Genomic DNA, 115343 nt, shown 5'->3' with positions numbered 1-115343 from the left:
TTTAGATTTTGCAGGTATAATATTCTTTGGGATTATGATAACTAAAAAAGGCCCATATTTACTTGAGTATAATATGAGATTCGGAGACCCTGAAACTCAAGCTGTTTTGCCTCTTATGAATAGTGATTTAGTAGAGCTCATATATGCTGCTATTAATAAAAAATTATCACAGTTTGAATTATGCTGGAATAATGGTGCATCCTGTTGTGTTGTTGCAGCATCTCAGGGATATCCAGGAAAATATAACACTGGTATAGAGATTATAGGTATAAACAAAGCAAATAGAGTTTTTGCAGCTGGTGTTAAATATGAAGATGGTATTTTGAAAACTAATGGAGGCAGGGTTCTATGTACTGAAGCATTAGGAAATACTGTAGATGAAGCTATAGATAAAGCATATAAAGATTTGAAGAATATAAGTTTTGAAGGAATTTATTATAGAAATGATATAGGTAAACTATAGAATTTAAATCTAAATTTAGAAGTATGTTTATAGAGCGTGTATTGTGGAAGCAATATGCGCTCTATATTTATGTTTAATATTACAATATTGTAAAATTAAGTAATTTTACGTATAATGAAATAGTAAAATTTAAATCTTGTTCAAAACTATGTGGTAGAAAAAAAACTAAAATAATAGTAAAATGTGTTATGTATGTTTTATTAATTTTGAGAATATCAAGGCTCTTCAAAAAATAACTTTGTTATTTTTTGAAGATGCCTTAATGTATAACTTTCTATATGCAAAATACCTATTATGTTTGGAGGTAAATATGAAAAAAGAAGAAAAAAGTACTAGGGCTAAAAAAAGGAAGAAATTTTCTGCAAAAGTGCTTATAACCTTTATAATTTATGAACTTATAGTAGCGGCTGTTACAACACCATTGCTGGTTTTTTACGGACCCTTTCAAAATGTTAAAAAGACTATAGTAGGTACTGCTATGGCAACCTTTAGTCATCAATATATTGCTACTACTTTTTTATCAAAGGACGAAATAAGTAAGCTAATAAAGGGTGATCAATCTGGTAGAGTAAGTGGAAGTGAGTCGGAAAACTTGAATACGATTCAGGTTAGTCATGCAAGTGATAAGGGCATAGAAAGATATGACATTCATACTAAAAAGTTTGATGGGTATATACTTGAAATTAAAGACCCTACGAGAATGAAAATAGGGTACACAAATAAAATTGGAGAAGTGGGTCAGAGAACTAGTGAAATAGCAGCGGCAAATAATGCTGTAGCTGCTGTAAATGGCGGAGGCTTTACTGATAGGTCTCCTAATAATGGTAAGTTATGGTCTGGTACAGGAGCTTATCCAGAAGGGGTTGTTATATCTGATGGGAAAGTAGTTTATAGTGACATTAAGGACAATGAGAGAGTAAATGTAACCGCATTTACAAAGGATGGGAAGTTAATTGTCGGAGATCACACTGTAAGTGATTTGAGAAAAGAAGGTGTAGTAGAGGCTGTTTCTTTTAGAAATACTCTTGTAATAAATAGTAAACCTGTGGCTGTTGATGACGAAGGATTAAATCCTAGAACAGCTATAGGGCAAAAACAGGATGGAACTGTAATAATGCTAGTTATTGACGGTAGAAAAGGATTAAAACCTGGTGCTTCTTTAAAAGAGGTGCAAAACATACTCATACAACAAGGTGCAGTTAACGCTAGTAACCTTGATGGAGGTTCCTCGTCAACTATGTATTTAGATGGAGAGGTTATAAATGATCCATGTGACTGGAATGGCGAAAGAACTGTTGCTACGGCAATATATGTAAAACCTTAGAGGAGAGTGCAATGATGAAAGTACTAAAAAGATTAATTATATGGAGTTTAATTCCTATAACATTAGAATTGATTGGTCTCCTATATGTTGATAAATTTTATTTAAGTGATGAAACTAATTTTAATGCTAAAAAAGTTGATATCATTTCGAAGAAAGGTCCAAATAAAATTAACGTAAAAATTCCGGAAAGTGCTAAAAATGTTGGAGTTTCTTATAATGGCAATTACATTTCTTATTATGATAATGATGTATTATATGTAGTTGATACATCAAACAATAAGAAGAAAGAACTGAAATTCGAAAATGGTGCAGAGTTTTCTTCATATAAGTGGCTTCCGGATAGAGATATAATGTTAATAGCAGAGAAGTATACGGGAGGCTTTGATGCAAATCATTTAAAATTTGAATCTTACAATGCAAAAAAAGATGCTAAAAGTTTTTTAAGTAATGAAAATAATAAAGAAATGAAGATATCTTTACCTGATGATAAATATGAAGTACTAGATATGGCTATATCTAGTGCTACAAATGTAACATATGTTAAAGTTGGAAAAGAAGGAGTAAGAAGCAGGTTGTATCGTATAAATGTAATGGCTCAAGTTGAAGAAACTAAATATCCTAATTGTAAGTTGGGCAAAATAGCTGCACAAAATAAAGAGGATAGACTAATTTACGAGGATACAACCTATAATAGAATAAGAGGAATAGGCTTAAAAAATCCTATTGCTACAGGAGAAAATGCTACTCATTATCTTTTAAATACAGATGCTGAAGATCAAATTTATATTGGAAACGGCCAGAATGGAAAAGTTAAAAAAATATTTATCATTAACCTAAAGAAAACGAAGGATAATATGAAAACTATGACTTTACCTGAATCAGTTGATAAGAGCAACATATATATAGCTAGGGATGGAAGAATATTTGTTAATAATCCTTCAAAAGCTGTAGTTACAGAGCTTGGTACAGGAAAAGAAACTGAATACAAGGGAAAATTAGTACAAATATATAATTTAGGTGTTATATCTATAGACAATAATAAATTACTAGGAAGCACATTTTAAATGATTTAGCAGCATATATATAAATGAGGAACATAGGAGTAGAAATGCAGAAATACATGCAGCTACTCCTTATTTTTCTCATTAAATAAAAAATTAACATTGATTTAAGGAATATTTTAAACATTTAGAAAATATAGATTATTATATAAAATGAATAATTATAAATTTTTGCTAACAATAATTATTCAAATAAAAGAGGTAGTTAATACAAAATTAATAAAAATTTTAAAAAATTTTTGCAAAAAAAAATCAGTATAGTCTTCAAAGTGTTGATTTTTAAGCGGTTGAATGTATAAATAAATATTAAAATTGGAATATTCAAAATATTACGAAAAATAAATACTTGTCCCAAATGTATGCTATAATTACAATAGTTAAAAAATTCATTATATTTATTATATTTTTTTATTCGAAAGGAGTGTTTTTAAAATGGCGAGTAACAAGTCTATCTTTAGAACGAAGTCTCTTGAGGCTATGTTGGCTCAAACGAAAGGGAAGGGGCTTAAAAAGGTTCTAGGAGCATTTGAGCTCACGATGTTAGGTATTGGTGCAATCATAGGAACAGGTATTTTTGTTCTTACAGGGGTTGCTGCAGCAGATTATGCAGGACCAGCACTTATGTTATCATTTATATTCTGTGGTATTACTTGTGCTTTCGTTGCATTGTGTTACGCTGAACTTGCTGCTATGATTCCTGTTGCAGGTAGTGCTTACACCTTCGGGTATGTTGGACTAGGTGAAATTTGGGCATGGATTATAGGCTGGGACTTAATTCTAGAGTATGTAGTTGCGGTTGCAGCTGTTGCTGTTGGTTGGTCAGGATACATTGTTTCGTTACTTAGAGCAGGCGGCCTAAATATCCCTGATGCATTCTGTAATGCTCCAGGACAAAAAGGTGGCATAATTAATTTACCGGCTGTACTAGTTCTATTTGTAATAACAGCTTTACTTATCAAAGGTGTTAGTGAAAGTGCTAAGTTAAACAACATACTTGTTGTAATAAAATTAGCGGTTGTTATATTATTTATAGTTGTTGGTGTTGGACATGTTAAGCCAGCTAACTGGAATCCATTTTTCCCATTTGGTGTTAATGGTGTATTTAAAGGTGCAGCTATAATATTCTTTGCTTACCTTGGATTTGACGCAGTTACAACTGCAGCAGAAGAAGTTAAAAACCCTCAAAGAGATTTACCAATAGGTATAATTGCATCATTAGCAATATGTACAGTATTATATATTATAGTATCAGGTATACTTACAGGTATGGTTCCTTATGCACAGTTCCATGGTAATGCAGCTCCAGTTGCTTATGCGTTATCTTCTGTAGGAATAGGATGGGGTTCGGCTCTAGTATCAGTAGGTGCAGTTTGCGGTATATCTTCAGTATTACTTGTTATGACATTTGGAGCAACTCGTATACTATTCTCACTATCAAGAGATGGATTGTTACCACAAGTATTTGCAGAAGTTCACCCTAAGTTTGGAACACCTATAAAGAGTACTATACTTGTTGGTATTATGACTATGGTGCTTTCAGGATTTGTTCAAATAGGAAGACTTGCAGAAATGACAAACATTGGTACACTTGCAGCGTTCATTGTAGTTTCAGCTTCAGTTATGGTTCTTAGAAAGAAGAGACCAGATGTTGAAAGACCATTTAGCTGTCCGGCAGTTCCAGTTGTTCCTGTTATCGGAATAATATTCTGCTTATACTTAATATACTCATTACCTAACTTTACAAAATTGGTATTTTTAATCTGGCTTGCTATAGGCTTTGTAATATACTTCGCATATGGTAAAGCTCATAGCACTATGAACTTTGAAGAACAAGCAAAATAAAAAAATAATATTTTAATAATAAAGGGATACCTTGCAATAAAACGCAAGGTATCCCTTTGTTTTGCGCTAAAACACTATCTATTCTTTGTAGAAAATTAAGATAATAAAAATGAATAGAATATTTTAAAAATGCAAATTATTTAGACATAAGAATAGAAATCTTTAAAAACATATCAATACTTAATTGAAAAAGTTAATTTGTGATTAAATTTTTTTTGTCATTTGACTAATTGAAAAAAAAATTTAAAGAAGTAATTGTATTCTTGCATTTTAGTAGTTTTGTATATGAGTTGGTATGACTGGTTTTAGGATACTTATGACTCAAAAGTGTCAAGAAAATTGGGAAAATAAAAAATAATTTAACTTTTAAAGGTTTAGAAAAAATATGTGCTATTATATTAGTAATTCAATTCAATCAAATTTTTTTAAATTTTTACACTATTTTATCAATTTTATTACATTATATCTCAATATTTTACACTTATTTTATTAATAATAAGGGGAAGGAGTGGCTTTAATGTCAAACTCAAAGTCAATTTTTAGAACGAAGCCTATTGAGGAATTGTTAGCTCAAGCTTCGGGAAAAGGATCTCTTAAAAAGGTACTTGGTGCATTCGAACTTACAATGTTAGGTATCGGTGCAATTATAGGAACAGGTATCTTTGTACTTACAGGAGTTGCTGCAGCAGATTATGCAGGGCCAGCACTTATTCTTTCATTTATTGTTTCAGGTATCACTTGTACATTTGCAGCTTTATGTTACGCAGAACTTGCAGCTATGATTCCAATTGCAGGTAGTGCTTACACCTATGGATATGTTGGATTAGGTGAAATTTGGGCATGGATTATAGGATGGGACTTAATTCTAGAATATACTGTTGCTGTTGCTGCTGTTGCAGTAGGATGGTCAGGATATATTGTAGAGCTTTTAGCAGCAGCAGGCATTCACGTACCAGCAGCATTAGCTAATCCTCCAGGACAAAATGGTGGAATAGTAAATCTTCCAGCCATACTTATACTAGCAGTAATAATGGCTTTACTTGTTAAAGGTGTTAGTGAAAGTGCTAAGTTAAATAACATACTCGTTATAGTTAAGTTAGGCTGCGTTATTCTATTTATAGTTGCAGCAGTAGGTCACGTTAATCCAGCTAACTGGCACCCATTTTTCCCATATGGAGTTAACGGTGTGTTTACAGGAGCAGCAATTATATTCTTTGCATACGTAGGATTTGACGCTGTTGCTACAGCTGCAGAAGAAGTTAAAAATCCTCAAAGAGACTTACCAATAGGTATAGTTGCATCACTTTTAGTTTGTACAGTATTATATATTGTAGTTTCAGCAATATTAACAGGAGTTCTTCCTTATATGTCATATAAAAATAATGCAGCACCAGTTGCTTATGCACTTACTCAAATAGGAGTAAACTGGGGTTCAGCTCTTGTTGCTGTTGGAGCAGTAGCAGGTATTACATCAGTATTACTTGTTATGACATTTGGAGCAACTCGTATACTATTCTCATTATCAAGAGATGGATTATTACCACAAGTATTCTCAGATGTTCATCCAAAGTTTGGTACACCTGTAAAGAGTACAATATTAATTGGTGTATTAACAATGGTTTTATCAGGATTCTTACAAATAGGAAAATTAGCAGAAATGACAAACATAGGTACACTAAGTGCATTTGCCATAGTTTCAATATCAGTTGTAGTTCTTAGAAAGAAAAGACCTGATATTAAGAGAGAGTTTAAATGCCCAGGGGTTCCAGTTACTCCATTTATATCAGTGGCTTTCTGTGTATTCTTAATTTTTAAACTACCAAATTTCACAAAAATGGTATTTGTAATATGGCTTCTTATAGGATTCGTAGTATACTTTGCATATGGAAGAAGTCATAGCGTAATGAACCGAGAAAAGAAAGCTTCTTAAATATAAGTATTTACAGGAATGTAATCGTTGTTATATCTTCCCATATACATAAGTACATGGGAAGATATTTTTTATTCAGGTTTTTTAAAGTAATAAAGCTTTCCATCTTCTATAGAATATTGAATAAGTCCTTTAGAAAATAAATAGGAGATAAATGCAGAGACACCGCCGAAATTTAGATGGTATTGGTAAAAATTAAGGGATAAGTCATTTAAAACCGATAAGTTTTCTAGTATATCTTCTCGGGTTAGCGGCTGATCTAATAAGTCTAAAATTTGATTCTTATAGCTTTCTATATTTTCCAGGTTTTTATCAACCAACTTTTCAATTTTATCTCTATTTAATATTTCATTAGCATGGCTTATTACAAAATAATCTGCATCTATGGTTTTAATTCTATTTAAGGTATCAATACTTTCTTCTATGTCATAAAGATAGGGAAAAGAATATTTTTCTAGTATTTCACTACTGAATATAGAATCTCCAAGAAAACATACTTTTTCAGGAGTTATTATACCTATTTGTTCAATGGAATGTCCTTTTAGAGGAACTATCTCAAATTTTTCATCATTAATTTTATTTACTCCATAATCAAGTACAAAATCTACATGTAGAGGTTTATTGCTTTTGTCTATCCCTTTAATAGGTGTAGAAGAAAATAATATAGAAGCTTGAATTTCTGGGTTCTCCATAAATAACTTTTCTTTTAATGAGGTATAAACTAAGCAACCTGGATAACTCTTTTGAAAATACGTATTACCACCATTGTGATCAAGGTGATTATGTGTATTTATTATATACTTGGGATGAAGGTTATTTTCTATAAGTATCTCTTCAATTTTTTTAGCATCTGAATTATTACTTCCAGTATCAATTATTAGACAGTTTTTATTTTTAAATGCAAATATTCCTGAGTTTGTAACTGAGTTTATGTAATAAGTATTTCCCTTTATCTTAGTTAGTGTCATATATAATCACATCCTTAATTTAAGTTAATCCCACTTGTAGTGTGGTAAAATTTGCTGAGATTTGAAGTTGCAAAAAATTTTGAAATTTGGCTCTATACGTGGTATAATCTTTAATAAGCTATTGTAAGACAATTATGCTGTAGTATATAGAAATTGGAGGTTTTTAAATATGGATAGTGTTGCATGGGGACCACTATTAACACTTTTTGGGATAACAGGTATCCTACAGGGGTTAGGAATGAAGTATAACAAAGCTATTAGAAAAAAGCTTATGATTGACGCAGAAGGAATAGATAAAAAGTATATTAACTTTAAAATAAACTTTCTTATTTTTACAGGAACATTTATACTTTTAATCCAGTTAGTTGCCCGCTTCAATCCTTCAACTGGAGAAAAACTTCAGATATTACTTTCAGCTTTTTTACTTCTTGCAATAACATCTGATATGGTATATAGGAAGATTAGAAACAAAAAACGTCAAAGTTAAGCTAGTAACATATAAATTAGGTTATTCCTATAGTTGAAAATTATAGAATAGCCTAATTTTTTTATCTGCTGAAGTTTGGTAATACTATTATGTATAAGCTAAATTTCTAAAGTGCATTTCTATACTACCAATTCAATGTATAAAAAAATGATATAAATATTGGCACTAATGAGCTTAATATAACTCCATTTAAGAAAGAAATTACAGTAATTTCTGGAGTTGTAGCTTTTGCTATTAAAGGTAAAGTTGTGTCCATTGAAGTAGCACCAGCAGGTGCTATTGCTGTGTAGTGGTTTAGCTTTACAGCTACTACAGGTATTAGTACAACAGCAATAAGCTCTCTAAATACATTTGTAAGGAAAGCCGTAGTTCCTACCTGCGCGCCATCTAGATTCGTAAGCAGTATTCCTGAAAGACTATACCAGCCAAAACCAGAGGCTATAGATAAGCTAGATTTAAAGGAAAGATTATAAATTAATGCAGTTAAAATACCACCAGCGAAACTTCCGAGAATAATACAAGCAGGAATTAATATAATTTTAAAACCGCTCTTTTTTAAATTCTTAATTAGACTTTTATTTGATCCTACATCAATTCCAATAGATAATATTAAAAAGTTCAGAGATATAGTAGATAAAGTATTGAGATTATCTGTTATATTTTGAGGCATTACAAAGTATCCACACAACATTCCAGCAATAACTGCAATAATTATTGAGCCTGTCATTACTCCTCTCCTCCTCTCATAAAATAGGAAGTTACAAAGAAAACTAAAATTATACTGCATATAGAAGTCAATAGGGCAAAGGTCAAAGATATTTTGCCTATATTTTTTAAGTTGACCATAATAGATTTATTACCTCCAGCTGATGCTCCCATACAGAACAAAAGAAAAATAACACCTATTTGCTGTATACGTCCGTTATAACTCTTTTGCTTGTCACTTAGGTTAAAAAAATAGCCTATAAGAATACCAATCGATAAAGAAATCAAAATAGTCCACACTTTCCATTCCACCTCCGTAGTTAAATTTTGATTTATCCGATGACTTACAAAAAATTTTAATCTGAAAGCAAGAATCCTGTTTGTGCTATAGCTAATATTTTTTCATGCTGCAAAATCCCTTGTTTGAGCATCTACTGCAATCGTGGTCTACGGCGCTTAAAGGTTTATGCTCATCTGCCCCATAAATATATGCTAGTGATCGAAGAGATGTAAGCATGAAGTCTTCATTTACATATATTCCAAGAAAATTTTTCGAATCCAGTGCATCTAGAATGTTTTTTTGATACCAAAGGGGAATTTCTCCATCACCAGGAGCTATTCTGTGACTAAGTCCTAATCCTAATATTTTAACTTTTTCATATATATGATCGAATAGCTGAGAACTTATTTCAAAAAGGTAAGATGTGGCCATAGCATCAAGAACCATAGCTTCCTTCATCTTAGCGTAAGAAAAAAACTCATTTACCTTTTCAGTAATTTTGTCTCCTATGGTAACAATACAATATACAATGTGGTCAAAGTCATTAATTACATCAAAAGTAAAGTCTTTACCCTTTATATCTATGTTGAATATTCCTGTTGGCTGTACAGACTCATACAGAACAGGCAGCAAGGCTTCGTATATTGAACTGATTTCTTCATCAGTTATTGTTTCGCAGTAAGATTTTAGAGTATTAATTACTATTTTTTTATCTAGCTTAAAATTAAAATCTAATACAACCTCCATAAATTTTCCCCCTAAAGAATTTAAAAATTTATTTTCAAATTGATACTATATGTTGATTAATAACTAAACTTTCAATCTTTGAATCCTATAAGCAGACATACAAAATCTATGATTTTGATATGGTCGCTTACTCATTCGACAGTAGGAGAAGGAGTTTCATATAACTATTATACAATAAAATGTAAATAACAGAATAGAGTTATGTATTTTTATTAAATATAGAGGAAATTTTATAAAATTAATTGACAAAATTATTAGAATAATATATATTGAATTTGTGATTAAAAATTCAATATATTAAACTTTCAGGGCAGGGTGTAATTCCCGACCGGCGGTAAAGTCCGCGAGCTGAGTAATCAGCATGAACTGGTGAAACTCCAGTACCGACAGTAAAGTCTGGATGAAAGAAAGATTATTATTATTTGTCAGTATTTATATTTGACATATGAGCCCCTGAAAGTTTTTTCAGGGGCTTTTAGGCATCTTTAAAAAATAACTAGTCAGTATGCTAATGGATTTTGAGTCATACTGCGTCATCAGGACCTTTATTAATTTTAAAATACATAATATAAGCATTATGTACCGAGTTTATGGAATACTAAAATGTAGACAAAGAAATATCGGTATGTGCATATCTTCATTTTTTTTCAATGTAAATTTATATAAAATATGTAAAATAATAATAATATATTTAATAATCATAGATTGAAGAGGTGAGAAAATGGACAGAGGTTATAATAACTCTTATGAATACTATATGAGTATTGCACTAGGTTTAGCTAAAAAAGGAGAAGGAGCAGTAAATCCAAATCCTTTAGTAGGTGCAGTAGTTGTGAAAAATGGAGAAATAGTTGGAAAAGGTTATCATAAGTTTTATGGAGGACCACACGCGGAAGTTTACGCACTAGGGGAGGCAGCAGAAAAAGCATCAGGTGCTGATATCTATGTAAGCTTAGAACCCTGTAGTCACTATGGTAAAACACCTCCTTGTGTAGAAGCTATTATAAAAGCAGGTATAAAAAGAGTGATTATTTCCATGGAAGATCCAAATCCATTGGTAGCAGGAAGAGGCATTAATTTTTTAAGAGAAAAGGGTGTTGAAGTTATCACTGGGGTTTTAGAAAATGAAGCAAAAAAATTAAATGAAATATTTATTAAATACATAACAAAAAAAATACCTTTTGTAATTTTAAAAACTGCAATGACTATTGATGGTAAAATTTCCACTTATACAGGAGAATCAAAGTGGATAAGTGGAGAAGAGTCAAGGGAATATGTTCATAAGATAAGAAACAAGGTTATGGGGATAATGGTAGGTATAGGTACAGTAATAGCAGATGATCCGTTGCTTACTACAAGATTAAAAGAGGGCAGTGGTAAAAGTCCTAAAGCCATAATAGTAGATTCTAAATTGAGGATACCTATGGAGTCAAAAATCTTAGAAACCTTGAATGAAAGAGAAGTAATAATTGCATGTACAGAGGGCTCCGATAATGAAAAGAAAGACATTTTAGAAGAAAAAGGAGTAAAAGTTATAATCACTCCTAAGGATAAAAATAATAAAGTAGACTTAAGTCATTTGATCAATGAGCTAGGTAAGCTAGGCATAGATAGCATATTACTAGAAGGAGGGGCCGAATTAAATTTTGCTGCTGTAAGCTGTGGGATAGTGGATAAAATCATGTGCTTTATAGCGCCAAAAATTGTTGGAGGCAAAAGCTCTAAAACTCCAATTGAAGGACAGGGGATAGAAAAAATGAATGAAGCAATAAAGGTTAAAGATATTACATATAGAGTGTTTGGAAGTGACTTACTGTTACAAGGGTACTTATATTCTTAACATGGTGGTGATTATATGTTTACAGGTTTAGTAGAGGAGATTGGAGAAATAACTAATATTTTTAGTGGAGAAAAATCTGCCAGGCTTACAATAAAAGCAAAAAAAGTACTAGAAGATGTGAAGTTAGGTGATAGCATCGCAGTTAATGGTGTTTGTTTAACTGTAACTAGTTTTAATGAAAATTGTTTTACTGTAGATGTTATGGCAGAAACTTTGAGAAAAAGCAATTTGGGCAAGTTAGGTAAAAAAAGTAAGGTTAATCTTGAAAGAGCTATGGCTCTTGGAGCAAGATTTGGAGGGCATATAGTAAGTGGACACATAGATGGTACAGGAAAAATTGTAGGTACAAAAAATGAAGATATAGCTACATGGATTACAGTAGAAAGCGATTCTAATCTTTTAAGATACATAGTTTTAAAAGGTTCTGTAACTATAGATGGTATTAGTCTTACAGTTGCTGATTTAGGAGATAATTTTTTTAAAGTTTCACTTATACCACATACGAAGGAAGAAGCTACTCTTCATGGAAAAAAAGTTGGAGATGAAGTAAATATTGAATGTGATATGGTAGGAAAATATGTTGAAAGACTTTTATTTATGAAAGATACGGAAGAAAGCAGGCAAAAGGGAGTTACAGAAAATTTGCTTAAGGAATATGGATTCATGTAAGCAGACATCCAAAATCTTAAGCAGATATCCCAAATCTATGATTTGGAGATAGTCGCTTACACAGAGTGCTGATTTTGAGATGGTCGCTTAAGCAGAGAACTCAAATCTCTGATTTGAAGTGAATCGCTTACTCAGCGAGTACTCATTCGACGATAGGAGAAGGAGTTTCATATAAGCAGGCATCCAAAATCTATGATTTTAAGATGATCGCTTACTCATTCGACGATAGGAGAAGGAGTTTCATATAAAAAATAAGTAACTTTAAACATATCAATTTATCGAAAGGGAGATGTACAATATGGGATACAAATTTAACACTATAGAAGAGGCATTAGTGGATATACGAGAAGGAAAAATGATTGTTGTAGTAGATGATGAGAGCCGTGAAAATGAAGGGGATCTTCTAATGGCTGCAGAAAAGGCTACTCATGAAAATATAAATTTTATGGCTAAGTATGGAAGAGGGCTTATATGCACACCTATGACAGGAGAAAGACTTAAAGAACTTAATATTGATCATATGGTTAAGGATAATACTGATAAATTTTATACGGCTTTCACAATATCTGTTGATGCGGTAGGTACTTCTACTGGTATTTCTGCCTATGACAGAGCATTGACTATACAAAAATTAATATCGAGTTCTAATGGTGATGACTTTAAAAGACCAGGACACATATTTCCATTAGAAGCAAAGGAAGGTGGAGTACTTACAAGAGCGGGGCATACTGAAGCAGCAGTAGATTTGGCTCGTATGTCTGGGCTTTATCCAGCAGGTGTAATTTGCGAAATAATGAATGAAGATGGAACAATGGCTAGAGTCCCTCAGCTTATGGAATTTGTTGAAAAGCATAATTTAAAAATTATAACTATAGCTGATTTAATAGCTTACAGAAGAAAAAATGACATATTTATAAAGGCAGCGGCAGAAGCAAACATACCAACTAAATTTGGTGAGTTTAGAGCAGTAGGGTATGAAAATACATTAACAGGAGAACATCATGTGGCTTTTGTTAAAGGCGAAAATTTTGGAGATGAGCCAGTTCTAGTAAGAGTACATTCTGAATGCTTAACAGGTGATGTATTCCATTCCTTAAGATGTGACTGCGGAGATCAATTAGCAGCAGCAATGACACAAATAGAGAGTGAGGGAAAAGGTGTACTTCTATATATGAGGCAGGAGGGAAGAGGCATAGGACTTATAAATAAGCTTAAGGCTTACGCCCTTCAAGAAAAGGGTATGGATACAGTGGAAGCAAATATTGCACTAGGGTTTCCAGCAGATTTAAGAGATTATGGAATAGGAGCACAGATACTTCAAGATCTAGGTATAAAAAAAGTTAGACTTTTAACTAATAATCCTAAAAAAATAGCTGGACTTTCCGGCTATGGTATTGAAATAGTAGATAGAGTGCCAATACAAATTGAGCATGCGAAAGAGAGTGAACATTACATGAGAACAAAAAAAGAAAAAATGGGGCACCTACTTAATTTATAAAAATAATTTAAATAGTTATAGGAGGAATAAAGGATGAAAGTATATGAAGGAAAGTTAACAGCGGAAGGATTAAAGTTTGGAATAATAGTTGGAAGGTTTAATGAGTTTATAGGTTCAAAGCTTCTTGGTGGAGCTATAGATTGCTTAAAGAGACATGGAGCACCAGAGGAAAATATAGAAGTAAGCTGGGTACCAGGAGCATTTGAAATCCCATTGATAGCTCAAAAGATGGCAGCAATGAAAAAGTATGATGCAATAATATGTTTAGGTGCAGTAATTAGAGGTTCAACTCCTCATTTTGATTATGTTTGCAGCGAAGTATCAAAAGGAGTAGCACATGTATCACTACATTCTGATATGCCAGTAATCTTTGGGGTGCTAACAACTGAGAGTATAGAACAGGCAATTGAAAGAGCAGGAACTAAGGCTGGAAATAAGGGATATGATGCGGCAATGACAGCAATAGAAATGTCAAATCTTATTAAGGATCTAAAATAATTTTATAAACATATTAATATAATGGCTTTACCTTGGAAAAGATAAACTCAGAGGTGAGTTTAATGAAAGATAAACCAGATGAAGAATTATATGAAGAAAAGACAGAAAGTAAGGAAAACAAAGAAGAAGATTCAAAGGATTATTATCCTACTATAATGGGTGTTGAAATGCCCTATAGAGGATTAACCAGCAAGTACTATTAGGACTGCATAAATTAAGCAGTCCTAATAGTATTTTTTATAGAAGTTCTTTAAGTTTTTCTTCTATGTAAGTTTTTATTTCTTTCTCATTGATGTATAGATTATCATCTATGTCACCAGGTTTTACTCTGAAGAAATTTATAACTAATTTATTATCTGCAATTTTATACTCATCTAAATGCATAGGAGAAATTATAACTTCTAATTCTTCATATTTTTCATTTTGGAGTTTTTCTATAAGATCATCTAAGTTAAGTTTTTTTAGAGGTTGAATCATTAAGTTAGTATATTCTAGATCCTCCATCATCCACATATTGTTGTTCCAAAATCTTCCTTCTTTTTTATTGCCAGGAGAAAATGGCTCTCTATTAGTTATAGCACTGAGCACCTTACGAACAGATTCAGCATTAAACTCATTATCATATATAAGAGTTAAACCATCCATATTCGATACATCATTAAGATATTTTTCGGAAACCTTTTCTCTGTCATTTGTAGCTTGCCAAAAATAAAGCATAGCTTCGATTAAATCCATGTTTAATTTTATTCTTTTTAACATAAATATACTCCTTTCAAAAGTTCGATCTTTTATAAATATTCTTCATTAATACTTGTAAACCCTTTTCAAAAGAAAAAATATACAAAAAAGGTTATTTCATATTACTGAAATAACCTTTTAAATTTATTGATTTTCACTTTCAAATTTTTTTAGTAAATTATGTTTTAAGATTTCATCCGAATACTCTAATTGATTTAAAGCATTTTCCTTCCTATTTTTAAGGTCTTCATTTTCATTTATTTTCTCTTCAGTAACCATATCGAAATAAGTATTAGTTTGGGCCATATAATAATACTTGCCGTCAATAAAGGAACCATCTCTAAAAATGACATTGCCTTCTTTAGAATTAAATAAGTCTTTACCCATTAAATTATTATTTGGAATATCAAATAAGCTGCAGATAGTTGGGTATATATCCATTTGACCACCACAAATACTGTTCACACCTTTGTTAGATTCATCAGGAAAGTGAATCATCATAGGTACTTTTTGAAGTTTAATCCACTGAAGATCAGATAATGAATCTTTGTTTAAAAATTTAGCAAGCTCAGATATATGATCCTTCGGAATAGCATAATGATCTCCGTACAATACTACTACCGAATCCTTTAAAACACCTTCCTTATCAAGTTTATCAAAAAACATGCCAAGCTGCTCATCGGTATAATGTATACTTTTTAAATAATTTCCTAAAAGAGTTCCCTCGTATGGTCCGACGTCAAAGTTACCATAATTATCAACATCATCATAAGGGAAATGGCTACTTAAGGTTATTAAAAATGAATAGTAAGGTTTGTTAAGTTCTTTAATCTTATCTACAGATTGAGAAAGAAATGATCTATCACTCAATCCAAGACCTACAGTTTCATCTATATCATAATTTTTCTCACTATAGAAATTATTGAAGCCGAATCTCTTATAAATTATATTTCTATTCCAAAAGGTCTCCCTATACCCATGTAAAGCAGCAGTATCATAGCCTAAGTCCCTAAAATTCTTAGGCATGGAATTAAATTCATTACCACAATATAAAAAATAGGCTGCACCAGAAACTGCTGGATAGAGGGAATTATTAGACATAAATTCAGCATCTGAGGTTCCTCCTGCGGCAATTTGATAATAAAAATTATCAAAATAAACGCTGCTCTTAGCCCATTTATTTAAGTTTGGAGTTATATACTGTCCTTCTACTTTATTATTTATTACAAAGCCTTGTAGAGCTTCCACTTGAATCATAATTAGGTTTTTACCCTTTGCAATCCCCTTAAGAGAAGATGTATCTTGGGAATTGGTTTGCAAAAAGGTTTTTATTTCACTTTCCTTCTCTTTTGAAACAGGAGTTCTTCTACTTACACTAGCATAGAGTGAATTGTAGAAATCTAAATAGTGATAATTAACCGAGCCAAGATTTTTTACTATATAAACCTTATTATACAATGTACTCAAAAGTCTTGGTTGCTCCTTAGATAAATCATAAAAGCTATTTATATTGATAACGGAACTTATAATCATTAGAATGAAAAAAAGTGATAATTTTAATGATCGGGGTATTTCTATCCTATTTATATATCTAAATTTATTTATTTTCGGAAATATAAAAATTATATCTATAGCGTACAGAAAATCTGAAAATTTCATAAGATTGCTGACGCTAGATTTTACTGCACCCAACTGAAGTCCATTTATTAAAACCGGTATAGATATTACATCCTTAAAGTATCTAAAATATGTAAGGTCCGCTATAATAAAGATTGTTATAACTATATTGCATATATATAAAAATCTAACCCTTCTTTGACTATTTAAAAGCAGTGATATTGCTGCAAGGAGTAAAACAGAGGCAAATACAGGTGGAAATAATGAGAAATATGAAAAGTAACCGGTTTCCATTTGTCTTCCATAAATAAGAACTTTTGTTACTACTAAAAGTACAAATAATAATACATCTAAATATGTACGGATATATGAATTTATTTTTTCCATCTTTTATCCTCCAGATAATAAAGTATTCACCACTATAAATTATAAAACTAATATATGTATAATTGTAAAACAATATGTTAATAAGTTGTTTACAATTATGATTTAATTATATGTTAAAAATATTAACTATTTTACATAAAAATGTAATTTGAATTCGTATTATATGAAAATAATGTTAAAATGATGTTTAATTAAGGAATAATTAGTTAAAAAATAACTAATTTTGTCATAAAATTTATGTATAAAAATATTTTCTCAATCCTATTTATTTAAGGAAATATATTAGGGTATTTTAAAGGGGCTATTTACATAATAGAAATAGTGTAGCATAATATATTTGTTATAAAGAAAAAATCTAGGAGGAATTGGAAATGTTAGATGATGAATTAAAACATGAAGGACTCATTATAGATGAAAAAGAAGCTAAAAGACAATTCTTAGAAGAGTTAAGAAATAAAAATATGGAAGAAAATAAGAAAAAGGAAGACAATAAAACTGCTGATAATACCAATGCTAAAAATAGCGAAGCAGTAAGCAATGAAGAACCAAGTGTTAAAGAAACAGTTGCTGATGAAATAGCAAATGAAGAGGTAATAAGCAAAGAGCAAGTAGCAAGTAGTAAGGATACAGAAAGCAAGAAGGAAACAGTAGAGGAAGTAGAAATAATAAATGAAGATCCTAAGAATGAAGAAGTAGTAAGTGAAGAGATAGTAAATAAGGAAGATACAGTAGAGCTGGAAGAGTCTAAAGATGAAGAAACAAATAAGGATGAGATATCAGAAAATGCAGCTTTGGTTCCAGAAGATAGTGCTACCCATTCAAAAGAAAGAAAATCATTTTTAGACAGTGCACTTAAAGTCTCTTTAATAGATACAGCAGTAACGGCATTAATGTCCCTTGTTGGTGTTTACTTATTTGATGTGATTTTAAGGCTAGTGCTTGGATACTATGTAGCAGACTTTAAAGGAGTATATATAATTATATTTTTAATAATACTAGTTTTGTATCCAGTTATCATGCAGAAATCAAAGTATGGAAAAACTTTAGGACAAAAATTCAGTAAAATATAGACACAAGAAAGGGAAGATTAATAATTGAAAAAAGGCAATGAATATGAATTTTATATAGAAAAAACGGAATTTCCAGCTACAGGTGTAGCAAATTATGATGGACTTAAGGTATATATAAAAAATGCTTTTCCAGGGCAAAAAGTAAAGGCTAGAGTTTCAAAAAAAAGAAGAGAATATGCGGAAGCTAAAATAACAGAGGTACTAGAGAATATAGATTATGCAAAAGAAGTAGCTTGCTCTCACTTTAATCTTTGTGGCGGATGTAACTCTCAATTTCTTCCTTATGAAAATCAACTAGAATTTAAAAAAGATCAAGTACTGGAGCTTTTAAGTAATGCAGGTATTAAAGACTTTGAATTCCTTGGCATAGAAAAAAGTCCAGAGGAATTCGAGTATAGAAATAAAATGGAGTTTTCCTTTGGTGACGAAGAAAAAGGCGGAGAACTCACATTAGGTATGCATATAACAGGAAAAAGCTTTGGAATTGTAAATGTTCACGGTTGTCAGATAGTAGATGAAGATTTTAGAATTCTTTTAGATACTGTAGTAAAGTATTTTAGAGAGAAAAAACTTCCTTATTATAGAATAATGAAAAGAGAAGGTTATTTAAGAAATCTTGTAGTAAGAAAAGGAAAAAATACGGGCGAAGTTTTAGTGAATATTGTTACCACTTCACAGATAGATTTTGATTTTAGCGAGCTAAGCAATATATTGCTAAACTTAAATTATAATGGAGAAGTAAAGGGTATATTACATACTATAAATGATAGTTTTTCTGATGTAGTTCAAGCTGATAGCGTTGAAATTTTATATGGAAGAGACTATATAATAGAAGAGATTTTAGGTCTTAAGTTTAAAATAGCTCCAGAATCCTTTTTCCAAACAAATTCAAAGGGAGCAGAAAGTCTCTACAGTATCGTAAAAGATTTCTTAGGGGATGCTTCTTCTAAGGTAGTTTTTGATTTATATTGTGGTACTGGAACTATAGGGCAAATTGTGGCTTCTAAGGCAGCAAAGGTTATAGGTGTTGAACTTATAGAAGAGGCTGTAAAAGCTGCAAATGAGAATGCAAAACTTAATGGTTTGTCTAATTGTAACTTTATAGCTGGAGATGTAGCAGAAGTTATAAAAACTATTAAAGATAAACCAGACGTGATAATTTTAGATCCACCAAGACCAGGAGTTCATCCTACTGCATTAAATTATGTTATACAATTTAATGCACCGGATATAATCTATGTATCATGTAATCCGAAGACTCTAGTGACAGACCTTCAGGTATTACAAAATGCTGGATACAAGGTTGAAAAAGTTAAACTTATGGATATGTTTCCGCATACACCACACATCGAAACGGTCGTTAAACTATCTAAGTAAAATCAAAAGCTAAAGGAAATTTGGATAATAAAAAAATAGATAATTACTATGAATTTACTGCCAATGAAAATGAATTCGTAGTAATTATTTTTTTGCTACTAAACTTTCAAATATATTTACAGTACTCTGTTTCATTTTATTTGTAACATGTAAATATGTGCCTATAGTAGTAGCAAGCTTACTGTGACCTAATCTCTCTTGAATGTCTTTAATGATGAAATGAATTTAATAATTGATAAAGAGGTCAAAAAATATAAAGTTTGGAGATTAATATAAGTCAAATATGTTAAGAATAAAGAAATAATAAAAACAGGGTGTTGGTAGCACTCTGTAGTATACAATTCTAGTTGCTTAGGCAACTGGCATCACTACATTTTTATAAGTGAAAAATAGTAGCATCCATTTGCACATGGGGCTACTATTTTTTTTTCTAACGGGTATTTGTTTTGGAAAAAAGGTTTAAAGGCATTTCTGTAAAATTGAGGTTTCTTAATAACCTAATATTTGTATTGTTATTTTTGTAAATGGATAACATTCTTATTTTTCATGTTATAATTATATTCGTGCTACAATTATATTACGGGAGTTGAATATTATGGAATATAATAAACTTAATGAAAAAGCAAAAACGTCATGGATGTTAGCAAGACTTATAACAACGGTTATAATATCAACATTATTAGGAATAGGTAAATGGTTTTTTACTTATAAACTAAAAGCTAGCTTTTTTATAAAATTAGATGTACACATTAGTGTAACAATTATTGTGATAATAGGATTATTGTTATTAAATACATTTATATATCCAGCTATAGAATATGCTCAGTGGAAATATGCCATAACTAAGGATAAGATAGAGTTTTCAGAAGGAATTTACTCTATAACTACAACTATAATTCCTATAGTTAGAGTTCAACATATAAAGGTAAATCAAGGGCCTATAAATAAAATTTTTAATTTAGCAGACATAAGCATACATACGGCAGGAGGAAGTCATAAAATATCTAATATAGATATGAAAAAGGCAGAAGAGATAGGTGAGTTTTTAAAAGATAAAATAAGAGAAAAGGTAGAAGGCTATGATAAATAATATTAATAGAAACCACTGGATATATATAATAAAAAATATAATTAATCTTATTAAAAATAGTATTTTTATATTTATACTATTAGCAGTAAATAAAAAAGGAATTTATTATATTGGAATTTTTTTAGTTGTAATAATTGCTATATCAATACTAGAATGGAGAAAAACAATATTCTATATTGATGATGATTTATTAGTATATGAAAAAGGTGTTATTTCAAAATCAAAGGAAGAAATTCCTTTCAGTAAGATAAACACAATAGATGTTGGACAAACTTTATTAGATAGAATGTTTAATGTATTGAATATGAAAATAGATACCGGAAGCGCTGTGGCTGCAAAATCTGAATTAAAAATAATGGCAGATAAGGAATGTATAGAAGAGCTTAAGGATATAATTTTAAGTTCAAAAAAAGTAGCTACAGGTGAAAATAGCGAAGCCGCAGAAAGTAACATAACAAATATTACAGTTAAAAAGGTTATAACTAATGGTGAAATATTAAAATATGCACTGACTAAATCTAAGCTTGGCTGGGCAGTAGGAGGTTTCTTTTTATTAAACAATGTATTAGATGATATAGGAAAATTTTTAGATATATCCTTTTCTAAGTTTATAAGCAGCAATATGAATATAGATTTTATTAGGGCTAAATCAATTGCTATTTGTATTGCAATTTTAATAGGATTTGTAGTATTAATATATATTTTAATAACAATATTATCAATAGTATTTGAGTTAATACGTTTATACAATTTCACAGTAACATCTAATGAAGAAAAAATAAGTATATCCTATGGAATTATAAGTAAGAAGGAATATTCTTTTAATATAGATAAGATATATGGAATAAGATACAAACAAAGTATATTACAACAAGTTTTAAATATTTATACGGTAGAAATTATAACCATAGGATATGGTGATGAGAAAGATGAGAAAGCATTATTATATCCTATAGCAGATGATAATTTTAAAAATAAATTCATAAAGAAACTGTTACCTGATATATCCTTTGAAGCAGAAGTGAATAAACCTCCTAAGAGTAGCTTAATAAGATTTGTGTTAAAAAAATTTATAATATCGCTTATTATATTAATACCAGCGTATATATTTATAAAAATTGCACCACAAAATATTAAATTATTAATTATTATGCTTATATTAAGCTATTGTTTAATTTCAGGATATCTAAATTATAAAAATACATCATTAGGAGTCTCAAAGAAATCTTTAATAGCAAGCACAGGAGCTTTTTCAAAGGTAACAACAATAATAGGACAAGATAACCTTCAATCAATAACTAAAAATCAAGGAATATTTCAAAAAATGGGTAAGGTTTGTGATTATAAGATAGATTTATATTCTAATAAACTTGGAGATATTCTTCACGTAAGGCATATGAGGGAAGAGATATATACACAATTGCAAAAAAATTTAATTTTATAAATCGCTTTCACAGAGTGCGATGGGAGTATTAGAGCGGGTAAGTCATCGAATAAATAAAAATAACATTTATGAAAGGCAGAAGAATTTTTACTTCTGCCTTTTTATTGCTGAATTATTTAATTCAAGTTGCTAAAGAACAAACTTTTAATAAGCTGGTTTTAAGTACTTTTGAATCTAATGATATAGATAAAAAATTCTATAAAACCAATAAATGTATATTTTTACTTTAATTTTATATAGTAATTATTGTGTAATTGTACAAACTTATGATAGAACATGAAATGCAAGTAAAAAGTAATTAAAAGGAGGAATAACTAAATGCCAAGCAGAGATAAAGAAGAATTAGTATCTAAAGATAATGAAACGTTAAATAGACTAAAATTAGGAGCTAATGAATCTGGAAGTTGTGACTATCCTAATATACAAAGATTTGGCTTCACTTCTGAAGAAAAAAAATCATCGGATGAAGAATATACTCAGATGGAATAGAGAATTAGAAAATGAATTTCTCCATATTTTCTCCATAGTTATAATTTATAATTAGCTCAAACAACAGATTGAGATAGTTAAAAAAATTAATATTATAGGAGGAAATCAATATGTTCTGTGGATTTGGAGGTTCCGGTTTTGGATTTAGCCCATGGATGTTTATGATGATGGGTATTAGAATATTAGTATTCATAGTTTTAATAGTATTCGGAGTTAAGCTTATAAAAAATTATACATCAAAATCTAACGGTGCTTTAAAAATACTTGATGAAAAGTTTGCTAGTGGAGAAATTAGTGAAGAAGAATATATTAAAAGAAGAACTGTTATTGCACATACGAAATAGAAAATTTAATTTTTAGGAAAAGCTAAATGTATACCCTCTAGTTTTTATAACTAGGGGGTTGATTTATATTTATTAATAATGACGGTTTGACATATGGTAAAATATAATAAAGTTTTAAAATGGGATGTTATAATAAAGAGGTGTTAATAATGAGTGATATAAAGACAATATTAGTAGTTGATGATGAACCTAAGATTGTTGAAGTAGTGGAAGCTTATTTGAAAAAGGAAGGCTTTAATGTGTTAACTGCTGAAGATGGTGAAAAAGCATTAAAATTATTTAAAAATGAATTAATTCATCTAGTTGTTTTGGATTTAATGCTTCCCAAAATATCTGGAGAAGAGATTTGCAATAGGATAAGAGCAACATCTGATGTTCCTATAATTATGCTAACGGCTAAATCAGAAGAAGATGATAAAATTGAGGGCTTAGCTATTGGAGCAGATGACTACTTAACTAAACCTTTTAGTGCTCGTGAATTAGTGGGAAGAGTTAAAGCTCTGATTAGAAGGTCTTATAGAGATTCTAGTCCTCTTGCTGATTACTTGATTTTTAATAATGGGGATTTAGAGGTAGACATAAATAAGATGAAAGTGAAAAAAGATGGCGAGTACGTAAATTTAACTACTAATGAATTTAAGATACTAGTAGCGTTATTAACTAATCCAGGACAAATATTTTCAAGGGAACAATTAGTTGAAAGAGCTTTTGGATTAGATTATGAGGGTTTTGATAGGACTATTGATAGTCATATCAAAAATATAAGGCAAAAGATAGAAGATAATCATAAAGAGCCTAAATATATTATCACAGTTTACGGTATGGGCTATAAGTTTGTAGGTTAATAATAAGTTACAGGTTTATAAAGAGTGGGAGTGGGCTGAAATGAAAATGTCCTTGATGAAAAAGTTATCTGCAGGCTTTCTTCTTGCAGTAATAGGAGCGATATTAATAGTAAGTTTTATTTCAAATTATATGGTTGGAAAAAAGTTTAACAACTATCTAATAGATGAACATAAAGATAAAGTAAATAAAATCATAATTACTGCCCAGGATTTATATAATGACAAAACTGGGTTTTCGAATATTAATAAAGATGAACTATTGCGATATGCAGTATTAGAAGAATTTTATATACAAGTGAAGGATTTGAGTGGAAATATAGTATTTGATTCCGGTAATTCTCACCTTCAGCATAGAAGTATGATGGAATCAATGATGGGAACTATGATGAAAAGTGGTATGGGCAACCACTCTAGTATGAATGTAGGAGAATATAAGGAAGAGATACATTCCTTAGTAAAGGATAAAAAAAATATCGGTAAAATAGTTGTTGGATATTTTGGAACCTCATATTTAAATCAAGGGGCTTTGACTTTTAAAATGACATTAAATCATTCCTTTATACTCTCAGGGTTTATAGCTCTACTATTTGGACTTGGGGTAAGTTTTATTTTAGCTAAGCAGCTTACGAAGCCATTAGTTAAGATAACTAAAACTGCTAATGAAATGAGAACAGGGGATTTAACTGTTCGTTCAAAAGTTGAAACGAAAACTAAGGAAATAGAAGAGCTTTCAGCTTCAATAAATTACTTAGCAGAAACCTTACAAAACCAAGAAATGCTTAGAAAAAGGTTAACTTCTGATATGGCACATGAAATTAGAACTCCTCTTACTACACTTAAAACTCATGTAGAAGCATTGCTAGATGGTATATGGGAACCAACAGAAGAAAGACTTCAGAGTTTTTATGATGAAATAGAAAGATTGACAAGCTTAGTAGATAATCTTCGTAATTTAGCAAAATTAGAGCAAGCAGATTTAAAATTAAATAAGACAAAATTTAACTTATCAAGTGAACTAGAAAAAGTAATATTAAGCTTTGAGCCTTTATATTCAAAAAACAATCATATTATTATATCTAATATTGATAAAAATGTATGGGTGTATATGGATAAAGATAAGTTGAAGCAGATAATGCATAACTTATTATCAAATGGTTATAAATATTTAAAATCACAAGGAAAAGTAGTAGTAGAACTTAAGAAAGAAAAAGAAGGTATTTGCATTAAAGTTCAAGATAATGGGATAGGTATTCCAGAAAAAGATATGCCTTATATCTTCGAGAGGTTTTATAGAACTGATTTATCCCGAAGCAAAAGTACTGGAGGTTCTGGAATAGGGCTGACTATTACTAAAAGTTTAGTAGAGTCTCATGGCGGAAAAATAAGTGTGGAAAGTAAAGAAGAAGAGGGAAGTACATTTATAGTAAAACTTCCTAAACAGACAATTTGCGAAATTGGTAAGGAGGAGTGGTAATTACTTCTCCTTATATTTTTTCAAAGCCTTCTCTTTCATAATTCCTCCATAATTAAGCTTTATAATAAAAGCATAAAGAAGAGAAAATAAAAAGGAGAGATTTTTATGAAAAAGAGAATAATGATTTTAATGGCAACAGCAGTATTGGCTATAGGAGGAATTTCAGTAGTTTATGCGCAAGGAAGAGATGATATAAATTCTAACAAATCAAATGAAAAAGTAAGTTATCAGTATACAAGTAATTTTAATGATATGGCAGAGATTATGAGGGAAAATGGTTTTAGTGATGCAGCGAAATCTATGGAAAACAAAGATTTTGATTCTATGAATAAGTTTATGGATAACTTAACAGATGAGGATTATAAGAAGATGACCGATATAATGAAAAACAATGGATATGCTCCAATGGCAAAGATGATGGAATCTGTTAGTAGACAAGACATGATAAATATGCATAGATCTATGATGGGAAGATAGAAATTATAATAAAAGAGCAAACCTACAATAATTGTAAATTTACTCTTTTCAAGATAAATGAGTGTACGAACAAAAGTAAATATAGTATGGACAGATCTTTTAAATAAAAATGATATTCTAAAATTTTCAGAGGGAATTTGAGTTGCTTTTATTAGCTAAATTCAAATTTCTTTTTTTATTTATATAAAAAACATACTGAAGTTTATTTAGTATTAGTAAAAAATGTTGTAAAATATTTATTTTTACAATGAAAAACCACTGTTGGAAGGATGAAAAGTTTCGATAATATTCATAATACTGTGAGAAAATATATATTTCGACAAACATTACCAAGGAGGATTAATCATGAAATTAGGTGTCAACTTTAAAAGTATTCGTACAAAACTAACAATAAGTCTTATCAGTATTTGTTTAGTACCGCTGCTAATTTTAGGAGTGGCAACTTACTTCCAATCCAAGAGTGTTTTATCTAAAAAGCTAGAAGTAACGAGTAAGCAGACTTTAACAGAAATAGGTAATGGCTTAGATAACTATTTTGCCAGTTTATCAACATCAATAAAAATGCTTTCAATTAACATTAATTTTGTAGATTGTAATAGTGAAGAAAGAGCTACATATGCTGGGTATCTATTGAGCAATGTAAAGGAAAGCAATCCTGATATACTAAATACATTTTATGGAACAGAGTCAGGGAGATTTATAGTCTATCCTAAACTTGAATTAGCAAAGGACTTTAATCATAAAACTAGACCATGGTATACCTCTGCATTAGAAAAGAAGGGACAAGTAGTGATTACACAACCTTATAAGGATGTTTCAACGGGAAAGATGGTAATATCCTTAGTAAAGTCTGTAGAGAAAGATGGACAGGTTGTAGGAGTAATAGGAATGGATATATCATTAGATACACTATCCAAGACATTATCTCAATCTAAAATAGGTGATACAGGATATGTATTCATAGCTGATAATAAGGGTTTAACTATCTCACATCCTAAAAAAGAGATGATAGGTACAGACACTCCTACGAAGCTGAGTTTTTGGAATGATGTGAGAAATAATAAAGATGGCTTTACAAAGTACAATTACGGAGGAGAAAACAAATTTGCTACATATAAAACTAATGATACAACTGGGTGGAAAATGGTAGCTTCTATGAATGAAAGTGAGCTTAATAAAGATTTAAATAGCATCAGATCTTCAATATTAATAGTGGTACTAATTGTAGCTGTTATTGCTATATTTATAGCTACAGCTCTAAGTAAGGGAATTGCAAATAATCTAAATAAAATAAAGCACGCTTTTAACTTGGCTTCTAATGGAGATTTAACTGCAGAAGTAGATATTAAATCCAAAGATGAGTTTGGTGAGTTAGGAAAAGATTTCAATATTATGATTGATAATATATCAAACTTAATGAAGAGTGTGGAAGCTTCCTCAAAGACTGTATTAGAAACTTCCTCAAATCTTGCAATTATGGCAGAGGAGACTACATCTTCAGTGGGGCAAGTATCGCATGCTATAGAAGAAATAGCTTCAGGAGCTACACATACAGCACAAAGTGCTCAAGAGGGAGCTGAGGACATACAAAATTTATCTGAGGGTTTAGATAAAATTGAAATATCCACAGGAAAAATGGAGGAAATATCCACAGATGCAAAACAACTTGGCTCACAAGGATTAGAAATGGTACAGGTTCTTGGGGAGAAGTCTGATAAAACTAAGTTAGCAGCATTGCAGGTTAGCAGCATAGTTAAAGAAATGAACAGCAGTACAGATCAAATTGATGCTATTTCAGGTACAATTTCAGATATTACTGAACAAACAAATCTTTTATCTTTAAATGCATCTATTGAGGCTGCAAGAGCAGGAGAGGCTGGTAGAGGCTTTGCGGTGGTAGCAGATGAAATAAGAAAACTAGCAGAGCAATCTAAAAATTCTACTGAAGAAATTAAAAAAATAATAGAAGATATTAAGTCAAAATCAACTACTGCTGTAAAGGCTATGGATGAAACAGAGATTGTTGTAAAAGATCAAGAAGAGGCAGTTGTAAAAACGCAAAAGATATTTAGAGAAATAATAAGTTCTATTGGAACTTTAACTGAAAAGGTTGATGAAATTAAGAACCACACAATAGATATCAATAATAAAAAGGAAAAAGTTGTTGGACAAATTGAAAATATTTCATCTATATCTGAAGAAACAGCTTCTGCTACAGAAGAAGTATCTGCATCTGCAGAGGAGATTAATGCTACTATGGAGGATTTTACAAGATATGCAGAGCAACTAAAAAGTCTTTCAGCAGAGTTAGAGATGGAAATAGGTAAATTTAAACTATAATCTAAATTTTTAGTTAGTTTCCCTGTAAAAGCTTAGTATATAACAATAAAGTTACATGCTAAGCTTTTATTTTTATCCGATGTCTACCGCCACTAACACCCCAACTTATTAAAGTTGGGGATAAGTGGCGCTACGGCCCTGGATAACGGCTTCTAAGCTTCAGATGGAGTTTAAAACTCCACCTGAAGCCAAGAATCCTGTTTATCTTGAAAGATATAAAAACTTTTTTTATGATATTTTTGTGAAATTAAGGGAATTAATAATGCAGTTTATAGATAAACTAATATAGGATACATAACCAAGGTCTAATATACAATGAAAAGGAGAATGAAGTTATGAAAAAATTTGTTTGTACAATTTGTGGTTACATACATGAAGGAAACGAACCACCAGAAGTATGCCCTATATGTAAAGCACCTGCAGAAAAGTTCAAGGAAGTGACTGACGGGTTAGATTGGGCAGATGAACATAGAATAGGAGTTGCCTCAGACTCAGATGCAGATGCAGAAATACTTGAGGGATTAAGAGCTAATTTTACAGGAGAATGTACTGAAGTTGGGATGTACTTAGCAATGTCAAGGCAAGCTGATAGAGAAGGCTATCCGGAAGTAGCGGAGGCATACAAAAGAATTGCTTTTGAGGAAGCAGACCATGCAGCAAGATTTGCTGAGCTCTTAGGTGAGGTCGTTAAGGCTGATACTAAGTCAAATTTAAGTGCTCGTGTTGAAGCTGAGTATGGAGCTTGTGAGGGCAAGAAGAAGCTAGCAACTCTAGCAAAACAAAAAAACTTAGATGCTATACATGATACAGTACACGAAATGTGTAAGGATGAAGCTAGACATGGTAGAGCTTTTAAAGGCCTATTAGAAAGATATTTTCAATAATAAAAAGGGGATGCTTTTTTAGAAAGCATCCCTTTTTATCATTAGAAAGGCCTTATTCCGGTTTAAAAGTATGACAATTTGTTTCTTCGTATAAATTAGCTCCATCACCAGTTACCTGTATGCTGTCAGCATAACAGCATTTGTTGTGATTATATGTACAGCTATGTACATTGCATACTATAGCATTACATTCATCACTATCATAATTAGTGTTGTTAGTTAGTGTGCTGTAATGATTTTTATCTAGGAAAGAAGCACAATTAGTTTGTTTAGAGTTTTCTGCATTTCCTCCAGCTACATTTATACGATTGGCATAGCAGACATTACTTTTATTATGAGAGCATTTAGTAACATCACAAACTATTTTAGGCATAAAATTACCTCCTTAAATCTTTATGATTTTAATAAACCAATATTAGTTTTAGCTAAAGTTTTCATAATATACAGCAGGTAGGGTATGTTATTGACATTAATTGAAAGTAAAATTATCTATATAATCTATGTATTAATAGGAATAAAGTAAAAAAGTATGAAAGTAAGTGAGAAGTAAATGCAATTATCTAAAAAATATGACATAATATAATAAATAGATGAATTATTAGACATATAGGGGATGATATTTTGAACTGCGAAGATAACTTTAAAATATTGCATGTAGATGATGAAGTAGATTATTTAGATACTATGAGACAATTATTGGATGAAAAAGGTTATAATTCACAACAGGCTTTATCTGGTATGGAGGCAGTAAAAAAGCTGAAAGAAGAAAATTTCAACTTAGTTATAACTGGATTAAAAATGCCTGGGATGGACGGCATTGAATTAATGGATAGAGTAAAAAAAGATTATCCAGATATTGAGGTTATAATAGTAACTAATTATGGCTCCATTGAAAATGCTGTACAAGCAATGAAAAAGGGAGCTTTTAGCTACTTTGTAAGAAACAATAAGCCAGAAGAGCTATTATTGGAAATTGAAAAGATAAGAAAGTTCTGGAGGCTTAAAAGTGATAACGACTTTTTTAGAGATCAGCAAAATGATAATAATTATATATTGCAGACCTATAATGAAAAGTACAGAAATATTCTTAATATAATTCGTAAAGCCTCTAAAAGTAATGTAAATATATTAATAACCGGTGAATCTGGAGTAGGAAAAGAAGTATTAGCCAGGTACATACACCAGACTAGTGATAGGCAAGAAGGTCATTTTGTCGCTGTAAATTGCCAAGCATTATCTGAAAATTTGTTAGAATCGGAACTTTTTGGACACGAGAAAGGATCTTTTACTGGGGCTATTGAGAGAAGAATAGGAAGATTTCAACAGGCTAATGGAGGAACACTATTTTTAGATGAAATTGGAGAAATGCCTGTAAGTGTTCAGATAAAACTTTTAAGAGTCTTAGAAACAAGAACTATTGAAATGATAGGAAGCAATAAGAGTATAAATGTAGATTTAAGGCTTGTTTCTGCTACTAATAAAAATATAGAAAAAGCTATTCAAGAAGGTACTTTTAGAGAAGATTTATTTTATAGAATTAACACTATAATATTAGAGGTACCTCCTCTAAGAGAAAGAAAAGAAGATTTAAATATGCTTATCGAGTTTTTCCTTAAAAAATGTGCAAAGGAACAAAAGAAAAAAATTGATAGTGTAGAGCAGGGAGTAATGGATTTTTTACTTTCCTATAGTTACCCAGGAAATATAAGAGAACTTAGAAATATAATTGAAAGACTAGTTGTCCTATCAGAAAATGGTATTGTAAGATTTGAAGATTTGCCGGAGAGAAGAAAGATATCTATAGCAAATACAGATAATTTAGAAGAGATAATACCTTTGAGAGAATTTAGAAAGGATACAGAAAAAGGTTATATAAGCAAAGTACTGAAAGAGTGTGATGGAAGTTTAAACAAGGCAGCAGAATGTCTTCAAATAAGTAAAAGACAATTATTTAATAAAATTGCAGAACATAGCATCAAGTGAAATTTTTTTCATAGTAAAAGTGAAGAAAATTTCACTTTTATTATGAGCTTTTTTATTATATGCACGTATCTATGGCATTTAAGATATATAAATATATTGGCATGTAATTTGCTTTATATAATAATGCATAAATAAAAAAGGGGGAATGTACTATGAAAGGAACAAAAGAAGGAGCAACTACCTTAAAAAAAGAAATCAGCCTTATGCAGGCAACATTGCTTGTGGTTGGTATAGTAATAGGTAGTGGAGTATTTTTCAAGCCTGCAGCGGTATTTAAAAATGCAGGGGCACCAGGACTTGGAATACTTGCTTGGGTAGTTGGATGTGTAATTACTGTAGCTGGAGCGCTTACAATTGCAGAAATAGGTTCAGCTATTCCAAAGGCAGGTGGATTATTTATTTATTTAAAGGAATTGTATGGAGAAAAGTGGGCATTTTTACTTGGATGGATGCAGACCGTTATATATTATCCAGGAATGAGTGCTGCTTTGGCTGTAGTATTTGCTACACAATGTACAACCTTTATCGACCTGTCACCAACAGCACAAAAGGCAGTATCTGTAGGACTAATTATATTTCTTACTATTGTAAATATTGTATCAACAAAGTTTGGAGCTAAGTTTGCATCTTTATTTACTATAGGAAAACTTGTGCCTATAGCTGTAATTATTATTTGTGGTCTTACTATGGGTAAAGTTCATGAGTTTACTCCATTTGTAACATCAGTAAGTACTGGGGCAGGCTTTGGTACTGCACTTTTAGGAGTTTTATTTGCCTATGAAGGATGGATTGCAGTAGCTAATATGGCAGAGGAAATGAAGAATCCTGCAAAGGATTTACCTAAAGCTATAATACTTGGAATGGTTATAATAACTATAGCTTACTTAGGTGTTAACTTAGCTATAATAAATACTATGCCAGTAGAGCAAGTTGCAGCATCTAAAAAAGCAGCTTCTGATGCTTCAGTAATATTATTTGGACCAATGGGCGCAAAACTTATCGCAGCTGGTATACTAATTTCAATTACTGGATGTCTAAGCGCATTTATAATGACTGGTGGTAGAATGCCATACGCTATGGCAGTAGATAACTTATTCATATTTAAAGGATTCTTTGGGAAGTTAAGCGAAAAATCCTCAACACCTGCTAATGCGGTTATTTTCCAAAGTGTGCTTGCTGCTGTATATGCTCTATCAGGATCTTTTGAAACTTTGACTAATTTAGCTACATTTGCTATGTGGTTATTCTTTATACTTGGTATAGCTGGTGTGTTTAGATTAAGAAGAAATTTCAAACACCTAATACCAGAAAATTCATATAAGGTTCCATTGTACCCTATAATACCTATAGTAGGTGTAGTTGGAGCACTATATGTTGTAATAAGTACTCTTATTACTGGAACAATGAATGCATTATTTGGAATCGGACTTACATTAGTAGGGTTACCTATATATATGTATATCAAAAAAACTGATTCAACTGAAAAAAAGGCGGCTGTGTAAAGATAAATCAATATCCTTACATAAAAAATAGGGGGCAAACTTCTTCCATATAAATAGTATTCTTGGTTTAATACTAAGATTAAATGTCTAAATGGCATTGAGCGAAAATAATACTGCCTATTAGACTGAAATAAAATAAAATTAAGTTATATTAAATTGATAAAAGTGAATAAAATAAGCTATAAGAAATTTTTTCCTAATATTAAAATTTGATTGAATTAAAACGGATTGAATATTAAATGAACTTTTTCCCTACAATTTAAAAATAAGATTGAATTAAATGTGAATTGAATTGATTGAATTAAAAATAATAAAATATAATTGAATTTTTTAAAACACTCCTAATAATTTTATTTCCAAACTATGATAACAGAGAAACATCATAGTTTGGAAATTTTTTTTATTAGATATTATCAAGTTGTGAAAGGATTGAAAATAGATATTGCTGTGATATAATATAAAATGAATAAAATTTTCTTATAGATAAAGTTTCATTAATAAGTTTATTTTATAGAAGGACACCTTTTTAAAATTAAGGTGTTCTTTAATCGTTGGATAAGGCATCTGAAAGAAGATAACAAGTCAAAGATGCGACGGATATTTTGTGTCAGGCAAGGAGGTGGGTTCCGCAGATAGTGAACCCTATCTAAGGGTTCTGCCGACGAAGTATGACGCAAAATAGACTAGAATATTGACTTATTATTTTCTTGAAGATGCCTAAGCTTATAGTAAATGTGAATTAATCTTAAAGTCTAAATTAGATAGAGGTAATGATTATGATAAAAACTATAGAATACTCACAAGTTGAAAAAAATGATATAGAAAATAAGTATGTTCTTGTTGATGTAAGAAGCCCCAAAGAGTTTTCAGAATCAACAATTCCAGGAGCAGTTAATGTTCCACTTTTTACAAATGAACAGAGAGAGCTTATAGGAACTGTTTATGTAAGGGAAAGCATCGAAAAGGCAAAGAAAATAGGAGTAGAGGCTGCTTCTAAAAATTTGCCAGGCATTTATGATAAAATAAACGAGTTAAATAAGAATTACAAAGGATTAGTATTTTTCTGTGCGAGAGGTGGTATGAGAAGTAGCTCAGTGGTAGGCTTTGTTGAAGCGCTTGGTGTACGTGCATTTAAGTTAGAGAAGGGTTATAAGGGTTATAGAGCCTATATAAATGAGCAACTCCCATGTACTGTAAGGGATATTAAATTTGTTGTAATTCATGGGAATACAGGGGTTGGCAAGACAAATATTCTAAAAAGATTAGAAGAACAGGGGCATGATATACTAGACTTGGAGGGATATGCTAATCATAGAGGTTCTCTTTTAGGAAGTGTAGGGTTAGGCGAACAAAATAGTCAAAAGCAATTTGAAAGTTTAGTATATGACAAATTAAAAAATAGAAAAAGTAACATTGTTTTTGTTGAAGGAGAAAGCCGAAGAATAGGAAAGATCATGATACCAGACTATATATTTGACTCAATGAAAAGTGGAGAGCATATAAAAGTAACTGCAGATATAGATTTAAGAGTAAAAAATATACTAGCTGATTATGTTCAAAATGATAATTCAGAACTTATAGAATCATTAAATAAATTGAGAAAATATATCAGTGAAAAAAATATTGATAAGTATATTGGTGAAGTAAGTAAGAAAAATTACGAATATGTAATTAGAGAGTTAATGATTAAATACTATGATCCTATGTATGAAAATAATAAGTATGACTTTCGATTAACTTTAGAGCATAAAGATATAGATGAAACTTGTAATGTAATAGTTGATTGGGCAAAATCTAATTTAGAATTTTAATGTAAGGCATCTGAAAGAAAATAGATTAGCATACTGGCTAGTTATTTTCTTTCAGGTGCCTAAATCCTCTAGTTCATTTGAATTAGAGGATCTATTATTGTATAATTCATAATTGATAACCTAGAGAGATTTTAAGGTTAGATATTGAACTTTGAATGAGAACGTTTGTTTTTGTTTTTGTTTTTTGTTATAATCGTAAGCATGGTAACAAAGAATACTACGGATAAGGATAAATAAAATTTGGAGGTTAAAGTCCTAAATGGACTTTAACGGGTAATTTTGCTAGGTAAAAGTTCTAAATGAACTTTGACGGATAACTTGTGAGCTGGGGCGAACGTGTTAAGTTATTCAGTGCCCGAAGGGAAACAAGCAGAATTACCCAGTGTGACCACTAAAAGGAGGAAGCAGATGGAACAAAAAGAGGAAAGAGTACAGGTCTATGATGTAACAGCCTTAACTTCCTTAGAAAAACTAGAACCGGTTCGAGTAAGACCAGGAATGTATATAGGTTCTACAGGAATTAAGGGACTTCATCATTGTATATGGGAAATTTTGGACAATGCTATAGATGAAATATCAAATGGATTTGGGGATAGTGCTGCTGTTATTTTAAATAAAGATAAGACTGTAACTATTGTAGATAATGGAAGAGGAATACCTACTGGAATGCACCCTACTAAGAAAAAGTCTGGTGTTGAAATGGTGTTTACTGAACTTCATACAGGAGGAAAATTTAACAACGATGTATATAAGACTTCTGGAGGATTACACGGTGTTGGAGCTGCTGTAGTTAATGCACTATCAAAATGGCTTGAGGTAGAAGTAAAACAGAATGGGCGTATCTATAAACAGCGATTTGAGAATGCATATGATAGAACTGTGAAAAGAGAAATGCCAGGAACTCCTGTGACATCATTAGAAGCTGTAGGAAATACTAAAGAGACAGGTACAAAAGTAACTTTTATGCCTGATAAAGATGTTTTTTCTGTTACAGATTTTAAATTTGAGGTTATAGATGAAAGACTTCAAGAATTAGCATTTCAAAATAAAGGAATAACGTTAAAATTAATTGACAATAGAAAAGATGAAGTAGTGGAAAAAGAGTATCATTCTGAAAGAGGACTGCTGGATTTTATAGATTATCTAAATGAAAGCAAAACGCCGCTTCATAACCCACCTATTTTATTCGATGGAGAAAGAGAAGTAAATGGTTTAAACATGTATGGTGAGGTATGTGTTCAGTTCACTGACTCTACTACAGAATATATTGCAAGTTACGTAAATAATATTCCAACTACGGAATCAGGAACTCATGAAAGCGGTTTTAAAACCGGCATGACTAGGGCCTTTAAGGAATGGGCTAAAAAGCTTAATTTGGTAAAAGAGAAGGATAAGGACTTTGAAGGAGATGACTTAAGAGAAGGAATGACTGCTATAGTCAGAATTAAAATAAGTAATCCTATATTTGAAGGTCAGACTAAAACTAAGCTTGGAAATACAGAAGCCTATACCATGATGAACGATTTAGCTTATACTAAATTTTCTGAGTGGATAGAAGATAACAAGGACACTGCAGCATCTATGATAAATAATGCCTTAGATGCAGCTGCAAGACGTGAAAAGATTAAAAAGATAAATGAAGCGGAAAAAAAGAAAATAGGAAAAGGTACTGCCCCGCTAGCAGGAAAAATAGCGGTATGTACTATGAAAGATCCTACCGTTTGTGAATTTATTGTAGTTGAGGGGGATTCTGCAGGAGGCTCTGCAAAGCAGGCTAGAGACAGAAGATTCCAGACTATAATGCCTTCTAAAGGTAAAATAATGAATACTGAAAAGCAGAAGCTCGAAAATGTACTTGGAAGTGAGGAGCTTAAGATATTCAATACAGCTATAGGCACTGGAGTTTTAGATAACTATAAGGAAGATGATTTAAAATATGATAAGATAATAATAATGTCAGATGCTGATGTGGATGGATATCATATTAGAACATTATGGATGACATACATCTATAGGTATATGAGATCAATAATAGCTAATGGACATCTTTATTTAGCACAGCCACCTTTATATAAAGTATATAAGCAAGGAAAAGGTGGAGAAATTGTGAAATATGCTTATAGTGATGATGAACTAGAAAAAGTAAAAAAAGAGGTAGGAAAAGGCGCACTGCTTCAAAGGTATAAAGGTCTTGGAGAAATGAACCCTCAGCAGCTTTGGGAAACTACACTAAATCCAGAAACAAGAACTCTGCATCAGATTACAATAGAAGATGCAGCTAAGGCAGAAAAAATGGTATCACTGCTTATGGGAGATGTAGTAGCACCAAGAAAAAACTATATGTATAAGTATGCGGAATTCTAGGGAGAGGGGGTTAGGTAATGGCTAAAAAACAAACAAGTATTCCAAGTGATAAAAATATAATTAAAATATCTATTGAAGAAGCTATGCCAGACAACTATCTTCCATATGCAGTAGAGGTAGCTAAGGATAGAGCACTGCCTGACGTACGTGATGGATTAAAGCCTGTGCATAGAAGAATAATATATGGGTCATACATGCTTAAAGCATTTCCAGACAGACCATATTATAAGTCAGCAAGAATAGTAGGGGATATATTAGGTAAATATCACCCACATGGAGATACCTCTGTTTATGATGCTATGGTAATACTAGCTCAGGATTTTACAACTAGAGAACCACTAATTGATGGACAGGGAAATTGGGGTTCTCAAGATGGAGATAACGCAGCGGCTATGCGTTACACAGAGGCAAAACTTACGCCTATTGCAATGGAAATGATAAGAGACATAGAAAAAGGAGTAGTTAACATGGTGGATAACTACTCAGGGTCTGAAAAAGAACCGGAGGTATTACCAGTAAGATATCCAAATTTGCTTGTTAATGGAGCTTTTGGTATAGCTGTAGGTCTTGCCACTAATATACCACCACATAATTTAGGAGAAACAATAGATGCGTCTATTGCTTACATCGACAATCCAGAAATAACTACTAAAGAGATTATGAATTATGTTAAGGGGCCAGACCTCCCAACAGGCGGTATTATAATAGGAAAGAATTCTCTTATATCTGCCTATGAAACTGGAGAGGGTAGAGTTACATTAAGAGCGAAAACTTCTATTGAAAGACTAGAGAATGGCAGATTAGGTATAGTAATTACCGAGTTTCCATATAGAAGAAGTAAAGCAAAGCTGCTTCAAACTATTTCTGAAATGACTGCAGATAAAAAGCATTCTAAAGCCTTAGAAGCAATTTCGGATATTAGAGATGAATCTGATAGAACTGGAGTTAGAGCAGTAATAGAGTTTAAAAAGTCTATAGAAGAGGATATGGTAGATAAGGTTCTTAAGTACTTATTTAAAAGAACTGACCTGCAGTGCAATATTTCTTTTAATATGGTTGCACTAGCTGATGGAAAACCTCAAACATTGGGATTAAAATCTATACTTCATCATTATGTAAATTATCAGAAAGAAGTTGTTACAAAAAGAACAGAAAGAGAACTTATGATAGCCTCAAAAAGATTTCACATTGTTGAGGGATTTATTAAAGCAATAGGCATAATGGATGAAATTATAGAAACCATAAGGGCTTCAAAGTCAAAAAAAGATGCTAGTAAAAATCTTATGGAGAAGTTTGGATTCACGGAAATTCAGACAGAAGCTATATTAGAGCTTATGCTTTATAGACTTACTGGACTTGAGATTGTAGCCTTTGAAAAGGAATATAAAGAGCTGGAAAAAGAAATAAAAAGGCTTAATAAAATACTAGGAAGCGAAAAAGAGCTTTTTAAAGTAATAAAGAAAGAGCTTCTAGAAATAAAGGAAAAGTATGCAGGTGCAAGAAAAACTGCCGTAGTAGAAAATGATGAAGAGGCAAAAATAGATGTGGAAGAACTTATAATAGAAGAGGACATTGTTATAACAATGTCAAATGAAGGTTTCATTAAAAGAATCCCTCTCAAAACTTATAATCGTTCCAATGCAGAAGTAAGTGACATAGAGTATAGAGAAGGGGATTTTAATAGATACATTATTAATTCAAATACAAAAGATATTTTAATGTTCTTTACTGATAAAGGGAATATGTATCAAACTAAGGGAATTAATATTCCTGAATTTAAATGGAAAGAAAAAGGCGAAAGACTAGATAGTATAATACGAGGACTTGATCTTAATGAAGAAAAAATCATAGCAGTTCACAGCATCGATAATCTAAATGAGAATAAGGATTTTATATTATTTACAAGCAGTGGAGCCATGAAAAAGACAGAGATAAGCAAATTTAATACAAATTATACTAAAATCATGGCCTTAAAATTAAAAAATACAGAAGAACTTATAGATGCTAAATATGTAGAAAGAGATAGAGAAGAGAGATTTATAAACATCAAAACAGAGTTAGGTTTATGCTTTACTATAAAAGAGCCTAAACTAGAGGTTGCAGATAGAAATATAATGAGTACTCAAGTTTTTAATCTATGTTCAAAGGATAAGGTAATGAGTGTAGAATTTACAGAGGAGTTCTCACACAAAAGCTTTAATATATGTATTGATAAAATGGGAACAATTAAAGCTCTAGATGAGTCAAAAGGCGGCAGAGGAATAAACACTCTAACCAATTCTTCATCAAAAATTTTAGTTTTTTCAGAGGATGGAGTTGTGTATTCGATACCGGCAATAATGCTTCAGAATATAGGGCAAACCGGAATAAATATAACTGAACTTTGGGATGACATAAACAAAAACAATATAATTGACATTATTTCAGTAGAAAACTTTAAAGAAGAAACAAGTATATATTTCTTTACTAAAAAGGGTATGGTAAAGAAAACTCCATTAGGCGAATTTGAAGGAGAATATCTTTCAACTATTGGGTATAAATTTAAAAACGAAAAAGATATTTTAATAAATGTTCAATTCAATAAAGAATGTAATGAAGAGGTAATTTTGATAACTAAGAAAGCAATGTGCATAAGGTTTGATGGAGATAGTGTAAATTACATGGGAAAAATAGCTTCCGGTGTTACAGGTATAAGCCTTAAGGAAGATGATGAAGTAGTATATGCATCATTGTTAAAGGATAAAAAAGATTTAAATAAAAATATCATAGTAAAATCATTAAAGAGTAACGAAGAAAAAGTAAACGTTAGTGATATAAAATCACAAAACAGAGCCGGAAGAGGAAAGCCTATGATGATGATTGTTATGGATGATTATGTAAAGAAAGTAGAAATGAAATAACTTAATATTATATAAGCATAAAAGTCATAATATGACTATGAACTAAGTTAATTATTTAACTTTTATTTACTAATTGTAATTAGTAAAATCTTGCTGTATAATAAAATTACAAAAAAAATATTAAGTAGGCAGAGATTAGAGAGCCGCGTTTAAAAGAGTTTAAATAACTTTTTTTGACGTGGCTTTTTTTACATCTTGTAGCTATACTTAGATTTTTGCAAAACTCAGTGTAACCGGTTACAAATCAGGGTTACAAAACAAAATTATGTTTGGGAGGTAATAACATGTCACATTTTATGGCCGAGTTTATGGGGACTGCTATCTTAATTCTTCTAGGTGATGGCGTTGTTGCAAACTGTGTATTAAACAAAACTAAAGGACAGAATTCAGGATGGATTGTTATAACTGCTGGCTGGTCCTTTGCTGTTCTTCTTCCTGCAGTCATATTTGGAGGAATAAGTGGAGCACACTTTAACCCAGCTTTGACAATAGGACTAGCTGCCATTGGAAAGTTTCCTTGGAGTGAGGTTGGTACTTATGTAACAGCACAAATGCTAGGTGCAATTTTTGGCGCAATCTTAGTATGGATAACTTATCTACCACATTGGAAAGAAACTGAAGATAAAGCTGGAAAGCTAGCTGTATTCTGTACAGGCCCTGCAATTAGAAGCCTACCATCAAACTTTGTAACTGAAGTAATTGCTACTTTTTTATTAGTATTTGCTATACTTGGATTAGGTGCTCAAAAAGTAGCTCCAGGACTTGGAACTATGTTTGTAGGTAATTTGATTTGGGCATTAGGTCTTTCATTAGGTGGACCTACAGGATATGCATTAAATCCTGCTAGAGATTTAGGACCAAGAATAGCTCATGCGATATTACCTATAGCTGGTAAAGGTGATTCTGATTGGGGATATTCCTGGGTTCCAGTTTTAGGTCCAATAGTTGGTGCATTAGTTGGTGCATTTTTATTCGTAGCTATATTCTAATAATATACTCCTCTAAAAAGCTATGGACAAAAGAGACACTATTCTCCTTGAATGGGATGCTAAAAAATGGTAAAATAAAAATGTTACCAAAAATATAACAACTTAAAGGAGTCTTGACTATGATTAATTTAAAAGAAAGTTTAGTAGAAAATCCAGTAATAGCAGCTATAAGCAGTGATGAGGATTTAGAGAAGGTTTTGTACAGTAATGCTGCTATTGTATTTATACTATATGGGGATATCATCAATATTTCTAAAGTATGTGCAAGACTTAAGGAAAAGGGGAAAATTGTTTTTATACACATAGATCTTATTGAAGGATTAAGAGGAGATTCGGCAGGAGTTAAGTATATAAAAGAATATGCTAATCCAGATGGTATAATAAGCACTAAAGCTTCGAACATCAAATGTGGAAACCACCTTGGATTATATACTATTCAAAGGATTTTTATAATAGATTCATTATCTTTAAAAACAGGGATAAAAAATATTCGAGAGACAAAACCAACTGCTGTAGAAGTTATGCCTGGTATTGCAACGAAAATAATAAGTTTTTTAGAAAAGGAAGTTAACTCATTTATTATAGCAGGTGGTCTTATAAAAGAAAAGAAAGATGTTATGGATTCATTGGCAGCAGGAGCGTTAGCTATATCTACTACTGAAAAAAAATTGTGGGAATTATAAACTTCATTAAAATTTAATCTATGAAGTGTAAACCTTTATTAAATTTTTGTTAGTTGATTAAAGGGAGGATAATTATTATGGCAAAATATATAATGGCATTGGATCAAGGAACTACAAGCTCAAGATGTATTATATTCAATAAAAAAGGACTAGTTGTAAGTGTGGCTCAAAAAGAATTTAAGCAAATATATCCAGAAGCAGGTTGGGTTGAACATGACCCAATGGAAATATGGGCTACTCAATTTAGTGTTGCAACAGAGGCATTATTAAAGGCAAATATAGAAGCAACTGATATAGAAGCTATAGGTATTACTAATCAAAGAGAAACAACTGTAGTATGGGATAGAAGAACTGGTCTTCCAGTTTATAATGCAATAGTATGGCAGTGTAGAAGAACAGCTAACATGTGTGATGAATTAAGAGAAAAAGGTTTTGATAAAGTAGTTAAGGAAAAAACAGGATTAGTTTTAGATGCATATTTCTCAGGAACAAAAGTAAAGTGGATACTTGACAATGTACCAGGAGCAAGAAAAGAAGCTGAAGCAGGAAACTTAGTTTTTGGTAATATAGATACTTGGCTTATATGGAACCTAACAAAGGGAAAAGTACATGTGACTGATTACACAAATGCATCAAGAACAATGCTTTATAATATACATGAATTAAAGTGGGACAAGGAATTATTAAAAGAATTAGATATACCAGAGTCAATGCTTCCAGAGGTAAAGCCATCAAGTTGTGTGTATGGTGATACTGACAAGGCATTATTTAATGCATCAATTCCAATAGCAGGAGATGCAGGAGATCAACAAGCAGCATTATTTGGTCAAACTTGTTTTAAACCAGGTACTGCTAAAAATACTTATGGTACAGGCTGCTTCCTTCTTATGAATACAGGAGAAAAAGCTGTTGAATCTAAAAATGGTCTTTTAACAACCATAGCTGTTGGTATAGATGGGAAAGTAGAATATGCTCTTGAAGGAAGTATATTTATAGGTGGAGCTTCAATTCAATGGCTTAGAGATGAGCTTAGAATGATAAAATCAGCTCCAGAATCAGAAAAATATTGTACAGCAGTAGAGGATACAAATGGAGTTTATTTAGTACCAGCCTTTGTTGGACTCGGAGCTCCATATTGGGATCAATATGCAAGAGGAACTATCGTAGGCTTAACAAGAGGAACAAAGAAAGAGCATTTTATAAGAGCTACAGTAGAATCATTAGCATATCAAACTTATGATGTTTTAAAAGCTATGCAGGAGGATTCAGGCATAGAATTAAAAGCTTTAAAAGTAGATGGAGGAGCTTGCGCAAATGACTTCTTGATGCAGTTCCAATCAGATATATTAGGTGTACAGGTTGACAGACCAGAAGTTATAGAAACAACTGCATTAGGAGCAGCATACCTTGCAGGTATCGCAGTAGGATACTGGAAAGACAAAGATGATGTAGCTACAAATTGGGCTGTTTCTAAGAATTTCGAGCCTAATATGGAGGATGAAAGAAGAACTGAATTATTAAAAGGATGGCATGAAGCAGTAAACAGATCTATGGGATGGGCGAAATAGTTTTTAGTTGAGAGTTGACAGTGTCAACTCTCAATTTTTTTCTTCTATAGAAAATGCCAACTTAGATTATAGTATCTTTTATTAGAGGACAATTGACAGAGAACAGAGGACAGTGAAGGTGAGTTTTCTTCCTTACGTCAGAAAACTATTATATTTTTAAGCTCGTTTCGCTAAGGCGAAACATCGATCCATTTGTTTTGGGAAAAGCAGGTATACTCAATGACAAGAAAGCTACCTCTTATCCAGGCTTTGAAAATGAATTAGGCACAGAATTATATTGCGAGGAAATAGTTGTGCAGGATAAAAATATTATCACAAGCAGAGGACCAGCTACAGCTATATACTTTGCTTTTAAAATATTAGAAAACCTTGCTAGTGAAGAAACAGTTAAAAACTTGAAAGAAGCTATGCTAGTTAATTTTGTAGAGAGTAAATTTATATAAATTCAAAATAACTTTGAAAAAAGAATAAAATAATGTAACTTTATTCATAAAATATAAAAAAACACCATCATAATTCATTATGAGTTTGATGGTGTTTAGTTTGTTTGCAATACTAAATGTATAACTAGAATAAATGTATAATTAATTATTCATCATACTATTTATTTAGAATAGTATGATAATTTCTAAAATGCTTACTATGAATCTATAAGAAGAATCTTAAAGAAAAAGTACCTAAAAATAAATCCTATATCTAAAAAATGCGAAATATCAACTAAAAACAGTGAAAAATATACGGATATAAAGTTATGATAAAACTGTAGGATAATATATAATCATTCCATGCCTATAAAATTTATAAAAAATTTACTTTTGAGGTGTGGAAAAAATGGAATTAAAATTAGGAAGATTGCTTATAGGTAGAACTCTTAAAACAGACGAGCTTAAAGATGAAAAGTTTAATGTATTTTGGGGACTACCTATTTTATCCAGTGATGCTATATCATCTGTAGCCTATGCAGGTGAGGAAATATTGTGGGTACTTGTTCCTATATTAGGATTGATGTCCTACAAATATATGTTTTATGCAGCACTGTGTATAGTATTTTTAATGTTTTTATTAGTATTTTCTTACAGACAAACAATTGATAACTATCCTAATGGTGGTGGAGCTTATATAGTTGCAAAGGACAACCTTGGAACTATACCAGGTCTTACAGCAGGAGCATCACTTACTATAGATTATATTCTAACTGTTGCAGTAAGTACTAGTGCGGGAACAGCAGCTATAACATCGGCATTTCCGTCACTTTTACCGCATAAGATATCTATAACAATTGGTTTTATAATATTATTAACTATAGGAAATCTTAGGGGAATAAGAGAATCTTCTAAGATATTTGGTATTCCTACTTACTTATTTATGATATCTGTTTTAGCTATGATAGTAATAGGAATAGTTAAGGTATATATATTGGGATACACTCCTCATGCAATGTATTCAATACCAAAAGCTACAGGAGATATAACTCTATTTTTATTCCTTAGGGCTTTTGCTTCTGGGTGTACAGCCTTAACGGGAATTGAAGCAGTTAGTAATGGTATTCCAAGCTTTAAAGATCCAGCACAAAAAAATGCAAAAAAAGTTTTAGGACTGCTTGCACTTGTAGTACTGCTTATATTTGGTGGATTATCATATCTGGCAACTTTATACCATGCGATACCTAGCACAGAGGTTACAGTAATAGCACAAATATCTTCGCAGGTTTTTGGTTCAGGCTTTATGTTCTATGTAATTCAAGCAACTACGGCAATTATATTGATAATGGCTGCGAATACTGCTTTTGCAGGGCTTCCATTGCTTTTAGCACTTATGGCTAAGGATGGATATGTACCAAGACAGTTTACTAAAAGAGGTAAAAGATTAGGTTTTTCTAATGGAATTATAGTTTTAGCTTTCATGGCGTCAATTTTGGTTATTTTATTTAGAGGAGAAACTCACCTTTTGATGCCGCTATATGCTGTTGGAGTATTTATATCTTTTACATTGTCTCAGACTGGTATGTTAACAAGATGGTTTAGAACAAAAGAAAAAGGCTGGAGACATAAGGCTGCAATTAATGGTATGGGCGCGTTAGTAACATTTGTAACTGTTATAATAATTGGAATAACTAAGTTTGTACATGGCGCCTGGATTGTTTGTATATTGATGCCTATATTTGTTACAATAATGTTAAAAATAAGACATCACTATGAAAAAGTTGCAGAACAATTAAAATTAGATATATGTGAAAGACCAAAGTATGTAGATCTTGCAGAACAAAAAAAATATGTTATAGTTCCAATTGATACTTTAAATAAATCATTCTTAAAGGCATTAAACTATGCGAGAACTATATCTGACAACATAATACTTTTCCACGTATCCGTTGATGATATAGCTACCGCAAAACTTCTAAAAAAATGGGATGAATATGGTGTAGGTATTCCTATCGTTGTAAAAAAATCGCCATATAGAAATATTGTAAGTCCATTGGTTAAGTTTATTGAATCGGAAGAATATGCAGCAGGACCTATGGATACCGTAACTGTGGTAATGCCTCAGTTTATAACTACTACGTGGTGGGGAAATATACTTCATAATCAAACATCACTAGTTATTAGAACAATGCTTTTAAAAAGAAGAAATATAGCTATGGTAACTATACCATATATACTTGAGGATTATTAAAGAAACTCCTGCTCATTACTTCGCAGGAGTAAGCGACCATCTGAAAATCAGAGATTTTAGATGTCTGCTTAGTTATATATGGATAGATAAAGGGTATATAAATATATTAAAGAGGGCTAAAGGCCCTCTTTATTTTACTTTAGAAGAAAAGTATAATTGAGCTAGATATTAAATTTGATTATATAAGTTGAACTCGGAGGTTGTTATGCGAAAATACACATTGAAGAATGGAATAAAATTAATATATGAATATAGAGCGGCGGATATCACATCCTTTTGTATCGGTTTCAATGCAGGTGCTTTAGAGGAAAGCGGTAGGTTCAAGCTCGGTACTGCTCATGCTGTAGAGCACATGTTATCAAAGGGAACAAAGAATAGAACTGAAAAAGAGATAAATGAACTTTGTGATGAGATTTTTGGATTTGAAAATGCAATGACAAATTTTCCTTATGTAATATATTATGGAACCTCACTTTCACAGGATTTTGAAAGAGGCTTTGAGCTTTATTCTGATATGATTTTAAATGCTACCTTCCCAGAGCAGGGATTTAAAGAAGAGATGAATATTATATTAGAAGAGCTTAAGGAATGGAAAGATGATGTATACCAACATTGTGAAGATAGTTTATTAAGTAATGCTTTTAATAAAAAAAGAATTAAAGATTTAATAATTGGTACAGAAGAAAGTGTAAGAGCTATTACTTTAGAGGATATAAAAAATTTTTATGATAGATACTATGCACCTGAAAATTGTGTTATAAGTGTATGTTCTTCTTTAAGCTTTGAAGATGTAATTTTGGTAGTAGAAAAATATTTCAAGGATTGGGAAAAAAGCTTTTGCGACATCGAAGAGGATGAAAGAGAATTCAATCAATATGGAACATTTACTGAGAAAATCTCCAATATAAAAGGTGCTAAATTGCAATATCTTTATAATATTGATGATCTAGATGAAGAGGAAATAAAAGCATTAAGTGTATTTAATGCAGCTTTTGGAGAAGGTACAAGCAGCATATTGTTTGACGAGATAAGAACAAAAAATGGCCTTGCTTATGATGTAGGAAGCTTTATTAAAAATGAAAGAGGTATAAAGTTTTTTGCCATTAATATAGCAACCTCAGAGAAAAACTTAGATAGAACTTTATCTATTGTTGATGATAGTATATATAAGATTAAAAATAGCACAGGATATTTTAATGAGAAGAAAATAAATTTATTGTGTAGAGGTATAAAACTTAAAAGACAACTGAAACTTGAAAAATCAATTCAGCTTTGCAAAGAACTGACTACCTATGAGCTGATGTATGGAGAGGCTAAAAAAGTATATGATGAGGCAGCAGAGTTGCATTATATTAATGAAGAAAAAATATTAAAGGTTATTAATAAGGTTCTTAATAAGCCGACTATACAGATATTGATTCCTGGGAATTAGCTTTTTATTAAAAATATTTAGAATTATTTTACAAAGTGTTAAAAAATAGATAGAATATAATTAAATACATTAGGTTATGGTTATATAATATGGTAAATTGGGTAAAATATATTAAATCTAAAGATATAAGGGGTGATGTACATGAGAAGAATACTAACAGTTGAAGGAATAAGCTGTAAAAATTGTGTAAAGCAAATTCACAGTGCCTTAATGGAATTGCCCGGAGTAAAATCAGTAGCTGTAGATGTGAGAACTAAAACAGCTTTTTTAGAAAGCAATCCAAACCTAAAGAATGATGAAATTAAAGAAGCAATAGATGATGCAGGATATAAAGTAATTGAAATAGAAAAGGTATAGCTAAGCACTATACCTTTTCTATTTTTCCAACTGAGGCTAAATAAACTGTAAATTCATTTTCACCGTCTATATTTAAAAGTTCATCTATTTTACCTTGATCATAAGCAGCTATGGCACAAACACCAGAGCTTATTGATTCTGCTGATAGATATAAATTTTCGCACATATGGCCAGCATCGAGAGCTATAAGTTTAGGTGCAGCTATATCATAGCGCCATTCCGTTCTGTAAGGTATTGTAGTCCATATGAAGGTTACTGCAGATTTAGCTACAAATCTTTGATTAAAAGTAGCAGAACTAAGTTTTTTATCAAGGTCATCTATAGAATTTATAAATAAAAGCTTATGTTCTAATGGTAAATATCTATATAAGCCACTTTTAAGACCTTCTACCTTTAAAATAGCTAAGTAAGTCTCGAAGGGGTGTCTAGCGCCTGCAGAAGGTACAGTTCTTAATGTAGCATATCCTTTATTAACTATCTTTTTTACGCCTTGAACACTCCAAAGTAGAAATGAAAGCTCTTCTAAAGATAATTGTTCATCTGTAAAAAGACGTCTAGTTTTTCTACATTTCAACACATCTAAAACGTTCATCTGACCGCAATTAAAATTTTCTACAGAAACTAGATCAATTAAAGTTGAAGAAGGTGAACAACTTTTTTGAACAGGAGGTTGGGGTAATTCTTTTTCTTGATCTGTTTCAATAGTATCCAATTCCTTAAACACATCAGCCTTTAAAAATTTTTTTGATATTTCTTTAGTCATAAAAACCATCCACCTTTCTATTTTTGTTTTACAGTATTTTTCTAATTATACTAATATTATAACATAATAAAAAAATTGAGAAGCAATTTTTTTATCAGAGGACAGAGGACAATTGACAGAGGACAGTGAAGGAGGATTTTTCTCCGTTATACTACGAAAAATCTTTAATTTATAAGAAACTCCTGCTCTTTTGTTTCTCAGGAGTAAGCGACCATCTCAAAATCACAGATTTTGGATGTCTGCTTAATTTAGTGATGTTTTGCATTAGCAAAACAAGCCTAAAAAATAAATTAGTTTTCTGACGTAAGGAAGAAAACTCACCTTCACTGTCCACTGTCCTCTGTCAATTGTTCTCTGATAAAAATAATACGTCTTATTATTTTTATAGTATAATATATAAAGAGAGAGGTGAATTGCTTGAAAAATAGTAAATGGATGTTAAGACGGAGTAAAATTGATATTAAAAAATTATCACAAAATACTGGAGTAAGCGAAATCATAGCTTCCATATTAGTAAATAGAGATGTAAACACAGAAGAAGATATAAGAAAATTTATGAATCCTGATATAGACTACTTGCATAATCCACTGCTAATGAAGGACATGGACAAAGGCACGGATATAATGATAAATGCTTTGAAAAATAACAAAAAAATTGTAGTCTATGGAGACTATGATGCAGATGGAATAATCAGCACATATATTTTGTATTCATCATTATTGAGATGTGGAGCCAACGTAAAATACCATATACCAGACAGAATTACTGAAGGATATGGCATAAATAGTGAAAGCTTAAAGCAGTTAAAAGAAGAGGGATATGAAGTTTTAATAACTTGTGACAATGGTATTTCAGCTATTGAGCAAATTAAACTTGCCAAAGAGCTCGGCATGAGTGTTATAGTTACAGACCATCATGATATACCTTTTATAGAACTTGAGAATAATCAAAGAGAATTTGTAGTTCCTCAAGCGGATGCTGTAATAAATCCAAAACAAAAAGACTGCAGTTATCCCTTCAAGTCTCTGTGTGGAGCAGGAGTTGCATTTAAGTTTACTCAGGTACTTTATGAAAAAATGGGTATAAATAAAGAAGAAGCTTATGATTTTATGCAGTATGCGGCTATAGGAACAATATGCGATGTTGTAGATCTAGTTGATGAAAATAGAATAATTGCTAAAAATGGATTGAAAATGATAAACCAGACTCAAAATATAGGAATAAAAGCATTAATAAAAGCAACATCACTAGAGGGCAAAAAAATAGGTTCCTATCATATAGGTTTTGTGTTAGGACCTTGTATTAATGCTACAGGAAGATTGGACAGTGCTAATTTAGCGCTGCAACTTTTACTACATAAAGATGAAAAAGGAGCATCAGAGCTTGCAACAAAGCTTCATGCTTTAAATATAGAAAGACAGAACATGACCATTGAAAGTGTAAATGAAATTATAGACATAATAGAAAATTCTAAAATGAAAGATGATAAGGTTTTAGTTGTGTATAAGCCAGATGTGCATGAAAGTATAGCGGGAATAGTGGCAGGAAGACTTAAGGAAAAATATAATGTTCCATCTATTGTGCTAACGCAAGGTGAAAAAATGCCTAAGGGTTCTGGCAGGTCTATAGAGGAATATAATATGTTCGAAGAACTTATAAAATGCAAAGATCTAATTGAAAAGTTTGGAGGGCATCCTTTAGCGGCTGGATTATCAATAAAAGAAGAAAATATAGATAAGTTAAGACAGGCTTTAAATGATAGCTGCATTCTCACTAATGAAGATACAATACCTAAAATAAGAATAGATAAACAGCTGAAGTTAAATGAAATAACCTTTAAATTAATTGAGGATATAGAGCAGTTAGAACCTTTTGGAAAGGGGAACTCTGGACCTATTTTTGCAGAAAAAAATGTAACCATATTTAGAGCTTATTTTATAGGAAAAGAGAAGAATATACTTAAACTTTACTGTAGACCTCAAGGAAGCTTTGAAAAGATTGATGCCATATGTTTTGATGGAGCAGAAAAATTTAAAACACTGATAGAGGATACATATGGAGAAGAAAAGCTCCTGGATATTTTAAATAATAATCCTGCTAATATAAAAATGGATTTAATATTTTCACCATCAATTAATGAGTATAACGGAAATACAAATCTACAGCTAATTGTAAAGGACTTTAGATTGGCAGACTAGGTTATATACCCATAAGCCCCAGGCAAAGGGGCTTATTATTTTGTATGACAAAGTTTAGCATAATAATGCTTAATTAGTATATACAGCTTTGCAGTAAATTATAAAATTTAGAAGGAATTTTCATATTTAGCATAGAATTTAATATAAATTGAAATAAAGTAAAACTTACTTGAAGAAATCTAGAAGCAATAGCCATAGAATAAACGTTATTATTTGGGGGAGAAGGTTGTTAATGAAAAATTTTATAGATAATTTATTTGAGATTAGCAATTTTGCGAAAAATATAATAGAGGCATTACCATATCTTGTATACATAACTGATAATGAGGGAGAAGTGCTTTATATTAATAAAAAAGGGGAAGATAAACTAATCAACAATGGTTTTGCGAATTTTAAAAATGCATATAACTTTTTTTATAATTATGAAGTATTTTTGGAAAACGATACCGAACTGGAGTTAAGTAGCTTTCCGTTATATAAATCTTTAAAGGATGGAGAAGAAGTTAAGAATTTAACATTAAAATATAAAATTGAAGAAATAGATTTATACATTTCCATGTCTAGCTTTCCTATATTTAAAGATAATGAAGTTATAGGGGCTATTGTAAATTTAAGAGATATAACAGATGAATATTTAAGAGAACTAAAAATTAAAAATGAAAGAGAAAAGTTTCTAGAGTTATCAACGGAGTTAAAAACGAAATGTGATATTATAGAAATACTAAGAAGTAGAGAAAAAGAACATCTCATGCATTTGAAAGATGTTATAAACAATATATCAGAAGGTATAATGGTTTTGGATTTAAATGAGAAATTAAGTCTATGCAATAAAGCAGTTTTTAACATTCTTAATTTAAGTGCTATAGAACTGGTAAATACAAAAAGATTCCTTGAAAAATATGAAACTACAGTACTTGAGAATGAGAACCAAGATATTACAGACTTATATTATTATTATATTAAAAATAAAAAGCCAGCAAAGAACTTGGTGTTTAGACTTAGAGAAAAGAAGACTTCGGAAATAAAGTATTTAGAGGTAAGTAGTGCTCCAATTACAAATAAAAATGAAGAATTGATTTATACCATATTGACAATCAAAGATGTGACAGAAACCAAGCTTCACCAGATAAATGCAGAGGAGCAAGCTGATTTTGTAAAAGATGTGGTCAATACTGTAGAAGTTCCTATAGCAGTGGTAGATTACCCCAATATAACATACAGACTTAACAATAAAAAATATGATGAGATTATGACCTATGGTGATACTAATTTAGTATCTAAAATCGAAGAGGATAGTATCCTTAAATATATAAATAACGACTTATATAAAATATTAGTAAATGTAGGAGAAAAATTTAGGCCTTATACTATAAGTCCCTACAGAGTGAAATCAACTAAAGGTGAAGAGCGGTTCTATAAAATTAAATTTATACCATGTAAAAACAAGGATAATACTACAAGAATACATATCCATGGGTCAGATATAACAGAAGAAGTAAATAGAAACATTGAACTTGAAAAATTAACAAAGCTGAAAGATGAATTTTTTACCATTATTTCTCATGAGTTAAGAACTCCTTTAACAATAATGTATTCCTCTCTACAACTTGCTAATGACGTATATAGTAATGAAATAACTCCAAATATAGATAAAACCCTTGGAAGAATTAACCAAAACTGCAGTAGATTATTAAAATTAATTAACAACATACTTGATATATCAAAAGCTGAGGCTGGATTTTTAACTTTAAATAATACTGATTTTGATATAGTATATGTAAGTGAAACAGTAGTTAACTCTACTAATTCATATGCTACAAGCAAAGGTATAGAATTAATATTTGATACCAATGAAGAAGAATGCAATGTAAGACTTGATAAGGATAAATATGAGAAAATATTGTTAAATTTATTATCAAATGCAGTTAAATTCACACCAGAAGGTAAACAAATTATTGTTTCATTAAATATGGAAGAAGATAACTTCTGTTTAAGTGTAAGGGATTTTGGAGTTGGCATACCACTAGATAAGATAGATTTAATATTTGACAGATTTGCACAGGTAAACAGCTCATTATCAAGAAGGGCCGAAGGAACTGGAATAGGACTTGCCCTTGTGAAAAAGTTTGTGGAGCTTATGGGAGGAGAAATAAAAGTAGTAAGTGAACCGGGAAAGGGAACAGAATTTATAGTGAAATTCAAAAAAATAAGTGTTAAAACCAACCATCTAAGCAATTATGCCATTCTTACTGAAAACTTAGACGATAGAATAAATATAGAGTTCTCAGATATAAATTAAAAATTTTGCGACGCAAAATTTAGAGGACAGAGGACAATTGACAGAGGACAATGAAGGAGGATTTTTCTACGCTGTGCTGCGAAAAATCTTTAATTTATACTATGAATCGATGTTTCGCTTTAGCGAAACGAGCTTAAAAATATAATGGTTTTCTGACGTAAGGAAGAAAACTTACCTTCACTGTCCACTGTCCTCTGTCAATTGTTCTCTAAAAAATTACGTCGTATTATTTTTATGTTGTGTAAGTTAATTTTATAATGTTAGCTTCTCTAAATTACTTTCCTATCAAATTCCTTTCATATTCTTCTACCATCTTTTTAACTATTGAGCCGTTTTCTCTAGAACTTATATTCCCTCTGTATTCATATTCCACTTTACCATGCAGTTCTAAAGCTGCTTCTATTTTCGCTTTATTTAATCCTTCCCTAGCTTGTGATATTTTTTTATCAGGCATTTTTACCACCTCTTGCATTTAATCTATTTTTTAACAATATTAAGACATCTTCAAAAAATAATTAGTTAGTATACTAGTATATTTGACTTGCTATTTTATTTCAGATACCGAAACTGTTTTAATATATCACTTTATTATTTAATAGTTTGCTCAAAAATATAAAATTTATTTTAGGCATATGAAAAGAAATAAGAGACCAAATGCTAGTTTGTTAAAAATCTTTGATTTTAGTAACGAACTGTACTCTTCAGCGTAAGCTGAATGAGTTTCCTATAAAAGAATACTGGGTTATTATTTCTTTGATTATGCCTTAATATTGTTTAATAAAAATATAGAATTAAAAGCTTAGAACTCTTAATTGTTTATAGTAAAAAAATATAGTATTATATAATGTGAGGATAAAGTCAAGTTGCTTTATCTAAGATTTTTAATTCGTAGAATAAGAATTTTGCGAGGCAAAGTTTTTAAGAGGACAGAGGACAGTGGACAGAGGACAGTGGACAGAGGACAGTGAAGGAAGATTTTTCTCCGCTGTGCTGCGAAAAATCTTTAATTTATACTATGAGTCGATGTTTCGCCTTAGCGAAACGAGCTTAAAAATATAATAGTTTTCTGACGTAAGGAGGAAAACTCCCCTTCATTGTCCTCTGTACTCTGTCAATTGTCCTCTAAAAATGTTGGGAGGAAACTTACTTGAAAAAAATAATAATGACTGGTGGAGGTTCTGCAGGACACGTTACCCCAAATCTTGCGCTAGTACCAAAGCTAAAAGAACTAGGATACGAAATAGAATACATTGGAACAAAAGATGGTATAGAAAGAAAGATAATTGAAGATGAGAATATAAAATACCATGCAATATCTAGTGGAAAACTAAGAAGATATTTTGATATAAAAAACTTTACAGACCCATTTAAAGTACTTAGGGGAATATTGCAAGCAATAGTTATCTTGAAAAAGGAAAAGCCTAGTATAGTATTCTCTAAGGGCGGATTTGTAGCTGTGCCTGTAGTTATTGCGGCTCATTTAAGCAAGATTCCTGTTATTGCCCATGAATCAGATTTAACGCCTGGGCTTGCAAACAGATTATCAGCCCCATATTGTACAAGAGTTTGTGTCACATTTCCTGAATCAGTAAAAAATATAAAAGATAACAAAGGAGTACTTACTGGTACTCCAATAAGAGAAGAATTATTAAAAGGCAGTAGAATATTAGGAAGACAAATATGCGGCTTTGAAGATAAAAAGCCAGTATTACTTATAATAGGGGGAAGTCTTGGTTCAAAATTTATTAATGATACTATAAGAAAAGTTATAGATAAACTTATTGAAAATTATAATATAGTACACATATGTGGAAAAGGAAACATAGACAAAAGTTTAGAGAGTAGAAAATCCTATAAACAATTTGAATACATAAGCGAAGAACTTCCACATGTAATGAATGCAGCAGATATAGTTATTTCTAGAGCTGGGGCTAATGCTATATTTGAACTACTTGCTCTAAGGAAGCCAAATCTTTTAATACCACTATCAAAGAAGTCAAGCAGAGGAGACCAAATTTTAAATGCAGCTTCCTTTGAAAGAAGTGGATACAGCTTAGTAATTCAGGAAGATGATTTAAATGAGAGAATACTTTTAGAAAAGTTAGAAGAGCTTTATGGAAATAAAGACAAATTTGTAAATAAAATGAGTTCAAGCTCTATAAAAAATGGAGTAGATAATATAATTAAGCTTATTCAAGAGCATGCTATATAGGGTTAGAAGTCCGAAAGTTAATTTTGGACTTCTAGCCCTATGTGGCTTTTAAATTATTGTTAAAAAAGTATTAATGTTTAAAAAATAGAAGGAATATGAGAAGCAAATGTAGAATATAGCTTTTAGAGGTAATTAAATATGATTATTATTTAAGCAGATATCCCAAATCTAAAGCAGATATTCCAAATCTTAAGTAGACATCCAAAATCTCTGATTTTGAAATGATCACTTACACAGAGTGCTGATTTGGAGAGAGTCCCTTACTCCTAAATTAATATACTATAATTTTTGTGAAAAATATCAAGGTAATCAAGTAAATTCTCTTAATATTTTAAATTAAATTTAAAATTGTTAAAAAATTATTTTGAATATATGACATAAACCAGTGTAAATCAAAACATTTTAAGGTTTGTTTTGTGCTAAACAGGTAAGCAAGTTTAAATAACTCGGAAAATTACTTGCAAAATAAAAAGAATTGGTGTAAATTTAAAGAGAAAGGACTTACTGTTAACTAGTTACTATTATTTACTATAAATTTAGAAAATTGATTTGTAGTTTGATATTATAATCAGTTATAAGTTCATCTAATTTTAAGGTTTTATGTTTAAGATAAATTGGACGGGCTATTTGTGGTATAGTGGTATGACCAGTTTTAAAAATAATATTATTAAATTAATTTAACATGTCTATATATGATTAAGCAGTAGTGACTGCTTAATCTTAAATTTATAGAAATATAATCGAGAAGGAAGGGAACTTTTCTATGAGAAAAATGAAGACTATGGATGGAAATACAGCTGCAGCTCACATTTCCTACGCATTTACTGACGTAGCAGCTATATTCCCTATAACTCCATCATCACCAATGGCTGAACATGTTGATGAATGGGTAGCTCAAGGAAGAAAAAATATTTTTGGACAAACTGTAAAGGTTATGGAAATGCAGTCTGAAGGAGGAGCAGCTGGTGCTGTTCACGGTTCATTACAAGCAGGTGCCTTAACTACTACATATACTGCATCTCAAGGTCTTTTACTTATGATACCTAATATGTACAAAATTGCTGGAGAACTTTTACCAGGAGTATTCCACGTATCAGCAAGAGCTCTTGCTGCAAACTCACTTAGCATCTTTGGTGATCACCAAGACGTTATGGCTGCAAGACAAACTGGATTTGCATTACTTGCGGAAAGTTCAGTACAACAAGTTATGGACTTATCAGCAGTAGCTCACCTAGCAGCAATAAAATCAAGAGTTCCTTTTGTGAACTTCTTTGATGGATTTAGAACTTCACACGAAGTACAAAAAATCGAAGTTTTAGAGTATGATGAGTTAAAAGGTTTAGTTGACATGGATGCTGTAAATGAATTTAGAAGAAGAGCATTAAATCCAGATCACCCAGTAACTCGTGGTACAGCTCAAAACCCAGATATATACTTCCAAGAAAGAGAAGTTTCAAACAAATATTATGAAGCAATTCCAGAAATTGTAGAAGGCTACATGCAAGAAATAACTAAGTTAACAGGAAGAGAATATCACCTATTCAACTACTATGGAGCAGAAGATGCTGAAAGAATCATAATAGCTATGGGTTCAGTATGTGATGTTATAGAAGAAACAATTGACTACTTAATGGCTAAAGGAGAAAAAGTTGGTTTATTAAACGTTCACTTATATAGACCATTCTCATTAGAGCATTTCTTCAAATATATACCAAAAACTGTTAAGAAGATTGCTGTTCTTGACAGAACTAAGGAACCAGGATCAATTGGTGAACCATTATATCTAGATGTTAAGAATGCATTCTACGGAAAAGAATGGCAACCAGTTATAGTTGGAGGAAGATATGGATTAGGTTCAAAAGACACTGTTCCATCACACATTCTTCCAGTATTTGAAAACTTAAAAGCTGATGCGCCAAAAGATGGATTTACAATATCTATAGTTGATGATGTAACTAATACTTCATTACCAGTTGGAGAAGATATAGATACAACACCAGCAGGAACTAAAGCTTGTAAGTTCTGGGGTCTTGGATCAGACGGTACTGTTGGAGCAAACAAGAGTGCTATAAAGATCATAGGAGACCACACAGACATGTATGCACAAGGATACTTTGCATATGACTCAAAGAAATCTGGTGGTATAACAGTTTCTCACTTAAGATTTGGTAAGACACCAATCAAATCCCCATATTTAATAAATAAAGCTGATTTCATAGCTTGTCATAATCAATCATACGTTTATAAATATAACGTATTAGAAGGATTAAAGAAGGGCGGTAAATTCTTATTAAATACTATCTGGACTCCAGAAGAAGTAGAAGCAAACTTACCAGCTTCTTATAAGAAATTTATAGCTGAAAACAACATAGAATTCTATACATTAAATGCTGTTAAAATAGCTCAAGAAATAGGTCTTGGTGGAAGAATCAACATGATAATGCAATCAGCATTCTTCAAGATTGCTAATGTTATTCCAGTTGAAGATGCTATAAAATACTTAAAAGATGCAGTTGTAACTTCTTATGGTAAGAAGGGACAAAAAGTTGTTGATATGAACAATGCTGCTATCGACAAAGGTGTTGAATCAATAGTTAGAATAGAAGTTCCAGCTACATGGGCTAGTGCTGTAGAAGAAGCTGCAGCAGCTGTAGAAGCTCCAGAATTTATAAAGAAAATAGTTATACCAATGAATAGACAAGATGGAGACAAACTTCCTGTAAGTGCATTCATAGGAATGGAAGATGGTACATTCCCACATGGAACTGCAGCTTATGAAAAGAGAGGAATAGCTATAAATGTTCCAGAATGGCAAATGGACAAGTGTATACAATGTAACCAATGTTCATTCGTATGTCCACATGCTGCAATAAGACCAATACTTTTAACTGAAGAAGAAGCAACTAAAGCACCAGCTACATTACAAGTAAAAGATGCTAATGGAGCTAAAGGACTTAAATTCCACATAGCTGTATCACCACTTGATTGTTCAGGATGTGGAAACTGTGCTGACATCTGTCCAGCTAAAGAAAAAGCTTTAGTTATGAAGCCACTTGATACTCAATTAGAAAAGGCTCCTACATGGGATTATGTTATGGCAGTATCACCTAAAGCAAACCCAATGAGCAAATTCAATGTAAAAGGAAGCCAATTTGAAAAGCCTTTACTTGAGTTCTCAGGAGCATGTGCTGGTTGTATGGAAACTTCATATGCTAAACTTGTAACTCAATTATTTGGAGATAGAATGATGATAGCTAATGCTACTGGATGTTCATCAATCTGGGGAGCATCTGCGCCAGCTACTCCATACACTGTTAATCACAGAGGACACGGACCATCATGGGCTAACTCATTATTCGAAGATAATGCTGAGTTTGGTCTTGGAATGTATCTTGGTGTTAAACAGTTAAGAGAAAAATTAGCTATGACTGTAACAGAAGCTATAGCTAAAGCTCCAGAAGGTGAAGTAAAAGCAGCTCTTCAAGATTGGTTAGACAACATGAATGCTGGAGAAGGATCAAGAGAGAGAGCTGACAGAGTAGTAGCTGCAATCGAAGCTGCAAATTGTGACTGTCCTACATTAAAAGAAATATATGAAAACAAAGACTTCTTAGTTAAGAGATCAAACTGGATCTTCGGTGGAGACGGATGGGCTTATGACATCGGATACGGCGGATTAGACCACGTTCTTGCATCAGGAGAAGACGTAAATGTGTTTGTATTTGATACAGAAGTTTACTCAAATACTGGTGGACAATCTTCAAAAGCAACTCCAACAGCTGCTATAGCTAAATTCGCAGCTAGTGGTAAAAACACTAAGAAGAAAGACCTTGGAATGATGGCTATGAGTTATGGTTATGTTTATGTAGCACAAGTTTCTATGGGTGCTGACAAGAACCAAACATTAAAAGCTATAGCTGAAGCTGAAGCATATCCAGGACCATCATTAATCATTGGTTACTCACCATGTATTAACCATGGATTAAGAAATGGTATGGGTAAGAGCCAACAAGAAGGTAAGAAAGCTGTTGAGTGCGGATATTGGGCAATGTACAGATACAACCCAGCATTAAAAGAAGAAGGCAAGAATCCATTCGTTTTAGATTCAAAAGAGCCAACTGCAGACTTCAGAGAATTCTTAATGGGCGAAGTAAGATATGCTTCACTTGCTAAACAATTCCCAGAAGCAGCAGATGCATTATTTGAAAAGACTCAAAGAGATGCTATGGAAAGACTTGAAGGATACAAGAAATTAGCAGCTCAATAATATAAAAAAGGTGAAGTGCTTGCACTTCGCCTTTTTTACTTAAGAGTTGAGAATTGACAGTTGACAGTGAAGGAGGATTTTTCTACAAAAAATCTTCAAATTATAGATTTTCTAAAGCACAGCGTAAGAAGATCAACCATAACTGACCATTATCCACTGTCAACTCTCTACTTTTTAAAAATATTTATTTAAATTTTAAAAAAGGCTTTTAAAATTATGGAATTAAGGTTAAAATTAGAACATAACAGTAAAAGGAGGTAATATCCTATGGATAAAGAAAATTTACATGAGTGTGGCTGTGGCTGCGGAGAAGAAAATAAAGGTTGTGGATGTGGCGAACATAATCACGATCATGATCATGAAGATTGCGGCTGTGGCTGTGGCGAACATGAAACTCTAATAGTTGATTTAGAGGATGAAGACGGAAACGTTGTTCCATGCGAAGTAATCGACGGATTTGAATATAAAGAAAATGAATATGCTATAGTTCAACATCCAGAAAACGGATCAATATTCCTATTCAAAGTAGTAGGAGAAGGCGAAGAAGGAGAACTTGTAATCCCAGATGATGAAGAGTTCGAAGAAGTATCAGCTTACTATGAACAGTTAATGGCTGAAGAAGAATAAAAAAGTTGAAAGTCGTTGCAGGAATGCATCGACTTTCTTTGTGATACGGATACTTATATTTAAAGAGGTGTTAAGTTGGAAAAGCTAGCAATATTCGATGTAGATTATACTTTAACCAAAAGAGAAACCCTTATGGAGTTTTATGCATTTATGATAAAAAAGAGCCCAAGACTTATAATTCATGCACCAAGAGCTGTTATATCAGCCTTTTTATATGCAGTAAGGGTATTGGACTCAAAAATTGCTAAGGAAAACTTCATAGCTTTTATAGATGGAATAAAAGAAGAAAAAATGCAAGAGTTAGTAGAAGAATTTTACGAAAAAAGATTAAGCAAAATAATATATAGCGATGCTATTGATACTATAAGAAAGCTAAAAGCAGAAGGTTATAAAGTATACCTCATATCTGCTTCAGCAGAATTTTATTTAAATGAATTATATAAAATAAAAGAAGTAGATAAAATAATTGGTACTCGATTTACAAGTGTAGGCGGTAAGTATAGTAGAAAAATGGCAGGAGAAAACTGTAAAGGTGAAGAAAAAGTAAGAAGACTTATGGAAGTACTAAAGGAAGAGAATATAGAAGTGGACTTTAAAAATTCATATATGTTCTCAGACTCTTTAGCAGATTTACCTTTATTTAATTTGGTAGGAAACCCATACCTTATAAATTATAAGAAAAATCATGATAAGATAAAAATACTTAATTGGAAATAGACTTAGAATAAAAGTTTTGCGAGGCAAAATTTTTATAGAGGACAATTGACAGAGGACAGAGGACAGTGAAGGTGAGTTTTCTTCCTTACGTCAGAAAACTAATTTATTTTTTTAGGCTTGTTTTGCTAATGCAAAACATCGCTAATTTATATAAATTAAAGATTTTTCGTAGTGTAACCTAGAAAAATCCTCCTTCATTGTCCTCTGTCAATTGTCCTCTGTCCTCTAAAAAATGCTTCGCATTTTTTAAAAATTACAAATTAAAGTAAAAAGGGCGTGATCGTGTGAGTGAATGTGTAAATAAATATTATGTACATAATAATGAGATAAAATCTTGTGAACAATTTGATGATAATCTTTTAATAGGCGGAAAATCACTATATGAAGTTATAAGAATAATAGATGGAAAACCTTTATTTTTAAACAGACATCTAAACAGGCTTGAGAATTCTTGTAATATAACTGACTTACAAATATGGCTTTCAAAGGATGAAATAAAAAATAAAATATGCGAACTAATAGGATCAAATAATACAAGTATAGGTAATGTAAAAATTGTATTTAAATTTGATAATGTCAATTCATTTTTTGCTTACTTTGTAAAACATCATTATCCTAGTGATGAAGACTATAAAAATGGTGTGAATACAATACTATATCATGGAGAAAGAGAAAATCCAAATGCTAAAATTATAAATATGAATTTTAGAGCTGCTGTTGATAAAGAAATAAAAGAAAAAAATGCATATGAAGCCATACTTGTAAATAGAAAAGGGTATATAACAGAGGGCAGTAAATCAAATATATTTATGATTAAAGGAAATAGTGTAATAACTGCACCGCTAGTAGATGTGCTTCCAGGTATAACAAGAGCTGTTATAATGGAACTGTGCAGTGAAATAGGACTTGAGGTTTTAGAGAAGAATGTTCATTATATAGAGGTAAAGGATTTAGATGGATTGTTTATTTCTGGTACATCACCTAAGGTTTTACCAATAAGCAGAGTTGATAACATAGAATTTGATTCAGTAAATAACAAAGCTATTTTAGAGATTATGAAAAAATATAATGAAGTAGTACAAGAAGACACTAAAAGTTTCGATTAATAATTTTTGTTGGAGTGAAGTGAATGGAGTCCTTTAAAATAAAAAAGATATTGAATAACAATGTTGTTATAGCGCAAAAGGATAGAGATGAAGTTATATTAGTTGGAAAAGGCATAGGATTTGATTTTCCGAAAAATAAAGACATTCCAGAAGACAGAGTGGAAAATGTCTTCATAAAGAAGACAGCGGCAATAGGAGCAAATTATCAAAAAGTGCTTGAAAGTATAGATAGCAGTATTGTTGGTCTTTCTGAAGAAATAATACATTTTCTAGAGAGAGAACTTAACACTAAGCTAAATGAAGCAATACATGTATCTTTGCCAGATCATATAAGTTTTGCGTTAAAAAGGATACAAAAAGGATTAAATATAGAAAATCCTTTTAAAAACGAATTAAGCATATTATATCCTACAGAATATAAATTAGCTCTTAGGTCTGTGTTATTTATAAACAAAAGATGTAGTACAAATCTTCCAGAAGATGAAGCTGGTTTTATATGCCTACATATAAGGGCTGCTCTTACACAAAAGGATGTGTCAGAATCTTTAGCCTATACTAAAAAATTAGGTCAGGTATTAGATTTGATAGAGAAGCTTACAGGAAGAAAGTTAGAAAAAAATTCTTTAGGTTATGTAAGAACAGTAACCCATATAAACTTCATGATAGAAAGAGCTGAGAAGAATAAACCTATAAAAAATGACTTGCTTGATATAATAAAAAAAGAGATGTACAGAGAATACAGTGTTGCTGTTAAGGTGGCGCTAAAAATAGAAGATTTATTTTCAGTAAAAATAACAGAGGATGAAATAGGGTATATAGCGCTGCATTTAAAGAGGCTTTCAGAATGATAAAGGATACTAAGGAGAAAAGTATATGAAAAAGCTATTTGCTGTACTTCAAAAGATAGGTAAATCGCTGATGCTTCCAGTGTCGGTACTGCCTGCTGCAGGGCTTTTGTTAAGGTTTGGTCAACCAGACTTACTTAACATACCCTATATAGCAAAAGCTGGAGACGTTATATTTAGCAACCTTCCAATGATATTTGCAGTTGGTGTAGCTATTGGATTTTCAGGTGGAGAAGGTGTTGCAGCACTAGCTGCCGTAGTTGGTCAGCTTATTCTTGAAGGAGTTGTAAATATTGCACATGTAAACATGGGCGTATTTGGCGGTATCATAGTAGGTATTATTGCTGCGGTTTTGTACAATAGATATCATGATATTAGACTTCCACAAGTATTGGGTTTTTTTGGAGGTAAAAGATTTGTTCCTATAATTACCTCTATTGCAGTTCTTGTTTTTTCAATATTAGGAATAATTATATGGCCACCTATACAGCATTATATAGATGTATTTGCAAGGTGGGCATCATCTTCTTATTTAGGACCAGCATTCTACGCATCGGGAAAAAGACTGCTAATCCCTGTAGGATTACACCATATATATTATCCAGTATTTTTATATCAATTTGGATCATATATAGGACCAGATGGTGTAAAGTATTTTGGAGATGCAGCTAGATATTTTCATGGAGATCCTACAGCTGGTATATTTATGGCATCAGAATTTCCAATACTTATGTTTGGTCTTCCTGGGGCAGCTTTCGCTATGATAGCAGCAGCGAAGAGAGAAAATAGAAAAAAAGTTGCGGGAATAATGTTATCGGCAGCTTTTGTGTCCTTTTTAACGGGGATAACGGAGCCTATAGAATTTTCCTTTATTTTTGTAGCCCCTATTTTATTTGTATTTCATGTAATTGCTGCTTTTTCATCAGGTATTGTTACTAGTATTCTACATATAAGATTAGGATACACCTTTTCTGCATCAGCCATCGATTATATGATTGGCTATAATTTCGCACAGCATCCATTACTCCTATGGCCAGTAGGATTAGCATATTTCTTGTTATATTTTATTGTGTTTTACACTGTAATTAAAGCCATGAATGTTAAGACTCCAGGCAGAGAAGATGAAGAAGAAATAAAGCTTCCACAAATTAATGAAGCTTTTTCGAATAAAGCTGCATTAATACTACAGGCTGTAGGTGGGGCAGATAATATAGATATGCTTGATTCTTGTATCACAAGATTAAGACTTACCTTGAAAAATCCTAAAATTATAGATAAGGCATTATTAAAAGCAACTGGTGCTTCCGGCATATTTGATGTAGGAGAGAATTTGCAGATAATATATGGAACGGAAGCTGAGAGCATTAAAGATGACATTAAGGTGATAATTTCAAATGGTGGGTATCATCAAAAGGATATTAGTGAATTATCAAAGAGTATAAAATCTATAGAAGAATATACTGAGGATATATATAATGCCAACTTGGAATTTATACTTACAAATCCTATAAAAGGAGAAATAATAAAACTAGAAGAAGTGCCAGATGTTGTGTTTTCAGAAAAAATACTTGGAGATGGATTTGCAGTTAAACCTCAAGATAACAGAGTATATGCTCCAGTTGATGGAACCGTAAGAGTGTTATTTCCTACAAAGCATGCAGTGGCAATAAAAACTGAAGATGATATTGAAGTTTTAGTTCATATTGGAGTGGATACTGTAAAATTAAATGGTGAAGGCTTTACCGCGTACATAAAACAAGGAGATAAAATTAAAAAAGGGGATTTAATGATATCTTTCGATAAAGAATTAATAGAGGAAAAAGTAAAAACTTTGGTTTCACCAATAATCATAACAAGTATGGATAAAATATCTGACATAGATGTAAGCTTTGGATGTGCAGAGGTCGGCGCTAAGGTAGCTAAAGCTATAGTAAAAAAATAGGCACTTTAAGCAAGTGTCTATTTTTTTATCTGTAAGTTCACAATAATAGCTATAAATGTTATAATAAATTTGAAATCCACTAATTACCAATGAGTTGGAAAATTGTGATGTAAAGAGGAAGAAAAAGCTAACGATAATAATATAATAGTTAAACAATTTTAGAGTCTAAATATAAATTATAAATTGCTTGCATTTTAATTCAGAAAATTAAAAAAATGCTAAGCGTTTTTTAGAGGACAATTGAGAGAGGGCAGAGGACAGTGAAGGTGAGTTTTCTTCCTTACGTCAGAAAACTATTATATTTTTAAGATCGTTTCGCTAAGGAGAAACAACCTCCTTCATTGTCCTATATCTTCTAAATTTTGCGTCGCAAAATTTTCAAATTATGAATTAAAAAACACCTACATTAATAAGTATAGGGGGGTTAATTGTGAAAAAGTTATACACAGAATCTTCATTGGAAAAATGTATTGAAACTGCCAGTGGGGAGATTGGCATATCCAAAGAAAGTTTAAAATATAAAATCTTAGAGCAGAAAAAATCACTATTTAGAAAAAGAGTAACTATACAAGTAGAGTTAGAAGATGAGATGATAATTGAAAGAAAAAAAGATGGCGAAAATTATGATTTAGAAAAATTAGAAATAATAGAGCAGGATTCACAAAATTGTGAGAAAGCTGAAGAGTATGTAGAGATAAATGAAAATGAGGGAACTGTAAGTATAGTACAAGGGAAAATAGTAGTTACAAATCCTAAAGATGGTGGGGAGCCAGCATGCATTATAGTAAGAGACAAAAATACAAAGGTTATTGTTGATGGTGTGGAAATAAATGGGCAAAAGCCTGTATTTGAAGAAAGTAATATAGTAGTTATTTTTGAGGAAACCAAGGCTGCAAGAGAGTTAAACATCTCTTTAGCTAATAATAAAATGGAAGCTTATGCTAGGATAACTTATACACCACAAAATATATATAAGCTTAAAGATAAGAATAAAAATAAAAGGTTAACATTAGAGGTGGAAGTAGAATCTGAAATTCATCCTCCTAAATTTAATGAGGCAGAAGTTAAGCAAGAATTAGCGAATAATAATGTAGTTTATGGTATAATAGAAGAAAACTTGAAAAAATGTGTTGAAGGTTGTAGAGAAAGGATTTTAATTGCAAAAGGACAACCGGTAATCGACGGAGCAGATGATTTTATAGAAATAAAATTTAAACTTGAGGAAGCACTTAGACAATTACATGAAGATAAAGGCGGTAATGTTGACTTTAAAAGTATAGGAGCTGTAGAAGCAGTACATAAAGGAGATATACTTGCAATAAGAAATCCTGGAAATGATGGACAAGATGGTTGTGACGTTACGGGAAAAATAATAAAGTATAAAATAGGTAAAAAAATAAAAATAAAGGCTGGAAATGGTGCTGCAATAAAAGATGGGGATGTAGTAGTAGCAGATATAGACGGAAAGCCCTGTGTAAAAAGCAATGTTTTTTACGTTTATCCAGTTCATGACATTAAGGGAGACGTAGACTTAAAGACAGGGAATATAAGATTTATTGGCGATGTAATAGTATATGGAAGTGTAAAGGAAGGCATGGAGATTGAAAGCGGCAACCTTGTGGATATTGCAAAAGATGTAGAAAGAGCGGTAATAAGAGCAAGAGGAGATATCATTATAAAAGGAAATGTAATTGCTGGGGAAATATACGGAGGAGGAGATGATGTAGAAAAACTAAAAACTTTGAACAACCTTGAACAACTTAGAGAACTGCTTAGCAATTTAGTATCAGCAGTAGAAGAAATAAAAAAATATAACCTCTTAGGGGAAGATAGAAAAGATGGGGAAATAATAAAAATTCTCATTGAAAATAAATTTAAAATGCTGCCTAAGATATGCTTTTGTGTAATCGCTAGTTTAAATATGCAGAAAGAAGATTATGCCGAGGATGAATTAGTTGTTCTTGTGAAGTCTAAGCTCTTAGGTATGGGACCAATTAACATAAAACATTATGTAGAGTTGGATGAGATAATTAGCTGTATAAAAGACAAACTTCAGTCATTGAAGGACACCTTGGCTCTTCCAGTGAGTGTTAAGATAGCTTACAGCCAGGATTCTATTATACAAAGTTCTGGTGATGTAGTTATACTTGGAAAAGGTGAATACATATCCGATATAACAGCAAATGGCAATATATATTTTATACAGGATAAAAGTGTAGCAAGAGGAGGACGTTTAAAGGCTAAGAATGAAATCAAATGTAAAGTTGTTGGCAGTACTGCAGGAGTATCTACCAGAATAGAAGTGGAAAAAGAAGGTCATATATGGGTAGATGTAGCTTATCAAAACACAATATTTATGGTTGGAGCAAGAGAGTTTATATTAGATATGCCGAGTAAAAATGTACATGCTTACTTAGATGATTCAGGAGATATAGTTGTAGATAAGCTTAACCTATAGGGTACGGTGTTATAGAGTTAACGAGGAGGAATTATAATGGAGAACAAGGAAGTTAAGGTATTAATATTTAGTATAAATGGAGAACATTATGCAACGGACATCATGGAAGTTGAAAGAATCTTAGGATATGAGGAACCAACAACCCTTCCGGATTCGCCGAATTTTGTACAAGGTGTAATTAATTATGAGGGAAACATTTTACCTGTATTATCTCTTACAAAAAGATTTGGCTTAGAAAAAGATGAAATTAAAAATGATGCAAAAATAATTGTTGCCAAACAAGATGGAAATAAGATAGGTATAATAGTTGATATAGTATCAGAAGTAAGGGATGTAAGTAGCAAAAATATAGAGGCAGCACCAGATATAGTAGCAGGAATATCACAGAGATATATAAAAGGGTTAATCAAAATAGATGGCAAGATAATTATATTTTTAAATCTTGGCACTATACTTACTGAAGAAGAAAAAAAGCTTATATAGCGTGAAGTAAAGGGTGCATACTATGGAAAAACGAGAAATAAAAGTTGGAATAGCAGATATGAATACTGGCTCTTCTCCAGACAAAATTATAACTGTGGGATTGGGCTCTTGCATAGGCATAGCGCTATACGACAGAACAAGAGCTTTAGGCGGCCTGGCACATATAATGCTGCCGGACAGTACTCAATTTAACAATGTAACAAATCCGCTTAAATTTGCGGACTTAGCGATTCCGTTATTAATAGAAGAGCTAGAAAAATTAGGAGCCTCTAAAAGAAATTTAAAAGCTAAAATAGCAGGAGGGGCATCTATGTTCAATTTTTCTGACAAAAGTATGATTATGGATATAGGAAATAGAAATGGCATAGCAGTCAAAAATGCTTTAAATAAGCATTCTATACCTATAATTTCTGAAGATGTTGGAGGCAATAAGGGGAGAACTATGATTTTTGACACCACAGATGGTTTAGTTCAGATTAAAACTGTAGGAATGGGAATCAAAGAACTTTAGCCAGTTAAGAGTTAAGAATTAATAGTTAAGAGTTAGGGTTGATTTTTCGAAATAAGGAGAAAAATCCTCATAGACTCTTCACTCTAAACTCTTAATTAATATTGAAGATGGAGTGATAATAGTTTGGAAAAAATAAAAGTTTTAGTAGTAGATGATTCAGCCTTAATGAGAAAAATTATTTCTGATATGATAAATGAAGAAACAGACATGGAAGTAGTATACACAGCAAGAAATGGAGAAGATTTGCTAACAAAACTGCCTAAAATTATGCCGGATATAATAACCTTAGATGTAGAAATGCCTAAAATGGATGGAATTACTGCTCTTAAGGAAATGAAGAAACTAAATGTAAATATACCTGTAATAGTCTTAAGCAGTATTTCGCAAAGAGGCCCAGAACTAACTATGGAGTGCTTAGAAGCAGGGGCTTTTGATTTTCTGCCAAAGCCATCAGGAGCTATATCACTAGATATAAATAAGGTTAAAGCTGACTTAGTTCAGAAAATAAGGCTAGCCAATGAGAGAAAGGTATCTGTGCATCAACACAAAGTTGTACCTAAAGTTGTGATGCCTGAGCGACCGAAAGTTGAAACTAAAGGTATTAAAAGATTAGGTTCTGATAAAATAGAATCAGTAGTAATAGGTGCATCAACAGGGGGACCAAAAGCATTATATGCAGTTATAACAGCCTTGCCCGAAAGATTAGGTGTGCCAGTTTTTGTGGTGCAGCATATGCCGGTGGGATTTACAAAGGCTTTTGCTGAAAGATTAAATTCAAACAGCAAAATAAAGGTAGTAGAGGCATCAGACGGCATGGCTATAGAAAAAGATACAGTATATATTGCACAAGGAGGCTTCCATATGGAAATAGGCCCAGATACAAGAATTCATTTAAATAGCGAGCCAACTTTATGGGGGGTGCGTCCAGCGGCAGATAAATTATTTGTATCAGCAGCAAAGATATATGGACCTCATGTTATAAGTGCAGTGCTTACAGGTATGGGCAAAGATGGAGCGCAGGGAACTGTAGAGATTAAAAAAAGCGGAGGTATTACTATAGCAGAAGATAAGTCTACATGTACCATATACGGTATGCCTAAAGCAGCTTATGAAACAGGTATGGTTGATATAGTATTGCCGATAGATAGTGTAGCAAATGAAATAATAAAACAGTGTCAGCTAAATAGGGGGTAGATCTTATGGATATGGTGCAATTTGAGCAGTGGGTGCTCAAAGAGTTTAATATTAACTTATCCGCATACAAATCAAATCAGCTTCACAGAAGAATAAATAGCTTAATGTCAAGAGTAGGAGTAAGAACTGTAGATGAATATATTGTACTTTTAAAAAAAGATCCAGTTCAAAGGCAGAAATTTTTAGACTTTATAACTATAAATGTTTCCGAATTCTTTAGAAATCCTGAAATATTTGAAGAACTAAAAAATAAACTTAAAGAGGAACTTTTAAGAAACAGCAGTTCACTTAAAATATGGAGTGCAGCATGTTCTATTGGTGCAGAGCCTTACTCCATAGCAATGTATTTAGAGGATCTTTCGCCAAATGGAAGGCATAAAATAATTGCTACAGATTTAGACAGCACTATACTTGAAAGAGCAAAAAAAGGCGAATATGTTGCCTCTGAAATTAAAAATGTAAAGAAGGATTATATAAATAAATATTTTACTATAATTGACGACAAATATAGTATAAGTCCTAAAATAAAAAGTATGGTAACTTTTAAAAAACATGACCTAATACTTGAAAGTTATGAAAAAGATTTTGATTTAATTGTATGTAGAAATGTGGTAATATATTTTAATCAGGATGTAAAAGATGTAATATATAAAAAATTCAGTCAATCGTTAAAAAAAGGCGGATTACTATTTGTGGGAGCTACTGAAAGCATATATAATTATAGGGACTATGGATTTGAAAAAGCTTCTACATTTATATACAGGAAACTATAAGGAGGGAATATATAAATGGATACATCACAGTATTTATCTATGTTTTTAGAAGAATCTATGGACAACCTACAAACATTAAATGATTCATTGCTTCAACTGGAACAGGAACCAAATGATATAGATAAGCTAAACGAAATATTTAGAGTAGCTCACACTATCAAAGGAATGGCAGCTACAATGGGATTCAATGAAATGGCAGAGTTAACTCATAAAATGGAAGATGTTTTATCAGAGTTTAGAGAAGGACATCTAAAAGTTACTCAAAAGGTTGTTACCGTGTTATTTAAATGTCTTGACACTCTTGAACAGATGGTAAACAATATATCTGATGGAGTTAATGAACAGATTCAAATTGAAGAAATAATAAAAGAGCTTGAATCTATAACAGAAGGAAAAATAGAGGATGTAGAAACTAAAGAGATTCTTAAAGAAGAACAAAATGAAGAAGATTCTGATTTAGATTCTCCTATAGAATTAAATGAATATGATATAAATATAGTCAAGCAGGCAGAAGACAGAGGGTATAACTCATATCAAATAAAAATACTATTGAGTAAAGATACCTTATTAAAATCTGCAAGAGCATTTTTAATATTTAAGAGTCTTGAGGAATGCGGTGAAATAATAAAATCTATTCCTGGTGCAGAAGATATAGAAAATGAAAACTTTGACTTTGAAATAGATTTAGTATTTCTTTCAACAAAGAAAAAAGAAGAAATATATGACATTTTAATGAATATATCTGAAGTAGAAAAAGTTATAGTCGATAATGTAGATGTAAAGGCAGAAAAAGCGAAGAAGTTTGTAGAAGATCAGTTAAAAGTAGAAGAGATAAAAGTTAAGGCTGCGGCAAAGGAAGCTGAGGTTATAGAGCCAAAACCAGCTGTAGATACAGTACAATTAAAAACTAATAATACTAAGACTACTCAAAAAGAAGTTCATAAGAAAGCACATCAATCTGTAAGAGTTGACTTAGATAGATTAGATAAGTTTATGAACATGGTATCTGAACTAGTTATCCATAGAACAAGATTAGAACAGATAAGCAGCAGTTACAGACTTAATGAACTAAATGAAACTTTAGAACAGGTTGCAAGAACCACTTCTGATCTTCAAGATTTAGTTATGAAAATAAGAATGCTTCCATTGGATACAGTGTTTAATAGATTCCCAAGAATGATAAGAGATTTATCCGTAGAGCTTGGAAAAGAAATGGAACTTATAATCCAAGGCGCAGATACAGAACTTGATAGAACTGTAATAGATGAAATAGGAGAACCTCTTATTCATTTAATAAGAAATGCTGCAGACCATGGCATAGAGTCAAAAGAAGAGAGAATGTCAAAGGGAAAAGACTCTATAGGAAAAATAAGATTAATAGCTTACCAAGAAGGTACAAAAGCTGTAATTAAGGTTGAAGATGATGGGGCTGGAATACCAGTAGAGAAAGTAAGAGCAAAGGCGGAAAGATTAGGAATAAATACCGATGGTATGTCAGATAACGACATAAGAAATCTGATATTTATGCAGGGATTTAGTACAAATGAGCAGGTAACAGATATCTCTGGTAGGGGAGTTGGAATGGATGTTGTAAAGACAAAAATATCAGCTCTTGGTGGAACTGTAGATGTAATAAGTGAAAAGGATAAGGGGTCAACATTTATAATAAGACTTCCATTAACGCTTCAAATTATCCAAGCACTACTTGTAAAAGTAGGAGAAGAAACTATGGCTATATCCTTGGGATACATCGACAGAGTTATTGACTATAGCGATGATTTAGTAAAGAGAACTAATAACAAAGAAGTTATAATTCATAATGGAAATGTAATACCACTAATAAGACTTCATAAGAGATTAGACCTCGAAAAATCCTCTGCTCAGAAAAATTATATAGTTATAGTTAAAGTTGGAGAAAAGACTGTAGGCCTTATGGTTGATGGACTATTTGGACAGAAAGAAATTGTTATAAAACCACTTGGAAAGACATTACAAGGGTTGAAAGAATATATAGGAGCAACAATATTGGGAGATGGGCTTGTAACATTAATATTAGATGTTGCTGCTCTAATATAAGGAGGTAAAAATAATGACCTATCAGGATCTTACTCCGATGCAGCTCGATGCGTTAAGAGAAGTAGGAAATATAGGCACAGGTAATGCAGCTACATCTCTATCACAGTTAGTAAATAATAAGATAGATATGACAGTGCCTGCAATAAATATAGTACCTTTTGATGATATTTTCTCCAGTATAGGAGGAGATGAAATAGTTGTAGGCGTTATTGTAAGGGTACTAGGAGACACTCCTGGAAATATATTATTTGTATTTGACAAAGAAACTGCCTTGAAGTTAGTTGAAACTTTAACAGGCCAAAAAGAAGAGTATCTAAGTGAAATGGGTAACTCCGTTGTACAAGAGATAGGAAATATAGTTTCAAGTTCATACATGAACGCAATTGCAAAATTTACTGGGTTATGCATAACACCTTCTGTTCCAGCAGTGACATATGATATGCTTGGAGCTATACTTTCTACAACTTTTATTGAATCAGGACAATTTGATGACTATGTACTTGACATAGAAACTATGTTTGTACAAGATAATGAACAAATTAAAGGGCATTTTTATTATGTACCAATGCCTGGTTCTCTAGAAAAAATATTAAGCACATTAGGCGTATTTTAATAATATTAGGAGTAAATAAATTTGGAGGGAATAAAATGGCGAAAATATTAATTGTTGACGATGCAGCTTTTATGAGAATGATGATAAAGGATATATTAGAAAAGAATGGTTTTCAAATAGTTGGAGAAGCAAATAATGGATTAAAAGCAGTAGAACTATATAAAAAGGAAAAACCAGACGTGGTAACTATGGACATAACTATGCCAGATATGGATGGTATAGAGGCGGTAAAGGAAATAAAAGCTTTCGACCCAGCTGCAAAAATAATAATGTGTTCAGCTATGGGACAACAGACAATGGTTATGGATGCAATAAAAGCTGGAGCTAGAGATTTCATAGTAAAACCATTCCAGCCAGACAGAGTATTAGAAGCAATTAAAAAAATTACAGGATAGAAAAGGCCCTTAGGGCTTTTTTATCCATTGAGTTTTAATAAAAAGTTTAATAGAAGAAAAATAAATATTAAACTTTTATGAAATTTTGCTAAAGATATTAAAAATTCTTACGAAAATAGTTGGAGGTGCAACCATGCAGGTTGTTATATTTAAATTAAATGAAGAACAGTTTGCAGTGGAAACTGGAAAAGTTCAGAGTATAAATGATGCTATGGAAATAACAAAAGTTCCAAAGGCACCAGCCCATATAAAAGGTCTTATAAATTTAAGAGGAAATGTAATTTCACTTTTAGATATAAACCTTTTACTAGGTACTCCAAAACAAGATGAAAAGCAAAATAATATTATTATACTTGAAATGGAAGATGAATTAGTTGGTATAACAGTTGATCAAGTAGATGAAGTTTTAGATGTTGAAGAAGAATTAATAGAAAAAGTTAATGATGGAAAGAAAGCATATATTGAAGGGGTTATAAATTTTAAGGATAGAATAGTAACACTAATAGATATAGATAAACTTCTTTCCAATTAGAATTTGCACTAACATTTAGAAATGAGGGGAAACTATGGCAGACGTATTGTCACAGAGTGAGATTGATGCCCTTTTAGCTGCCTTATCAGCTGGAGAGCTTTCTCCAGATGAAATGCCCAAAGAAGAAGACAAGCAGAAAGTAAAACCATATGATTTTAGAAGTCCTCAAAAGTTTTCCAAGGATCATATAAGGACTTTAGAACTTATTCATGACAACTACGCTAGAATAATTTCAAACTATTTAACTGCCCAAGTTAGAAATAATGTAAAAGTAAAGATAGAGTCTGTACAGCAAATAACCTATGAAGAATTTATTCATTCAGTACCAAATCCAACTATATTGACAGTATTTAAAATGCCTCCTTTAAATGGATCTGTATTATTTGAAACAAACCCTCAATTTGTATTTCAAGTAATAGATGTACTGCTTGGAGGAAATGGAATTGGAAAGTTCAAAAATAGGGATTTTACGGATATTGACAAAAATATTATAAAGGTTGTAAATGCAGGACTCATATCTAATCTAAGGCTTGCCTGGGAGGATGTACTAGAAGTTCATCCGGAAATAGAAGGGCTTGAAACAAATCCTGCTCTTAACCAAACTTTAGCACCAAATGAGCCGGTAGCATTAATTACTTTCTCAGTTGAAATGGGCAAGAGTAGTACTTTTATAAACATTTGTATACCATATTTAAGCATTGAAAAAGTGCTGGATAAATTAGTTGTTCAATACTGGTTCCAAGAAAGTGATGAAGATGTACTGCAGGAATCAAGAGAGAAATTAAGAGAAAGACTTAATATAGTCAATATAAAATTAACTGCTGTTCTTGGAACGGCGCAAATTACTGTAAATGAATTCTTAAGGCTTGGTGTAGGTGATGTAGTAACGCTTAATGAAAAAACTAGCAGTCCTATTAAATTAGTGGTGGAAGATGAACCATATTACTACGGAAAGCCAGGAATATTGGGCAAAAATATGGGTGTTCAGATACTAGATATTATAGATAAGGATGTGGAAAATTATGGGTAATGGGTTTCTTTCACAGGAAGAAATAGATGCACTTTTAAATGGAGGAGATACGCAATCCAGCCCATCAGAAGAGCAGTCAATGCCTGAACTATCGGACGTGGAGAAGGATTTGCTTGGAGAGATAGGAAATATATCTATGGGATCAGCCTCCACTGCACTTTCTACAATTATAGGTCAACAGGTTAATATAACTACACCAGTAGTAACTTTAACAAGATTAAAGGATTTAAAGGATGGATTTGAAGTTCCTAATATTGCTTTAGAGGTCAAATACACTAGTGGTATAGTTGGAGAAAATCTTCTTGTAATGAGGTTAATTGATGCTGCTGTCATTGCCAATCTAATGATGGGTGGAGATGGAATAATTTCTGATGGTATATCAGATCTTTCAGAGATAGAATTGAGTGCAGTATCTGAAGCAATGAATCAGATGATAGGATCAGCAGCTACATCTATGGCAACTATGTTCATGAGAGAGGTAAATATATCACCACCATTATCAACAATTTGGAATGATTTAACTTCTCCTTTATCGCAGAATATTTCAGAAGATGAAGTAATTGTGAAAGTATCATTTTCTCTAACTATAGGCGATCTTGTAGATAGTCATATAATGCAGTTGTTGCCAGTAGCTACGGCAAAAAAAATAGTTTCAATAATGATGGGACAGGAAGAACCTGAGGCACAAACTACAATGCAGCAATCTGGACAACAAAATGTTGCTCAGCCGCAAAGTGCACAATCTAAACCTCAGCATTCTGAACCAGAGATACAGTATATGCAGCCTGAACCTCAAGCGGCATATGATGGGTCCTACGATATATATGAAAAACCTGCAGATGTACCTAAGCAGCCTGCTGTGGAAGTACACAAAGCAACATTTCAGCCTCTAGCACAGGCACCAGCAAATGCAGGTATGCCTAAAAATATAGATTTAATATTAGATGTACCTCTTGAAATATCTGTTGTTCTTGGACGTACAAAAAAGAATATAAAGGATATATTAAATCTTGGCACAGGGTCTCTTATAGAGCTTGACAAATTAGCAGAAGAGCCTGTGGAAATACTTGTAAATGGCAAAAAAGTTGCTTACGGTGAAGTTGTAGTAGTTGATGAAAATTTTGGTGTAAGAATTACGAGCATAGTAAGTAGTGAAGACAGAATTAAATCATTAGGAAGATAAAACAGCCTTAAACTGGGCTGTTTTTTACTTGGCATAAACTGGGTTTAAGTTTAAATAGCAATGTTATGGGGAGAATTATTATTAAGTTGAGATTTGACAGTGGACAATTGAAAGTGAAGGAAGATTTTTCTCCTCTTAGTCGAAAAATCTTTAAATTATAAAAAATTAATATTTATTAATATATTGATGAGGTCAAATTATTGAGTGAAAGTTTAGTTTATAAAAAGGCTTTTCATTTTTCTATAGATATAGTTAACTTTTATAAGACATTATTGAAAGATAAAAAAGAGTATATTTTATCTAAACAATTGTTAAGGTGTGGTACCAGTGTAGGCGCTAATATAAAAGAGGCTTTAGATGCTCAAAGTAAGCCGGATTTTTTATCTAAGATGAATATAGCGTTAAAAGAGGCATCAGAAGTTGAGTATTGGTTAGATTTATTAAAATCCATAGATTATTTAGATGAAAAACTATATAGAGACTTAATGTCCCAATGCATAGAACTGAATAGAATGCTATCAGCTATAGTTAAAACTGTTAAGTGTCAAGTTAAACAGATTAAAGATTTTTCGTAGTGTAAGGTCGAAAAATCCTCCTTCACTGTCTACTGTCCACTGTCAATTGTCAACTTATTAAAATTTATTTTAATCAAACTAATGCAGATATTAAAATAGGCAAAAATCAGGCATTTTGACCCCAAAATAGCCTATTTTCTTTTGTTTTTAAAGTATAAATATTATATATATATATTCGATAATATTAATAATAAGAAGATTATAAGTTGTTCAAAATACGTTAGGAGTGTATTGATATGAAGATCAATGGAGTTGATCCAAGTAAAATGATAAAGCTTTACTCAAATGCAAAGCAGAGCGTGGAGAAAACAGATAAGGTGAAGAAAAGTGATTCAATACAGATATCATCTTTAGGCAAGAGTCTAAGCACATATTCACCAGATGGTAACTTGGTAAATTCAAAGGAAAAAATAGAAAAGATAAAAAACGAAATAACAAGCGGTACTTACAAAAGAGATTCAAAACTTGTAGCAGCAAAAATTATTGAGGAAATGAAGAAGAAGTAGATTATATAGAGTGGATAACTGAGAGCACAAATAACATAAGTTGAGAGTGGAGAATTGAGAGTGAAGGATGATTTTTCACGAAAAATCTTTGAATTATAGATTTTTTGAAGCTAGGCGTAAGAAAATCAACCTTAACTGTCCACTGTCCGTTGTCAACTGTCAACTAAAAAAGAGTCGGAGGTGTAGAATGACTGCTGAGTTAAACAAAATAATATTGGAAGAGCATAAAGCGTTAAAAGTATTGCTTGAAGTATTAGATGAGCAGTTTGAATACCTTACAAAAAGAGATGTATTTTCCTTAGATAAGGTATCACATAAGCTTCATGAGTGCAGTGTAGAAGTAGCTCACTTAGAGATGGAAAGAAGGAAGTTGACTGACGGTGAAGCTATGAGCAAAATCATAGAGCAAGTAAAGGATGAAGAGTTAGAGAATAACTACAGAAATATAGTAAAACTTTTAGAGGAAATACAGCTTCAAAAAGAAACAAATGACATGCTGATAAGACAGGGGTTAGGATTTACAACGCAGATGTTAAATGTCTTAAGCCCTGATAAAGGTCCGAAGACCTATAATTCTTATGGAAAACGTAGGTAAGCTAGAAAGTGAACTTTCTAGCTTAAAATCCTATAACATATATACTTTGAAACAAAAATACGAGGAGTGATAGAATGTCCGGTTTATTTGGGACTTTTAATATATCAACTAGAGGGTTGTTTGCTCAACAAAAAGCAATAGACACAACCTCTCACAATATAGCAAATGCTAATACAGAAGGATACTCAAGGCAAAGGGCTACTTTTCAAACCTCTAGGCCTTTTCCTATGCCTAGTTTAAATAATGCAGTAGGGCCAGGGCAAATGGGTACAGGTGTTGACGTTGCATCTATTGATAGAATAAGAAACAGCTTTCTTGACTATCAAGTAAGAGTAGAAATGGGGATAAATGGTCAATTTACAGGTAGAGACAAGTTCTTAAGTGAAATAGAAAATATAATGAATGAGCCTACAGACACAGGTATATCTAGTTTGATTGGTAAGTTTTTTGATTCATGGAACACCTTAGCAACTTCTGCAAGTAAATCTAATGCAAAGTCTATAGTAGCACAGCAATCACTAGCCCTTGCTAATGAGTTAAATCATAGCTATACAGAGCTTGAAAGCCTTAAAAAAAATACTCAAACAGTTATAAAGGACACTGTATTTGATATAAATAGTATAATAACACAGGTAAATCAAATTAATCAGCAAATAGCGCAAGTTAAGGTAGCAGGAAATAACCCAAATGATTTAATGGATAGAAGAGATCTTTTATTAGACCAATTAAGTTCTAAGTTTGGCATTAAGATAGATAAAAGAGCTTTTGATGCTTATGATGTAACTACATCTAATGAATCCAAGTATGCTGATGCAGGAGACAACGGAATGCCACCTATGGCAGCTGATGGTAAAACACCGTTAAACTTAGTGCAAGCTATTAAGCCTGAGGACACTTGCAGATTCTCATATATAGATAGTATTGTTAAAGATGGATCGTCAGAGGAAAAGTTTGATGGTGCTGGAAGTTATACAGTTACCTATTATAAAAATGGTGATAAAACTACAGATGCCAATAAAGTAACAGTAAAAGTTAATATTGCGGATACAGGTACTAAGGGAGATCCAAACTATGTAAGCGCCGAAGACAAGTTTAAGCAGCTAAGTGAATGTAGAGTTCTTTGGGCTAACAACAATGGAGTGGCATTAAAGGTTGATGGAAACGGTAAAGTAACTAGTACTAAAGATGGAGATAACTTAGCTAAGTCAGATACGCCTCTAGAAGTGGATTTTGAAAATTTAGCATTATTTAAGGCTCCATCCGGTGAATTGAAAGGGTATATGTCAGTTCAGAAAGATATAGATACCTATGAAGGTCAACTAAATAAATTCGCAAAAGCATTAGCGCTCTCTGTAAATGCTATAATGAGCCAAGGATTAGATCCATCAAAAGATAGTGATACAGATATAAATAACTTCTTTGTAAATGCAGATGCTGCAAAAAAAGGAGTTTATACTGGAGATGTTGCGGGAATAACTGCTGCGGAAAAAGAGATTACTGCTGCAAATATTACAGTAAATGGTGCAATATTAAAAAATCCTATGCTAATAAAATCTGCAGCACAATACGATGCTAGTGGTAACCCAATAGGAGAAAGTGATGGAACAAGAGCTTTAGCTGTTGAAATGCTTAGAGATAGTTTGATGAAAATACAAGATATAAGTTCTGAATCTACAAGAAAGGATTTTTTGAAAGATAGTTTTAAGACTGATTCAAAGTTAAATATATCTGTAATAACAAATGCTACTGGCGGCATGACACTAGATAGTTATTTTAAAGATACGGTAAATAGACTTGGTATTCAAGAACAAGAAGCCAGAAGAATGGTAACAAATCAAGCTAAAATGCTGGCAGGCTTTCAAGAATCAAGAGACTCTATATCAGGAGTATCTCTTGATGAAGAAATGGCAAACCTTGTTCAGTTTCAGCACTGCTATCAAGCAAATGCAAAGATTATATCAACAGTAGATCAGTTACTTGATGTAGTTGTAAATGGACTTAGAAGATAAAGAGGTGATAAAAGTTGCGTGTAACAAATAAAATGCTATCAAATAATTTCTTGAGTGATATGAATAGAAATCTAAATAACTTACAAACTCTTCAGAAGCAAATGACGTCAGGAAAGAACTTTTCAAAACCTTCCGATGATCCTTTTAATGTATCAAGGTCAATGCAGATGCATACGTCAATAGGTGCAAATAAGCAATATAATAAAAATATAACTAATACAATAAATTGGATGGATACTACGGATACATCATTGGGACAGTTAGGGAATGTATTTCAGTCAATAAGAGAAAAATTAGTTTCAGCAGGAAATGCAGCCTATGGTTCAGAAGAAAGAGCTAAGATAAAAGATGAAATAAACCAAAGAGTAGGACAAATTTCTCAAATATTAAATACAAGCTTTGACGGTGAATATATTTTTGGCGGTACAAGAGCTACAACAAAGCCTGTAGATGCTATAACAGATTCTAAAGTTGGTTCAGTAACAAAGGTTACTACCGGCGGTGACGCTAGTGTATCTGGAACTTTTTATGGTTCTGGAAAAGTAACTTTTAAAATAGAAGCAGCAGCTGTAGATACGTCTACTCCACCAAAGATTACAAAGATAAATGTTTTAAAAAGCACAGATGGTGGAACTACTTATAAACTAGCATCTACACCGAGTGCTAAAAGCGATGGTACCTTTGATATAGGAAATGGATTAACTTTTACAATATCACCTGATATGGGAAACAAGACTGATGCTGCGGATCCTACACAGAGAAGCACCTATACCTTTGATTGTGAATCCTCAGGTAATACAAAGCTTGTATACCTAAAAGCAGATGGAACAGAATTAGACCCTAATAGTACTGACCCAACCTCACAGGATGCAATTCAATTGGGAGCGATAAAAGCAGACAGACAAACAGAAATTTCCCAAGGGGTACTAGTAAAGTATAATGTTTCCGCAGAGAGCGTTATAAGCTATAAAAAGAAAGACGGAAGTGAAGATGATATAAGAAATCTTCTTCAAAGAATAGTAAACCATCTAGATGGCAAAGATGATACTGGTAGTGCAAGTGATCCAGATGCTGTAAAAAACCTAACCAATCAGGATTTAAAAGACATAGACGATGCAATGTCACAAATATTAAAAGTTCGTTCAGAGGTTGGTGCTATGCAAAACAGAATGGATAGTGCTAAAGATCAAAACGAACAGTCAAATTACGATATGACAGATATACTTTCAAAGACTGAAGATATAGATATAACTGAAAAAACTATGGAATTTGCAGTTATGCAGACGGTATACTTAGCGTCATTACAAACTAGCGCTAAAGTGCTTCAACCGACACTTATGGACTATATGAGATAGGCAAATAGAAGGATAGTGGAGAGCTAATGGTTTATTTTTCACTGTCAACTCTCAATTGTCAACTGTCCACTGAAAAAAGGGGTTGTTAAGTATGAAATTAAATACAAAGTGTCATGGTGTAAAGGAATATGAAGAAAAAGACATAATAAAATTTGAAAAAGGAATTCCGGGTTTTGAAAAATTAAAAAAGTTTATTTTATTTCCAGCAGAAGAAAATGAAGTGTTTAGCATACTCCATTCTATAGAAGACGAGGAAGCAGGCATTGTAGTAGTTTCACCCTTCATTTTCATCAAGAATTACGAATTTGATTTAAATAAGGGAAAAATGAAAGAACTTGAAGTGGAAGGCCATGAAGAAGTACTTGTTTTAAACACTGTAACATTAAATTCAAAAATTGAAGATATAACAATAAATTTAAAAGCTCCAATTGTAATTAATATAAACAAGAAATTAGGGGAACAAATAATACTAGATAACCCTAATTATGCTATTAGACATCCACTATTTGGCGCATAATTATTTAGTAATTATATATTAGAGACGTTAGACCTGCTAAGGAGATGATAAAATGTTAGTAATTAGCAGAAAAAAAGGCGAGTCACTGCTTATAGGCGAAGACATAGAAATAACTGTAGTAAAAGTAGATGATGGTTCTGTAAAACTTTCTATATCTGCACCTAAATCTGTAACGATTTTAAGAAAAGAGTTGTATAAAGAAGTAGAAGAAGAAAATAAAAATGCAGCAGCTGCGGATATGAGTGTTTTAAAGAACATAAAAAAATAGATAAGTTGCTTTTTTTTACTGTAAGCTTTGGAAAAATGCTTTCTAATGTTATTAATACAATCAAAATTTAAAGATTTTTATAAGGAGTGTATAGCATGGAAGTTAAAAATGTTAGTCAGGGAGGACAAACATCTTTAGATTTTAATTACGGATCAGTAGACACTATACAAAATATAAACAATCATCAGCAAAATACTGATTCTAAAAATATTGAGAATAATAGTAATAGTGAAGTGAAAAAAGTAAGCGTGAAGGATATAGAAAAAGCTGTAGATAAATTAAATAAGCTTTTTGAAGACAAGGCTACTCATGTTGAATATGAGGTGTACGGGAAGCGTAGAGATATAACCATCAAAATTATCGATAATGATACTAAAAAAGTTATAAAGGAAGTTCCACCAAAGAAGATAATTGACATGGTAAATAAACTTTGCGAATTAGCAGGTGTATTTGTGGATGATAAGGCTTAATCAGCTTAATTGGGGGTGTTTTTATGGAATTTAGATTAAATAAAATAGACCCTGAAGTGAGAAATAGAGTTAAAGAAACTACAAGTGCTGGAAAAGTTCATACTAAAAGCGGAATAGTAATAAATAAGGACAATCAAAACAAAAAAAATAAAAATGAAGAAAGTTTTGATTCTGAATTAGAAAAGCAAGTAAAGAAAAAAGAGAAAAAAAAATTATCTGTAGATGCAATAAAGGTACAGGAAGTAGAGGTTCCGGCTTATAAAGAGGAACTGGATAGCCAAACAAAAGATGAAACAGCAGGTTATATTTTAGATGTAAGAAGGTAATTGCTAGAGAATTAAGATTTATTTAACATAATAAAGCTTAATTCTCAATTTTTTCTTAAATAAAGTAAAATTACATACGATAATTAAATTAAGAATAAAGGGTGAAGAGTGAAAAGTGAAGGAAGCTAATTTAAACGTAATTAAAAATAACTTCATTAACTTTAAATTTTCAACTCTCAACTCTCAACTTAAAAAAAGGGAGTGTTTAACATATGTATGCACAAAGCGCATATAATGCATATAAAACAAATAGTGTAAACTACGCATCAAAAGAACAATTATTACTTATGTTATTAGATGGAGCAGTAAAGTTTGCTAAAGTAGGTAGACAAGCTATAATTGACAAGGATATAAAAAAATCACATGAAAATATAATAAAAACTCAAGATATATTTTATGAGCTTATGGCTACCCTTGATGTTACTAAAGGTGGAGATTGGGCTAACTCTCTTATGAATATATATGATTTCATAGTGAGAAGACTTACAGATGCGAATATAAAGAAAGATGCAGCAATAATGGACGAGGTTATTCCATTAATAGAGGATGTAAGAGATACTTGGAATCAGGCTTATAAGGTATCAAAGTTAGAAAAATAAAGAGTATGAGTAAATACAAAGTACAAAATTTTATATTTGAGCTTTGTATTTTATAAAATTTGGAGGTGGAATTATGTCAGATATAAGTAGTGTATCAAGTAATATGCTAAGGATTACTGGACTGGCAACTGGAATGGATACGGATAGTATGGTAAAAAAAATGATGGCTGCTGAGAATATAAGATTAGACAAGATGAAACAGGATAGACAATATATTCAATGGAGACAGGATGGATTAAGAGATATTATTAAAGACTTTAGGGATTTAAGACAAAAATATTTACTTATAGATTCACCGGCGGATACTAATATGGTCAAAAGTGGAGCATATTCTGGATCAACTATTACAAGTGATAATTCTAATGCTTTAACTGCTACGGCATTACCTGGTGCTGCTAATGGTGCTAGTACTGTAGCTGTAAAACAGGTAGCTAGTGGAGCTAAAGTTAGTGGTACAAAATTAGAGGGCATTTTTTTAAGCTCAGAAATAACAAATGGAAATATAGGTGGATTTGATGGGGGATCACTTGTTATAAATGGAAAGAGTGTTTCTATAGGTAGTGTAACAGGAGGAAATTTAAGTGAAAAGTTGGATACTATTGTATCAAATATAAATGACAATATTAAATTAGATCCAACTTTAAATGGTAAATTAGAAGTGGAGAAATACTCACCAGATGGCGGTACTACGAATTACTTAAGATTTAAACAGTTAACAGATAAAACAGTTACAGTAACGTCAGCTAAACAAAGCGATACTACTACAGATATAGCAGAATTAAGCAATATACAAAATAAATCATTAAATGTTTCAGCATCAACTAAACTTTCAGATTTAGGTATAGAAAATGGGAAAAACATAAAAATTACAATACCTAGTGGAAGTGCAACTATAACAATTGATAACACAAAAACAGTACAAGATTTGATTAATTCTATATATAATGCCAAGATAGGTACTTCAAGTGATACTCTTTATAGCAAGGTAAAAGTAAGTTTTAGTGAGTTGACTCAAAGTCTATCAATAGAAACAAGGGATACTGGTTCTAATCAAACTATATCTATGGATGGATCAGATTTAAGTATATTGAGTAAGCTAGGATTAGGTGATGGAGCTACTGTTACTTCAGGAACTAATGCTATTGTTGAAATAACACCTCCAGGAGCGGGAAGTGCTACGAAGGTAGAGAGGTCAACTAATAATTTTGTTATAGATAATGTATCTTACAGTATAAATTCCAGCTATAAGGTAACTGATACTGTGAATGGAGACAATATAAATCTAACTACAAAACCAGACTCACAAGGTTCCGTTAATAAAATAAAAGCTTTTGTAGATCAGTATAATACTTTAGTTCAAAAAATATACGATAAGATTTCGGAAAAGAAAAATTATAACTATAAACCATTAACAGACGACCAGAGAAGTGAAATGAAGGATGACCAAATAAAATCCTGGGAAGATAAAGCTAAACAAGGAGTATTAAAAAATGATGGAGATCTTCAAAGCGTCCTAAATAGCATGAGAAGTGCTCTTATGGATGGAGTAAAGTCTGCTGGTATTAGCTTAAGTGAAATAGGTATAGATACTTATGGAGGTCTTGAAGCAGCAATAAAACCAGGGCAGCTGAAAATAGATGAAACAAAATTAAAAAATGCCCTTGAAGCTCGTGGAGATCAAGTAATGAAGATATTTACCGCAACTCCGGATTCTTCTATAACTGATACTACAGAGAAATATAATAATACAGGTATATTTAAGAGGGTAGAAAGTATAATTAATAATGCAGCTGTAAAATTTGACGGAACCTTACTAAAAAAAGCAGGATATGTAGGAACTGCTAGCGAAGCTACTAACACAATTACAAAACAACTTAATAATCAAGATAAAGCAATAACTGAAATGAATAAAAAACTGGCAGATAAACAGGAAAAATATTACCAAATGTTTGCGAAGCTTGAAACAGCTATGAATAATATGAACGCACAACAATCCTGGCTAGCTCAACAACTTGGCAGCAAATAGGTGACATTATGGAAAATGTAGAGTTGAAAAGTCAGCTGGAGGTTTATAATTCAGATACTCTAAAACTTATAGAAAGCCTGGAAAAGAAAGATTATGATAATCTTGAAAGTCTGCTAAATAAAAGACAACAAACTATAGATAATATTAGCAAATTAGATTATACAAAGCAGGAGTTTTCAGAAGTTGCAGAAGAACTTAAGATATTAGAACATCAAAAAAGGCTTTCGGACTTAATGATTAGAAAAAGGGACGATGTAAAAGAAGAGTTAAATAAAATATCAAGTGCTAAAAACGCTAGCAATATGTACAACAAAAAAATATATAGCAATTCAAGAATATTTAATAAAACTATATAAATTATTAAGAGGCCTAGGCCTCTTTTTTGTCACCTTTTTTAGAAAAAGTCGTATATATTAGGTGAAAGGGGTTGATAAATATGGCAGCTACAGCAACAAAGTTAAACAGTACACTAGTTATTAAGTACAAGGACGGTGTTGATCAAAAAGGAAAGGAGATAATTAGAAACCAGAGGTTTTCAAAGGTAAAACCTACAGCAACAGAACAAGCGTTATACGACACGGCACTAGAAATAGAAAAGCTTCTAGGAAAAACACTAGATGAAGTGCTTAGAGAAGATCAAAGTGGAATAATGAACGCTTAGGTGAGTTGAGAGTTGAGAATTAAGAGTGAAGAGTTATAGATGCTTTTTATGCTGAGGCATAAAACTCTCAACTCATCACTATCAACTCTTAACTATATGGCTTTAGAGTAAAATCAAAATTTAAAAAAGAATATCAGGAGGATATGTCTATGAGTAAAACATTAGTTATGAATTTTTTAAATGAAGAGGGGAAGAAAACTTCTATAAGGGTCAATAATGTAAAGGAAGGTGTAACAGAAGCAGAAGTCAAGGATGCTATGGATGTTATAATTGCAAAAAACATATTTGCAAGCTCTGGCGGAGACTTAAAAACAAAAGATTCTGCTCAATTAATTGACAAAACAACTTCAGATTTTGAAGTAAAATAATATCTACTAAATAAAAAATGAATAGTAAGCTTCAAGCTTGCTATTCATTTTTACTGTATTCTACACAAATATAAGGGGTTGTGTATATGAATTCAGATTTGTTTAATATGGTTGGAAATGTAGGCTTTCCAATAGCTGTATCCGTATATCTCCTTGTACGGTTAGAAAGCAAATTGGAAGTACTTACTACAAGTATAAACAATTTATCGATGGTTATAAATAACAGCTCAAGAGAGAAATAGGGTAGAACTTATACAAGTTCTACCCTATTTTTGTTAATACAACAAAAATAGATTTATATCGCAAATTCCAGCAGATACTTGAAGAAAAATGTAATACAATTATTGGGAAAAATTTTATAAAAATTGCAACAAAATAATTACAAATTGGATATGTATAGTAGATAAAAAATTTTTTTATCTTAAAAACTTTCAGCTATTACATATTTAACATGAAGTGGAAACTTGAATCAGATGGGGTTTCAACCACACCTGGTTCTTAGTTGAACGAATCCAGTGACGTACCCGCTCTAATACTCCCTCTTTGAGAAAAGGGAGTATTAGAGCGGGTAGTCATCGGATAAAACTAGAGGAAACGGAGAGGTTAACAATGGAAAACAACAAAACAAGATTACAAAAACTAATTGAGGATTTAGAAAACAAAAAATACGAAGCTTATATTGAGGTACACGGAATGTTTAAAAGGTACAGTAACAGCATTTATGAAAGATATATAGGTAAAAACTATGGCAATAAGTATAAGTTTGAGTATATTAGCAGAGTGGAAGATGAAATTATTAATGGAGCTCATGATTTTAATGGAGTAGAGGATAAGCAATTTTATTCTTATGTGAACACACGTATAAAAAACTGCTGTTTAAAATTTTTGAGAGATTATATTAAGCCAGCATATCAAGTAGTTTCACTAAATGAATATTATAAAGGTACAAGCATTACAAAATACTCATCAGATATGCTTCAAGTTGAAGAATATGTTACGGTTAAAATTACTAATGAAGAGTTAATATATAAGGAACTTATGCCAATGCTCAGTAGAGAGGAAAGGGATGCTCTTAAATGCAGATTAGATGAAAATGAGACAATTGAGGAGTATGCCAAAAGAAAAAACTGTAAGGAAGTAACAGTAAGATCTTATATAAGCAAAGCTGTTAAGAAACTTAGAAATAGTTCAAATAAAGATCAGCTAGCTAAAAAGTATATGATAAAATTTTAGTTTTGGAGGGATTGGCATAGATAATTTAGAGTTAGTTAAAATTATAAAAAAGGCTCAAGAGGGAGAGGAAAAGGCACTAGAAATTATCTTAAAAATGTACAAGCCTCTAATAGCAAAAAGTGCTATGAGAATTTATATATATGGATATCAGGCAGAGGATTTAATTCAAATAGGAGGTATAGCATTAATTAATGCTGTAAATAAATACGATTGCGATAAAAATATTCCATTTACTTCCTATGCTAAAAAAGCAATACAAAACTCTTTTAATAAGGAGTTAAGAAAAGTCATTGGTAAAAAGGACAATGAGAAGTTTAGTTATAGTTTAAACAGTTTAAATAAATATGGTGTGGAGGTCATTGAAGCTTTAGAGTCTGAAGAAAATGTGGAAGAGACAGCTATTTTAAAAGAAGAAATAGCTTTGTTAAAGGTGGCTTTAAATAGTTTATCTCCTGATGAGAAGGAGATATTAGATTGGTTTTACTTTAGACAAAGGACTTTAAAGGAATATGCAGAGGTAAAAGGACTTAATAGAACTACGGTGGTGAAAAGAAAGACAAGAGCGATAGAGAAATTGAGGAAATTTTTTTAGTTGAGAGTTGACAGTGGAAAGTGGACAGAGAAGGTAAGTTTTCTTCCTTACGTCAGAAAACTATTATAAAAGGTCAAAGAATAAATATCAAAGTTCAAATAAGGGTGATTTTATCTCTTATTTGTTATTTGATATTTGAACTTTGTTATTTAATTAAAGATTTTTCGTAGTGTAACAAAGAAAAATCCTCCTTCACTGTCAATTGTCCTCTGTCAACTGAAATTAGGGGGTGTTAATTTTGAGCAGCATACTAATAAATGATGAAAGTATAATGATTTTTAATCCTAAACTAGCAGAGCTTTTAGGACTTAATGAAAGTATAATATTAAATCACATTCACTATTGGTTAGAGAGAAGCAATAATATAGTAGAAGAAAAAAGATGGGTATACAATAGTTATGAACAGTGGCATGAACAAATAGGATTTTTATCTACAAGTACTATAAAAAAGGCTATAAAAAAGCTTGAAGCTATGGGAATAGTTTTATCAGGTAACTTTAACAAATGCAAAATGGATAAAACTAAGTGGTATACAATAGCTTATGATAAGCTTGAAAAGTTTTTTGAGGGTCATAAAGATAGAATTAATGAAAAGGAACAATCTAAGATTACAAATGAACCTATGAAAGGTGAAGAGGATTCATCCATTGGGTCAAAATTATCTGAGGATGAATCCAACTCTGATAAAGCAATACCATATAATACTCCAGAGATTACACATAGTGATGATAATGATAATGGGTTCTTTGATGGAAAGCATAAAGAAGATTTAAAGAAAAGTAATTTTATGAGAAAGGATGACTTGAGGGGAATTATACTTTTCTATAGTGAAAACATAAGACTGCCAGGGAGCTATGAGTTAGAAAGATTGAAATACTTTGCAGAGGAATTTAAAGATTCTGAGCTTATAATATTTGCCATGGAACAGGCTATAAATGCCAACGCAAGAAATTTAAGATATATTGAGAAGACTTTATATAACTGGAAAGACAATGGCATTAAAAATAAAAGTGAGGCAGAAGCATTTATAGAGAACTACAAAAAGTACAGGGAGGGTAAGGGTAATGGAGGACTTGCAGGAAACTATGGAAAGAATAAATGCTGTAATTCAAAGAATTCGCCAAAAGACAAATGGGCAGGGTATAAAGCTCCAGAGCCAAAAGTCTCAGCAAATGCAGACTTTCAAGGAATTATCTGAAGTTTGCCCACTATGCGGCGGAAGTGGATTTATTATAAAGTGTAATTCAAAAGGCCAGGATACTATTAAGTTTTGCAGCTGCAAAGATGTGGATAAAAGCAAAATGTTGTGGAGAGTATCAGGTATTGAAACGGAGAGAAATAGGCTTACTTTCGGAAACTATAAACCTTACAACATTACAACAGAAAAAATTAAGGGCGCTGCTATAGATTACTTTAAAAACTTTAATAATATAAGAGCAAGTAGAAGAAACAGCATGGCTTTTTTGGGACAAGTTGGCAGCGGTAAAACTCACCTAAGCGTTGCTATTGGATTAAACCTTTTAGCTAAAGGAATCCCCGTAGTGTACATGTCTTATAGAGATGAAATTTTAAAATTAAAGCAGAACATACTTGACGAGGAATACTATGAAAACTCTTTAAGAAAATATAAAACTGCAGCGGTACTTATTGTTGATGATTTATTTAAAGGGAAAATTAGTGAAGCAGATATTAATATAATTTTTGAGATTATAAACTACAGGTATATGAATAACCTGCCTATAATTGTGTCCTCAGAGTTTACTGCGGAGAGGCTATTGTATTTTGATGAGGGAGTAGGCAGCAGGATTATTGAGATGTGCAAGGATTACACTGTTGAAATTGCGGGGAAGGAGAATAATTTTAGGGTCAAGAACTAAAATAAATAATTTTAAGGTAAATTTTTTTGAAAATAGTATAAAGTGATAAAAGTAAGCTACGATAAAATTAGTACAAGAGTTAAAAAGTACAGAGTTCAAAGAACAAATAAAGAATAATGAAGATTTTTAGTTAATTTAATATTTGAACTTTGAGATTTAATTAGCTAGGTAAGCCATAAGGTTTAACTATAAATAAAAAAATAGTGGAGCAAGGAAGCCCACTTAAAAGAATCAAGGAGGAATTAATTATGATAATTAATCACAATTTAAACGCTATGAACTCACACAGACAAATGATGGCAAACACAACAGCAGCTGGAAAGTCAATGGAAAAGCTTTCTTCAGGTCTTAGAATAAACAGAGCTGGAGATGATGCAGCAGGTCTTTCAATTTCAGAAAAGATGAGAGGACAAATAAGAGGTCTTGATCAGGCTTCAAGAAACTCTCAAGATGGTATCTCAATGATTCAAACTGCAGAAGGTGCTTTAAATGAAACTCACTCAATTCTTCAAAGAATGAGAGAATTAACAGTACAAGCATCAAACGATACTAACGTAACTACTGATAGAGATTCTATAAAGGATGAATTAACTGCATTAACTAGTGAAATTGATAGAATTGCTACACAGACTGAATTCAACACTCAAACAATGTTTAGCGGTGGTACTACAGTAAACTTCCAGGTTGGAGCAAATTGCGGTCAACAAATAACTCTTACTTTCTCAGCAATGAAATCTTCAGATTTAGGCGTTAATGGTGTAGATGCTAAGGTAGATACTGCAGCTAATGCAACAGCAGCAATTTGTACAGTAAATGATGCAATTGAGAAAGTATCAAAAGAGAGATCAAAACTTGGAGCAGTTCAAAACAGATTAGAACATACTATATCTAACCTTAACAATGCATCAGAAAACTTACAGTCAGCAGAATCAAGAGTAAGAGACGTTGATATGGCTAAGGAAATGATGAACTTCTCAAAGAATAACATATTACAACAAGCTGCTCAAGCTATGCTTGCACAAGCTAACCAACAACCACAGGGAGTTCTTCAATTATTAAGATAATTGACATACTCATAAAAATAACATTAAAGAGTCAGGGTGAAAACTCTGACTCTTTTTAAAAGCTAATAGTATGGAAAATCTAAATTTGCAATTAGATTATGTAGGATTTTGCATAGTATTAGTTTAAAAGAAAGAGGAGATGAACTTTATGTTGTTAAGTATAGCCATGATTGTTAAAAATGAAGAAAAAAATATAGAAAAATGCTTGCAGGCATTGGAACTTTTAAAAGATAAAATAAATTATGAAATAATTATAGTGGATACAGGGAGTACAGACAATACTATCAATATAGCCAAAAAGTATACTGAAAAAATATATGAGCATGAGTGGAATAATGATTTTGCAGAAATGAGGAATTTAAGCATCAAGTATTGCAATGGTGATTGGATTCTAGTAATAGATGCTGATGAAATATTAGCAAATCCAAGTGAGTTGATTGAATTTTTTAAAGAAAAATATAAATCATATAATAGTGCAATAGTTAAGTTTAACAACTATACTTCTGAAGACATGTATATTATAGGTGGATTAGTCAGAGTATTTAAAAATGATGATGATTTTTACTATGCAGGAAGAGTTCATGAACAACCTATGTTTAAAAAACCAACCTACATGACTAATATAACCTTTAATCATTATGGATATATAAGAAATGATTATGATTTAATGGAATACAAATATGATAGAAATATCAAGTTATTATTAAAAGATCTGGATGAAGGAAAAGATACAATATATACATTGTTTCAATTATCCCAAAGCTATTCAATGGCAAATAAAAAGAATGAAGCGTTGAAGTCAATAGATAAAGCCTATAAGATGGTGAGAAACAATAAAGATACAAGAAATCAAACAAAATATTTATACGTATATCGCCAATTAGCCATAGAACTTTTCCATATGGGGGATTATGAGAGAACTATAGAGGTATGTGAGCAAGCAGTATTACTAAGTAATAGTTTTATAGATTTTTATTATATGTTAGCTAAAAGCAATAAATTTTTAAAAAATTATTCTAAGGCTGAAAAGTATTTCAATGAATATTTTAAGTTATATGAAAAAAACAAGCAGGGGGTTGTGGATTATACTACAGTAACTGATTTTTCAACTTCCAGGTATGATGATATGGTAGTAGACAGAATTCTTAATTTATTTGAGTTGAAGAATTATAAAAAAGTCATTGAATTATGTGAGAATTTAAATGAAAAACAAAAGTATGAATTAAATCAGATCATACTATATTCATTTATAAGCGAAAGAGAATATGAAAAAATAGCTGATTTTTATAAAGATAAGGAAATAAAAGAAAATGATATTGAAACTATTGGTTCTGTTATGGGAAAAATCATGTTGGACAGCTTGAATGATGATTTTAATCATATGTTCAATAGTTTTAAGGGTTTGAACAAAACATTAGACTGTTATTTAAAACATATTATTTTTAATGATAAAACAGATATACCAAATATAGAGGTCAACTACAAGAATTATTATTTATGGAAAGCAGAAATATTAAAATTAAAAATTAAAGAGGATATATCTGTATTAGAAAAAATAAAAAATCTTGACAACATGGATAAAGAAAAGTATTTGGATTATGTGTGTAATGATTATGAGTGTATAAAAATATTGAATGATTATGACAAGGATAATTTTCTGTGCTCAGATGTTAGAAATTTATGCTTTTTCATTATGATAGAAAAGAAGTTAATGTTTTTATCATGCGTAGAGAGAGAAAAATTAGAAAGCTTATTGCATAGGGCATTTATAAACAATATAAATTTGATGCAGCAAACTTACAACTTTGATATTGTAAATGAAGAAAATAGTAAATTCATATTAAGCAGGTACCAGTATTTTTGGTACAAAATATATAACATTATTAATAAATACTCCAACGATAAACTGTGTTACATAAAGAATTTGAAAAATCTTGTGCAAGATATGCCCGAATTCAAAAAGATTTTAGAAAGCCTAAGCAGTAAAATTAACGATAACTTGGTCTCAGATGAAATGAAAAATGAAAAACAAAATGTTTTAGCAAGTGTAGAAGAACTTGTTAAAAATAATATCTTAGATGAAGCTGAAAATATATTAAGAGAACTGGATGATTTATTTATATATGATGTAGATATAAAAAATTACCTGGGGGTAGTATTGTTCTTAAAGGGGCAACTTGACGATGCATTAATTAATTTAGCATTATCAAATACACTAAAACAAAGTAATTTTGATACTATATATAATTTAGCATGTGTTCTAGAAGCTAAGCAGAGTTTTGATAAAGCAAAATATTACTATAGTAAAGCATATGAGTTATGCCAAGATGAAGAACTTAAACTACAAATCAGCAACATAATGGCTATGTTGGACAAACAATAAGAATTCAGTAGAAAACTTAATCTTTAAAGATTTAATAAAGGTATAAAAATTGAAATCTAAATTAAAGTTCTGCGGATGAAACTAAATGCTATTTAGAGGTGAAAAATGGAAGATATTAATGCAAATAAAATTGAAGTAAAAAATGAAATACAACAGCTAATTAATGAAGGTAAGATGGATCAGGCAGAAAGACTTATTTCACAATATGAAGGAATTATTAAAGATGACATAGAAATCATATCTATGAAGGCTGTAATGCTAATAATGTCCAATAAATTAGAAGAAGCTAAAAACATATTGCATAGAGGTTTGAGCTTAGATAAGAACAATCCAGACATTCTTTTTAATCTAGCCTATGTTTATGAAATCAATGAGAAATATGATGAAGCTTATGAATATTATTTAAGGGCTAAAAATAATTCGGAGGATAGTGAATTCATATCTAATGTGAACTCTGTAATAAATAATTTAAAAGAAAATTTTAACTTGAATTTAGAGAATAAAAAAAGTGATGTAAAAACAAGCATAATTATCTTAACCTACAACAAGTTAGATTATACTAAATTGTGCATAGACAGTATCAGAAAGTATACTAAAACTGGAAGCTATGAAATTATAATTGTAGACAATAATTCTACTGATGATACTAGGTCATGGCTAAAAGAACAAAAGGACATAAAGATTATTTTAAATAATGAAAACCTAGGGTTCCCAGGTGGATGCAATGTGGGAATAAAAGTTGCAGAAAAAGAAAATGACATACTTCTTCTGAATAATGATACTATTGTAACACCAAGATGGTTGGAAAATCTTAATAATTGCTTGTATAGTGATGAACATATTGGAGCAGTTGGTGCTGTTACAAATAACTGTGCAAATTATCAAGCAATAAGAACAGAATATCAATCAATAGATGAGATGATAAATTTTGCAGATAAATACAATGTATCTGATTCGTCAAAATGGGAACAGAAGGTAAGATTAATAGGATATTGCATGCTGATTAAAAGAGCAGTTATGGATAAAGTGGGACTTTTAGATGAAATATTTTTCCCCGGAAATTTTGAAGATGACGATTTAGGATATAGAATTCAATCAGAAGGCTGTAAATTAATGCTTTGTAATGATACGTTTATTCATCATTTTGGAAGCACATCTTTCAAGGAAAATGTGGAAAAATTCAATAACTTGCTTATGGAAAATTCAAAAAAATTTATAAATAAGTGGGGCTTTGATTCAGAAAAAAGTTGCCTTGTAAATTTCAATATTATTCAAAAACTTGATGTAAACAAAACTGATTTTAATGTGCTTCATATAGGTTGTGGTACAGGATCTCTTTTATACAAGATAAAATATGTATTTAAAAATGCAAAATTGTATGGAATGGATCAGAATAAAACAATAGTTAAGTTAGTGAATAATTTTGCAAATACAAAAGCAGCAAGCATTGATGATGAATTAGATTATCCTGAAGATTTCTTTGATTATATCATTGTTACTAATAGTGTGGAATATTCAAAAGCACCTAGAATTGCAATACAAAAATTATTAAAGTTCATTAAAGAAACAGGGAAAATAATAGTTACTGTAAAAAACTCGAATTTTTATGAAGAGCTTATAAAAATTTTAATGGGAAGTGCAGAGTTTAATAATAAAAAAATGTATAACTATAATGAGATTAAAGAAATATTCTCTTGCGAAGATTTTTCAGACACTATCATTGAAAGTGAAACTGTGAACATATCTACTGATAACGAAATGGTATTAGATCATATTTGTAAGTTAACTGGAGAAAATATGAAGCCTCAATATATAACTAAAGAATATTTGATAACTTTTGGCAAGAATTTTATAGATAAAAAAGAAATAGCATATATTTTAAGAAGAATAGAAAATTCTATTTCTGTTGAAGAAAACTTAAAGCTTTTAAATGATTACTTAGATAACATGACTTGTGAATTATTAAATGAAATAATTATGAAAAATATAATAAAGAAAGAAGAAGTATTCAATAGGATTGCTATATATTTATGTAATAATCATAGATATGTGGAAGCATTAAATATACTAGAGTTAGCTTATAAGTATAATCCTAAAGATAAAGATACAATTTATAATATGGCATATGTAATTTATAAATTAGGAGATAAGGAAACTGCCTTAGCTTATCTGGATTCTTTTTCTAATATTCATGATGAAGATATTTTAAAATTGAAGAAAGAAATATCAGGTGATGAAAATGAATAATAAAAAAATATGCTTTATAACCTGCGTAAATGATGATAGACAATATGAAGAATGCTTATTATACATAAGTAATTTGAACATTCCTGAAGGCTATGAAATAGATGCTGTTTCAATTAAAGAAGCTGAAAGTATGACAGCTGGGTACAATGCAGCAATGCAAAATACTGATGCTAAATATAAGGTTTATCTTCATCAGGATACTTTCATAATTAACAAAAACTTTATATTGGACATGTTAAGTATATTTGAACATCATGAAGAAATAGGTTTAATGGGGGTAGCAGGGGCTAAAACTATACCAACTAATGGAGTATGGTGGGATTCAATACATAAACACGGTAAGGTATATGAAAGCCATACGGGTAAGATGGAGTTAACTTCTTTTAATGGCATAAAAAGAAGATATGAAAATGTTAAAGCTATAGATGGATTAATTATGATTACTCAGTACGATATACCTTGGAGAGAGGATATATTCGATGGGTGGAATTTTTATGATATATCACAAAGTATGGAGTTCAATTTAGCCGGATATGAAGTTGTAATACCAAACCAATATGAACCTTGGTGTATTCATGATTGTGGATCAGCTAATACAATAGATGAATGTGATATTTACAGAAGCAGGTTTTTGAATGAATATTCGAAAGACATGTTTTCTCTAGTTAGTGTGCTTATACCAACTTATAACAGACCCCAATATTTACAATTAGCGCTAGAGAGTGTACTAAATCAAACATATAAAAACATTGAAATAATTATTGGAGATGACAGTACTAATAATGAAACAGAAAAGCTAATAGTTGAAAATTATTTAAATAAGTATGATAACATAAAATACTATCATAATGAAAAAAACTTAGGACAATTCGATAATGATATAAAATTATATAACATGGCTAATGGAGAATTCATCAATTATCTGATGGATGATGACCTATTTGAAATTACTAAAATTGAAAAAATGATGAATTACTTTATTCATGACGATAATGAAGAAATTTCTTTAGTTACTTCTCATAGGGCTATAATAGACAGTAATGGAAGTATAGGGCAAGTTTTTGGAAATACTGATAATCTATTTAAAAATGATACTGTAATTGGTGGTATTGATCTTGGAAGTTTTATGCTTAAAATTAATTTTAACTGCATAGGAGAACCGACAACTGCTTTGTTTAGAAAAAACAAGCTAGAGGAATCTTTTGGGGTGTATAATAGCAGAAAATATGGCTGTAATGTTGACCAAGCAACCTGGTTTAATCTGTTATCTAATGGAAAAGCAGTTTTTATAAATGAAGTTTTAAGCTATTTTAGAATACATGATAATCAACAGTTAGCTTCTGATAAAATGAAATTATTAGGTGCGTTAGATTATGCTCATGAAGTTTTGACGGCTAGAGAAAAAGGATTTTTAATGAAAAATGAGGAATTTAGTAAAGCACTATCTACCAGCTTGAAATATTGTAAAAGTGTAAATGATTATTTTAGTGAGTTTGATGGAAAATATGATTTTGCAGAAAAAGTATGTGAGCTTGGAAACCAATGTGAACTATTAAAGACAAAATTAGGTGAAATATTAAATAAAAAGAGTAATAGTGGTATTGAAAGTACCAATAATTTACCATTGGTTAGCATATTGATTCCAGCATATAATCAAACCAATTATCTAAGAGAAGCATTAGAAAGTGCCATTAATCAGACGTACCCAAATATTGAAATCATAATAGGGGATGACAGTACTAATAATGAAGTAGAAGAGTTTGTAAGACCTTATATTAATACATATGGGAATATAAGTTATTTCAGAAATGAAAGAGATGAAATGGACTATGGATATAAAAATGTAAATCAATTATTAACAAGAAGCAAAGGCGAATATGTTAATTATTTAAATCATGATGATGTTTTCCATCCAGAAAAGATTGAAAAAATGATGAAGTACTTTTTAGAAAATCCTAATATAACTTTAGTTACATCTGTAAGACAACCTATTGATGAAAACGGCAATAAGCTAGCGTTAAATGGGGCTTTTAGCAGATTGTTCGATGAAGATACAATAGTCAATGGACGTAAAATTAGTAGGCATATGGTTCTAAATCTTATAAATTGTATAGGAGAGCCTACTACTGTGTTGTTTAAAAAAGTATACTTAGAGGATGGAAAATATGGATATTTCAAAGGAAGAAAATTTACTAATATAAATGATTTATCAAGTTGGATTTCTATTTTACAATATGGGGATCTCATGTATATGACAGAAGTATTAAGTTGTTTTAGAATTCATCCAAGTCAGAACTCAAATAAGGGAGATATTTTTATTAAAGGAATAATAGAGTGGAAGAACTTTATTGATGTAAGTTATAAAGCCAAAATTATTATCAACGAAAGAGAACATAAATCTATTTTATTCAAGTGGTTAACAACTTATGTTCCATTTATTAATAAATTTATTGATGATCATAAGTATGCTAGTAAAACATTGAAAAATAAATTAAATTCATGTTATTCAAGTGCAATTAGCGATATAATCCAACAAAGGGACAGAGATAATTTAATGTGTCCTATTTGCAATCAAAAGATTGAGATGTTTTTACCATACCAGTATAAAGAGCATAGTTTAGATTTTATTTATAAATATAATATTGTTGGTAGTGATACAGAAAATTTTTCATGTCCACATTGCTATTCTCATGATAGAGAACGACATATTATTAAATATTTTGATAAATTAAAGATATGGGATAGACATATAATAGGCAACAAGGTACTTCACATTGCACCAGAGAATCATATCCAGAAAATTGTTGGAGACTTAAATATAAAAGAATATGTGTGTGGTGATTTGCATCCCATTAATAAATCGATAATCGAAATGGATATTACAAATATACAGTTTGAAGACAAGTATTTTGATTTTATTATTTGTAATCATGTATTAGAACATATTCCAGATGATTTAAAAGCAATGAAGGAATTGTTTAGAGTGTTAAAAAAAGGTGGTTACGCAGTTTTGCAAACGCCTTATTCTCCAGAGATTAATGAGTCTTTTGAGAATAAAAATATAAATAATGATGAACTTAGAAAAAAATTTTATGGACAATCAGACCATGTAAGAATATATGGAAAAGATTTATTTGAGAGAATTAAAATGGCTGGTTTTAAGTTAGAAATAGTAAAAAATAATGATCTATTTACTGAAGAAGAAGCAAAAAAATATGGTTTTAATAACAAGGAAGATTTAATTTTAGCATTTAAGGAATAGAAAGAACTATTGCAAAATAAATTGTATAAATATTAAAGAACTATGAGAGGTATGTATTTATGAATTCAAAACGTATATTGGTGACTCGCGCATCAATGCCTCCTTTAGAAGAATATATTAATGAAATTAAATCCATATGGGAAACATCGTGGATGACCAATATGGGAGAGTTACATAATCAACTAGAGAAAGAACTAATAAAATATTTGGGAGTAGATAATATATCTTTGTTTACTAATGGGCATTTAGCTCTGGAATTATTACTCCAAGCTATGAATTTGAAAGGGGAAGTAATAACAACACCTTTTACGTTTGCATCTACTACCCATGCTATTGTAAGAAATAATCTAAAACCTGTTTTTTGTGATGTAAATAAAGATGATTGCACTATGGATGTAACAAAGATAGAAGAGCTTGTAACAGACAGAACCTGTGCAATACTTCCTGTTAATGTATATGGAAACATATGTGATGTATATGAAATTGATAGAATTGCTAAAAAATATGATTTAAAAGTAATATATGATGCAGCCCACGCTTTCGGTGAAAAAATTGATGGACAAGGTGTAGGTAGTTTTGGAAATGCCTCAATGTTCAGTTTTCATGCCACTAAAATTTTTAATACTATAGAGGGTGGGGGAGTCACTTTCTCAAATAAAGATATTGGTAAGGCATTGTACACATTAAAAAATTTTGGAATAAAATCAGAGGTTTTAGTTGATGGAATAGGCTCAAATGCAAAAATGAATGAATTTCAAGCTGCTATGGGCATATGTAATTTAAGGCATGTGGATGATGAAATAAACAAACGAAAGGCTATAGTAGAAAGATATGAAAAGTGGTTATCAAGTGTAGATGGAATAAAAATAATTCATAAGAAAAAGAATATTCAATCCAACTATGCTTACTTTCCTATATTTTTTGATGAAAAATCCTTTGGCTATACAAGAAATGAAATAAGTGACAGACTTAAAGAAAATAATATCTTTCCTAGAAAGTATTTTTATCCATTAACCAATGAGTTTGATTGTTATAGAGATAAATTTGACACCATAAGAACACCAGTAGCTCAATATTTGTCCAAAAGAGTTCTTACATTACCTTTGTATGGAGATTTGAAGTTAGATGATGTGGATAGGATATGTAAATTAATATTAAGTAAATAATTATTTAGAAATTAATAGATTAAAATAAAGTTTATTGGGAGGGAAAATGCTTGTATGAAAATTATGGTATTAACAGATAATGAGTTTATATATAATGAATTTAAAGAAATTATAAAAGATAAAAAGTACAATGATATAAATTTTGAATTCTTTTTTTCTGAAAGCAACAAGTTGTTTAAAACTAAGTTTATGAGAGATGACTTCAAATCAATTGATTTGAAATGTAGAATTAATGAGTTAGTATCTAATTATAAGCTAGTTTTATCTCTTCACTGTAAACAAATGTTCCCATCAGATTTAGTAAATCAAATACGTTGTGTAAATGTTCATCCTGGTTTTAATCCATACAATAGAGGATGGTTCCCTCAAGTATTTAGTATCATAAATAAACTACCTACAGGTGTTACTATACATGAAATGGACGAAGAATTAGATCATGGTAATATAATTGCACAGAAAAAGGTCGATATTTTTCAATGGGAAACCGCTTATGAAGTATATAAGAAAATACAGTATACTGAAATACAACTGTTGAAAATACATTTAAGGGATATTGTGGATAATAATTACAAAGCTATACAGCCATTGTCAGAAGGAAATATTAATAAAGAAAAAGATTTTAATAAGTTATGTGAAATTAACCTAAATAAATTAGTTACATTTAAGGAAGCAATTGACTATTTGAGAGCTGTAAGTTTTAGTGGGTATAAAAATGCATACTTTTATGATGAATCTGGAGAAAAAATATTTGTAGAGATTAAATTAGAATTAGAAAAGGATAAGAATAATGTAAAACAATGTCCGACAAAGTAAAATAAAGTTGTGATTCATTCCCATACAGCAACGTAGTATATGAGTGTCTACCCGAAGGTGTGAAACTATATTTGAGCACATAGATGGTATGCTTGTAGCAATATTGTCTCATAATATGTATATTTGAGTTTAGAAGATAACAGAGCAAAGAGAAAGATAATCGATAGCGATTGTAATACATTGTTGTACATAGCTGATTATACGGATAAGTGAGATGTAAAAAAGACACACGAACTACGGACAAAATCATTATTTTTTTAAAACGATAAATAAAGTATATAAGTCATATTAGGAGTAGATAAAAATGAAAACATACTTAATAACCGGTGGAGCAGGATTTATTGGCTCAAACTTCATACAATACATATTAAAGAAATACAAAGATATTAAAATAATAAACTTAGACAAGCTTACCTATGCAGGAAATCTTGAGAATCTAAAATTAGTGGAAGACAATAGCTATTATACTTTTATACAGGGTGATATATGTAATAAGCAGTTAGTAGAAAGTATATTTAGCAATTATGATATAGATTATGTGGTGAATTTTGCAGCAGAATCTCATGTAGACAGAAGTATACTTGAGCCTGAGGTTTTTGTAAAAACCAATGTTTTAGGAACAATAACCTTACTTAATGCAGCAAAAAAAGCTTGGGAATTAGAGAATGGATTTAAGAAAGGTAAAAAGTATCTTCAAGTATCAACAGATGAGGTTTATGGTTCCTTAGGAGCTACAGGCTATTTTACAGAGACTACTCCTATTGACTCTCATAGTCCATATTCATCTAGTAAAGCCTCAGCTGATTTAATGGTTAAGGCTTATTTTGATACATATAAAATGCCTATAAATATCACTCGCTGTTCAAATAATTATGGTCCATATCAGTTTCCAGAAAAACTAATTCCACTTATAATAAATAATTGTTTAAATAAAAAGCCTTTACCTGTGTATGGTGATGGTATGAATATACGTGATTGGTTATATGTAGAGGATCATTGCAAGGCTATTGATATGGTTATTAATAATGGAAGATTAGGTGAAGTTTATAATATAGGCGGACACAATGAAAGAACTAATATACAAATAGTGAAAACTATAGTTAAATATATTCATGATAATGTAGATGAAAAAGTCAATGAAAATCTTATAAAATATGTAGAAGATAGAAAAGGACATGATAAAAGATATGGTATTGATCCATCTAAGATAAAGAAAGAACTTGGATGGTATCCCGAAACTAAATTTGAAGATGGAATTAAAATGACTATAGAGTGGTATCTTCATAATAAACAGTGGATGAATAGTGTAACTAGTGGAGATTATCAAAAGTACTATGAAAAAATGTATAAAACTAAATAGTAAAGTTTAAATATAAAAATTAGTTGCAATTAATTATAAAGGGGAGTACATATCAATGAAGGGAATTATTCTAGCAGGTGGATCAGGTACTAGACTTTATCCCATGACAAAGGCAATATCAAAACAAATTATTCCGATATATGACAAACCAATGATTTATTATCCTTTATCTGTGCTCATGCTAGCGGATATTAGAGATATACTTATAATATCAACTCCAAGAGATACTGATACATATAAAGAACTTTTAGGAGATGGAAGGCATATTGGACTTAACATTCAATATGCAGTACAATGTGAACCAAGAGGCCTTGCAGATGCTTTTATTGTAGGAGAGAATTTTATTGGAAATGATAATGTAGCCTTAGTCCTTGGAGACAATGTGTTTCATGGTTATGGTTTTACAGAGAGACTTAAAAACGCTGCTTCAAGAAAAGAAGGAGCTACTATATTCGGATACCATGTAAGCAATCCTAAAGATTTTGGTGTAGTGGAATTTGATTACAAAAACAATGTAATATCCATAGAGGAAAAGCCAGATATACCTAAATCTAATTATGCAGTGCCAGGGCTTTATTTTTATGATAATGATGTGGTTAGAATTGCAAAGAACTTAAAACCATCTAAAAGAGGAGAAATTGAAATAACAGATGTGAATAATGAGTACTTGAAAAGAGGAAATCTGAAGGTAGAACTTTTCGGACGTGGTATGGCTTGGCTTGATACAGGAACTCCATCAGGCCTTTTGAATGCAGCAAACTTTGTAGAGGCTGTACAAACAAGGCAAGGTCTGTATGTTGCTTGCATAGAGGAAATAGCCTATAGAAAAGGATATATAGATAGAGAACAGCTATGTAATTTATCAAAGCCCTTATCAAAAACTGATTATGGAAGATATATTTTGAGTCTTATTGAAGATGAAGTCAGTTTAGCTAGTGAGGAAGTGGCGATGACAAAGGAGAGGTTTTAACAATAGTGAAACTTAGGAGTGAACAACATGAAGATGATAATTACAGGAGCTTCTGGACAACTTGGGAAACAAATACGTTCTATAATTGAAAAAGGAACATCTGAGCTTGGAGATATAGATCCTGTTTATAATAGATCTGAGATTAAATATTTAGATTCTGAAGAGCTGGATATTGCTAATCAAGCAGCGGTATTAGATTTTTTATGTGATTTTAAACCAGATATCATAATTAACTGTGCAGCTTATACCAATGTTGATAGCTGTGAAAGTGATGAGGAAAAGGCTTTTAAAGTAAATAGTATAGGCCCAAGAAATCTTGCTATGTGGGCTGAAAAAGTTGGAGCAAAGCTCATTCATGTATCTACAGATTACGTTTTTAAGGGTGATGGGGCAGTTCCTTACAAAGAGTATGATATACCACAGCCTGTAACAGTATATGGAAAAACTAAATTTTTAGGTGAACAGTATGTAAGAGAATATTGCACTAGATATTTTATAATTAGGACTGCATGGCTTTATGGGAAGTATGGGAAAAATTTTGTATATACTATAATTAATGCTGCTAAGGAAAAGAGATATTTAGAAGTCGTTAACGATCAGGTTGGAAATCCAACTAATGCAGAGGATTTAGCTTATCATATTTTAAAACTTGCTTTAACTGATCAATATGGAGTGTATCACTGTACCGGAGAAGAGCAGTGTAGTTGGTATGAGTTTGCAAAACAAATCCTAGATTATGCAGATATAAACTGTACAATAAAACCAATAACTTCTAATAAATTGAATAGACCAGCTAAAAGACCAAGTTTTTCAGCTCTCCATAATATGATGCTTTCTTCAATATCTGAAAATCATATGAGAAACTGGCAAGATGCACTAAAATCCTTTATTGAGAGTTTAAATAATTAAGTAAATCAATATATTTTTAGACAAAGTAAGATTCTATATCTATATATTTAAAGTTATGAAATACTAGGAGGAAAGCTTAGTGGGCAAGTTTAGTTTTATAGAAACAGAAATTCAAGGTGTATATATAATAGAAAATGATGTTTTTGGAGACAATCGTGGTTATTTTATGGAAACCTATAATGAAAGGGAATTTAAAGCAGCAGGGCTTGATATGAAATTTGTACAGGATAACCAATCAAAATCAAAAAAAGGAGTGCTGCGTGGACTTCATTTTCAGAAAAATTATCCTCAAGGTAAATTAGTTAGGGTAATAAAAGGTGAAGTTTTTGATGTAGCAGTAGACCTAAGGAAAAATTGCAGCACCTATGGCAAATGGATAGGAGTTATTTTATCAGAAGAAAATAAAAAACAACTATACATACCAGAAGGTTTTGCTCATGGTTTTTTAGTTCTTTCAGAGGAAGCAGAGTTTTGTTATAAATGTACAGAATTTTATCAACCACAGGATGAAGGTGGTTTAGCTTGGAATGATCCAGATATAGAAATAGAGTGGCCTTTTGAAAAGATTAAGGGTACGGATATTATTTTATCAGATAAAGATAAAAAGTGGCCAACAATAAAAAACTATAATCAGTAAAAAGTAGTAAAAGGAAAAATAACAGCTGTACTTGCTATTATTTTTCCTTTTATAATATATATGTTAAAAAAACTAGGACAATATAAGAAGAATACATAAACAAAAGGAGAAGAAAAGTATGCTTACCTTATGTATGATAGTTAAAAATGAAGAATCAAATCTAAAAAGCTGCCTTTCCAAGGTAGCTCCTTTTATAGAGGAAATAATAATAGTAGACACAGGATCTACAGATAACACAAAAGCCATAGCTTCAGAATTTACAGACAAAATATATGACTTTAAATGGTGTAACGACTTTTCAAAAGCGAGAAACTTCTCCATATCAAAAGCATCCAACGATTGGATACTAGTATTAGATGCAGATGAAGTTGTTACTGACTTTTTTAAATACTCTGTAGATACTTTTATAAACAATTCTCTAAATGAAAACAAAGTAGGAAGAATAAGAAGAATAAATATAATGGAAGATGCCTTTGAAAGCAAGAAATATACAGAATGGGTTAATAGACTCTTCAATAGAAAACACTTTCACTATGAAGGAATAATACATGAGCAGGTTACTTCTAAAGATGGACAAAGTTATAAAACTGAGAGATTGGATATAGCAGCGGATCACATAGGGTATACAAAAGAAGTTTTAAATAGGACTAACAAACTTAAAAGAAATATTGACATGTTAAAATCAGCTATTAGTTTAAATCAAGAGGATTCATATCTTTATTATCAATTAGGAAAGTCATATTATTTGCTTAAAGATTACAAAGGCGCTTCTTCATATTTTGAAAAAGCTCTATCCTTTGACTTAGATTATTTTTTAGAATATGCAAATGACTTAGTAGAAACCTATGGATATTCTTTAATTAATAGTGGGCGATATTCTGATGCTCTAATTCTTGAAAATGTTTTTGAAGTTTACAAGAATAGCCCAGACTTTCTTTTCCTTATGGGACTTATATATATGAATAATGCTATGTTTGAAAAAGCCATAGAAAGCTTTTTAGCCTGCACAAAGTTTCCTTATGGGAAGGTAGAAGGGGTTACCAGTTTTTCTGCTTACTATAATGCAGGCATTATATACGATGTGCTTGGGGTTAAGGACAAAGCATTACAGTGCTATAGAATGTGTGGTGATTATGGCCCTGCACTTAAAAGGTTGAAGGCAGAACTAAATTAGTTCCGGTTTAATCGAATATACGTTAAGTGATGCTAAAGAAATTTTATTGAAGGCAGAAAATGAATTAAATAATCTAACATTAGTAGAGTTAAATTATTTAATAAGGCTTTATTTATGATGGAAGGTCAGAATAAACATATGAAAAATAAAGAATTTAATCGAAAGATATTGATTACATTGAGTATAATATTTTTTATAACATCTTGTGTAGTTAAGTTGTATACAACAAAGATAAATTTTAAAGCTGCTGCTGAAAATAGAACTGAAAAAAACTTTAATAGCGAATTAATTAAACAAAATAAAAAACAAATGGATGTGGATGATAAAGCTAGAAGAATATTAGAATTGTCAAATACTATTAGTGAGACAATCAAATATATAGATAATAGCTTAAGTAAAGGAACTTTTAATGATATAGAAACTTTAACAAATGATTCTATTGATGCATTAAATTCTATAGAAAAAGCTCTTTTTGTTCAAGATAGAAAATCTGATTTAAGAACAAAAATAGATTTACTTAAATCAGATTTTCAAGAGTTAAATAATGCTGTAAAAGATAAAGATTTGAATAAATCAAAACAAATAGTGAATGGTAAAATGTTAAAGGATTATGATGATGTTAAAAATTCTCTCAAAAGTATTAATAATTAACCTTATGGAAAGGTAAAAGAAATTGCCAGCTTTTCTGCCTATTATAATGCAGGTGTTATATATGATTTATGTTCACAGTTTTTATAAAACTATACCTAAAAACTAGATAATGTGGTAATATTTATATATAACGTAGTAACTTAAATTTATAAAGTAAAAGGGTTAATGAAGTGGAAACTTGAATCAGATGGGGTTTCAACCCCACCCGATTCTTAGTTGAACGAATCCAGTGACGTAGCCGCTCTTTACTCCCTCTTTGAGAAAAGCAGATATCCCAAATCTGTGATTTGGTGATAGTCGCTTTCGCAGAGTGCGAGGGAGTATTAGAGCGGGTAGTCATCGGATAAAAGGGGAGAGGTTATATGATAATCGGTCATAACATAAATGCAATGATTGCATATAGACATATGTCATACAACTTGAATATGGTTGGAAAAGCTATGGAGAGACTTTCTTCCGGACTAAGAATAAATAGAGCGGCAGATGATCCAGCAGGGTTAGCGATTTCAGAAAGAATGAGAGCTCAAATAAGGGGATTAGAGCAGGCATCAAGAAATGCACAGGATGGTATTTCGGCTATACAAGTTGCAGATGGAGCATTAAATGAAACTCATTCTATTCTTCAAAGAATGAGGGAGTTAGCAACTCAGGCCGCTAATGGTACGTTAAGTGATTCAGATCGAAAGAATATACAAGAAGAAATTAATCAGTTAACTTCGGAAATTAACAGTATTGGAAATAATACAGAGTTTAATACTATGAAACTCTTAAATGACAGTGCTTATAAATATGATGGAGTTAATTCAGAGCTTAGGCTCCAAATAGGACCTAATACAGGGCAAAGTTTAGGAATTAAGTTAGAAGACATGAGATCAAAAGCACTTAATATAAGTGGACAGGCAGGAACAAGTGTTACGTCTAAGGATGGAAAAGTAACAGCTAAATTTTCTGATGTAGGACTTAATGGAAGCAATTCAGAGTGTGCTTTAGATGTTTCAAGTCCTGAGAATGCTAGTGCTGCTATTAAAATATATGATGATGCTATACAACAAGTATCTTCTTTTAGAGGAAGACTAGGAGCTACCCAGAATGCACTGGAGCATAGAATTAACTATCTTGATAACACTGCAGAGAATTTAACTGCAGCAGAATCAAGAATTAGAGATGCTGATATTGCAAAAGAAATGATGAATTATGCAAAGTATAATATTCTTCTTCAAGTATCTCAGGCAATACTTGCACAGGCCAATCATCAAGCAGAGGGAGTTCTACAATTGTTAAAATCTTTATAGAATAAAGGCATTTACAAGCTCTTTGCCAAGTGGAGGCGGCCTCTTAAGTAGAGAAAAATATTAAGCGTTTCAGATGTGTAAAATTTTTATGAGCATCAATGGCTGAACAAATAGCTGTTGATGCTTATTTTTGTGTTTAAACAAAGTACATATATGATTATATGCTTTCAAAATCAAGAACAGCCTACAAAGATATGAGTAAATATAATTTTAAAGAAGTTCAAATTTCAGAAGAAAAGCAGAGAGCCCAAAATCTATGATTTGGTGTGAATCGCTTTCACAGAGTGCAAGAGATTAGATATAGTTATAATTTACAATAGTTTTAAGTATATAATTGAGCTTAAAGTGTGGAGAGGCGAGAAATACCATAAAAATGGAGTGGAGAAGTTTATCATCAAAAGAAGTAACATAGCTGGCAGTGTATGTAGAGCAGTATAGTTTATTAATAGTCACCTTTAAAAATAACAGCAAAAAAAGCTGTTATTTTAACGGGGAAGTCTTTCATATATTGTTCCGCAAAATACTACATTTTAGAAGCTTTATAAGTTAAAATTACATTATCCTTACTGCTTTCTAAAAATATCTCTAAATATAAGATTTCAGAAAAACAAAATTCTTCTATTTGTTTTTCACTTAACTCTCTTTTATAATAATCATGAGTATATCTATTTCTTAATTTTACACAGTTAACTAAGTATTCTTTTAAAGTTTCATCAAAAAAATTCATTTCATATGCTTTTTCAATAAGTTTTAAAGATGAAAAATTACTGTCGATTTTCCCATCATTAATTACTATATAACTTTCGCACATATCAATAATATACTCAGCAAAATCTTGGAAAAATGCAAAAATGGCTCTTCTTGTTATTTTATCCTTATCTATTCTGTATTTAAACAAAGCACTTTTTAAATTTTCTAAACTTTCATCAGCACTCTTATATTTTTCTAAAAATTTTTCTTTTTTATATTTATAATAAGGACTCATCAATGATACCCCCAAAATAAGTAAATTGCTCATCTAATTTAAGACGTTTTTCTAAACCTTCATTATTTCTTACAAATTTTAATACATAGTGTTGAAAATCAAACCATAACATCTCATCGAGTACATATATATTTTTACTGTCTACTGCTATTCTAGCATATTTAGATGAAAAATCATTAAAAAATATAAATGTAATATGAATATTATCATACTCATAATAATCTTTAAATAAAATGAGCAAATCATCTTCCATGTCTAAGGTATTCATAAATGAAATGTCAGGAGCAACTATAACAGCTAAATCAATATCACTCCTATCTTTTATCCATAGGTCACTTCCATAACTTCCAAATTGGGATACTGCTACTATACCTTTCACACTTTTTAAGTTATTAATTAATTGGTTTAGTTTCATATTTGACACCTACTTAATATTTATTTTACATTTCATTTATATTTATTATAAAGCAATATTGTTATAAATATCAAGGCGTCTTAAGGATTATAGTTTAATATGTTAGTAAATATAAAAAATATGAATGATTTTTGGTATTAATCAACTTATTTTTATTAAAATGAAATTTTTTATAGTTATACTTAAATTTTTATTGTAAAACTATATGAAAAAACTTGGAATTATTATATAATAAAAGTATGTTCGAAATTTTAAGTATATTCTTATTATGCATTTTTCAACTAAACACTCTATAAAAGGAGAGGAATTGTATTATGAGTATTAAAGAAAGAGTGAATTCTTTAAGAGAGAAGATGAAGGAAAAGGGAATATATGCATATATAGTTCCAAGTTCAGATGCCCATCAAAGCGAGTATGTTGCAGAGCATTGGAAAAGTAGACAGTGGATTTCTGGCTTCACAGGCTCTGCTGGAACAGCTGTAATCACCCTAGATGACGCTGGTCTATGGGCTGATGGTAGATACTTTATACAGGCTGAAAAGCAATTAGAAGGCTCAGGTATAAAGTTATTTAAAATGGGACAACCATCAGTACCAACAATAGAAGCATGGCTTTCAAAAGTAGTACCTCAAAATGGAGTTGTGGGCTTCGATGGAAGTGTTTTATCAACTTCTTTAGCTAGAAACATAGAGAAGGCTGTATCAAAAAAAGGAACAACCTTAGAACATAGATATGATTTAATTGATGAATTATGGAAGGATAGACCAAGTATATCTACAGAGCCAATCTTTGTTCATGATGTTAAGTATGCTGGTAAATCAAGAGTAGAAAAAGTAAGGATGGTTAGAGAAGAAATGAAAAAGGATGAAGCTACTCATCTTGTTTTATCCTCTCTTGATGATATAGCATGGCTTTTAAATATTAGAGGAACTGATGTACCATGTAATCCTGTAGCCGTTTCGTATGTAGTAGTTTCAGAAAAAGAAACTGTATTATTTATAAATCCTGTGAAGGTTAAAGATGAAGTTAAAAAAGAATTAGAACAAGATGGAATTGTTATAAAAGCTTATGAAGATGTAAACAACTACTTAAAAACACTTGCAAAAGAAAGTAAAGTGATGTTGGACCCTGTTAAAACAAGCTTTGGTATTTGTAAAGGTTTAAATGAAGGTATTGAAATTATAGAAAAAGATAATATAACAACAAAAATTAAGGGTATAAAAAATGAAGTTGAAATAGAAAACATTAAAAATGCCCATATAAAAGACGGCGTAGCAATGGTTAAGTTTTTACACTGGTTAGATAATAACCTAGGTAAAGAAGAGATTAGTGAAATATCTTCTGCAAATAAATTAGAAAGCTTTAGAGCAGAACAAGAGCTATATAAAGGTATTAGTTTTACTACTATAGCAGGATATAAAGAACATGCAGCTATGATGCACTATTCAGCAACTCCAGAAAGTGACTATAAGCTTAAAAAAGAGGGTATGTTCTTATTAGACTCAGGTGGACAATACTTAGATGGAACTACTGATATAACTAGAACTATGGTATTAGGAACTCTTACTGAAGAAGAAAAGAGAGACTTTACTTTAGTAGTTAGAGGTGTTATTGATTTAAGTATGGCTAGATTCTTACACGGAGTTAACGGAACTAATCTTGATATACTTGCTAGAAGGCCATTATGGGAGCATGGTATAGATTACAAATGTGGAACTGGTCATGGTGTAGGTTTCTTTCTAAATGTACATGAAGGACCTCATGCTATCCGCTGTAATGTAGTCCCTACTGTACTTGAAGAAGGCATGATTGTAACTAATGAGCCCGGAGTTTATAAAGAAGGCAGACATGGAATCAGAACAGAAAATATTCTTCTTGTAGTTAAGGATGAAGAAACAGAATTTGGACAATTTATGAAGTTTGAAACAATTACCTTCTGCCCAATAGATTTAGAAGGAATAGTGCCAGAAATGCTTACTTCAGAAGAAAGAGCATGGTTAAACAATTACCATAAAGAAGTTTATAACAAGCTTTCTCCATACTTAAATGAAGAAGAAAAAGTATGGTTAAAGCATAAAACTAGAGAAATATAATCATATGTAAAATTAAGAGAAGCTGTATAGTAATTTGTACAGATTCTCTTTTTATTAACAATTTTATTTTTCAAGAAGTTCAGGGTATGGCCATCCTTTTTGTCCATTTTGTAATATAAATAGACGATCTTTGGATATCCCTTTTTCTGATAAATAAGCATAAGTTCTTTCTGCTCCGCCAGCGCCACCTGGACAAACTATTACTATAGGATTATTAGATTTTTGAAGTGTTGGCAATAGTTTTTCAAGTTTAGCCTTTTCTTCATCAGTTTTAACTGGATAAGCATATGTAGGAATAACACCTTTAATATGATGTTCTTTAAAGTCTTTTTCAACTTGAATATCCAATAAAATTATATCTTTCTTTTCTTCTATAGCCTTTTTTGTTTGTTCAGCAGTATAGTATTTGAAATCTTTCTTATCATTAGTATTAGAAGTGCTATTGCTTGAAGTGCTACTAGTACTACTACTTTCAGCTGGTTTAGTTTCTGTTGGTTTAGATTCTTTAGCACAACCACTAAATAATAATGATAACCCCATGACTGCAACTGCTGTTAAAGATAAAAGTTTTTTCATGATATCTTCCCCCATTAAACCTTTTTAACCCTTTATATTGAATAAAAGGCTTTGACAACGTAGTCATAATAACATTTGATGATTAATGTGTCAACGAATAATGGTAAAATAAGGTAGAGTATTGTATTGATTATTTTTATTGTTAAATTTTGTTCTATAACTTTTTTGAATAAGAAAATTATATAACTGTAACAAGTTGACTTATGTAAAGAGACTAGAAAGTCTTGAAAAATACTAAAGGTTGCGTTCTCTATAGGTATTAATATCTTTGATGGAAATCTAAATATTAGTTTAATTTATGCTAAATTAGTGAAATCCATCAAAAATGCAGTAAATTATTTTACAAAATTTATAATAAAAATTAAGAGGCCTTCAAATTATTAGTTTATCAACGATATTTATAGTAAGAGATTACTAAATAATTTGATGGGAGGTATTTTATGGATATAGCAGGAGCATCAATGGTAATGAGTCAATCTAAGGTAATGGATCAAGCTAGTATTGCGGTGATGAAAATAGCTATGAATACAGGTAAAGAAAATGCACAAGCTATGACAGATATGCTTGAAAAGTCAGTTAGTCCTAATCTAGGACAGAATTTGGACATAAGAGTATAAAGCTGAATAAAAAATTAGAAAATGAGCTGCCTTTCAAAGGCAGCTCATTTTTTATAAAAAATAGTGCACTTATAATTATATTTGCAGTATAATTAAATATATAATTATAGCATTACAGGTAAAAATAGAGACATACTTAGCATATATTTGGGTATAGTGTCATATTATCTATTATTGTTCTCATACAAAAAATTGTATAATTATTTATAGAAACAATATTTGTTAGCAAATTTAACTTTCGAGGTGAAATATGAAGCTAGAGATTATAAATAGATTAGAAGGAAATGAAGTATTAGGTAAAAATATATTCACTAATGATGGAAGAGTGTTATTAAGAGCAGGTACGGTGCTAAATAATAGTTACATTAATAAAATGAGAGAATTGGGAATATTCTATGTATATGTAGAAGATGAAAGGTTAGAGGATGTTGAAGTAGAAGATGAAAATGTTAGCAGATTAAAGCAGACAACCATGGAATGTATGTCAAGAATGATGAAGAATATAACTGCAGTTTCTGATAAAAAGATAATGTCAGATTATCAGAAAATTGTTGATGAGCTTATAGATTATATAGCCACAAGTGCAGATATAAATAAAAGTTTATACGACATCCAAACAAATAATAATAAGACCTATGTACATAGTATAGATGTTTGTGTTATGGCAACTTTTATAGGGCATGCTATGAAGATGGATTCCTATTCAGTGAAAGAGTTAGGACTAGCTGCTGTTATGCATGACATAGGCAAAGCTCAGCTTCCTAAAAGTTTATTGGAAAAGGAAGGTAATTTAACAAAAGAAGAATTAAATGAATTTAAGGAACATCCTTATATAGGAGCCAATATTTTGAAAAAGAATGTCAGGATTCCTGGTACAGTAGTTAGAGCTGTTTTACAACATCATGAGAGAATGGATGGCAAAGGATATCCTTATGGTTTAGAAGGGAAGAGTATATCAAAATATGCTCGTATAATTACCATAAGTGATGTGTATGATACTATAGCAAATAGTGGGGATTATAAAAAAACTTTTAGTCCAAATGATGCCTATGAGTTAATATTAGCAGGAAGTGGTACAATTTTTGATGAAGAAATAGTCAAGGTATTTAGAAAATCCTTTTCAGTTTATCCTCTAGGCTGCTGTGTTAAGTTATCAAATGATGTTGAAGGATATGTAGTAAGGCAGAATGAAAATTTCCCTGATAGGCCTGTAATAAGAGTTATATATGACACTGAAACAAGAAATGATATAGAGCCTTATGAAATCGACTTGGTAGAAAGCATAAATTTAGTAGTAAAAAGTGTAGTTTAGATAGATTCTAATTCTTTGCAAATGTAGATGCCTCAATTACTTTCTAAGTAATTGAGGCATTTTTCCTGTTAAGGCATATATGAAATTTTCTAATCTAGGTACCTTTTTTTTAGTAGCTGAATATAATTATTATGAATTAATATTACAGGGAGAAATATAAGTGTTTAAACTAACACCAAAAGAATATGATTTTTCATCTGTACAAGGTATAACATTAAAACAGCTTCAGCAACATTACAAACTATATGAAGGCTATGTATCAAAAATAAATGAAATATGGAATATACCAAATGATGCAAAGGAGTTTAAGGACAGTAATACTACTTATAGCAAAATGAGAAGCTTAAAACTAGGAGAAACCTTTGCTCTTAATGGAGTAAAATTGCATCAGCTTTACTTTCAGAACATGACAGGAGGATTTAATAATCCAACAGGAGAAATAATTAAGCTAATAAAAAGAGACTTTAACAGTTGTGAAAACTTTCTTCAATACTTTAAAAATGTAGGATTAGCAGTCAGGGGATGGGCTATACTTGCCATTGATCCTCTCGATAACAGGCTTCATGTTTTTGGTTCAGATGCTCACGATGTTGGAGCAGTGTGGGATTCATATCCTCTATTAGTTATGGATGTTTACGAACATGCATATTTTATGGATTTTGGAACAGATAGAAGTAAATACATTGATACATTTATAAAAAGTATAAATTGGAGAATAGTTAATGGTCGTCTGCAAAAATACGATATGATCAAATCTGCAGTAGACAGCGTGAGACATGTAGAAAATCCATCTATATATCCAATGTGGACTATTAAGGATGATGAAGATTAAAGATGTCTATGAGTGATAAACTAAAGCTTATAAAAATGTCTCTTAAAGAAAATGCAGATATAGCTGTTAAAAAATCTCAAGATTTAATTGAGTACTCAGATTTATCGCTGTCTATGGCATCCTGTGATAAGGCTATAAATGAAATATGCATGGAAATAGGCAAAAAAATATATAAAATGTATAAGAGCGGTGAGGATAACCCTAAAAAAATAATAGAGCACTGTGAAGAAATTAAAAAGTTAGAAAAAGAAAAGGAAAAAATTAAAAAGAAAATTCTTAAGTTAAAGGATAAAAAGGAATGTAGAATCTGTGGTACTCTAATAGATAAAAAGGCTTATTTTTGCGATAAATGCGGAAGTAAGCAATAAAATAAAAAAATTACGACGTAATTTTTTTAGAGGACAGAGGACAATTGACAGAGGACAGTGAAGGAGGATTTTTCTACGTTACACTACGAAAAATCTTTAATTATATTATAAGCCGATGTTTCACATTAGTGAAACGAGGTCAAAAATAAATTAGTTTTCTGACGTAAAGAAGAAAACTTACCTTCACTGTCCTCTGTCCTCTGTCAATTGTCCTCTAAAAAATGCTTCGCATTTTTCTTATTAGTCGTTTAAGCCCTCCTAATTTGGACATAATTATAGAAAACAGATTAGGAGGGAAAAATTTTGAATAAAGTAGTACTTATAGGAAGACTTACAAAGAACGCTGACTTTATGCAGCTTGATGATGGTACAAGAGGTGTAGTTAAATTTATACTTGCGGTAAATAGAAACTTTTCAAATAAAGATGGAGAAAAAGATGCAGATTTTATTTCTGTTGTTTATTGGAGTAATCATGCAGAAAAAATCAGTCCTTATCTTACTAAGGGAAAACTTATAGGGGTAAGTGGAAAGATAATTACAAGAAGTTATACTGAAGAAAGTGGAAATAAAAAATATATTACCCAAGTCGAAGCGGATGGCATTCAATTCTTAGATAGCAAAAAAGAAAGTGCAGTTTAGCAGGAATAGTGTGTCTAGAACTTTCTAAATATAGGGAAAGTAGCTAGAAAGTTAGCTTATACAGAGGGATATGTTTCCAAAGCTGAAGTAGATTTAAAAACTTTGTGCCAGTCTTAGTGAAGGGGTTTAAGAGAACCTTAGAACTTTAAGTTGGTGAAAAGCCTAAATGGCTTTTCACGAGCAACGTATCAATGGTAATTGATATGTTGGTCCGAACTGAGCACAG

General features: G+C 31.2%; 104 protein-coding genes, 3 pseudogenes and 1 riboswitch (1 of these 108 running past the window's edge). Of the genes and pseudogenes, 94 read left to right on the top strand and 13 right to left on the bottom strand.

The features are described from left to right. The 5 genes from purD to bcaP (I6U51_RS08700) form a co-directional block, all read left to right on the top strand. Positions 1–463 carry the 3' portion of a phosphoribosylamine--glycine ligase gene (purD, locus tag I6U51_RS08720; protein WP_211142291.1) on the top strand. 782 nt of this gene lie to the left of the window's left edge, so only the last 463 of its 1245 coding nucleotides appear in the window; its start codon lies off the left edge, out of view; the stop codon is at positions 461–463. A 310-nt stretch (positions 464–773) separates the two neighbouring features. Continuing rightward, the gene (locus tag I6U51_RS08715; protein WP_211142290.1) at positions 774–1787 is read left to right on the top strand and encodes a phosphodiester glycosidase family protein; all 1014 of its coding nucleotides are present in this window, start codon (positions 774–776) and stop codon (positions 1785–1787) included. Between the two features lie 14 nt (positions 1788–1801). Then, positions 1802–2851 carry a hypothetical protein gene (locus tag I6U51_RS08710; RefSeq protein ID WP_211142289.1) on the top strand — a complete coding sequence of 350 codons (1050 nt, stop codon included), beginning with the start codon at positions 1802–1804 and terminating at the stop codon, positions 2849–2851. A 429-nt stretch (positions 2852–3280) separates the two neighbouring features. Continuing rightward, positions 3281–4690, top strand: a complete 1410-nt coding sequence (bcaP, locus tag I6U51_RS08705) for a branched-chain amino acid transporter BcaP (RefSeq protein WP_211142288.1) — start codon at positions 3281–3283, stop codon at positions 4688–4690. 517 nt (positions 4691–5207) lie between these two features. Further along, positions 5208–6620 (top strand): branched-chain amino acid transporter BcaP, encoded by a 1413-nt coding sequence (bcaP, locus tag I6U51_RS08700; RefSeq protein WP_211142287.1) that lies wholly within the window; start codon positions 5208–5210, stop codon positions 6618–6620. Between the two features lie 71 nt (positions 6621–6691). Here the strand turns inward: bcaP (I6U51_RS08700) and I6U51_RS08695 are convergent, their stop codons facing one another. Then, positions 6692–7588, bottom strand: coding sequence for an MBL fold metallo-hydrolase (locus I6U51_RS08695; RefSeq protein WP_211142286.1), 897 nt, complete (start codon positions 7586–7588; stop codon positions 6692–6694). A 169-nt stretch (positions 7589–7757) separates the two neighbouring features. Here I6U51_RS08695 and I6U51_RS08690 point away from each other — a divergent pair, with 169 nt between their 5' ends. Beyond that, the gene (locus I6U51_RS08690; protein ID WP_211142285.1) at positions 7758–8075 is read left to right on the top strand and encodes a hypothetical protein; all 318 of its coding nucleotides are present in this window, start codon (positions 7758–7760) and stop codon (positions 8073–8075) included. Between the two features lie 124 nt (positions 8076–8199). Here I6U51_RS08690 and I6U51_RS08685 read toward each other — a convergent pair whose 3' ends face one another. From I6U51_RS08685 to I6U51_RS08675, 3 genes are all read right to left on the bottom strand, one after another. Continuing rightward, entirely contained in the window at positions 8200–8802 is a 603-nt protein-coding gene (locus I6U51_RS08685; protein ID WP_211142284.1) for a LysO family transporter, read from the bottom strand. Continuing rightward, a complete protein-coding gene (locus I6U51_RS08680) occupies positions 8802–9080 on the bottom strand; it encodes a LysO family transporter (RefSeq protein WP_178908151.1) in 279 nt (92 codons plus the stop codon). Before I6U51_RS08680 ends, I6U51_RS08685 begins: the two co-directional genes overlap by 1 nt. 91 nt (positions 9081–9171) lie before the next feature. Next, positions 9172–9807: a 5-methyltetrahydrofolate--homocysteine methyltransferase gene (locus I6U51_RS08675; RefSeq protein ID WP_211142283.1), complete on the bottom strand. Its 636-nt coding sequence runs from the start codon at positions 9805–9807 to the stop codon at positions 9172–9174. A 297-nt stretch (positions 9808–10104) separates the two neighbouring features. Further along, positions 10105–10223: riboswitch (FMN riboswitch) on the top strand. Positions 10224–10528: 305 nt separating this feature from the next. On the opposite strand from I6U51_RS08675, the gene ribD reads away from it, so the two are divergent. The 5 genes from ribD to I6U51_RS08650 all read left to right on the top strand — a co-directional run bounded on the left by ribD (position 10529) and on the right by I6U51_RS08650 (position 14515). Then, a complete protein-coding gene (gene ribD / locus I6U51_RS08670) occupies positions 10529–11647 on the top strand; it encodes a bifunctional diaminohydroxyphosphoribosylaminopyrimidine deaminase/5-amino-6-(5-phosphoribosylamino)uracil reductase RibD (RefSeq protein ID WP_211142282.1) in 1119 nt (372 codons plus the stop codon). 15 nt (positions 11648–11662) lie between these two features. Next, a complete protein-coding gene (locus tag I6U51_RS08665) occupies positions 11663–12316 on the top strand; it encodes a riboflavin synthase (protein ID WP_211142281.1) in 654 nt (217 codons plus the stop codon). A gap of 298 nt (positions 12317–12614) precedes the next feature. Beyond that, positions 12615–13814, top strand: a complete 1200-nt coding sequence (locus I6U51_RS08660) for a bifunctional 3,4-dihydroxy-2-butanone-4-phosphate synthase/GTP cyclohydrolase II (RefSeq protein ID WP_211142280.1) — start codon at positions 12615–12617, stop codon at positions 13812–13814. A 33-nt stretch (positions 13815–13847) separates the two neighbouring features. Further along, positions 13848–14312, top strand: coding sequence for a 6,7-dimethyl-8-ribityllumazine synthase (ribH, locus tag I6U51_RS08655; RefSeq protein ID WP_211142279.1), 465 nt, complete (start codon positions 13848–13850; stop codon positions 14310–14312). Positions 14313–14374: 62 nt separating this feature from the next. After that, positions 14375–14515, top strand: coding sequence for a hypothetical protein (locus I6U51_RS08650; RefSeq protein WP_211142278.1), 141 nt, complete (start codon positions 14375–14377; stop codon positions 14513–14515). A gap of 34 nt (positions 14516–14549) precedes the next feature. Here I6U51_RS08650 and I6U51_RS08645 read toward each other — a convergent pair whose 3' ends face one another. Together I6U51_RS08645 and I6U51_RS08640 are read right to left on the bottom strand one after the other, a co-directional pair. Then, the gene (locus tag I6U51_RS08645; RefSeq protein WP_211142277.1) at positions 14550–15071 is read right to left on the bottom strand and encodes a TDE2712 family protein; all 522 of its coding nucleotides are present in this window, start codon (positions 15069–15071) and stop codon (positions 14550–14552) included. A 123-nt stretch (positions 15072–15194) separates the two neighbouring features. After that, positions 15195–17054 (bottom strand): LTA synthase family protein, encoded by a 1860-nt coding sequence (locus I6U51_RS08640; RefSeq protein ID WP_211142276.1) that lies wholly within the window; start codon positions 17052–17054, stop codon positions 15195–15197. A 371-nt stretch (positions 17055–17425) separates the two neighbouring features. Between I6U51_RS08640 and I6U51_RS08635 the strand changes: the two genes are divergently transcribed. Next, positions 17426–18124, top strand: a complete 699-nt coding sequence (locus tag I6U51_RS08635) for a hypothetical protein (RefSeq protein ID WP_211142275.1) — start codon at positions 17426–17428, stop codon at positions 18122–18124. Between the two features lie 24 nt (positions 18125–18148). After that, positions 18149–19501, top strand: a complete 1353-nt coding sequence (gene rlmD / locus I6U51_RS08630) for a 23S rRNA (uracil(1939)-C(5))-methyltransferase RlmD (RefSeq protein WP_211142274.1) — start codon at positions 18149–18151, stop codon at positions 19499–19501. 84 nt (positions 19502–19585) lie between these two features. Here the strand turns inward: rlmD and I6U51_RS24730 are convergent. Continuing rightward, a pseudogene (locus I6U51_RS24730) lies at positions 19586–19714 on the bottom strand (site-specific integrase); the annotation flags it as partial. Between the two features lie 382 nt (positions 19715–20096). Between I6U51_RS24730 and I6U51_RS08625 the strand changes: the two are divergent. The 10 genes from I6U51_RS08625 (at position 20097) to I6U51_RS08580 (ending at position 28888) form a co-directional block, all read left to right on the top strand. After that, positions 20097–20591 (top strand): PH domain-containing protein, encoded by a 495-nt coding sequence (locus I6U51_RS08625; protein ID WP_211142273.1) that lies wholly within the window; start codon positions 20097–20099, stop codon positions 20589–20591. Next, on the top strand, positions 20581–22035 hold the full coding sequence (locus tag I6U51_RS08620; protein WP_211142272.1) for a PH domain-containing protein: 1455 nt from the start codon (positions 20581–20583) through the stop codon (positions 22033–22035). The genes I6U51_RS08625 and I6U51_RS08620 overlap by 11 nt, the downstream gene beginning before the upstream one ends. 68 nt (positions 22036–22103) lie before the next feature. Continuing rightward, positions 22104–22265 (top strand): N-acetyltransferase, encoded by a 162-nt coding sequence (locus I6U51_RS08615; protein ID WP_211142271.1) that lies wholly within the window; start codon positions 22104–22106, stop codon positions 22263–22265. 88 nt (positions 22266–22353) lie between these two features. Then, positions 22354–22524 (top strand): hypothetical protein, encoded by a 171-nt coding sequence (locus I6U51_RS08610; RefSeq protein WP_211142270.1) that lies wholly within the window; start codon positions 22354–22356, stop codon positions 22522–22524. Between the two features lie 110 nt (positions 22525–22634). Then, complete coding sequence (locus tag I6U51_RS08605; RefSeq protein ID WP_211142269.1) at positions 22635–22868, top strand: SHOCT domain-containing protein; 234 nt, start codon at positions 22635–22637, stop codon at positions 22866–22868. A gap of 149 nt (positions 22869–23017) precedes the next feature. Continuing rightward, positions 23018–23713, top strand: coding sequence for a response regulator transcription factor (locus I6U51_RS08600; protein ID WP_211142268.1), 696 nt, complete (start codon positions 23018–23020; stop codon positions 23711–23713). Positions 23714–23753: 40 nt separating this feature from the next. Continuing rightward, on the top strand, positions 23754–25187 hold the full coding sequence (locus tag I6U51_RS08595) for a sensor histidine kinase (RefSeq protein ID WP_211142267.1): 1434 nt from the start codon (positions 23754–23756) through the stop codon (positions 25185–25187). 105 nt (positions 25188–25292) lie between these two features. Next, positions 25293–25664, top strand: a complete 372-nt coding sequence (locus I6U51_RS08590; protein WP_211142266.1) for a hypothetical protein — start codon at positions 25293–25295, stop codon at positions 25662–25664. Between the two features lie 345 nt (positions 25665–26009). Further along, positions 26010–28004: a methyl-accepting chemotaxis protein gene (locus I6U51_RS08585; RefSeq protein WP_211142265.1), complete on the top strand. Its 1995-nt coding sequence runs from the start codon at positions 26010–26012 to the stop codon at positions 28002–28004. 335 nt (positions 28005–28339) lie between these two features. Then, positions 28340–28888, top strand: coding sequence for an NADH peroxidase (locus tag I6U51_RS08580; protein WP_178908145.1), 549 nt, complete (start codon positions 28340–28342; stop codon positions 28886–28888). A gap of 52 nt (positions 28889–28940) precedes the next feature. Here the strand turns inward: I6U51_RS08580 and I6U51_RS08575 are convergent, their stop codons facing one another. Further along, a complete protein-coding gene (locus I6U51_RS08575) occupies positions 28941–29261 on the bottom strand; it encodes a DUF1540 domain-containing protein (RefSeq protein ID WP_211142264.1) in 321 nt (106 codons plus the stop codon). A 248-nt stretch (positions 29262–29509) separates the two neighbouring features. On the opposite strand from I6U51_RS08575, the gene I6U51_RS08570 reads away from it, so the two are divergent. From I6U51_RS08570 to I6U51_RS08515, 12 genes are all read left to right on the top strand, one after another. Further along, the gene (locus tag I6U51_RS08570; protein ID WP_246517194.1) at positions 29510–30871 is read left to right on the top strand and encodes a sigma-54-dependent transcriptional regulator; all 1362 of its coding nucleotides are present in this window, start codon (positions 29510–29512) and stop codon (positions 30869–30871) included. A 152-nt stretch (positions 30872–31023) separates the two neighbouring features. Further along, positions 31024–32373, top strand: coding sequence for an APC family permease (locus I6U51_RS08565; RefSeq protein WP_211142263.1), 1350 nt, complete (start codon positions 31024–31026; stop codon positions 32371–32373). Between the two features lie 776 nt (positions 32374–33149). Then, the gene (gene mnmH, locus I6U51_RS08560) at positions 33150–34184 is read left to right on the top strand and encodes a tRNA 2-selenouridine(34) synthase MnmH (RefSeq protein ID WP_211142262.1); all 1035 of its coding nucleotides are present in this window, start codon (positions 33150–33152) and stop codon (positions 34182–34184) included. A gap of 408 nt (positions 34185–34592) precedes the next feature. After that, positions 34593–36548: a DNA gyrase/topoisomerase IV subunit B gene (locus I6U51_RS08555; protein WP_211142261.1), complete on the top strand. Its 1956-nt coding sequence runs from the start codon at positions 34593–34595 to the stop codon at positions 36546–36548. A 17-nt stretch (positions 36549–36565) separates the two neighbouring features. Then, a complete protein-coding gene (locus tag I6U51_RS08550; protein WP_211142260.1) occupies positions 36566–39448 on the top strand; it encodes a DNA topoisomerase IV subunit A in 2883 nt (960 codons plus the stop codon). A gap of 284 nt (positions 39449–39732) precedes the next feature. After that, complete coding sequence (locus I6U51_RS08545; RefSeq protein ID WP_211142259.1) at positions 39733–40437, top strand: MIP/aquaporin family protein; 705 nt, start codon at positions 39733–39735, stop codon at positions 40435–40437. Between the two features lie 122 nt (positions 40438–40559). Further along, on the top strand, positions 40560–41120 hold the full coding sequence (locus I6U51_RS08540; protein ID WP_211142315.1) for a glycerol-3-phosphate responsive antiterminator: 561 nt from the start codon (positions 40560–40562) through the stop codon (positions 41118–41120). A gap of 77 nt (positions 41121–41197) precedes the next feature. Then, complete coding sequence (gene glpK, locus I6U51_RS08535) at positions 41198–42688, top strand: glycerol kinase GlpK (protein WP_211142258.1); 1491 nt, start codon at positions 41198–41200, stop codon at positions 42686–42688. Positions 42689–42885: 197 nt separating this feature from the next. Continuing rightward, positions 42886–43131, top strand: coding sequence for a DJ-1/PfpI family protein (locus I6U51_RS08530; RefSeq protein ID WP_246517191.1), 246 nt, complete (start codon positions 42886–42888; stop codon positions 43129–43131). A gap of 388 nt (positions 43132–43519) precedes the next feature. Then, complete coding sequence (locus I6U51_RS08525) at positions 43520–45361, top strand: APC family permease (protein ID WP_211142257.1); 1842 nt, start codon at positions 43520–43522, stop codon at positions 45359–45361. A 205-nt stretch (positions 45362–45566) separates the two neighbouring features. Next, on the top strand, positions 45567–46793 hold the full coding sequence (locus I6U51_RS08520) for a M16 family metallopeptidase (RefSeq protein ID WP_211142256.1): 1227 nt from the start codon (positions 45567–45569) through the stop codon (positions 46791–46793). A gap of 141 nt (positions 46794–46934) precedes the next feature. Next, entirely contained in the window at positions 46935–47150 is a 216-nt protein-coding gene (locus I6U51_RS08515; protein ID WP_178906361.1) for a heavy-metal-associated domain-containing protein, read from the top strand. A gap of 7 nt (positions 47151–47157) precedes the next feature. Here the strand turns inward: I6U51_RS08515 and I6U51_RS08510 are convergent, their stop codons facing one another. Next, the gene (locus I6U51_RS08510; protein ID WP_211142255.1) at positions 47158–47913 is read right to left on the bottom strand and encodes a SagB/ThcOx family dehydrogenase; all 756 of its coding nucleotides are present in this window, start codon (positions 47911–47913) and stop codon (positions 47158–47160) included. A gap of 435 nt (positions 47914–48348) precedes the next feature. Between I6U51_RS08510 and recJ the strand changes: the two genes are divergently transcribed. Together recJ and I6U51_RS08500 are read left to right on the top strand one after the other, a co-directional pair. Then, the gene (gene recJ, locus I6U51_RS08505) at positions 48349–50112 is read left to right on the top strand and encodes a single-stranded-DNA-specific exonuclease RecJ (protein WP_211142313.1); all 1764 of its coding nucleotides are present in this window, start codon (positions 48349–48351) and stop codon (positions 50110–50112) included. A 232-nt stretch (positions 50113–50344) separates the two neighbouring features. Then, the gene (locus I6U51_RS08500; protein ID WP_211142254.1) at positions 50345–52411 is read left to right on the top strand and encodes a sensor histidine kinase; all 2067 of its coding nucleotides are present in this window, start codon (positions 50345–50347) and stop codon (positions 52409–52411) included. Positions 52412–52685: 274 nt separating this feature from the next. Here I6U51_RS08500 and I6U51_RS08495 read toward each other — a convergent pair whose 3' ends face one another. After that, positions 52686–52865 (bottom strand): small, acid-soluble spore protein, alpha/beta type, encoded by a 180-nt coding sequence (locus tag I6U51_RS08495; protein WP_211142253.1) that lies wholly within the window; start codon positions 52863–52865, stop codon positions 52686–52688. A gap of 708 nt (positions 52866–53573) precedes the next feature. Here I6U51_RS08495 and I6U51_RS08490 point away from each other — a divergent pair. The 51 genes and pseudogenes from I6U51_RS08490 (at position 53574) to I6U51_RS08250 (ending at position 107280) form a co-directional block, all read left to right on the top strand. Continuing rightward, positions 53574–54623 (top strand): undecaprenyldiphospho-muramoylpentapeptide beta-N-acetylglucosaminyltransferase, encoded by a 1050-nt coding sequence (locus I6U51_RS08490; protein WP_425489758.1) that lies wholly within the window; start codon positions 53574–53576, stop codon positions 54621–54623. Positions 54624–55386: 763 nt separating this feature from the next. Continuing rightward, positions 55387–58890 carry a pyruvate:ferredoxin (flavodoxin) oxidoreductase gene (gene nifJ, locus I6U51_RS08485; protein WP_211142251.1) on the top strand — a complete coding sequence of 1168 codons (3504 nt, stop codon included), beginning with the start codon at positions 55387–55389 and terminating at the stop codon, positions 58888–58890. Positions 58891–59157: 267 nt separating this feature from the next. Continuing rightward, positions 59158–59517: a DUF1292 domain-containing protein gene (locus I6U51_RS08480; RefSeq protein ID WP_211142250.1), complete on the top strand. Its 360-nt coding sequence runs from the start codon at positions 59158–59160 to the stop codon at positions 59515–59517. Between the two features lie 75 nt (positions 59518–59592). Further along, on the top strand, positions 59593–60234 hold the full coding sequence (locus I6U51_RS08475) for an HAD-IB family hydrolase (protein ID WP_211142249.1): 642 nt from the start codon (positions 59593–59595) through the stop codon (positions 60232–60234). Positions 60235–60518: 284 nt separating this feature from the next. Then, positions 60519–61340 (top strand): aminotransferase class IV, encoded by an 822-nt coding sequence (locus I6U51_RS08470; protein WP_211142248.1) that lies wholly within the window; start codon positions 60519–60521, stop codon positions 61338–61340. Between the two features lie 23 nt (positions 61341–61363). After that, complete coding sequence (locus tag I6U51_RS08465; RefSeq protein WP_211142247.1) at positions 61364–62188, top strand: PRD domain-containing protein; 825 nt, start codon at positions 61364–61366, stop codon at positions 62186–62188. 25 nt (positions 62189–62213) lie between these two features. After that, positions 62214–64127 carry a glucose PTS transporter subunit IIA gene (locus tag I6U51_RS08460; RefSeq protein ID WP_211142246.1) on the top strand — a complete coding sequence of 638 codons (1914 nt, stop codon included), beginning with the start codon at positions 62214–62216 and terminating at the stop codon, positions 64125–64127. A gap of 430 nt (positions 64128–64557) precedes the next feature. Further along, complete coding sequence (locus I6U51_RS08455) at positions 64558–66585, top strand: flagellar assembly protein A (protein ID WP_343069588.1); 2028 nt, start codon at positions 64558–64560, stop codon at positions 66583–66585. 36 nt (positions 66586–66621) lie between these two features. Continuing rightward, positions 66622–67068, top strand: a complete 447-nt coding sequence (locus I6U51_RS08450) for a chemotaxis protein CheW (RefSeq protein WP_178906372.1) — start codon at positions 66622–66624, stop codon at positions 67066–67068. 22 nt (positions 67069–67090) lie between these two features. Then, a complete protein-coding gene (locus tag I6U51_RS08445) occupies positions 67091–67579 on the top strand; it encodes a chemotaxis protein CheD (RefSeq protein WP_211142245.1) in 489 nt (162 codons plus the stop codon). Between the two features lie 123 nt (positions 67580–67702). Beyond that, positions 67703–68773: a protein-glutamate methylesterase/protein-glutamine glutaminase gene (locus tag I6U51_RS08440; RefSeq protein WP_211142244.1), complete on the top strand. Its 1071-nt coding sequence runs from the start codon at positions 67703–67705 to the stop codon at positions 68771–68773. Positions 68774–68778: 5 nt separating this feature from the next. After that, entirely contained in the window at positions 68779–69546 is a 768-nt protein-coding gene (locus I6U51_RS08435; protein ID WP_211142243.1) for a CheR family methyltransferase, read from the top strand. A gap of 15 nt (positions 69547–69561) precedes the next feature. After that, positions 69562–69931 (top strand): annotated as a pseudogene (locus I6U51_RS25425) (Hpt domain-containing protein); the annotation flags it as partial. A gap of 92 nt (positions 69932–70023) precedes the next feature. Next, positions 70024–71622: pseudogene (locus tag I6U51_RS08430) on the top strand (chemotaxis protein CheW); the annotation flags it as partial. Positions 71623–71635: 13 nt separating this feature from the next. Further along, on the top strand, positions 71636–72235 hold the full coding sequence (locus I6U51_RS08425; RefSeq protein WP_211142241.1) for a chemotaxis protein CheC: 600 nt from the start codon (positions 71636–71638) through the stop codon (positions 72233–72235). Positions 72236–72270: 35 nt separating this feature from the next. Continuing rightward, complete coding sequence (locus I6U51_RS08420; protein WP_178906378.1) at positions 72271–72630, top strand: response regulator; 360 nt, start codon at positions 72271–72273, stop codon at positions 72628–72630. A 133-nt stretch (positions 72631–72763) separates the two neighbouring features. Beyond that, positions 72764–73162, top strand: coding sequence for a chemotaxis protein CheW (locus tag I6U51_RS08415; RefSeq protein WP_178906379.1), 399 nt, complete (start codon positions 72764–72766; stop codon positions 73160–73162). Positions 73163–73196: 34 nt separating this feature from the next. After that, positions 73197–74192 carry a flagellar motor switch protein FliM gene (gene fliM / locus I6U51_RS08410; RefSeq protein WP_211142240.1) on the top strand — a complete coding sequence of 332 codons (996 nt, stop codon included), beginning with the start codon at positions 73197–73199 and terminating at the stop codon, positions 74190–74192. After that, on the top strand, positions 74185–75375 hold the full coding sequence (gene fliY / locus I6U51_RS08405; RefSeq protein ID WP_211142239.1) for a flagellar motor switch phosphatase FliY: 1191 nt from the start codon (positions 74185–74187) through the stop codon (positions 75373–75375). Before fliM ends, fliY begins: the two co-directional genes overlap by 8 nt. Positions 75376–75575: 200 nt before the next feature. Then, positions 75576–75950 (top strand): four helix bundle protein, encoded by a 375-nt coding sequence (locus I6U51_RS08400; RefSeq protein ID WP_211142238.1) that lies wholly within the window; start codon positions 75576–75578, stop codon positions 75948–75950. Positions 75951–76186: 236 nt separating this feature from the next. Beyond that, positions 76187–76456 carry a flagellar biosynthesis anti-sigma factor FlgM gene (locus I6U51_RS08395; protein WP_211142237.1) on the top strand — a complete coding sequence of 90 codons (270 nt, stop codon included), beginning with the start codon at positions 76187–76189 and terminating at the stop codon, positions 76454–76456. A 187-nt stretch (positions 76457–76643) separates the two neighbouring features. Next, positions 76644–77051, top strand: coding sequence for a flagellar protein FlgN (locus tag I6U51_RS08390; RefSeq protein WP_211142236.1), 408 nt, complete (start codon positions 76644–76646; stop codon positions 77049–77051). A gap of 74 nt (positions 77052–77125) precedes the next feature. Continuing rightward, complete coding sequence (gene flgK, locus I6U51_RS08385) at positions 77126–79060, top strand: flagellar hook-associated protein FlgK (protein ID WP_211142235.1); 1935 nt, start codon at positions 77126–77128, stop codon at positions 79058–79060. A 14-nt stretch (positions 79061–79074) separates the two neighbouring features. Further along, on the top strand, positions 79075–80415 hold the full coding sequence (gene flgL, locus I6U51_RS08380) for a flagellar hook-associated protein FlgL (protein ID WP_211142234.1): 1341 nt from the start codon (positions 79075–79077) through the stop codon (positions 80413–80415). A 91-nt stretch (positions 80416–80506) separates the two neighbouring features. After that, on the top strand, positions 80507–80932 hold the full coding sequence (gene fliW / locus I6U51_RS08375) for a flagellar assembly protein FliW (protein ID WP_211142233.1): 426 nt from the start codon (positions 80507–80509) through the stop codon (positions 80930–80932). A 52-nt stretch (positions 80933–80984) separates the two neighbouring features. After that, entirely contained in the window at positions 80985–81200 is a 216-nt protein-coding gene (gene csrA, locus I6U51_RS08370) for a carbon storage regulator CsrA (protein WP_178906387.1), read from the top strand. 95 nt (positions 81201–81295) lie between these two features. Then, positions 81296–81670, top strand: coding sequence for a flagellar protein FlaG (locus I6U51_RS08365; protein ID WP_211142232.1), 375 nt, complete (start codon positions 81296–81298; stop codon positions 81668–81670). Between the two features lie 23 nt (positions 81671–81693). Further along, entirely contained in the window at positions 81694–81996 is a 303-nt protein-coding gene (locus I6U51_RS08360; protein WP_211142231.1) for a hypothetical protein, read from the top strand. Between the two features lie 212 nt (positions 81997–82208). Next, on the top strand, positions 82209–82595 hold the full coding sequence (gene fliS, locus I6U51_RS08355) for a flagellar export chaperone FliS (RefSeq protein WP_211142230.1): 387 nt from the start codon (positions 82209–82211) through the stop codon (positions 82593–82595). 73 nt (positions 82596–82668) lie between these two features. Next, complete coding sequence (gene fliD / locus I6U51_RS08350) at positions 82669–84621, top strand: flagellar filament capping protein FliD (protein ID WP_211142229.1); 1953 nt, start codon at positions 82669–82671, stop codon at positions 84619–84621. A gap of 8 nt (positions 84622–84629) precedes the next feature. Beyond that, positions 84630–84977, top strand: a complete 348-nt coding sequence (locus I6U51_RS08345) for a flagellar protein FliT (protein ID WP_211142228.1) — start codon at positions 84630–84632, stop codon at positions 84975–84977. Between the two features lie 80 nt (positions 84978–85057). Further along, positions 85058–85282 (top strand): DUF1659 domain-containing protein, encoded by a 225-nt coding sequence (locus I6U51_RS08340; RefSeq protein ID WP_211142227.1) that lies wholly within the window; start codon positions 85058–85060, stop codon positions 85280–85282. 149 nt (positions 85283–85431) lie between these two features. Next, positions 85432–85650 carry a DUF2922 domain-containing protein gene (locus I6U51_RS08335; RefSeq protein WP_211142226.1) on the top strand — a complete coding sequence of 73 codons (219 nt, stop codon included), beginning with the start codon at positions 85432–85434 and terminating at the stop codon, positions 85648–85650. 86 nt (positions 85651–85736) lie between these two features. After that, entirely contained in the window at positions 85737–85892 is a 156-nt protein-coding gene (locus I6U51_RS08330; RefSeq protein WP_211142225.1) for a YvrJ family protein, read from the top strand. A 367-nt stretch (positions 85893–86259) separates the two neighbouring features. After that, positions 86260–86883 carry an RNA polymerase sigma factor gene (locus tag I6U51_RS08325; protein WP_211142224.1) on the top strand — a complete coding sequence of 208 codons (624 nt, stop codon included), beginning with the start codon at positions 86260–86262 and terminating at the stop codon, positions 86881–86883. A 10-nt stretch (positions 86884–86893) separates the two neighbouring features. Next, positions 86894–87475, top strand: coding sequence for a sigma-70 family RNA polymerase sigma factor (locus I6U51_RS08320; RefSeq protein WP_343069592.1), 582 nt, complete (start codon positions 86894–86896; stop codon positions 87473–87475). A 238-nt stretch (positions 87476–87713) separates the two neighbouring features. Continuing rightward, positions 87714–88673, top strand: a complete 960-nt coding sequence (locus I6U51_RS24725) for a DnaD domain-containing protein (RefSeq protein ID WP_246517190.1) — start codon at positions 87714–87716, stop codon at positions 88671–88673. Continuing rightward, positions 88561–89352 (top strand): ATP-binding protein, encoded by a 792-nt coding sequence (locus I6U51_RS08315; protein WP_246517197.1) that lies wholly within the window; start codon positions 88561–88563, stop codon positions 89350–89352. Before I6U51_RS24725 ends, I6U51_RS08315 begins: the two co-directional genes overlap by 113 nt. Positions 89353–89600: 248 nt before the next feature. After that, positions 89601–90416, top strand: a complete 816-nt coding sequence (locus I6U51_RS08310; RefSeq protein WP_211142221.1) for a flagellin N-terminal helical domain-containing protein — start codon at positions 89601–89603, stop codon at positions 90414–90416. A gap of 148 nt (positions 90417–90564) precedes the next feature. After that, positions 90565–92799 (top strand): glycosyltransferase, encoded by a 2235-nt coding sequence (locus tag I6U51_RS08305; RefSeq protein ID WP_211142220.1) that lies wholly within the window; start codon positions 90565–90567, stop codon positions 92797–92799. A 105-nt stretch (positions 92800–92904) separates the two neighbouring features. Continuing rightward, the gene (locus I6U51_RS08300; protein WP_211142219.1) at positions 92905–95046 is read left to right on the top strand and encodes a glycosyltransferase; all 2142 of its coding nucleotides are present in this window, start codon (positions 92905–92907) and stop codon (positions 95044–95046) included. Further along, positions 95039–98308, top strand: a complete 3270-nt coding sequence (locus tag I6U51_RS08295; protein WP_246517185.1) for a glycosyltransferase — start codon at positions 95039–95041, stop codon at positions 98306–98308. The genes I6U51_RS08300 and I6U51_RS08295 overlap by 8 nt, the downstream gene beginning before the upstream one ends. Before the next feature lie 59 nt (positions 98309–98367). Beyond that, positions 98368–99474 (top strand): DegT/DnrJ/EryC1/StrS family aminotransferase, encoded by a 1107-nt coding sequence (locus tag I6U51_RS08290; protein ID WP_211142217.1) that lies wholly within the window; start codon positions 98368–98370, stop codon positions 99472–99474. Between the two features lie 54 nt (positions 99475–99528). After that, complete coding sequence (locus tag I6U51_RS08285; RefSeq protein ID WP_211142216.1) at positions 99529–100287, top strand: dTDP-4-amino-4,6-dideoxyglucose formyltransferase; 759 nt, start codon at positions 99529–99531, stop codon at positions 100285–100287. 304 nt (positions 100288–100591) lie between these two features. Continuing rightward, positions 100592–101647, top strand: a complete 1056-nt coding sequence (gene rfbB / locus I6U51_RS08280) for a dTDP-glucose 4,6-dehydratase (protein ID WP_211142215.1) — start codon at positions 100592–100594, stop codon at positions 101645–101647. Positions 101648–101702: 55 nt separating this feature from the next. Further along, positions 101703–102617, top strand: a complete 915-nt coding sequence (gene rfbA, locus I6U51_RS08275) for a glucose-1-phosphate thymidylyltransferase RfbA (RefSeq protein WP_211142214.1) — start codon at positions 101703–101705, stop codon at positions 102615–102617. A gap of 27 nt (positions 102618–102644) precedes the next feature. Beyond that, on the top strand, positions 102645–103526 hold the full coding sequence (gene rfbD / locus I6U51_RS08270; protein WP_211142213.1) for a dTDP-4-dehydrorhamnose reductase: 882 nt from the start codon (positions 102645–102647) through the stop codon (positions 103524–103526). Between the two features lie 79 nt (positions 103527–103605). Continuing rightward, on the top strand, positions 103606–104163 hold the full coding sequence (gene rfbC / locus I6U51_RS08265) for a dTDP-4-dehydrorhamnose 3,5-epimerase (protein WP_211142212.1): 558 nt from the start codon (positions 103606–103608) through the stop codon (positions 104161–104163). A 118-nt stretch (positions 104164–104281) separates the two neighbouring features. Further along, complete coding sequence (locus I6U51_RS08260) at positions 104282–105337, top strand: glycosyltransferase (RefSeq protein ID WP_211142211.1); 1056 nt, start codon at positions 104282–104284, stop codon at positions 105335–105337. 114 nt (positions 105338–105451) lie between these two features. Then, positions 105452–105988 (top strand): DUF8042 domain-containing protein, encoded by a 537-nt coding sequence (locus I6U51_RS08255; protein ID WP_211142210.1) that lies wholly within the window; start codon positions 105452–105454, stop codon positions 105986–105988. A gap of 362 nt (positions 105989–106350) precedes the next feature. After that, positions 106351–107280, top strand: coding sequence for a flagellin N-terminal helical domain-containing protein (locus I6U51_RS08250; RefSeq protein ID WP_211142209.1), 930 nt, complete (start codon positions 106351–106353; stop codon positions 107278–107280). A gap of 523 nt (positions 107281–107803) precedes the next feature. Here I6U51_RS08250 and I6U51_RS08245 read toward each other — a convergent pair. Beyond that, positions 107804–108265, bottom strand: coding sequence for a HepT-like ribonuclease domain-containing protein (locus I6U51_RS08245; protein WP_211142208.1), 462 nt, complete (start codon positions 108263–108265; stop codon positions 107804–107806). Then, positions 108249–108680 (bottom strand): nucleotidyltransferase domain-containing protein, encoded by a 432-nt coding sequence (locus I6U51_RS08240; protein WP_211142207.1) that lies wholly within the window; start codon positions 108678–108680, stop codon positions 108249–108251. The genes I6U51_RS08245 and I6U51_RS08240 overlap by 17 nt, the downstream gene beginning before the upstream one ends. Before the next feature lie 314 nt (positions 108681–108994). Here I6U51_RS08240 and I6U51_RS08235 point away from each other — a divergent pair, with 314 nt between their 5' ends. Next, positions 108995–110773, top strand: a complete 1779-nt coding sequence (locus I6U51_RS08235; RefSeq protein ID WP_211142206.1) for an aminopeptidase P family protein — start codon at positions 108995–108997, stop codon at positions 110771–110773. Between the two features lie 63 nt (positions 110774–110836). Here I6U51_RS08235 and I6U51_RS08230 read toward each other — a convergent pair whose 3' ends face one another. Beyond that, positions 110837–111349, bottom strand: a complete 513-nt coding sequence (locus tag I6U51_RS08230) for a rhodanese-like domain-containing protein (RefSeq protein ID WP_211142205.1) — start codon at positions 111347–111349, stop codon at positions 110837–110839. A 440-nt stretch (positions 111350–111789) separates the two neighbouring features. On the opposite strand from I6U51_RS08230, the gene I6U51_RS08225 reads away from it, so the two are divergent. The 5 genes from I6U51_RS08225 to I6U51_RS08205 all read left to right on the top strand — a co-directional run bounded on the left by I6U51_RS08225 (position 111790) and on the right by I6U51_RS08205 (position 115117). Beyond that, positions 111790–111966 (top strand): YjfB family protein, encoded by a 177-nt coding sequence (locus tag I6U51_RS08225; protein ID WP_211142204.1) that lies wholly within the window; start codon positions 111790–111792, stop codon positions 111964–111966. 250 nt (positions 111967–112216) lie between these two features. Beyond that, the gene (locus I6U51_RS08220; protein WP_211142203.1) at positions 112217–113278 is read left to right on the top strand and encodes an HD-GYP domain-containing protein; all 1062 of its coding nucleotides are present in this window, start codon (positions 112217–112219) and stop codon (positions 113276–113278) included. 160 nt (positions 113279–113438) lie between these two features. Continuing rightward, a complete protein-coding gene (locus I6U51_RS08215) occupies positions 113439–114110 on the top strand; it encodes a Fe-Mn family superoxide dismutase (RefSeq protein ID WP_211142202.1) in 672 nt (223 codons plus the stop codon). An 8-nt stretch (positions 114111–114118) separates the two neighbouring features. Next, the gene (locus tag I6U51_RS08210) at positions 114119–114478 is read left to right on the top strand and encodes a hypothetical protein (protein WP_211142201.1); all 360 of its coding nucleotides are present in this window, start codon (positions 114119–114121) and stop codon (positions 114476–114478) included. A 303-nt stretch (positions 114479–114781) separates the two neighbouring features. Then, on the top strand, positions 114782–115117 hold the full coding sequence (locus I6U51_RS08205) for a single-stranded DNA-binding protein (protein WP_211142200.1): 336 nt from the start codon (positions 114782–114784) through the stop codon (positions 115115–115117). Positions 115118–115343: the final 226 nt, after the last annotated feature.

Origin of the sequence: Clostridium aciditolerans (assembly GCF_016316925.1) — a bacterium.
Classification (GTDB): Bacteria; Bacillota; Clostridia; order Clostridiales; family Clostridiaceae; genus Clostridium_AM; species Clostridium_AM aciditolerans.
The sequence above is the reverse complement of the archived record's forward strand: the minus strand, read 5'-3'. Positions and strand labels throughout refer to the sequence as shown.

Bases quoted from the DNA above. Each gene is read 5' to 3' on its own strand.
- I6U51_RS08255 (WP_211142210.1), top strand. From the start codon at position 105,452: ATGATGGAAGGTCAGAATAAACATATGAAAAATAAAGAATTTAATCGA.
- I6U51_RS08335 (WP_211142226.1), top strand. From the start codon at position 85,432: ATGAGTAAAACATTAGTTATGAATTTTTTAAATGAAGAGGGGAAGAAA.
- I6U51_RS08220 (WP_211142203.1), top strand. From the start codon at position 112,217: ATGAAGCTAGAGATTATAAATAGATTAGAAGGAAATGAAGTATTAGGT.
- I6U51_RS08710 (WP_211142289.1), top strand. From the start codon at position 1,802: ATGAAAGTACTAAAAAGATTAATTATATGGAGTTTAATTCCTATAACA.
- I6U51_RS08565 (WP_211142263.1), top strand. From the start codon at position 31,024: ATGAAAGGAACAAAAGAAGGAGCAACTACCTTAAAAAAAGAAATCAGC.
- I6U51_RS08635 (WP_211142275.1), top strand. From the start codon at position 17,426: ATGTTAGATGATGAATTAAAACATGAAGGACTCATTATAGATGAAAAA.
- I6U51_RS08575 (WP_211142264.1), bottom strand. From the start codon at position 29,261: ATGCCTAAAATAGTTTGTGATGTTACTAAATGCTCTCATAATAAAAGT.
- I6U51_RS08605 (WP_211142269.1), top strand. From the start codon at position 22,635: ATGTTCTGTGGATTTGGAGGTTCCGGTTTTGGATTTAGCCCATGGATG.
- csrA (WP_178906387.1), top strand. From the start codon at position 80,985: ATGTTAGTAATTAGCAGAAAAAAAGGCGAGTCACTGCTTATAGGCGAA.
- I6U51_RS08645 (WP_211142277.1), bottom strand. From the start codon at position 15,071: ATGTTAAAAAGAATAAAATTAAACATGGATTTAATCGAAGCTATGCTT.
- I6U51_RS08585 (WP_211142265.1), top strand. From the start codon at position 26,010: ATGAAATTAGGTGTCAACTTTAAAAGTATTCGTACAAAACTAACAATA.
- nifJ (WP_211142251.1), top strand. From the start codon at position 55,387: ATGAGAAAAATGAAGACTATGGATGGAAATACAGCTGCAGCTCACATT.
- I6U51_RS08330 (WP_211142225.1), top strand. From the start codon at position 85,737: ATGAATTCAGATTTGTTTAATATGGTTGGAAATGTAGGCTTTCCAATA.
- I6U51_RS08600 (WP_211142268.1), top strand. From the start codon at position 23,018: ATGAGTGATATAAAGACAATATTAGTAGTTGATGATGAACCTAAGATT.
- I6U51_RS08420 (WP_178906378.1), top strand. From the start codon at position 72,271: ATGGCGAAAATATTAATTGTTGACGATGCAGCTTTTATGAGAATGATG.
- I6U51_RS08305 (WP_211142220.1), top strand. From the start codon at position 90,565: ATGTTGTTAAGTATAGCCATGATTGTTAAAAATGAAGAAAAAAATATA.
- bcaP (WP_211142288.1), top strand. From the start codon at position 3,281: ATGGCGAGTAACAAGTCTATCTTTAGAACGAAGTCTCTTGAGGCTATG.
- I6U51_RS08525 (WP_211142257.1), top strand. From the start codon at position 43,520: ATGGAATTAAAATTAGGAAGATTGCTTATAGGTAGAACTCTTAAAACA.
- I6U51_RS08690 (WP_211142285.1), top strand. From the start codon at position 7,758: ATGGATAGTGTTGCATGGGGACCACTATTAACACTTTTTGGGATAACA.
- I6U51_RS08500 (WP_211142254.1), top strand. From the start codon at position 50,345: ATGAAAAATTTTATAGATAATTTATTTGAGATTAGCAATTTTGCGAAA.
- I6U51_RS08295 (WP_246517185.1), top strand. From the start codon at position 95,039: ATGAATAATAAAAAAATATGCTTTATAACCTGCGTAAATGATGATAGA.
- fliW (WP_211142233.1), top strand. From the start codon at position 80,507: ATGAAATTAAATACAAAGTGTCATGGTGTAAAGGAATATGAAGAAAAA.
- flgK (WP_211142235.1), top strand. From the start codon at position 77,126: ATGTCCGGTTTATTTGGGACTTTTAATATATCAACTAGAGGGTTGTTT.
- I6U51_RS08290 (WP_211142217.1), top strand. From the start codon at position 98,368: ATGAATTCAAAACGTATATTGGTGACTCGCGCATCAATGCCTCCTTTA.
- rfbA (WP_211142214.1), top strand. From the start codon at position 101,703: ATGAAGGGAATTATTCTAGCAGGTGGATCAGGTACTAGACTTTATCCC.
- I6U51_RS08450 (WP_178906372.1), top strand. From the start codon at position 66,622: ATGGAGAACAAGGAAGTTAAGGTATTAATATTTAGTATAAATGGAGAA.
- I6U51_RS08465 (WP_211142247.1), top strand. From the start codon at position 61,364: ATGGAGTCCTTTAAAATAAAAAAGATATTGAATAACAATGTTGTTATA.
- I6U51_RS08395 (WP_211142237.1), top strand. From the start codon at position 76,187: ATGAAGATCAATGGAGTTGATCCAAGTAAAATGATAAAGCTTTACTCA.
- I6U51_RS08300 (WP_211142219.1), top strand. From the start codon at position 92,905: ATGGAAGATATTAATGCAAATAAAATTGAAGTAAAAAATGAAATACAA.
- I6U51_RS08435 (WP_211142243.1), top strand. From the start codon at position 68,779: ATGGATATGGTGCAATTTGAGCAGTGGGTGCTCAAAGAGTTTAATATT.
- I6U51_RS08235 (WP_211142206.1), top strand. From the start codon at position 108,995: ATGAGTATTAAAGAAAGAGTGAATTCTTTAAGAGAGAAGATGAAGGAA.
- I6U51_RS08325 (WP_211142224.1), top strand. From the start codon at position 86,260: ATGGAAAACAACAAAACAAGATTACAAAAACTAATTGAGGATTTAGAA.
- I6U51_RS08460 (WP_211142246.1), top strand. From the start codon at position 62,214: ATGAAAAAGCTATTTGCTGTACTTCAAAAGATAGGTAAATCGCTGATG.
- I6U51_RS08675 (WP_211142283.1), bottom strand. From the start codon at position 9,807: ATGGAGGTTGTATTAGATTTTAATTTTAAGCTAGATAAAAAAATAGTA.
- I6U51_RS08625 (WP_211142273.1), top strand. From the start codon at position 20,097: ATGGAATATAATAAACTTAATGAAAAAGCAAAAACGTCATGGATGTTA.
- I6U51_RS08490 (WP_425489758.1), top strand. From the start codon at position 53,574: ATGACTGGTGGAGGTTCTGCAGGACACGTTACCCCAAATCTTGCGCTA.
- I6U51_RS08390 (WP_211142236.1), top strand. From the start codon at position 76,644: ATGACTGCTGAGTTAAACAAAATAATATTGGAAGAGCATAAAGCGTTA.
- I6U51_RS08545 (WP_211142259.1), top strand. From the start codon at position 39,733: ATGTCACATTTTATGGCCGAGTTTATGGGGACTGCTATCTTAATTCTT.
- I6U51_RS08615 (WP_211142271.1), top strand. From the start codon at position 22,104: ATGAAAGGCAGAAGAATTTTTACTTCTGCCTTTTTATTGCTGAATTAT.
- I6U51_RS08555 (WP_211142261.1), top strand. From the start codon at position 34,593: ATGGAACAAAAAGAGGAAAGAGTACAGGTCTATGATGTAACAGCCTTA.
- mnmH (WP_211142262.1), top strand. From the start codon at position 33,150: ATGATAAAAACTATAGAATACTCACAAGTTGAAAAAAATGATATAGAA.
- bcaP (WP_211142287.1), top strand. From the start codon at position 5,208: ATGTCAAACTCAAAGTCAATTTTTAGAACGAAGCCTATTGAGGAATTG.
- I6U51_RS08230 (WP_211142205.1), bottom strand. From the start codon at position 111,349: ATGAAAAAACTTTTATCTTTAACAGCAGTTGCAGTCATGGGGTTATCA.
- I6U51_RS08650 (WP_211142278.1), top strand. From the start codon at position 14,375: ATGAAAGATAAACCAGATGAAGAATTATATGAAGAAAAGACAGAAAGT.
- I6U51_RS08365 (WP_211142232.1), top strand. From the start codon at position 81,296: ATGGAAGTTAAAAATGTTAGTCAGGGAGGACAAACATCTTTAGATTTT.
- I6U51_RS08685 (WP_211142284.1), bottom strand. From the start codon at position 8,802: ATGACAGGCTCAATAATTATTGCAGTTATTGCTGGAATGTTGTGTGGA.
- I6U51_RS08715 (WP_211142290.1), top strand. From the start codon at position 774: ATGAAAAAAGAAGAAAAAAGTACTAGGGCTAAAAAAAGGAAGAAATTT.
- I6U51_RS08610 (WP_211142270.1), top strand. From the start codon at position 22,354: ATGCCAAGCAGAGATAAAGAAGAATTAGTATCTAAAGATAATGAAACG.
- I6U51_RS08345 (WP_211142228.1), top strand. From the start codon at position 84,630: ATGGAAAATGTAGAGTTGAAAAGTCAGCTGGAGGTTTATAATTCAGAT.
- I6U51_RS08665 (WP_211142281.1), top strand. From the start codon at position 11,663: ATGTTTACAGGTTTAGTAGAGGAGATTGGAGAAATAACTAATATTTTT.
- I6U51_RS08425 (WP_211142241.1), top strand. From the start codon at position 71,636: ATGACCTATCAGGATCTTACTCCGATGCAGCTCGATGCGTTAAGAGAA.
- I6U51_RS08695 (WP_211142286.1), bottom strand. From the start codon at position 7,588: ATGACACTAACTAAGATAAAGGGAAATACTTATTACATAAACTCAGTT.
- I6U51_RS08520 (WP_211142256.1), top strand. From the start codon at position 45,567: ATGCGAAAATACACATTGAAGAATGGAATAAAATTAATATATGAATAT.
- I6U51_RS08580 (WP_178908145.1), top strand. From the start codon at position 28,340: ATGAAAAAATTTGTTTGTACAATTTGTGGTTACATACATGAAGGAAAC.
- I6U51_RS08245 (WP_211142208.1), bottom strand. From the start codon at position 108,265: ATGAGTCCTTATTATAAATATAAAAAAGAAAAATTTTTAGAAAAATAT.
- I6U51_RS08310 (WP_211142221.1), top strand. From the start codon at position 89,601: ATGATAATTAATCACAATTTAAACGCTATGAACTCACACAGACAAATG.
- I6U51_RS08210 (WP_211142201.1), top strand. From the start codon at position 114,119: ATGAGTGATAAACTAAAGCTTATAAAAATGTCTCTTAAAGAAAATGCA.
- I6U51_RS08515 (WP_178906361.1), top strand. From the start codon at position 46,935: ATGAGAAGAATACTAACAGTTGAAGGAATAAGCTGTAAAAATTGTGTA.
- I6U51_RS08225 (WP_211142204.1), top strand. From the start codon at position 111,790: ATGGATATAGCAGGAGCATCAATGGTAATGAGTCAATCTAAGGTAATG.
- glpK (WP_211142258.1), top strand. From the start codon at position 41,198: ATGGCAAAATATATAATGGCATTGGATCAAGGAACTACAAGCTCAAGA.
- I6U51_RS08360 (WP_211142231.1), top strand. From the start codon at position 81,694: ATGGAATTTAGATTAAATAAAATAGACCCTGAAGTGAGAAATAGAGTT.
- ribD (WP_211142282.1), top strand. From the start codon at position 10,529: ATGGACAGAGGTTATAATAACTCTTATGAATACTATATGAGTATTGCA.
- I6U51_RS08445 (WP_211142245.1), top strand. From the start codon at position 67,091: ATGGAAAAACGAGAAATAAAAGTTGGAATAGCAGATATGAATACTGGC.
- ribH (WP_211142279.1), top strand. From the start codon at position 13,848: ATGAAAGTATATGAAGGAAAGTTAACAGCGGAAGGATTAAAGTTTGGA.
- I6U51_RS08250 (WP_211142209.1), top strand. From the start codon at position 106,351: ATGATAATCGGTCATAACATAAATGCAATGATTGCATATAGACATATG.
- I6U51_RS08480 (WP_211142250.1), top strand. From the start codon at position 59,158: ATGGATAAAGAAAATTTACATGAGTGTGGCTGTGGCTGCGGAGAAGAA.
- I6U51_RS08640 (WP_211142276.1), bottom strand. From the start codon at position 17,054: ATGGAAAAAATAAATTCATATATCCGTACATATTTAGATGTATTATTA.
- I6U51_RS08510 (WP_211142255.1), bottom strand. From the start codon at position 47,913: ATGACTAAAGAAATATCAAAAAAATTTTTAAAGGCTGATGTGTTTAAG.
- rfbD (WP_211142213.1), top strand. From the start codon at position 102,645: ATGAAGATGATAATTACAGGAGCTTCTGGACAACTTGGGAAACAAATA.
- I6U51_RS08315 (WP_246517197.1), top strand. From the start codon at position 88,561: ATGGAAAGAATAAATGCTGTAATTCAAAGAATTCGCCAAAAGACAAAT.
- fliS (WP_211142230.1), top strand. From the start codon at position 82,209: ATGTATGCACAAAGCGCATATAATGCATATAAAACAAATAGTGTAAAC.
- I6U51_RS08240 (WP_211142207.1), bottom strand. From the start codon at position 108,680: ATGAAACTAAACCAATTAATTAATAACTTAAAAAGTGTGAAAGGTATA.
- I6U51_RS08285 (WP_211142216.1), top strand. From the start codon at position 99,529: ATGAAAATTATGGTATTAACAGATAATGAGTTTATATATAATGAATTT.
- fliD (WP_211142229.1), top strand. From the start codon at position 82,669: ATGTCAGATATAAGTAGTGTATCAAGTAATATGCTAAGGATTACTGGA.
- I6U51_RS08590 (WP_211142266.1), top strand. From the start codon at position 25,293: ATGAAAAAGAGAATAATGATTTTAATGGCAACAGCAGTATTGGCTATA.
- I6U51_RS08260 (WP_211142211.1), top strand. From the start codon at position 104,282: ATGCTTACCTTATGTATGATAGTTAAAAATGAAGAATCAAATCTAAAA.
- fliM (WP_211142240.1), top strand. From the start codon at position 73,197: ATGGCAGACGTATTGTCACAGAGTGAGATTGATGCCCTTTTAGCTGCC.
- I6U51_RS08415 (WP_178906379.1), top strand. From the start codon at position 72,764: ATGCAGGTTGTTATATTTAAATTAAATGAAGAACAGTTTGCAGTGGAA.
- I6U51_RS08595 (WP_211142267.1), top strand. From the start codon at position 23,754: ATGAAAATGTCCTTGATGAAAAAGTTATCTGCAGGCTTTCTTCTTGCA.
- I6U51_RS08550 (WP_211142260.1), top strand. From the start codon at position 36,566: ATGGCTAAAAAACAAACAAGTATTCCAAGTGATAAAAATATAATTAAA.
- I6U51_RS08620 (WP_211142272.1), top strand. From the start codon at position 20,581: ATGATAAATAATATTAATAGAAACCACTGGATATATATAATAAAAAAT.
- rfbB (WP_211142215.1), top strand. From the start codon at position 100,592: ATGAAAACATACTTAATAACCGGTGGAGCAGGATTTATTGGCTCAAAC.
- I6U51_RS08495 (WP_211142253.1), bottom strand. From the start codon at position 52,865: ATGCCTGATAAAAAAATATCACAAGCTAGGGAAGGATTAAATAAAGCG.
- fliY (WP_211142239.1), top strand. From the start codon at position 74,185: ATGGGTAATGGGTTTCTTTCACAGGAAGAAATAGATGCACTTTTAAAT.
- I6U51_RS08660 (WP_211142280.1), top strand. From the start codon at position 12,615: ATGGGATACAAATTTAACACTATAGAAGAGGCATTAGTGGATATACGA.
- I6U51_RS08340 (WP_211142227.1), top strand. From the start codon at position 85,058: ATGGCAGCTACAGCAACAAAGTTAAACAGTACACTAGTTATTAAGTAC.
- recJ (WP_211142313.1), top strand. From the start codon at position 48,349: ATGTTAAGACGGAGTAAAATTGATATTAAAAAATTATCACAAAATACT.